120 protein-coding genes and 2 tRNA genes (2 of these 122 running past the window's edge) are annotated in these 111,015 nt (G+C 64.5%); 61 read left to right on the top strand and 61 right to left on the bottom strand.

Annotation, left to right across the window (positions count from 1 at the left end; genetic code table 11):
* Positions 1–595 carry the 5' portion of a glutamine amidotransferase gene (locus ABDW49_RS02445; protein ID WP_343609475.1) on the bottom strand. 104 nt of this gene lie to the left of the window's left edge, so the window shows 595 of its 699 coding nt (coding positions 1–595); its start codon is at positions 593–595; its stop codon lies beyond the left edge, outside the window.
* 428 nt (positions 596–1,023) lie between these two features.
* Here ABDW49_RS02445 and ABDW49_RS02440 point away from each other — a divergent pair, with 428 nt between their 5' ends.
* The 4 genes from ABDW49_RS02440 to ABDW49_RS02425 are packed head-to-tail and all read left to right on the top strand — an operon-like array spanning position 1,024 to position 5,972.
* Positions 1,024–1,179 (top strand): hypothetical protein, encoded by a 156-nt coding sequence (locus ABDW49_RS02440; RefSeq protein WP_343609474.1) that lies wholly within the window; start codon positions 1,024–1,026, stop codon positions 1,177–1,179.
* Positions 1,180–1,216: 37 nt separating this feature from the next.
* On the top strand, positions 1,217–2,221 hold the full coding sequence (gene epsC, locus ABDW49_RS02435) for a serine O-acetyltransferase EpsC (RefSeq protein WP_343609473.1): 1,005 nt from the start codon (positions 1,217–1,219) through the stop codon (positions 2,219–2,221).
* Between the two features lie 41 nt (positions 2,222–2,262).
* Complete coding sequence (locus tag ABDW49_RS02430; RefSeq protein ID WP_343609471.1) at positions 2,263–3,594, top strand: dicarboxylate/amino acid:cation symporter; 1,332 nt, start codon at positions 2,263–2,265, stop codon at positions 3,592–3,594.
* 50 nt (positions 3,595–3,644) lie between these two features.
* Positions 3,645–5,972: a GH92 family glycosyl hydrolase gene (locus tag ABDW49_RS02425; protein ID WP_343609470.1), complete on the top strand. Its 2,328-nt coding sequence runs from the start codon at positions 3,645–3,647 to the stop codon at positions 5,970–5,972.
* A gap of 247 nt (positions 5,973–6,219) precedes the next feature.
* On the opposite strand, the gene ABDW49_RS02420 is transcribed toward ABDW49_RS02425, so the two are convergent.
* The 3 genes from ABDW49_RS02420 to ABDW49_RS02410 all read right to left on the bottom strand — a co-directional run bounded on the left by ABDW49_RS02420 (position 6,220) and on the right by ABDW49_RS02410 (position 10,516).
* Entirely contained in the window at positions 6,220–7,851 is a 1,632-nt protein-coding gene (locus tag ABDW49_RS02420; protein WP_343609468.1) for a M28 family metallopeptidase, read from the bottom strand.
* Positions 7,852–7,946: 95 nt separating this feature from the next.
* Positions 7,947–8,702: a dienelactone hydrolase family protein gene (locus ABDW49_RS02415; protein ID WP_343609467.1), complete on the bottom strand. Its 756-nt coding sequence runs from the start codon at positions 8,700–8,702 to the stop codon at positions 7,947–7,949.
* A gap of 305 nt (positions 8,703–9,007) precedes the next feature.
* Entirely contained in the window at positions 9,008–10,516 is a 1,509-nt protein-coding gene (locus ABDW49_RS02410) for an acetyl-CoA hydrolase/transferase family protein (RefSeq protein WP_343609466.1), read from the bottom strand.
* A gap of 210 nt (positions 10,517–10,726) precedes the next feature.
* Between ABDW49_RS02410 and ABDW49_RS02405 the strand changes: the two genes are divergently transcribed.
* Together ABDW49_RS02405 and ABDW49_RS02400 are read left to right on the top strand one after the other, a co-directional pair.
* Positions 10,727–11,266, top strand: a complete 540-nt coding sequence (locus ABDW49_RS02405; protein ID WP_343609464.1) for a hypothetical protein — start codon at positions 10,727–10,729, stop codon at positions 11,264–11,266.
* Between the two features lie 5 nt (positions 11,267–11,271).
* Positions 11,272–12,189, top strand: a complete 918-nt coding sequence (locus tag ABDW49_RS02400) for a cytochrome c peroxidase (RefSeq protein ID WP_343609462.1) — start codon at positions 11,272–11,274, stop codon at positions 12,187–12,189.
* Here the strand turns inward: ABDW49_RS02400 and ABDW49_RS02395 are convergent.
* The 3 genes from ABDW49_RS02395 to ABDW49_RS02385 all read right to left on the bottom strand — a co-directional run bounded on the left by ABDW49_RS02395 (position 12,173) and on the right by ABDW49_RS02385 (position 13,912).
* A complete protein-coding gene (locus ABDW49_RS02395) occupies positions 12,173–12,784 on the bottom strand; it encodes a hypothetical protein (protein WP_343609460.1) in 612 nt (203 codons plus the stop codon). The two genes, ABDW49_RS02400 and ABDW49_RS02395, sit on opposite strands and share 17 nt — an antisense overlap.
* 94 nt (positions 12,785–12,878) lie before the next feature.
* Positions 12,879–13,283, bottom strand: coding sequence for a VOC family protein (locus ABDW49_RS02390; RefSeq protein ID WP_343609458.1), 405 nt, complete (start codon positions 13,281–13,283; stop codon positions 12,879–12,881).
* A gap of 14 nt (positions 13,284–13,297) precedes the next feature.
* Positions 13,298–13,912 (bottom strand): glutathione S-transferase family protein, encoded by a 615-nt coding sequence (locus ABDW49_RS02385; RefSeq protein WP_343609456.1) that lies wholly within the window; start codon positions 13,910–13,912, stop codon positions 13,298–13,300.
* Positions 13,913–14,028: 116 nt separating this feature from the next.
* Here ABDW49_RS02385 and ABDW49_RS02380 point away from each other — a divergent pair, with 116 nt between their 5' ends.
* The 3 genes from ABDW49_RS02380 (at position 14,029) to ABDW49_RS02370 (ending at position 16,561) form a co-directional block, all read left to right on the top strand.
* Complete coding sequence (locus ABDW49_RS02380; protein ID WP_343609454.1) at positions 14,029–14,916, top strand: LysR family transcriptional regulator; 888 nt, start codon at positions 14,029–14,031, stop codon at positions 14,914–14,916.
* Positions 14,917–15,017: 101 nt separating this feature from the next.
* Entirely contained in the window at positions 15,018–16,043 is a 1,026-nt protein-coding gene (locus ABDW49_RS02375; protein ID WP_343609452.1) for an alpha/beta hydrolase, read from the top strand.
* On the top strand, positions 16,040–16,561 hold the full coding sequence (locus tag ABDW49_RS02370; RefSeq protein ID WP_343609449.1) for a cytochrome P460 family protein: 522 nt from the start codon (positions 16,040–16,042) through the stop codon (positions 16,559–16,561). Before ABDW49_RS02375 ends, ABDW49_RS02370 begins: the two co-directional genes overlap by 4 nt.
* Before the next feature lie 432 nt (positions 16,562–16,993).
* Here ABDW49_RS02370 and ABDW49_RS02365 read toward each other — a convergent pair whose 3' ends face one another.
* The 3 genes from ABDW49_RS02365 to ABDW49_RS02355 are packed head-to-tail and all read right to left on the bottom strand — an operon-like array spanning position 16,994 to position 19,499.
* Positions 16,994–17,773, bottom strand: a complete 780-nt coding sequence (locus ABDW49_RS02365; protein WP_343609447.1) for an alpha/beta hydrolase — start codon at positions 17,771–17,773, stop codon at positions 16,994–16,996.
* Between the two features lie 17 nt (positions 17,774–17,790).
* Positions 17,791–18,204 (bottom strand): organic hydroperoxide resistance protein, encoded by a 414-nt coding sequence (locus tag ABDW49_RS02360; protein ID WP_343609445.1) that lies wholly within the window; start codon positions 18,202–18,204, stop codon positions 17,791–17,793.
* A 23-nt stretch (positions 18,205–18,227) separates the two neighbouring features.
* A complete protein-coding gene (locus ABDW49_RS02355) occupies positions 18,228–19,499 on the bottom strand; it encodes an epoxide hydrolase (protein ID WP_343609443.1) in 1,272 nt (423 codons plus the stop codon).
* A gap of 203 nt (positions 19,500–19,702) precedes the next feature.
* On the opposite strand from ABDW49_RS02355, the gene ABDW49_RS02350 reads away from it, so the two are divergent.
* A complete protein-coding gene (locus tag ABDW49_RS02350; protein ID WP_343609442.1) occupies positions 19,703–20,791 on the top strand; it encodes a redoxin domain-containing protein in 1,089 nt (362 codons plus the stop codon).
* Positions 20,792–20,814: 23 nt separating this feature from the next.
* On the opposite strand, the gene ABDW49_RS02345 is transcribed toward ABDW49_RS02350, so the two are convergent.
* On the bottom strand, positions 20,815–21,660 hold the full coding sequence (locus tag ABDW49_RS02345) for an oxidoreductase (RefSeq protein WP_343609441.1): 846 nt from the start codon (positions 21,658–21,660) through the stop codon (positions 20,815–20,817).
* A gap of 50 nt (positions 21,661–21,710) precedes the next feature.
* Between ABDW49_RS02345 and ABDW49_RS02340 the strand changes: the two genes are divergently transcribed.
* Positions 21,711–22,298 carry a TetR/AcrR family transcriptional regulator gene (locus ABDW49_RS02340; protein WP_343609440.1) on the top strand — a complete coding sequence of 196 codons (588 nt, stop codon included), beginning with the start codon at positions 21,711–21,713 and terminating at the stop codon, positions 22,296–22,298.
* Between the two features lie 52 nt (positions 22,299–22,350).
* Here ABDW49_RS02340 and ABDW49_RS02335 read toward each other — a convergent pair whose 3' ends face one another.
* A complete protein-coding gene (locus ABDW49_RS02335) occupies positions 22,351–24,825 on the bottom strand; it encodes a glycoside hydrolase family 3 N-terminal domain-containing protein (protein ID WP_343609439.1) in 2,475 nt (824 codons plus the stop codon).
* A 197-nt stretch (positions 24,826–25,022) separates the two neighbouring features.
* On the opposite strand from ABDW49_RS02335, the gene ABDW49_RS02330 reads away from it, so the two are divergent.
* From ABDW49_RS02330 to ABDW49_RS02320, 3 genes are all read left to right on the top strand, one after another.
* A complete protein-coding gene (locus tag ABDW49_RS02330; RefSeq protein ID WP_343609437.1) occupies positions 25,023–25,442 on the top strand; it encodes a heme-binding protein in 420 nt (139 codons plus the stop codon).
* 4 nt (positions 25,443–25,446) lie between these two features.
* Positions 25,447–26,481 carry an L-glyceraldehyde 3-phosphate reductase gene (gene mgrA, locus ABDW49_RS02325; protein ID WP_343609436.1) on the top strand — a complete coding sequence of 345 codons (1,035 nt, stop codon included), beginning with the start codon at positions 25,447–25,449 and terminating at the stop codon, positions 26,479–26,481.
* A gap of 90 nt (positions 26,482–26,571) precedes the next feature.
* Complete coding sequence (locus tag ABDW49_RS02320; RefSeq protein ID WP_343609435.1) at positions 26,572–27,600, top strand: LacI family DNA-binding transcriptional regulator; 1,029 nt, start codon at positions 26,572–26,574, stop codon at positions 27,598–27,600.
* Between the two features lie 34 nt (positions 27,601–27,634).
* Here ABDW49_RS02320 and ABDW49_RS02315 read toward each other — a convergent pair.
* Positions 27,635–27,708 (bottom strand) — tRNA-Cys (locus ABDW49_RS02315).
* A 192-nt stretch (positions 27,709–27,900) separates the two neighbouring features.
* On the opposite strand from ABDW49_RS02315, the gene ABDW49_RS02310 reads away from it, so the two are divergent.
* Both ABDW49_RS02310 and ABDW49_RS02305 read left to right on the top strand, forming a co-directional pair.
* Positions 27,901–29,013 carry an S-(hydroxymethyl)glutathione dehydrogenase/class III alcohol dehydrogenase gene (locus ABDW49_RS02310; protein WP_343609434.1) on the top strand — a complete coding sequence of 371 codons (1,113 nt, stop codon included), beginning with the start codon at positions 27,901–27,903 and terminating at the stop codon, positions 29,011–29,013.
* 36 nt (positions 29,014–29,049) lie between these two features.
* Positions 29,050–29,451, top strand: a complete 402-nt coding sequence (locus tag ABDW49_RS02305) for a ketosteroid isomerase-related protein (protein ID WP_343609433.1) — start codon at positions 29,050–29,052, stop codon at positions 29,449–29,451.
* A 59-nt stretch (positions 29,452–29,510) separates the two neighbouring features.
* Here ABDW49_RS02305 and ABDW49_RS02300 read toward each other — a convergent pair whose 3' ends face one another.
* The gene (locus ABDW49_RS02300) at positions 29,511–30,719 is read right to left on the bottom strand and encodes an LL-diaminopimelate aminotransferase (protein ID WP_343609432.1); all 1,209 of its coding nucleotides are present in this window, start codon (positions 30,717–30,719) and stop codon (positions 29,511–29,513) included.
* A 232-nt stretch (positions 30,720–30,951) separates the two neighbouring features.
* Between ABDW49_RS02300 and phaC the strand changes: the two genes are divergently transcribed.
* From phaC to ABDW49_RS02260, 8 genes are all read left to right on the top strand, one after another.
* The gene (gene phaC / locus ABDW49_RS02295; protein WP_343609431.1) at positions 30,952–32,847 is read left to right on the top strand and encodes a class I poly(R)-hydroxyalkanoic acid synthase; all 1,896 of its coding nucleotides are present in this window, start codon (positions 30,952–30,954) and stop codon (positions 32,845–32,847) included.
* A 362-nt stretch (positions 32,848–33,209) separates the two neighbouring features.
* Positions 33,210–34,319, top strand: a complete 1,110-nt coding sequence (locus ABDW49_RS02290; RefSeq protein ID WP_343609430.1) for a phasin family protein — start codon at positions 33,210–33,212, stop codon at positions 34,317–34,319.
* Between the two features lie 616 nt (positions 34,320–34,935).
* Positions 34,936–35,223: an ATP-dependent Clp protease adapter ClpS gene (gene clpS / locus ABDW49_RS02285; protein ID WP_343614091.1), complete on the top strand. Its 288-nt coding sequence runs from the start codon at positions 34,936–34,938 to the stop codon at positions 35,221–35,223.
* A 189-nt stretch (positions 35,224–35,412) separates the two neighbouring features.
* On the top strand, positions 35,413–36,669 hold the full coding sequence (lptF, locus tag ABDW49_RS02280) for an LPS export ABC transporter permease LptF (RefSeq protein WP_343609429.1): 1,257 nt from the start codon (positions 35,413–35,415) through the stop codon (positions 36,667–36,669).
* Positions 36,669–37,769, top strand: coding sequence for an LPS export ABC transporter permease LptG (lptG, locus tag ABDW49_RS02275; protein ID WP_343614089.1), 1,101 nt, complete (start codon positions 36,669–36,671; stop codon positions 37,767–37,769). Before lptF ends, lptG begins: the two co-directional genes overlap by 1 nt.
* A 204-nt stretch (positions 37,770–37,973) precedes the next feature.
* Entirely contained in the window at positions 37,974–38,780 is an 807-nt protein-coding gene (locus ABDW49_RS02270) for a sterol desaturase family protein (RefSeq protein WP_343609428.1), read from the top strand.
* A 311-nt stretch (positions 38,781–39,091) separates the two neighbouring features.
* Positions 39,092–40,243 carry an N-acetyltransferase gene (locus tag ABDW49_RS02265; protein WP_343609426.1) on the top strand — a complete coding sequence of 384 codons (1,152 nt, stop codon included), beginning with the start codon at positions 39,092–39,094 and terminating at the stop codon, positions 40,241–40,243.
* 368 nt (positions 40,244–40,611) lie between these two features.
* Entirely contained in the window at positions 40,612–41,415 is an 804-nt protein-coding gene (locus ABDW49_RS02260; RefSeq protein ID WP_343609424.1) for a response regulator, read from the top strand.
* A 250-nt stretch (positions 41,416–41,665) separates the two neighbouring features.
* Here ABDW49_RS02260 and ABDW49_RS02255 read toward each other — a convergent pair whose 3' ends face one another.
* Positions 41,666–43,276, bottom strand: coding sequence for a CHASE domain-containing protein (locus ABDW49_RS02255; protein WP_343609422.1), 1,611 nt, complete (start codon positions 43,274–43,276; stop codon positions 41,666–41,668).
* Positions 43,277–43,590: 314 nt separating this feature from the next.
* Here ABDW49_RS02255 and ABDW49_RS02250 point away from each other — a divergent pair, with 314 nt between their 5' ends.
* Positions 43,591–43,794, top strand: coding sequence for a NepR family anti-sigma factor (locus ABDW49_RS02250; protein ID WP_343609420.1), 204 nt, complete (start codon positions 43,591–43,593; stop codon positions 43,792–43,794).
* Positions 43,787–44,428, top strand: a complete 642-nt coding sequence (locus ABDW49_RS02245; protein ID WP_343609419.1) for a sigma-70 family RNA polymerase sigma factor — start codon at positions 43,787–43,789, stop codon at positions 44,426–44,428. The genes ABDW49_RS02250 and ABDW49_RS02245 overlap by 8 nt, the downstream gene beginning before the upstream one ends.
* Here ABDW49_RS02245 and ABDW49_RS02240 read toward each other — a convergent pair.
* On the bottom strand, positions 44,425–45,702 hold the full coding sequence (locus tag ABDW49_RS02240) for a cation:dicarboxylase symporter family transporter (protein ID WP_343609418.1): 1,278 nt from the start codon (positions 45,700–45,702) through the stop codon (positions 44,425–44,427). The two genes, ABDW49_RS02245 and ABDW49_RS02240, sit on opposite strands and share 4 nt — an antisense overlap.
* A gap of 100 nt (positions 45,703–45,802) precedes the next feature.
* On the opposite strand from ABDW49_RS02240, the gene glmM reads away from it, so the two are divergent.
* From glmM to thiD, 3 genes are all read left to right on the top strand, one after another.
* Positions 45,803–47,143, top strand: a complete 1,341-nt coding sequence (gene glmM, locus ABDW49_RS02235; RefSeq protein WP_343609417.1) for a phosphoglucosamine mutase — start codon at positions 45,803–45,805, stop codon at positions 47,141–47,143.
* Between the two features lie 260 nt (positions 47,144–47,403).
* Positions 47,404–47,628 carry a DUF1272 domain-containing protein gene (locus tag ABDW49_RS02230; protein ID WP_343609415.1) on the top strand — a complete coding sequence of 75 codons (225 nt, stop codon included), beginning with the start codon at positions 47,404–47,406 and terminating at the stop codon, positions 47,626–47,628.
* The gene (gene thiD / locus ABDW49_RS02225) at positions 47,625–48,380 is read left to right on the top strand and encodes a bifunctional hydroxymethylpyrimidine kinase/phosphomethylpyrimidine kinase (protein WP_343609413.1); all 756 of its coding nucleotides are present in this window, start codon (positions 47,625–47,627) and stop codon (positions 48,378–48,380) included. The genes ABDW49_RS02230 and thiD overlap by 4 nt, the downstream gene beginning before the upstream one ends.
* A 280-nt stretch (positions 48,381–48,660) precedes the next feature.
* Here thiD and ABDW49_RS02220 read toward each other — a convergent pair whose 3' ends face one another.
* The 11 genes from ABDW49_RS02220 to ABDW49_RS02170 form a co-directional block, all read right to left on the bottom strand.
* Positions 48,661–49,545: a TIGR00730 family Rossman fold protein gene (locus ABDW49_RS02220; protein WP_343609411.1), complete on the bottom strand. Its 885-nt coding sequence runs from the start codon at positions 49,543–49,545 to the stop codon at positions 48,661–48,663.
* Positions 49,546–49,732: 187 nt separating this feature from the next.
* Positions 49,733–50,569: a transcriptional regulator gene (locus ABDW49_RS02215; RefSeq protein WP_343609410.1), complete on the bottom strand. Its 837-nt coding sequence runs from the start codon at positions 50,567–50,569 to the stop codon at positions 49,733–49,735.
* 155 nt (positions 50,570–50,724) lie between these two features.
* Positions 50,725–51,633 carry a PEP-CTERM sorting domain-containing protein gene (locus ABDW49_RS02210; RefSeq protein WP_343609409.1) on the bottom strand — a complete coding sequence of 303 codons (909 nt, stop codon included), beginning with the start codon at positions 51,631–51,633 and terminating at the stop codon, positions 50,725–50,727.
* A 289-nt stretch (positions 51,634–51,922) separates the two neighbouring features.
* On the bottom strand, positions 51,923–52,957 hold the full coding sequence (gene ruvB / locus ABDW49_RS02205) for a Holliday junction branch migration DNA helicase RuvB (protein WP_343609407.1): 1,035 nt from the start codon (positions 52,955–52,957) through the stop codon (positions 51,923–51,925).
* Positions 52,954–53,355, bottom strand: a complete 402-nt coding sequence (locus ABDW49_RS02200; RefSeq protein WP_343609405.1) for a hypothetical protein — start codon at positions 53,353–53,355, stop codon at positions 52,954–52,956. The genes ruvB and ABDW49_RS02200 overlap by 4 nt, the downstream gene beginning before the upstream one ends.
* Positions 53,355–53,969 (bottom strand): Holliday junction branch migration protein RuvA, encoded by a 615-nt coding sequence (gene ruvA / locus ABDW49_RS02195; protein WP_343609403.1) that lies wholly within the window; start codon positions 53,967–53,969, stop codon positions 53,355–53,357. Before ruvA ends, ABDW49_RS02200 begins: the two co-directional genes overlap by 1 nt.
* Positions 53,970–54,278: 309 nt before the next feature.
* The gene (ruvC, locus tag ABDW49_RS02190; RefSeq protein ID WP_343609401.1) at positions 54,279–54,755 is read right to left on the bottom strand and encodes a crossover junction endodeoxyribonuclease RuvC; all 477 of its coding nucleotides are present in this window, start codon (positions 54,753–54,755) and stop codon (positions 54,279–54,281) included.
* The gene (locus tag ABDW49_RS02185) at positions 54,752–55,102 is read right to left on the bottom strand and encodes a DUF3147 family protein (RefSeq protein WP_343614087.1); all 351 of its coding nucleotides are present in this window, start codon (positions 55,100–55,102) and stop codon (positions 54,752–54,754) included. Before ABDW49_RS02185 ends, ruvC begins: the two co-directional genes overlap by 4 nt.
* An 18-nt stretch (positions 55,103–55,120) precedes the next feature.
* Entirely contained in the window at positions 55,121–55,885 is a 765-nt protein-coding gene (locus ABDW49_RS02180; RefSeq protein ID WP_343609399.1) for a YebC/PmpR family DNA-binding transcriptional regulator, read from the bottom strand.
* A gap of 231 nt (positions 55,886–56,116) precedes the next feature.
* Complete coding sequence (locus ABDW49_RS02175; protein ID WP_206237752.1) at positions 56,117–56,356, bottom strand: DUF2312 domain-containing protein; 240 nt, start codon at positions 56,354–56,356, stop codon at positions 56,117–56,119.
* Between the two features lie 133 nt (positions 56,357–56,489).
* Positions 56,490–56,813, bottom strand: a complete 324-nt coding sequence (locus tag ABDW49_RS02170) for a DUF1244 domain-containing protein (protein ID WP_343614085.1) — start codon at positions 56,811–56,813, stop codon at positions 56,490–56,492.
* A gap of 103 nt (positions 56,814–56,916) precedes the next feature.
* Here ABDW49_RS02170 and pyk point away from each other — a divergent pair, with 103 nt between their 5' ends.
* Both pyk and ABDW49_RS02160 read left to right on the top strand, forming a co-directional pair.
* On the top strand, positions 56,917–58,395 hold the full coding sequence (pyk, locus tag ABDW49_RS02165; RefSeq protein ID WP_343614083.1) for a pyruvate kinase: 1,479 nt from the start codon (positions 56,917–56,919) through the stop codon (positions 58,393–58,395).
* A 150-nt stretch (positions 58,396–58,545) separates the two neighbouring features.
* Entirely contained in the window at positions 58,546–59,220 is a 675-nt protein-coding gene (locus ABDW49_RS02160) for a hypothetical protein (RefSeq protein ID WP_343609395.1), read from the top strand.
* A gap of 235 nt (positions 59,221–59,455) precedes the next feature.
* On the opposite strand, the gene ABDW49_RS02155 is transcribed toward ABDW49_RS02160, so the two are convergent.
* From ABDW49_RS02155 to ABDW49_RS02140, 4 genes are read right to left on the bottom strand one after another with little or no spacing between them, the layout of a single operon-like run.
* Entirely contained in the window at positions 59,456–60,727 is a 1,272-nt protein-coding gene (locus ABDW49_RS02155) for an adenosylmethionine--8-amino-7-oxononanoate transaminase (protein ID WP_343609393.1), read from the bottom strand.
* A complete protein-coding gene (gene bioD / locus ABDW49_RS02150) occupies positions 60,724–61,368 on the bottom strand; it encodes a dethiobiotin synthase (RefSeq protein WP_343609391.1) in 645 nt (214 codons plus the stop codon). Before bioD ends, ABDW49_RS02155 begins: the two co-directional genes overlap by 4 nt.
* Positions 61,365–62,492: an 8-amino-7-oxononanoate synthase gene (locus ABDW49_RS02145; RefSeq protein ID WP_343609389.1), complete on the bottom strand. Its 1,128-nt coding sequence runs from the start codon at positions 62,490–62,492 to the stop codon at positions 61,365–61,367. Before ABDW49_RS02145 ends, bioD begins: the two co-directional genes overlap by 4 nt.
* Positions 62,493–62,524: 32 nt before the next feature.
* Positions 62,525–63,208 (bottom strand): YggS family pyridoxal phosphate-dependent enzyme, encoded by a 684-nt coding sequence (locus ABDW49_RS02140; protein WP_343609387.1) that lies wholly within the window; start codon positions 63,206–63,208, stop codon positions 62,525–62,527.
* A 22-nt stretch (positions 63,209–63,230) separates the two neighbouring features.
* On the opposite strand from ABDW49_RS02140, the gene ABDW49_RS02135 reads away from it, so the two are divergent.
* Positions 63,231–63,803 carry a thiamine phosphate synthase gene (locus ABDW49_RS02135; protein WP_343609385.1) on the top strand — a complete coding sequence of 191 codons (573 nt, stop codon included), beginning with the start codon at positions 63,231–63,233 and terminating at the stop codon, positions 63,801–63,803.
* Positions 63,804–63,994: 191 nt separating this feature from the next.
* Here ABDW49_RS02135 and ABDW49_RS02130 read toward each other — a convergent pair whose 3' ends face one another.
* From ABDW49_RS02130 to ABDW49_RS02010, 25 genes are all read right to left on the bottom strand, one after another.
* On the bottom strand, positions 63,995–65,035 hold the full coding sequence (locus ABDW49_RS02130) for an SGNH/GDSL hydrolase family protein (protein WP_343609383.1): 1,041 nt from the start codon (positions 65,033–65,035) through the stop codon (positions 63,995–63,997).
* Positions 65,036–65,151: 116 nt separating this feature from the next.
* Entirely contained in the window at positions 65,152–65,424 is a 273-nt protein-coding gene (locus ABDW49_RS02125) for a hypothetical protein (protein ID WP_343609382.1), read from the bottom strand.
* A gap of 4 nt (positions 65,425–65,428) precedes the next feature.
* On the bottom strand, positions 65,429–66,103 hold the full coding sequence (locus ABDW49_RS02120; RefSeq protein ID WP_343609380.1) for a hypothetical protein: 675 nt from the start codon (positions 66,101–66,103) through the stop codon (positions 65,429–65,431).
* Positions 66,100–66,990 (bottom strand): hypothetical protein, encoded by an 891-nt coding sequence (locus tag ABDW49_RS02115; protein ID WP_343609378.1) that lies wholly within the window; start codon positions 66,988–66,990, stop codon positions 66,100–66,102. Before ABDW49_RS02115 ends, ABDW49_RS02120 begins: the two co-directional genes overlap by 4 nt.
* On the bottom strand, positions 66,987–67,586 hold the full coding sequence (locus tag ABDW49_RS02110; protein WP_343609376.1) for a lysozyme: 600 nt from the start codon (positions 67,584–67,586) through the stop codon (positions 66,987–66,989). Before ABDW49_RS02110 ends, ABDW49_RS02115 begins: the two co-directional genes overlap by 4 nt.
* Complete coding sequence (locus ABDW49_RS02105) at positions 67,579–67,830, bottom strand: hypothetical protein (protein WP_343609375.1); 252 nt, start codon at positions 67,828–67,830, stop codon at positions 67,579–67,581. Before ABDW49_RS02105 ends, ABDW49_RS02110 begins: the two co-directional genes overlap by 8 nt.
* Positions 67,820–68,089 carry a hypothetical protein gene (locus ABDW49_RS02100; protein ID WP_343609374.1) on the bottom strand — a complete coding sequence of 90 codons (270 nt, stop codon included), beginning with the start codon at positions 68,087–68,089 and terminating at the stop codon, positions 67,820–67,822. Before ABDW49_RS02100 ends, ABDW49_RS02105 begins: the two co-directional genes overlap by 11 nt.
* Positions 68,086–70,320, bottom strand: a complete 2,235-nt coding sequence (locus tag ABDW49_RS02095; RefSeq protein ID WP_343609372.1) for a hypothetical protein — start codon at positions 70,318–70,320, stop codon at positions 68,086–68,088. The genes ABDW49_RS02100 and ABDW49_RS02095 overlap by 4 nt, the downstream gene beginning before the upstream one ends.
* A gap of 100 nt (positions 70,321–70,420) precedes the next feature.
* Complete coding sequence (locus ABDW49_RS02090) at positions 70,421–72,934, bottom strand: hypothetical protein (RefSeq protein WP_343609371.1); 2,514 nt, start codon at positions 72,932–72,934, stop codon at positions 70,421–70,423.
* Positions 72,935–72,937: 3 nt separating this feature from the next.
* Entirely contained in the window at positions 72,938–76,165 is a 3,228-nt protein-coding gene (locus tag ABDW49_RS02085; RefSeq protein ID WP_343609369.1) for a hypothetical protein, read from the bottom strand.
* A gap of 68 nt (positions 76,166–76,233) precedes the next feature.
* Positions 76,234–78,063, bottom strand: a complete 1,830-nt coding sequence (locus tag ABDW49_RS02080; protein ID WP_343609367.1) for a hypothetical protein — start codon at positions 78,061–78,063, stop codon at positions 76,234–76,236.
* A gap of 55 nt (positions 78,064–78,118) precedes the next feature.
* Positions 78,119–78,694: a hypothetical protein gene (locus ABDW49_RS02075; protein ID WP_343609365.1), complete on the bottom strand. Its 576-nt coding sequence runs from the start codon at positions 78,692–78,694 to the stop codon at positions 78,119–78,121.
* Positions 78,691–79,128: a hypothetical protein gene (locus ABDW49_RS02070; protein ID WP_343609363.1), complete on the bottom strand. Its 438-nt coding sequence runs from the start codon at positions 79,126–79,128 to the stop codon at positions 78,691–78,693. Before ABDW49_RS02070 ends, ABDW49_RS02075 begins: the two co-directional genes overlap by 4 nt.
* Positions 79,125–81,290 carry a hypothetical protein gene (locus tag ABDW49_RS02065; RefSeq protein ID WP_343609362.1) on the bottom strand — a complete coding sequence of 722 codons (2,166 nt, stop codon included), beginning with the start codon at positions 81,288–81,290 and terminating at the stop codon, positions 79,125–79,127. The genes ABDW49_RS02070 and ABDW49_RS02065 overlap by 4 nt, the downstream gene beginning before the upstream one ends.
* A gap of 3 nt (positions 81,291–81,293) precedes the next feature.
* The gene (locus ABDW49_RS02060; protein ID WP_343609361.1) at positions 81,294–81,923 is read right to left on the bottom strand and encodes a hypothetical protein; all 630 of its coding nucleotides are present in this window, start codon (positions 81,921–81,923) and stop codon (positions 81,294–81,296) included.
* 116 nt (positions 81,924–82,039) lie between these two features.
* Positions 82,040–82,453, bottom strand: coding sequence for a hypothetical protein (locus ABDW49_RS02055; RefSeq protein ID WP_343609359.1), 414 nt, complete (start codon positions 82,451–82,453; stop codon positions 82,040–82,042).
* 63 nt (positions 82,454–82,516) lie between these two features.
* Positions 82,517–83,425 carry a phage capsid protein gene (locus ABDW49_RS02050; RefSeq protein WP_343609357.1) on the bottom strand — a complete coding sequence of 303 codons (909 nt, stop codon included), beginning with the start codon at positions 83,423–83,425 and terminating at the stop codon, positions 82,517–82,519.
* 261 nt (positions 83,426–83,686) lie between these two features.
* Positions 83,687–84,550 (bottom strand): hypothetical protein, encoded by an 864-nt coding sequence (locus ABDW49_RS02045; RefSeq protein ID WP_343609355.1) that lies wholly within the window; start codon positions 84,548–84,550, stop codon positions 83,687–83,689.
* Positions 84,543–84,812, bottom strand: a complete 270-nt coding sequence (locus tag ABDW49_RS02040; protein ID WP_343609354.1) for a hypothetical protein — start codon at positions 84,810–84,812, stop codon at positions 84,543–84,545. The genes ABDW49_RS02045 and ABDW49_RS02040 overlap by 8 nt, the downstream gene beginning before the upstream one ends.
* Positions 84,813–84,891: 79 nt before the next feature.
* On the bottom strand, positions 84,892–86,583 hold the full coding sequence (locus ABDW49_RS02035; RefSeq protein WP_343609352.1) for a portal protein: 1,692 nt from the start codon (positions 86,581–86,583) through the stop codon (positions 84,892–84,894).
* A gap of 22 nt (positions 86,584–86,605) precedes the next feature.
* Complete coding sequence (locus ABDW49_RS02030) at positions 86,606–87,382, bottom strand: hypothetical protein (RefSeq protein WP_343609350.1); 777 nt, start codon at positions 87,380–87,382, stop codon at positions 86,606–86,608.
* Between the two features lie 10 nt (positions 87,383–87,392).
* Entirely contained in the window at positions 87,393–87,638 is a 246-nt protein-coding gene (locus ABDW49_RS02025; protein WP_343609348.1) for a hypothetical protein, read from the bottom strand.
* Positions 87,638–89,221 (bottom strand): hypothetical protein, encoded by a 1,584-nt coding sequence (locus ABDW49_RS02020; RefSeq protein WP_343609346.1) that lies wholly within the window; start codon positions 89,219–89,221, stop codon positions 87,638–87,640. The genes ABDW49_RS02025 and ABDW49_RS02020 overlap by 1 nt, the downstream gene beginning before the upstream one ends.
* 26 nt (positions 89,222–89,247) lie before the next feature.
* Positions 89,248–90,072 (bottom strand): hypothetical protein, encoded by an 825-nt coding sequence (locus ABDW49_RS02015; RefSeq protein ID WP_343609345.1) that lies wholly within the window; start codon positions 90,070–90,072, stop codon positions 89,248–89,250.
* Positions 90,072–90,761 carry a hypothetical protein gene (locus ABDW49_RS02010; RefSeq protein ID WP_343609344.1) on the bottom strand — a complete coding sequence of 230 codons (690 nt, stop codon included), beginning with the start codon at positions 90,759–90,761 and terminating at the stop codon, positions 90,072–90,074. Before ABDW49_RS02010 ends, ABDW49_RS02015 begins: the two co-directional genes overlap by 1 nt.
* 548 nt (positions 90,762–91,309) lie before the next feature.
* On the opposite strand from ABDW49_RS02010, the gene ABDW49_RS02005 reads away from it, so the two are divergent.
* From ABDW49_RS02005 to ABDW49_RS01985, 5 genes are all read left to right on the top strand, one after another.
* Positions 91,310–91,507, top strand: a complete 198-nt coding sequence (locus tag ABDW49_RS02005) for a hypothetical protein (protein ID WP_343609343.1) — start codon at positions 91,310–91,312, stop codon at positions 91,505–91,507.
* 3 nt (positions 91,508–91,510) lie between these two features.
* Positions 91,511–91,642 carry a hypothetical protein gene (locus tag ABDW49_RS02000; RefSeq protein WP_343609341.1) on the top strand — a complete coding sequence of 44 codons (132 nt, stop codon included), beginning with the start codon at positions 91,511–91,513 and terminating at the stop codon, positions 91,640–91,642.
* A gap of 2 nt (positions 91,643–91,644) precedes the next feature.
* Entirely contained in the window at positions 91,645–91,884 is a 240-nt protein-coding gene (locus ABDW49_RS01995) for a hypothetical protein (RefSeq protein WP_343609339.1), read from the top strand.
* A 94-nt stretch (positions 91,885–91,978) separates the two neighbouring features.
* Entirely contained in the window at positions 91,979–92,566 is a 588-nt protein-coding gene (locus ABDW49_RS01990; protein WP_343609337.1) for a hypothetical protein, read from the top strand.
* An 84-nt stretch (positions 92,567–92,650) separates the two neighbouring features.
* Positions 92,651–93,526, top strand: coding sequence for a hypothetical protein (locus ABDW49_RS01985; protein WP_343609335.1), 876 nt, complete (start codon positions 92,651–92,653; stop codon positions 93,524–93,526).
* Here the strand turns inward: ABDW49_RS01985 and ABDW49_RS01980 are convergent.
* Positions 93,516–93,914 carry a hypothetical protein gene (locus ABDW49_RS01980; protein ID WP_343609334.1) on the bottom strand — a complete coding sequence of 133 codons (399 nt, stop codon included), beginning with the start codon at positions 93,912–93,914 and terminating at the stop codon, positions 93,516–93,518. The two genes, ABDW49_RS01985 and ABDW49_RS01980, sit on opposite strands and share 11 nt — an antisense overlap.
* Positions 93,915–94,075: 161 nt before the next feature.
* Here ABDW49_RS01980 and ABDW49_RS01975 point away from each other — a divergent pair, with 161 nt between their 5' ends.
* The gene (locus ABDW49_RS01975; RefSeq protein ID WP_343609333.1) at positions 94,076–94,264 is read left to right on the top strand and encodes a hypothetical protein; all 189 of its coding nucleotides are present in this window, start codon (positions 94,076–94,078) and stop codon (positions 94,262–94,264) included.
* Here ABDW49_RS01975 and ABDW49_RS01970 read toward each other — a convergent pair.
* From ABDW49_RS01970 to ABDW49_RS01960, 3 genes are read right to left on the bottom strand one after another with little or no spacing between them, the layout of a single operon-like run.
* Positions 94,261–96,162, bottom strand: a complete 1,902-nt coding sequence (locus ABDW49_RS01970; protein ID WP_343609332.1) for a hypothetical protein — start codon at positions 96,160–96,162, stop codon at positions 94,261–94,263. The genes ABDW49_RS01975 and ABDW49_RS01970 overlap by 4 nt on opposite strands.
* Positions 96,146–97,282, bottom strand: coding sequence for a hypothetical protein (locus ABDW49_RS01965; protein WP_343609331.1), 1,137 nt, complete (start codon positions 97,280–97,282; stop codon positions 96,146–96,148). Before ABDW49_RS01965 ends, ABDW49_RS01970 begins: the two co-directional genes overlap by 17 nt.
* Positions 97,283–97,284: 2 nt before the next feature.
* A complete protein-coding gene (locus ABDW49_RS01960) occupies positions 97,285–97,509 on the bottom strand; it encodes a helix-turn-helix transcriptional regulator (protein ID WP_343609329.1) in 225 nt (74 codons plus the stop codon).
* Between the two features lie 49 nt (positions 97,510–97,558).
* Here ABDW49_RS01960 and ABDW49_RS01955 point away from each other — a divergent pair, with 49 nt between their 5' ends.
* From ABDW49_RS01955 to ABDW49_RS01845, 23 genes are all read left to right on the top strand, one after another.
* Positions 97,559–98,005, top strand: coding sequence for a helix-turn-helix transcriptional regulator (locus tag ABDW49_RS01955; RefSeq protein ID WP_343609327.1), 447 nt, complete (start codon positions 97,559–97,561; stop codon positions 98,003–98,005).
* A gap of 159 nt (positions 98,006–98,164) precedes the next feature.
* On the top strand, positions 98,165–98,572 hold the full coding sequence (locus tag ABDW49_RS01950) for a hypothetical protein (protein ID WP_343609325.1): 408 nt from the start codon (positions 98,165–98,167) through the stop codon (positions 98,570–98,572).
* The gene (locus ABDW49_RS01945; protein WP_343609323.1) at positions 98,532–99,050 is read left to right on the top strand and encodes a hypothetical protein; all 519 of its coding nucleotides are present in this window, start codon (positions 98,532–98,534) and stop codon (positions 99,048–99,050) included. Before ABDW49_RS01950 ends, ABDW49_RS01945 begins: the two co-directional genes overlap by 41 nt.
* Positions 99,043–99,258 (top strand): hypothetical protein, encoded by a 216-nt coding sequence (locus tag ABDW49_RS01940; protein ID WP_343609321.1) that lies wholly within the window; start codon positions 99,043–99,045, stop codon positions 99,256–99,258. The genes ABDW49_RS01945 and ABDW49_RS01940 overlap by 8 nt, the downstream gene beginning before the upstream one ends.
* Positions 99,251–99,409: a hypothetical protein gene (locus tag ABDW49_RS01935; protein ID WP_343609319.1), complete on the top strand. Its 159-nt coding sequence runs from the start codon at positions 99,251–99,253 to the stop codon at positions 99,407–99,409. The genes ABDW49_RS01940 and ABDW49_RS01935 overlap by 8 nt, the downstream gene beginning before the upstream one ends.
* Positions 99,406–100,248, top strand: a complete 843-nt coding sequence (locus tag ABDW49_RS01930) for a hypothetical protein (RefSeq protein ID WP_343609317.1) — start codon at positions 99,406–99,408, stop codon at positions 100,246–100,248. Before ABDW49_RS01935 ends, ABDW49_RS01930 begins: the two co-directional genes overlap by 4 nt.
* On the top strand, positions 100,245–100,565 hold the full coding sequence (locus ABDW49_RS01925; protein WP_343609315.1) for a hypothetical protein: 321 nt from the start codon (positions 100,245–100,247) through the stop codon (positions 100,563–100,565). The genes ABDW49_RS01930 and ABDW49_RS01925 overlap by 4 nt, the downstream gene beginning before the upstream one ends.
* Positions 100,566–100,581: 16 nt before the next feature.
* Positions 100,582–101,034 (top strand): hypothetical protein, encoded by a 453-nt coding sequence (locus ABDW49_RS01920; RefSeq protein ID WP_343609313.1) that lies wholly within the window; start codon positions 100,582–100,584, stop codon positions 101,032–101,034.
* Positions 101,027–101,293: a hypothetical protein gene (locus ABDW49_RS01915; RefSeq protein WP_343609311.1), complete on the top strand. Its 267-nt coding sequence runs from the start codon at positions 101,027–101,029 to the stop codon at positions 101,291–101,293. The genes ABDW49_RS01920 and ABDW49_RS01915 overlap by 8 nt, the downstream gene beginning before the upstream one ends.
* The gene (locus tag ABDW49_RS01910) at positions 101,286–101,813 is read left to right on the top strand and encodes a hypothetical protein (protein WP_343609310.1); all 528 of its coding nucleotides are present in this window, start codon (positions 101,286–101,288) and stop codon (positions 101,811–101,813) included. The genes ABDW49_RS01915 and ABDW49_RS01910 overlap by 8 nt, the downstream gene beginning before the upstream one ends.
* The gene (locus tag ABDW49_RS01905) at positions 101,810–102,118 is read left to right on the top strand and encodes a hypothetical protein (RefSeq protein WP_343609308.1); all 309 of its coding nucleotides are present in this window, start codon (positions 101,810–101,812) and stop codon (positions 102,116–102,118) included. Before ABDW49_RS01910 ends, ABDW49_RS01905 begins: the two co-directional genes overlap by 4 nt.
* Positions 102,119–102,289: 171 nt before the next feature.
* Positions 102,290–102,847 (top strand): hypothetical protein, encoded by a 558-nt coding sequence (locus ABDW49_RS01900; protein WP_343609306.1) that lies wholly within the window; start codon positions 102,290–102,292, stop codon positions 102,845–102,847.
* Positions 102,844–103,620, top strand: a complete 777-nt coding sequence (locus tag ABDW49_RS01895) for a hypothetical protein (RefSeq protein ID WP_343609304.1) — start codon at positions 102,844–102,846, stop codon at positions 103,618–103,620. Before ABDW49_RS01900 ends, ABDW49_RS01895 begins: the two co-directional genes overlap by 4 nt.
* Positions 103,617–104,204 carry a hypothetical protein gene (locus ABDW49_RS01890; protein ID WP_343609302.1) on the top strand — a complete coding sequence of 196 codons (588 nt, stop codon included), beginning with the start codon at positions 103,617–103,619 and terminating at the stop codon, positions 104,202–104,204. The genes ABDW49_RS01895 and ABDW49_RS01890 overlap by 4 nt, the downstream gene beginning before the upstream one ends.
* 5 nt (positions 104,205–104,209) lie before the next feature.
* On the top strand, positions 104,210–104,485 hold the full coding sequence (locus ABDW49_RS01885) for a hypothetical protein (protein ID WP_343609300.1): 276 nt from the start codon (positions 104,210–104,212) through the stop codon (positions 104,483–104,485).
* A complete protein-coding gene (locus tag ABDW49_RS01880) occupies positions 104,478–104,717 on the top strand; it encodes a DUF2312 domain-containing protein (protein ID WP_343609298.1) in 240 nt (79 codons plus the stop codon). Before ABDW49_RS01885 ends, ABDW49_RS01880 begins: the two co-directional genes overlap by 8 nt.
* A complete protein-coding gene (locus ABDW49_RS01875; protein ID WP_343609296.1) occupies positions 104,717–105,082 on the top strand; it encodes a hypothetical protein in 366 nt (121 codons plus the stop codon). The genes ABDW49_RS01880 and ABDW49_RS01875 overlap by 1 nt, the downstream gene beginning before the upstream one ends.
* 128 nt (positions 105,083–105,210) lie before the next feature.
* Positions 105,211–105,675, top strand: a complete 465-nt coding sequence (locus ABDW49_RS01870; RefSeq protein ID WP_343609294.1) for a DUF2829 domain-containing protein — start codon at positions 105,211–105,213, stop codon at positions 105,673–105,675.
* Positions 105,676–105,759: 84 nt separating this feature from the next.
* Positions 105,760–106,140 carry a hypothetical protein gene (locus ABDW49_RS01865; protein WP_343609293.1) on the top strand — a complete coding sequence of 127 codons (381 nt, stop codon included), beginning with the start codon at positions 105,760–105,762 and terminating at the stop codon, positions 106,138–106,140.
* Complete coding sequence (locus ABDW49_RS01860) at positions 106,130–107,377, top strand: hypothetical protein (RefSeq protein WP_343609291.1); 1,248 nt, start codon at positions 106,130–106,132, stop codon at positions 107,375–107,377. Before ABDW49_RS01865 ends, ABDW49_RS01860 begins: the two co-directional genes overlap by 11 nt.
* Positions 107,370–107,921 (top strand): hypothetical protein, encoded by a 552-nt coding sequence (locus ABDW49_RS01855; protein WP_343609289.1) that lies wholly within the window; start codon positions 107,370–107,372, stop codon positions 107,919–107,921. Before ABDW49_RS01860 ends, ABDW49_RS01855 begins: the two co-directional genes overlap by 8 nt.
* Positions 107,922–108,031: 110 nt before the next feature.
* Positions 108,032–108,105 (top strand) — tRNA-Gln (locus tag ABDW49_RS01850).
* Positions 108,106–108,593: 488 nt separating this feature from the next.
* Positions 108,594–110,600 carry a M1 family metallopeptidase gene (locus ABDW49_RS01845; RefSeq protein ID WP_343609288.1) on the top strand — a complete coding sequence of 669 codons (2,007 nt, stop codon included), beginning with the start codon at positions 108,594–108,596 and terminating at the stop codon, positions 110,598–110,600.
* Positions 110,601–110,644: 44 nt separating this feature from the next.
* Here the strand turns inward: ABDW49_RS01845 and ABDW49_RS01840 are convergent, their stop codons facing one another.
* On the bottom strand, positions 110,645–111,015 hold the end of the coding sequence (locus ABDW49_RS01840) for a DMT family transporter (protein ID WP_343609287.1). 475 nt of this gene lie beyond the right edge of the window; the window shows 371 of its 846 coding nt (coding positions 476–846); its start codon lies off the right edge, out of view; its stop codon occupies positions 110,645–110,647.

Here is a 111,015-nt window from a genome sequence, read left to right as displayed (position 1 = left end):
CGCCAGCCTCGATCACACTTTCGGGCCATTGCTCGATCCAGGCGTCGAAACGCGGGTCGAGCCCCATTTCGGCATGGAACTGCAACGCCAGCAGATTGGGCCCCCGGCGAAAGGCCTGATGGTCATAGACATGGCTGGAGGCCAGCAGCTCCACCCCCTCGGGCAGGGTGAAGGTGTCGCCATGCCAGTGCAGCACCGGCACATCGGCCAGATGGCGCAGCGGGCTGGCCGGATCGAGCACCGTCACGGGGTGAAAGCCCACCTCCTTGCGCGGCCCGGCATAGACATCGGCGCCCAAAGCGGCGGCGATCATCTGCGCGCCGAAGCACACGCCCAGCGTGGGGCGATCCGCCGCCAGACGCCGCGCCAACTGCTTGAGCTGGCAGGCGATCCACGGATATTGCGCCTGTTCATAAACCCCCATCGGCCCGCCCATCATGATCAGCAGATCAGGCTCGCACAGGTCGAGCGTCGGGAAGGCTGGATCGGTGACATCGATGCGATCGACAAGGAAACCCGCACTTTCGATCGGCTCGCGATAGCCGGCCACGCCTTCATGCGGCACATGGCGGATGATGAGCGCCTTGCCGCTCATCGGGCAACATCCGGGTGACGGCGAAAGGACGGAATCGGGGCAAAACGGGCCATCCCTTCAGCATAGCCAGCTTTGGCGCGGCGGCTCAATGAGGAAAGCTCAATTGCCGCGCTAGACTTTGTTGCCCGCCGCAAAGCCCCGGTTTGGTCCCCTGCCAACCCCGAACCGCCGCATAGATTTTCTTGAGCACCCCGCAGCAAGCCTTGGGCGACAAAACTCAACTCAATCAGTAGAGAAACCATGTCCGATCCGTTGGCATCCTCCTCCTTTGAGTGCCGCCGGATCGGGCCGCGGCTTTTGATCCTCGTGTCAGCTTGCTCCGCGTCATCAACCGCTAAAGCGCATGAACCCAAGGAATTCCGGCTTTTCCGGCCAGATTCGGGGCTCGTGTCTCGTGTCTGTTACGCCGTTTGAAAGGAACCGGAATCATGCCCCGCCACGCCCTCACCCATGCCCGCCACGCCGGTCGCGCCAACCCCGTGCCGCCGCTGCCCCATCCCTCATGGCGCGGCGAGGATGCCGCAACGGCACGCCACAGCGCCCAGATCGAGCCCGATGAATTCTGGCAGAGGCTGGGATTGTGATCGCAACGCCCCCATATAGCCACGCATGCCCGCGCAGATGACTCCGCACCCCGCCTCCCCCCTCGTCCTCGCGACGGGCGACTCCCCTGTGGAGACCGGCCTGCTCAGCACCGAGGATTTCGACCTCGCCGCGCTGACCGGCGCGCTGCGCGATGCCCGCGCGGGCTGGCGGGAGCGCCTGCCCTGCAAGGGCCGCTCGGGCGAGCTGGATTATGGCGCGCATGGCTTCCCCTCGCGCCATGCGCTGGCCCATGTGGTTGAGACGCTGTCGGCGGCGCTGTTCCCGATGCGGCTGGGGCCCTCCGATCTGACGGTCGAGAATGAGGATGCCTTTGTCGCCGCCTCGCTGCGCACCGCGCTGCCACTGCTGGCGCGGCAGGTGGCGATGGAGCTGGCCTATGTCCGCGACGGCTGCAAACCCTCGACCGACCATCACGACCGCGCTCACCGTCTGGTGGCGCAGGTCGCGACGCGCCTGCCCGCGATCCGCCGCCTGCTCGACACCGACCTGGAGGCCGCCTTCGCCGGAGACCCCGCCGCGCGCAGCGTCGACGAGGTGCTGCTGTGCTATCCCTTCGTCACCGCGGTAATCCACCACCGGCTGGCGCATGAGCTTTATCTGGCGGGCAGCCCGCTGGTGGCGCGCATCATCGCCGAGATCGCCCATTCGCGCACCGGCATCGACATTCACCCCGGCGCCACCATCGGCGAGCGCTTCTTCATCGACCACGGCACCGGCGTGGTGATCGGCCAGACGGCGATCATCGGGCGCGGGGTGCGGCTCTATCAGGCGGTGACGCTGGGCGCGCGCAGCTTCGCGCAGGACGCCGACGGCCATCTGGTCAAGGACATCGCCCGCCATCCCATTCTGGAGGATGACGTCACCATCTATGCCGGCGCCACCATTCTGGGCCGCGTCACCATCGGCGCGGGATCGGTGATCGGCGGCAATGTGTGGCTGACCAGATCCGTGCCGCCCGGCAGCCGGGTGAGGCAGGTGACCCCCAGCGTCGATATCGAAATCGCCGACCCCTTCTCCTGAACCATGAACCCCCAAGCGTCGCAGAACAACGAGAGCCGAACGTGAACCAGACCACCGCCCCCCGCCCCGCGCCCAAACGGCGCGGTTTCGCCTTTCAGATCGTCGCGGCGATTGCCGTGGGTCTGGCGCTGGGCCTGCTGGCGCGGGCGACGGGCGCCCATCCGGGCGACAAGAGCCATCCTTTGGCCATGGCGCTCAGTCTGGTGGGGTCGAGCTTTATCACTTTGCTGCGCGCCACCGTGGCGCCGCTGGTGTTCGCCGCCATCGTCGCCAGCGTGGCGCGGCTGGGCGAGCTGAACAATGCAGCGCGTCTGGCGGCGCAGACCTTCCTGTGGTTCGCCATCACCGCGCTGATTGCCGTGTCCATCGGCATCATTCTGGGCCTGACCCTGCAACCCGGCCTGCACAGCGGCGCCATCGCTGCCGATGCCGCCCAGCCGCATACGGTGGGCAGTTGGCTGGACTTTATCAAAGGCCTGATCCCCGCCAACATTCTGGGTCTGGCCGCCAGCACCAAGCTGGACGGCACCAGCGCCAGCACCGCTGTCGATTTCAACATCCTGCAGGTGGTGGTGATCGCTCTGGCCATCGGCAGCGCGGCACTGCATTCGGGTGAGGCCGGGCAGCGCTTCCTCGGCTGGACCAGCGACCTGCTGGTGGTGCTGCGCAAGCTGCTGGGCTGGGTGATCCGTCTGGCGCCCATCGGTACCGCCGCGCTGATCGGCAATGCGGTGGTGCAATATGGCTGGGACACGCTCTCGCGCCTCGGCCTGTTTGCGGGGGCGCTGTATCTGGGTCTCGCGCTGGTGGTGGGTGTGGTTTACCCCGGCCTGCTGGCGCTGCATGGTCTGTCGCCACGCCGGTTTTATGCCAAGGCATGGCCCGCGATGCAGTTGGCTTTTGTCTCGCGTTCCTCCGCCGCTGCCCTGCCGCTGGCCGAAGTCGCCGCCGAGGAGCTGGGCGTGCCGCGCGCCTATGCCTCCTTCGCCGTGCCGATTGCCTCGACCACCAAGATGGACGGCTGTGCGGCGGTCTATCCCGCCGTGGCCGCGATCTTTATCGCGCAGTTCTACGGCATCACGCTGGCGCCCTTGCAGTATGGGCTGATCGTGGCCGTCTCGGTGCTGGGTTCGGCGGCCACCGCCGGCGTCACCGGCGCGGTGGTGATGCTGACGCTGACCCTCTCCACGCTGGGCCTGCCGCTGGAGGGCGTGGGGCTGCTGCTGGCCATCGACCCAATCCTCGATATGGGCCGCACGGCGGTGAATGTGACCGGGCAGATCCTGATCCCCACCATCGTCGCCCGCCGCGAGGGTCTGCTCGACGAGGGCCGCTACAACGGCCAGCAGCTTGAGGATGCGCTGATCGCCTGATCCGCCAAAGAGGCATAGACAGCGATGTCAGGGCGGCTAATGTCGCCCGCATGCTTCGCTCCCCCCTGCGCGCCGCTCTGGCACTCGCCCTGTCCTGCTCCCCTCTGGCGCTGCATGCCGGGGAGCCCACACCGTCTGAAGCGGCTGACCCGATGGTCGGCACCGGGGGCGAAGGCCACACCTTCCCCGGCGCCAGCGCGCCCTTCGGCATGGTGCAGCTCTCGCCCGACACCGACACAGGCTGCGAGATCCGCGCCTGTTACGGCCATGCGGCGGGCTATCGTTACGACGATCCGACGATTCAGGGCTTTTCGCATACCCATTTCTCGGGCGCGGGCCATTCGGATCTGGGCGATCTTCTGGTGATGCCCCAGGCGGGCGAGGCCAAGCTCGATCCGGGTGATCCCAAGGTTCCCGGCTCGGGCTATCGCAGCCGCTTCTCGCACAGCACCGAAGTCGCGCACCCCGGCTATTACGCGGTGACTCTCGCCGACAGCAACATCCGCGCCGAGATGACCACCGGCACCCGCGTGGGCGTGCATCGCTACACCTTCCAGCCCGGCGCGCATGCGCGGCTGGTGATCGATCTGCGCTCCTCGCTCTACAACTATCCCGGCAAGGTGCTGTGGTCGGGCCTGCATCTGCATCCCGATGGCACGCTGACCGGCTTTCGCGAAACGCGTGGCTGGGCGCCGGGCCGCAAGCTGTTCTTCGCCATGCGCTTTTCCGCGCCGCTGGTGGGCCATGAGCTGATCGACCGCGACGCCAATGTGCCCTATCGCGGCTTCAAGGGACCGGGCCGTACCGCCGCCGACCTCTCCGAAAAGCTGGGCAAGGCACTGGAGGCCAGCCTCGATTTCGGCTCGCTGCAGGGCCCGCTGGAGGTGAAGGTCGCGCTGTCGGGCGTCGATGAGGCCGGGGCCATCGCCAACCTTGAAAGCGAGCAGGGCAATTTCGACGCCATCCGCGCCCAGACCGACACAGCATGGGCCAAGGCACTGGGTGCCGTGCAGATCGAGGCGCCGGAGGTCATGCGCCGCAACCTCTACACCGCGCTCTATCACAGCCTGCTCGCGCCCAGCGTGTGGAGCGATGTCGATGGCCGCTACCGTGGCCCGGACGATCAGGTGCATCAGGCCAAGGGCTTCACCTTCCGCTCGACCTTCTCGCTGTGGGACACGTTCCGCGCCGAGCACCCGCTGCTCACCCTGATCCAGCCCGAGCAGACCAGCGCCGATGTGGTCAATTCTCTGGTCGAAAGCCAGAAATACAGCCCCGACGGCATCCTGCCCGTCTGGCAGTTCGCGGGCCGCGAGACTTGGTGCATGATCGGCTATCACGCCGTCCCCGTGATCGCCGATGCCTACCTCAAGGGCATCAAGGGCTTCGACGCCAATGCCGCGCTCGACGCCATGGTCGCCAGCGCCACCCATGCGCAATATGGCGGTCTGGGCGACTATATGAAGCTGGGCTACGTCCCCATCGACCGCGAGCCGGAAGCCGCCTCGAAAACCGCCGAATATGCCTTCGACGACTGGACCATCGCCCAGATGGCCCGCAAGATGGGCCGCGCCGACATCGCCGCCACCTTCGAAAAGCGCGCCGGCTATTGGCGCAACAGCTTCGATGTGAAGACCGGCTGGCTGCGCGCCCGCAAGGCCGATGGCTCCTTCCGCACGCCCTTCGACCCCACCGCCATCAACTACGGCTCGGACTACACAGAGGGCAACGCCTGGCAATATAGCTGGTTCGCCCCGCAGGATCAGGCCGGGCTGTTCAAGATCCTTGGCGGTGACGCGAAAACCATCACCAAGCTCGACGCCATGTTCGATTTCGATAATTCGAAAGTGGATTACAGCCACGCCGAGGACATCGCCGGCCTCATCGGCCAGTACATCCATGGCAACGAACCCAGCCACCATGTCGCCTATCTCTACGCCTATGCCGGGGCGCCTTGGCGCACGCAGGCCCGCCTCAAGCAGATCGTGGAAAGCCAGTACAAGCCCACGCCCGAGGGCCTCGCGGGCAATGACGATCTGGGCCAGATGTCGGCATGGCTGGTGTTCACGGGGCTGGGCTTTTATCCCGTCGCGCCCGGCTCGAACCAGTATGTGATCGGGCGGCCCTTCGTCAGCCGCGCGGCGATCACCCTGCCCGATGGCAAGCAGTTCACCGTGGTGACCGATGGCCTGTCAGACGCGCATCCCTACGTGGGCAAGGTGACGCTGAACGGCCAGCCGCTGACCCGCAGCTATATCACGGACGCAGAAGTGCGGGCCGGTGGGGAGTTGCGGTTCACCATGCAGGCCCAGCCGAACAAAGCTTGGGGCGCTTCGGTAGGGGCTCGGCCTTTTTCGAGTTCTACAGCCAAGCAGTAAGAAGGAAGGTGCGAGGGGGTTACCCCCTCGCGCTCCCAGAACGTCTTCCGACGCGAGGGCAGTGGCGCCGAAATGACGCGCCCAGCCTCTCCACCAGCGCGATCTAAGGCGCCGCAGGCTTTAAATCTGCCAACTGCGCAAGGAATATTGCCTGCGGCGCGGCAAGCTGGGCACAAGGCCGAACCCGAAGCACCGAGGCAGACATTAAAGGGAGCGCGAGGGCGATGGCCCTCGCATTTCCTCTTCCTTACTTCCCTGAAAACCGCCCGAAATAACTATCCTTGTTCCACGCGGGCCGCGCCGCCGCATCCGCCACATGCCGCACCACCGCCGTAACGTAATCGGCAAAGGCGGCGGCCACCGGGCGGATCACCGGCTGGTTCGCGTCGTCACGCGGCGAGTGGTACACCCCCGCGCGCCATGCCTTTTCCACTTCTGCCTCGGGTGTATCGCGCTTGAAGCCCAGCTTCATGAACAGCGAGGGCACACCCGCGCGGATAAAGCTGTACTGGTCGCTGCGGATGAAGACGTTCCGGTCGGGGAAGGGATCGGGCACGATGGGCAGGCCCATTTTGGCCGACACCGCCGCAGCATCCTTGCCCAGCGAGCTTTCCTCGTAACCGATGGGCGTCACGCTGGTGAGCGGGAAAATCGGCAGCGGCATGTCGAAATTGATGTCTGCCACCAGAGACGCCTTGGGCACACTGGGCCGCATCGCGAAATAGCGCGAGCCGAGCAGGCCGCCTTCCTCTGCCGTGGGGAAGAGGAACAGCACGCTGCGGCGCGGGCGCTTTCCGGCTTTCAGATCACGCGCAATGGTCAGGGCGCTGGCGACGCCCACGCCATTGTCCAGCGCGCCGTTGTAGATCGCGTCGCCCTTCACCGGCTCGCCCACACCCAGCCCGTCGAGATGAGCCGAGACCACCACATTCTGCTTGCCCAGCGCCGGATCGCTGCCGGGCAGGCGGGCGACAATGTTGGCGCTGTGCAGCACCGTCTGGGAGGCGGCGATATGGGTGGAGAGCCGCGTCGCCAGATCGAAATGCGGCAGGGCGGCGGATTTGTCCGCCAACGCCGCCACCTCGGCAAAGCTGTGACCCGATCCGGCGAGCAGGGCCTCGCCCTTTTCGGGGTTCACCATCGCCGCGAGGAAGGGCGCCGCCACATCGCGCAGGCCATCGTCCTTGAGCATCAGCGATGGCCGGGCCGAGAGGCCGATCTGGCGCGCCCACGGGATTTCGGTCTGCTTGGGGGTGGAAATCTGGATCAGGCCGACAGCGCCCAGCTTCGCCAGAATGGTGGTGCGCTCGCTGCGGGCATTGGCCTTGCGCGCGCCGGAGACATTCTCCGGCCCGCCCGGCACCACCACCACGATCTTGCCCTTCACGTCGATCCCGGCAAAATCGTCATGGCCCGCATCGGGCATGGAGAGGCCATAGCCCGCGAAAACCAGCGGCGCGGTCAGATCGACCGGCATGGCATGCGCGCCACGGAAATAGATATCGTTGGGCACCGACAGCGGCATGGCGAGCGGAACGCCGCCCGTGCCACTGAGCAATTGCGCGCGGCTGGCGGCGGCGTCAAAACGCTGCGCCACCAGATCGACGGGCTGGTAAAATCCATTGGTGCCCGCCGGTTCCAGCCCGATGGCCTGCAATTGCTTCACCAGCCATGCGGCGGCGCGGTCATAGCCGGGCGATCCGGCGCCGCGCCCCTGATAGCTGTCGTCCGCCAGCTCCTTCACCACCGCCCACAGCGCGGTAACCTTGGGCGCCTCGCCGGGAGCCGGAGCGGCAGCGGGCGTGGAGGTCTGGGCGCCTGCCGCGCCGGCCAGCATCAAGCCGGCGAGCGCGAAGGTGGAATACAGGTGACGGCGCATGGAATCCCTTTCGTCTCAGTCCCGCCCAGCATGCACAGGGCGCCCCCTGGGCCAATGGCTCAAATACCCCAGCCCTGCCCAATGGCAGAAGTCCCCTATGCCTGCCCGCTCCGGTTCAGAACCCGCGCGAACAGATCCAGCATCCAGCCCGTGGTCTGCACAAACAGCGCAGGATCGTAGCGATAGCCTTCATCGCGCAGGAAGGCATGGGCGCCATTGACCTCATGCCATTCGTAACGCGCGCCGACCTCTTCCAGCCGCGCGCGGATCGCCTCGCGCCCGGCGAAGGGGACATGCGGGTCCTGCCGCCCCCAGACGAACAGCGTTTCCGCCTTCAGTTCAGCCAGCCGGGCCATCGTATCGTCATTCCTGCCCTCGCCCAGCGTGCCCGAATGGACATCGGTGGGGTAGAAGCAGGCGCTGGCCTGAACGCGCGGGTCCAGCGCCGCGCGCAGGGCCAGATGCCCGCCAAGGCAGACACCCACGGTGGCCAGTCGTCCGGTGCAGGCGGGATGCTCCTGCAGGAAATCCAGCACGGCGCGCGCATCGGCATCATAACCCGCGACCGGCTTGGTGAATTTCAGATCATTGCCCCGATCCGTGCCGGGCTGGTCATAGGCCAGCACCGTGCCGGGGGCCTCATACTCGTGATAGACCTCGGGCACCGCCACCACATAGCCATGGCCCGCGATAAAGGCCGCCAAGCGGCGGATGGGGGCAGTGACCTGATAGATCTCGGAATAGAGCACCACGCCGGGGAAGCGGCCTTCTCCGGCAGGGCGGAAGACATGGGTGCGCATCACGCCATCGGGCATGGGCAGGTCGGTCGGGTCGTCGTTGAGAAGGATCATTGGGGTGTTGTGGCGGGGTGTTGGGGTTTGGGCAAGAAGGTCTGAAGAGAAGATGCGAGGGGGTTACCCCCTCGCGCTCCCATAACGTCTTCCGGCGATAGGGTGGTGGTACCCCCGATCCTTGTGCGGGAACTCTCCACCTGCGCCACCTCGGGCGCCGCAGGCAGGAAGCCCCGGCGCCAACCCATGGTTTGAATGCCTGCGGCGCGGCGAACTAAGCGCCTTGGCCGAACCCGATGCGCAACGCAGACATTAAAGGGAGCGCGAGGGCGATGGCCCTCGCATTTCTCTTTTCTTCGAAACCCTTAAACCAGCATCGACCCGGTTTCGATAAACCGCTGATGCCAGCTCAGGGCCTCGCCGGGCAGGGACGGGCTCTGCAATCCATAAGACCCCTTCAGCGCCCGCGCATAATAATCCTCCAGCATGGGCCGGAACGTCGGGTGAGCGCAATTGGCGATGATCACCTGCGCCCGCTGGCGGGGCGACAGCCCGCGCAGATCCGCCAGCCCCTGCTCGGTGACGATCACCTGCACGTCCTGCGTGATATGGTCCACATGGCTGGCCTGGGGCACGATGGCGCTGATCTTGCCGCCCTTCGCGGTGCTGGGCGTCATAAAGATCGAGACATAGGCGTTGCGGGCGAAGTCTCCGCTGCCGCCGATGCCGTTCTGGATGCGGCTGCCCATGACGTGGGTGGAGTTGACGTTGCCGTAGATGTCGGCCTCGATCAGGCCATTCATGGCGATGCAGCCCAGGCGGCGGATCAGCTCGGGGTGGTTGCTGATTTCCTGCGGGCGCAGGATCATCTTGTCGCGGTAGCGGGCCATGTCCGCGTTCACCCGCGCCGCCGCCTCGGGGCTGAGCGAGAAGGCCGTGGCGGAGGCCATGCGCAGCTTGCCGGTGTCGAGCAGGTCGATCATGCCGTCCTGAATGACTTCGGTGAAGCTGGTCATGTTGGTGAAGGGGCTGTCGACCAGCCCGGAGAGCACCGCATTGGCGATGTTGCCCACGCCCGACTGCAGGGGCAGCAGATTGACCGGCATGCGGCCCACCTTCACCTCATGGGCGAAGAACTCCATCAGATGGGCGGCGATGGCATTGGCCGAGGCATCGGGCGCGCTGAAGGGCAGGTTGCGGTCGGGCGCGTCGGTTTCGACGATGGCCACCACCTTGGCGGGGTCGACGGTGAAATAGTTCGAGCCGATGCGGTCGTCCGCGCGCAGCAGGGGGATGGGCACGCGCTGCGGGGGAAGCTGGGTGCCGTAATAGATGTCGTGGATACCCTCCAGCGCGGGGGACTGCCAGCGGTTGACCTCAAGGATGACCTTGTCGGCGCGGTCCAGCCAGGTCTTGTTGTTGCCGACTGATGAGGACGGGATCAGCGAGCCATCGGGGTTGATCCCCGCCACCTCGACCAGAGCGACATCCAGCTTGCCCAGAAAACCCTGCCACGCCATCGGCGCGACCTGCGACAGGTGCATGTCGAAGTAATCCATCTTCCCGCTGTTGATCTTCTCGCGGGCGATGGGGTCGGAGTTGTAGGGCAGGCGAAACTCGATGCCGTCCACCTTGGCCAGCGCCGCATCCAGCTCCGGGCCGGTCGAGGCGCCGGTCCAGACGCGGACGCGGAAATCGTCTCCGGCGGCGTGGGCAGCCTCGATACGCTCGGCCAGGGCGATGGGCACGGCCTTGGGATAGCCCGAGCCGGTGAAGCCGCTCATCCCCACCGTGTCGCCGGGGCGGATCATGGCGGCGGCTTCTGCGGCGCTGGTCACTTTGGCACGCAGGGCGGAATTGGCGATACGGGTCACGAAACGGCCTCCTCAAGCGATCATCTTATGGGGTTAGCCCTGCGCCTCGGAAGCCGCGAAAACAAGCATGCCCCGGCCTAAAGTCCTGCCCGTTTATACCATCGTATAGGAGCCAGCGCGCGGGCAGTTTTCCTGGGGGCCCCTATGGCTTTTCAGGACCGGTCTGCTTTATGAACCGATCCACCTGTTCGGCCGATCTTCGGAGGTTCGATGCGCTTTCCCTTCACCCCGCTGGCCGCAAGCTGCCTGATGCTGGCTGGTCCCCTCTGCGCTCAGGAAGGTGCCCCGTCATCCTCCATGCCGCCCGCCGCGCCGGCCTGCACCGCGCCTGTGGCGCCCACTGGCGCTCTGGCGCCATGGAGCAACCCCGCATCGCTGACAGCTGGGGCCGATGGCGCACACGCCGCGCTGCTGAAGGCCGGGCAGGCGGCGCAGATCGCCCTGCTGCCCACGCCTGCCGTGACCTATCCGCTGCAGCCGGAAAAGCCGGGCGGCTCGGTCAGCCATGGCGGGGTGATGGCGCTGGAGGTGGCTCAGGCGGGCACCTATCGCATCGCGCTGTCCTCCGGGGCATGGCTCGATGTGGTGGGGGCCGATGGGGCGCAGCGCTCGGTGGCGCATGGGCACGGGCCGGAGTGCAGCGGCATCCGCAAGATGGTCGATTTCGCGCTGAAGCCGGGGCATTACACCGTGCAGGTCTCGGCCAATGGGCAGGATACGATCCGCGTGCTGGTCGCCGCCCTGCCGTGAAGCGCATGAGGTTGCTGGCGCTGGCCCTGCTGGCGCTGGGCACGACAGCGCTGGCCGGGCAGCATGGCGACAAGGCCGCGCGGGTCGAGCTGGGGCGCCGCCTGTTCTATGACGCCGACCTCTCGCGCGACGGCACCATGGCCTGCGCCACCTGCCATGAGCAGTTCCATGCCTTTGCCGATGGCAACCGCACCCATCCCGGCGTCACCGACGAGCCGGGGCGGCGCAATGTGCCGGGGCTGGGCAATGTGGGGCGTTTTTCGCCGCTGACTTGGGCCGATCCGCGCCAGACGACTCTGGCCGATCAGGTCTCGGTGCCGGTGCTGGGGACGCATCCGGTGGAGATGGGCATGGCGGGGCAGCAGGGCGAGATCGTCCGGCGCCTTGCGGCCAATCCCTGCTATCGGGCGCTGTTTGCGCGGGCCTTTCCGTCCGGCGACGGATCGGTGACCTATCCCCGTGTGGCGGAAGCTCTGGCCAGCTTCGAGGCGACGCTGACCTCCCGCGGCAGCCCCTATGACCGGGGTATGCTGTCTGCCCAGGCGCGCGCCGGGCAGAAGATCATCCGCCGCGATTGTGCCGGATGCCATGCCGGGCGCGATTTCACCGATCTGCGCTTCCATGCGCTGGAAGCACCCCAACCGCGCGACCTCGGCCTGTTCGAGATTACCGGCAAGGCAGCGGACAAGGGCGCCTTTCGCACGCCCTCGCTGCGCAATCTGGCGGTGACCGCGCCCTATTTCCACGATGGCGCCAGCCCCACGCTGGCCACCGCCATCGCCCGCCATGGGCTGCACTATGCTGCAAGCGATCAGGCCGCGATCGAGGCTTTTCTCACCGCGCTGACCGATCGGGGCTTTCTGACCAACGCGGCACTATCGCTGCCCAGACCGGGGGCCTGCCCCGTTACGAACAGGCCTTGAAGGCGCCCGCCTTGGTCACGCAGATGTCCACCTCGGTCACCGTGCCATTGCGGCTGTTCACGCGGATGCCCGCGGGCACCATGCCGGGGTTGGCGGCCAGAAAGGCGCGGGTGATCGCCGGAATGTCATTCCTGCGCAGAATGGCATTGGCGCGATAGGCCGCCGGAATGGTGACGGCGGCAACATCCTTGCTCGAAAGCTGGAAATAGCCATCGGGCGCTAGCCCCGAGCAGGTGCCATGCTTGGGCCACTCATGGTTGATCAGCGAGGGATCGGCATAGATCGGGCCCCATTGCTGCCGCTGCTGGGCAGTCAGGCCCGGCCCGCCGCAGTTGCTGGGATAGTCGCCGCCCTCCATCTGCGGCCACAAGCCGTGCAGCACAAAGCCCTTGGGCGCGCGGCATTCATCGGCGTGGCCGGTGGTGGTGGCGCAAAAGCCCGGCTCCCACGACAGGGCGAGCACGTAATAGTCGAAAGCCCCCGGCGCGCGCGGGCCAAGATCGCGGGCCTCAGCACCGCTGGCGCCAAGGCTCGCCAGAGCGGCCGAGAGGATCAGGCTGATCAGGGCCGCACCCTGCTTCTTGTTACGCATCATCTCTGGCATCTCCGCTGGCCGGGCCCTGTGGGCACTGTCGCTCCTGCGACCATAGAGCCCGGCGATATGGAGATTTCAAGACAAAGACGAGCGATCACAGGATCTCGTTGAACTCCAGCACATTGCGGTCCGGGTCGCGGATAAAGCAGACATTGCGACGGCCATGGCCCAGCTCGATCGGGCCTTCGGTGATGGCGATGCCCTCACGCTTCAGCCAGCCGACCAGATCAGCCATGCTCGGCACGATAAAGGCGGCATGGGTGTAGCCGGGGCGCTTGATGGGGGCATCCATCAGCACATTGCCCTCCGGCGCGGCTTCGCCGTTGAAGATCAGATGGATGCGCAGCCCGGTGGGATGGACCAGACCGCTGGCCCTGCCCTTCTCGGAAAACTCCTCGGGATCGCGGACGAAGCCCAGCTTAGCGTAAAAGGCCTCGGCGCGGGCGAGATCGGTGACCCGGATGCCCACATGATCGAAGGTGAGTGTGTCGAAAACCATGATTGCGCCCTCCTTCAGGCTTCAAGACCGGCGGGCGTCCGCGCGAAAGGGATAAAGCCGGGCAGTTGCTCGATCTGGCGCAGCCAGGCCAGCACGCGGGGGTAACCGGACAGGTCCACATTCCCCTCGGGCGCGCGCTCGATGTAGCTGTAGAGTGCAACGTCGGCGATGGTGGGCTGTGTGGTTCCGGCGATCCAGCGGCGGTCGGCCAGCACGCGTTCGATGACAGCCAGCGTGGCATGGGCGCGCTCGATCACCTCTTCGGGGCGAAAGGGCGCGGCGAACACCGTCACCAGCCGCGCGGCGCAGGCGCCATAGGCGATCTTGCCCGCCGCCACCGCCAGCCAGCGCTGCACCTCGGCCTCTGCAACCGGATCGACCGGCAGCCAGTGCGAGGGCCCAACCTTGCGCGCGACATAGACCAGAATCGCCAGCGAATCGGCGATGATGATGCCGTTGTCATCCAGCACCGGCACCTCGCCAAAGGCGTTGAGCGCGAGAAATTCGGGCTGCTTGTGCGCGCCTGCCGCCAGATCCACCGGCACGATCTCATGATCGACCCCGGCGAGCGACAGGAACAGGGCCGCGCGATGCGCATGGCCCGAAAGCGGAAAATGGTAGAGCTTCATGGCGTGTCCTTGCTGTGTGCTTGATGCCTGCCCCCATATCGTTCACCGCAGCGTGAATGATAATCGCCGATGATCGCACTTCATTCTTGCGATTTACGATGATAATGATGCTCCCGATGGAGCATCTCAAAGCCTTGCGCACATTCATCGCCGTGGCCGAGCATGCCAGCTTCGCCCAGGCGGCGCGGCGGCTGCATATGTCGCCCACCACCGTCACCCGCACCATCGCCGCGCTGGAGGCCGATCTGGGCGCCCCCCTGCTGACCCGCACCACGCGCAGCGTCCGCCTGACCGAGGAGGGCGCGATCTTCCTCGAACGCTGCCGCGCGGGCCTCGCCGAGATCGACGGCGCCTTCGAGGCGGTGCGCGGCAAGGCCCTTGCCCCGCGCGGCACGCTGACAGTCACCGCGCCGGTGATGTTCGGGCGGCTGCATATCCTGCCCATCGTCACCGAACTGATCCAGCGCCACCCCGGCCTCAATGTGCGGCTGCTGCTGCTCGACCGGGTGGTGCGTCTGGTCGAGGAGGGCGTGGATGTGGCGGTGCGCATCGCCGACCTGCCCGACAGCGCGCTGCATATGCGCAAGGTGGGCGAGGTGCGGCGCGTGCTCAGCGCCAGCCCGGCCTATCTGCGCGAGAAGGGCGAGCCGCGGGACATGGCCGATCTGCGCCATCACCAGTCGATCGTCGTTGAGGATGAGACCGGCACGCATCGCCAGTGGGAAACCGAGCATGGCCGCACCGGACGGGCGGTGGCGCGGCTGTCGGTCAACAGCGTTCAGGCCGGAATCGAGGCGGCGATTCAGGGGCTGGGGATCGTGGGCAGCCTGTCCTATCAGATCACCGAGCATCTCAAGGCCGGACGGCTGCAACAGGTGCTGAGCGATCACGCGGGGCCCGCGCTGCCAGTCTCGCTGCTGTTCCAGAGCGGGCGCCGCAACAGCCCCAACATCCGCGCCTTCACCGAGCTGGCGCAGGAACGCCTGCGGGGCGCGAGCCTGTGACAAACGCGCGCCTCACAGCGCATCACAAGGACTAACACCCGCTCCCCGGCGAAAGGTTTATCAAAGGGTCATACCCAACACCCACCGAAGGGAGATAGCCCATGTCGAACAAGCCCCTTGGCATCGCCGACCTGCCCCGCCGCGATTTTCTGCGCTTTGCCGGAATCGCCGCTGCCGCCACCACCACGCTGACCGCCGGAGCCCTGCCTGCCCGCGCCGCCGCCGCCGTGCCCGCGATCAAGCAGATCGACGCAGGCGTGCTGAACATCGGCTATCTGGAATACGGCCCCGCCTCGGGCGTCCCCGTGCTGCTGTTCCATGGCTGGCCCTATGACATCCACGCCTTCACCGAGGTCGCCCCGCTGCTGGCCGCCAAGGGCCACCGCGTGATCGTGCCGCATCTGCGCGGCCATGGCACCACGCTGTTCCGCTCGGCGGACACGATGCGCAACGCCCAGCAGGCCGCCATTGCCGCCGACGGCATCGCGCTGATGGACGCTCTGGGCATCGCCAAGGCCGTGGTCGCGGGCTTCGACTGGGGGGCGCGCACCGCCGACATCATGGCCGTCCTCTGGCCGGAGCGCTGCAAGGCGCTGGTCTCGGTCAGCGGCTATCTGATCGGCAGTCAGGCGGGCAACGCCAAGCCCCTGCCGCCTGCCGCCGAGCTGCAATGGTGGTATCAGTTCTACTTCGCCACCGAGCGCGGCCAGCTTGGCTATGCCGCCAACACCAAGGCATTCAACAAGCAGATCTGGCATCAGGCCTCGCCCGATTGGCATTTCGACGATGCCACCTACGACCTTTCGGCGCAGTCCTTCGTCAACCCCGACCATGTCGCCATCGTGATCCACAACTACCGCTGGCGCCTCGGCCTCGCCCAGGGCGAGAGCCAGTATGACGCCATCGAGGCCAAGCTGGCCGCCGCCCCGCCGGTGACCATCCCCGCCATCACCATGGAAGGCGACCGCAACGGGGCCCCTCACCCCGCCCCCGAGGCCTATCGCGCCAAGTTCACCGGCGCCTATGAGCATCGCACCATCACCGGCGGTATCGGCCACAACCTCCCTCAAGAAGCGCCGCAAGCCTTCGCCCAGGCCGTGCTGGACGTCAGCCGGAGGGGCGCATGATGCGCGCGGGCGCTCTGCTGGCGCTGTCCGCGCTGATCCTCGGGGCCTCCACCGTTTCCGCCGCAGGGCGGGAGCGGGTGGAGGCCTCCCCCGTTTACGGCGTGACCCTGCCCAAGGATTACCGCCACTGGACGCTCATCAGCGTGGCGCAGGAAAACGGCAAGAACAACGATATCCGCGCCATTCTGGGCAATGATATCGCCGTGAAAGCCTACCGCAGCGGCAAGCGGCCCTTCCCCGATGGGGCGGTGATCGTGCGTCTGGCATGGCGCTATGAGTCATCGCCGCGCAACGATGCGGTCTTCCCCGCGCCCCAGTCCTTTGTGGCGGGCGCGCCGACCAATGTTCAGGTCAGCGTGAAGGACTCCAAACGCTTCGCCGCCAGCGGAGGCTGGGGCTATGGCCAGTTCGAGAAAGGCGTGGCCAATCAGGATGTGAAGCTGATGCAGTCCTGCTTCACATGCCACAACAAGCTGGAGAAGAGCGAGGATCTGGTCTTCACCGCCTGGGCTCCGTGATGCGTTTGTGAGTTATGGGTTTAGACCCGGCAGCGCTTTGGCGTTGCCGGGTTTTTTACGTTTTGGAAGGCAAAGAGAAGGTGCGAGGGTGTTACACCCTCGCGCTCCCATTAATGTCTGCGTGGCGCATCGGGTTCGGCCTTATGCTAAGGTCGCTGCGCCGCAGGCAGGGAATTCGATGCCTGCGGCGCCTGAGGTGGTGCAGGTGGAGAGTTCAGGCGCACCATTTCGGCGCCACTGCCCTAGCGTCGGAAGACGTCATGGGAGCGCGAGGGGATAATCCCCTCGCATCTTCCTTCTTCCCCCTTCCCTCAAAACAAACCCAAGCCCGACAACGACTAAGCGTTGCCGGGCTTGAGCGTGAGGCGCCGGAGGGGGCGGGGCGTGCCCCCAGGGGGAGGGACGACGCCGGCGCCGCACATTCTGTCTGGATTATTGCGCCTTGGCGGCCTTTTCGATCAGGCCTGCGACCTCCATCGCGTGGGAGACCATGACCACATGCGAGGCCCCCTTCACCACCACCGTCTGGCGGGACTGGGCTCGCTCGGCCATGAAGGCCATGGCGGCGGGGGGGATGTTGCGGTCGGCATCGCCATAGATGAACCATGAGGGCGTATGCTTCCACGCCGGGGCGGTCTCGGGTTCGCCCAGAGCGGCTTCGGCGATGGGGCGTTGGCCAGCGGCCATCAGGCGGGCCGAGGCGAGGGGCACGTCGGCAGCGAATTGGGCGGGGAAGCGGTCCTGCTGGATGTAGAGGTCGTTGCCTCCGCTGGAGAGCTTTACCGGGGGTGCCAGCGTCGGGCCCAGCGTGCTGCCGGGGAACTTGCCAGTGAGGCCGATGGCACTCTCGCCCGCTTCGGGAGCGAAGGCGGCGACATAGACCAGCGCCTTCACGTTTTCCGCGCCCTCGGCGGCCTCGCTGATGACCGATCCGCCATAGGAATGGCCGACCAGCACCACGGGGCCGGAAACGCTTTTCACCACATCGGCGACGACATCGGCATCGGCGCGCACGCCGCGCAGATTGTCGGGGGCGGCGATGACCTTGTAGCCGTCATGCTCCAGCACGGCGATCACGCCGTTCCAGCTTGAACTGTCGGCGAAGGCGCCATGCACCAGAACCACGGTGGGCTTCACCGTCTGCGCCTGCGCGACGGAGGCCATCATCCCGGCGGCGAGCATCAGCCCGCCGCCCATCATCATCTTCTTCATGACCGTTCTCCCCGAAATCAGGCCAGCGTGACGATGGCGTCGATGTTGCCTTTGATCGCCTTGGAATAGGGGCAGGTGCGGTGGGCGGCCTCGATGATCTGGCGGGCCAGATCCTCGGCAAGGCCGGGGACATGCACCGTCAGGCGCGCGGCCAGCGAGAAACCGTCATCGCCGTGGCGCAGCTCGACCTCGGCATCGATGGCGAGGGTTTCGGGCAGGGTCACGCCCTTGGCCTTGGCGGCCAGCCCCATCGCGCCCTCGAAGCAGGCCGACCAGCCCGCGGCGAAAAGCTGCTCCGGGTTGGTGCCCGCGCCGGGGCCGCCGGGGGTGGACAGCTTGATGTCGAGGCGGCCGTCGCTGCTCTTGGCATGGCCCTCGCGGGCGCCGGTGACATGGACATTGGCGGTGTAGAGCGTCTTGGTATCGGACATGGGTGTTCTCCTGAAGATGGGGGTCAGCGCAGGGGGCGGAAAGCGGCACGCACTTCCTGTGCGAAGAGCGCGGGTTGTTCCCAGGCGGCGAAATGGCCGCCGTCAGTGGCTTCGTTGAAGTAGTAGAGGTTCTTGTAGCAGCGCTCGGCCCAGCTCTTGGGGGCGCGGAAGATCTCGCCAGGGAAGACGCTGACCGCGACGGGCATGTCGATGATGCCGCGCGCGTTGAAGTTGTTGGTATGGTCTTCCCAATAAATCCGCGCCGCCGAGGCACCGGTCTTGGTCAGCCAGTAGAGCGAGATATCATCGAGGATCGCGTCGCGGCCCAGCACCTTCTCGGGCTGACCGTTGCTATAGGTCCATTGCGCGATCTTCTCATACATCCACGCCGCCATGCCGACCGGCGAGTCCACCAGCGAATAGCCGATGGTCTGGGGCCGCGTGTTCATCATCGCGGCATAGGCGGAGTTGTCGCGGTAGAAGGCGGCGAGCTGGTCGAAAGCCCCACGCTCCTTGGGCGACAGATCGGCCGGGGCCGCATCGCCAGCGGCCAAAATATGGGCGATCTCGGCGGGCACCACGGCGGGCATGTTGAGGTGGATGCCCAGCAGCCCCGGCACATGCTGCAGGGCCATGCGCTGCGAAATCACCGAGCCGCAGTCGCCGCCCTGGCTGACGAAGCGGTCATACCCCAGCCGCAGCATCAGCGTGGACCACGCCCGGCCGATATGGTCCGAGCCCCAGCCGACAACCTTGGGCTTCTCCGAAAAGCCGAAGCCGGGAATCGAGGGGATCACCACATGGAAGGCGTCCTCCGCCTTGCCGCCATGGGCGACAGGATCAGTCAGCGGGCCGATCACCTTCATGAACTCCAGCACGGAGCCCGGCCAGCCATGGGTCAGGATCAGCGGCATGGCCTTCTCATGGCGCGAGCGGACATGGATGAAGTGAATGTCCAGCCCGTCGATCTGGGTCATGAACATCGGCAGGGCGTTGAGCTGCGCCTCCACCTTGCGCCAGTCATAGCCGCCCGCCCAATAGGCCATCAGCGGCTGCAGGATCTCGCGGCGCACGCCCTGGCTGTCGTCGGGGGCGGGCTCGGGATCGGCCCAGCGGGTGTCGGCAATGCGGCGCTTCATCGCGGTGATATCGGCCTGAGGGATCGCCACCTTGAAGGGGCGAATCTCGGTGCTGCCGGTGGCCCCGCTGGCCACCCCCGGCATGGCGCTCATGGCGCTGGCCAGAGAGGCGCCGATGGCAAACTGGCGCCGCGATATGGTGATCTCATTCCCCACTGTTCGTCTCCTCGATTGGATGACGCCAGCATAGGCAAGCGGCGGAAAGACGCCCGTTAGGTGGGGTGAGATGGTGTTAGCTGCGCATCATGCGCCTCTTGCCAACTAACACCACCACGCGCCGCCTAACGGGCGGATCGCGGCGGGCGGCCCTAGAATGCAGGCAGCACAGCCGAACTGCCCGGCTGCCTTCCCGGAGACACATGATGGCCAAACCCCGCTCGCTCAGCTTTCTTGCCACCGCGCTCATCACCGGCGGCATCATCACCGCCGCCTGCTGCGTCGAGGCGCTGACCCCGGCGATGGCCAGCCCGGTGCCGATCGGCGCCACGTCGCGCCCGATCAATGTGCTGGAGCATGCCGGGCCCTGGCTGACGGACGTTCCCGGTGGCGTTCAGGCGTTGCGCGGCAAGGTGGTGGTGGTCAATTTCTGGACCTATAGCTGCATCAACTCGCTGCGCGCCCTGCCCTATCTCAAGGCCTGGAACGAGCGCTACAAGGACAAGGGTCTGGTGGTGGTGGGCGTCCACGCCCCCGAATTCCAGTTCGAGCATGATGCCGCCAAAGCCCGCCTCGCCTTCCGCCAGCTGGGCGTGACCTATCCCAATCTGCAGGACAACAGCTATTCCACCTGGCAGCAATTCGCCAATGAGGGCTGGCCCAGCCTCTATTTCATCGACGCGCAGGGCCATATGCAGGGCTATCGCATCGGCGAAGGCCATTATGAGGAAAGCGAACAGCTGATCCGCAAGCTGCTAACTCAGGCCGGGCAGGATGTGTCGCATATCCCCACGCCCCCCGTCAGCGGCAAGGGAATCGAGGCCGAGGCCGACTGGGCGCAATTGGGCTCGCCCGAGGCCTATCTTGGCTATGACAAGGCCGAAGGCTTCCGCTCGCCGGGCGGCGCCGCGCGCAACCGGGGCAGGATCTATGAACCGGCCCCCGATCTGGAGCGCGGCACCTGGGATCTGACCGGGAGCTGGACCATCGGCTCGGAGTTCATCACGCCTGCCAGCGCGGGCGCCCTGCTGCGCTATCGCTTCCACGCCCGCGACGCGCATCTGGTGCTGGGCGGGGCCGCCGACGGCCAGCCGGTGCGCTTCCGGGTGACCATCGACGGCAAGGCCCCCGGCGCCAGCCATGGCAGCGATGTCGATGCCAATGGCTGGGGCACGCTGCGTGAGGACCGGCTCTACCAGCTTGTCCGCCAGAGCGGGGCGATCAGCGATCGCACCGTCTCGATCAGCTTCGAGAAGCCGGGCATCCGCGCCTATGTCTTCACGTTTGGGTGAAGGCTATCGGCGGGTGAAGGCGCTCAACCGGCAAAGGCGGTGGAGCGCGACAGCGCCTGCCACTGGTCGATCTCCGCGCGCATGGCGTCCAGCTTGGCATCGACCAGCGTCAGCGCATCCTCGCCAAGGAACAGGCGCACCGGCGGCTTGTCGGCGCTCACCAGAGCCAGCAGCGCCTGCGCCGCCTTGGCCGGGTCGCCGGGCTGATGGCCGCTCTTGCCCTGCCGGGCGGTGCGGATGGGGTCCATCACCGCGTCATAATCGGCGATGCTGCGCGGGGTGCGATCCATCGAGCGCCCCGCCCAATCGGTGCGGAACTGGCCCGGCGCCAGCGCGGTGACATGGATGCCCAGCCCGGCCAGTTCCTTGCCCAGCGATTCCGAAATGCCCTCCAGCGCGAACTTGCTGCCGCAATAGAAGGCGATACCCGGCATGGTGATAAAACCGCCCATCGAGGTGACATTGACGATATGCCCCGCGCGGCGCGCCCGCATGCCCGGCAGCACGGCCTGAATCATCGCCACCGGGCCATAGACATTGGCGGCGAACTGGCGCTGCAGATCGTCGAGCGAGGATTCTTCCAGCACGCCCTCATGGCCGTAACCGGCATTGTTCACCAGCACATCGATGGCGCCGACCTGCTGCTCGGCCTGCGCGACGGCGTGGGGAATGGCGGCGAAGTCTGTCACATCGAGGACCAGCGGATGGGCGTTGGCGGGGTGGAGCGCGGCGAAGGCCTCGGCATCTTCCAAGCGGCGCACGGTGCCGATCACGCGGTGCCCGGCCTCCAGCGCGGCCTGAGCGAAGGCCCGGCCCAGTCCCGAACTGACGCCGGTGATCAGGAAGGTCTTGGAATGGGGTGTGGACATGATCTAACTCCTGAAGGACACATCAATTATATCATGATATAGTTATTGCCATGAGCCTGGACAAGACCAAACCTGCAACACGCGGCGAGCCTGTCCGCCAGCGCGTGCTCGATGCCGCCGAAACGCTGCTGCGGCAGGGCAAGGCGGACTTTTCCATGCGCGACCTTGCCGCGCAGGCGCAGGTCAGCTTTGCCACGCCTTTCAACCATTTCGGCAGCAAGGCGGCGATCATGCAGGCGCTTTCCGCGCGGCGGATCGACGAGATGGAGGCACGCTACCGCGCCGCCTCCCCCGCCGGAGACGCGCGTGACCGCGTGCTGGCCGCCACCGCCATCGCGGCGGAGGTGATGCGGGAGGAAAGCGCGGTCAACCGCGTGGTGATGGGCTGGCTGGGCACCCCTGCGACAGTGCCCGGCCCTCTGGCGCATTCGGCGGCGCTCTGGGCATTGGCGCTGGGGGATGGCGACGGGCTGACGGTGGCGGGGCAGGATCAGGCGCTTGCCGCCCTGGCCCGCCAGCTCGCTTTCGGCTTTCGCGGTGTGCTGTCGTTCTGGACTGCGGGGGAATTGCCCGAAGCAGAGCTGGCGACTCAGGCCTGCGCGGTGGCCGCCGCGCTGCTGCGCGGCGGCACCGTGTAATCGGGAGAACAAGCCGTGGCGGCCCCCGAGAGAGCCGCCACTTGCTATGGCATCACGCGGGGCAGGCCACCGCAGCCTTGTTTTCGACCAGACGGGCATCCTTCAGGTCGATGTCCAGATTGCCATCGGTGCGCAGGGTCAGCAGCGGGCTGACGCTATTGAAATCCGCGCCCTTGAAGCAGGGCAGCGGGATCTCGAAATGGTTGGCGCCGGGGTGAAGCATCGGGCCGATCGGCAGGGAAATCCCGCCCACCACCAGTTGCACCGGGGCGGAGGGCGCCTGCGCCACATCCAGCGTCAGGCTGACCATCATCGAGCCATTGGCCTCCCGCGAGAGATCGGAAGGGCTGGCCGCCGCGATGCTGATGCCGCCCTTGCCGCTCCACGTCAGATGGACGGCCTGCGGATCGCGCGGGCTGGGCCCGGCGGTGATGGCGCCCGCGCTCACCGGCTTTCCGGTGTAGGCGACAGAGGATGCGCCCTCCAGCCTCAGACCATAGCCGTTCCAGAAGGTGCCCTTGGTGAAATAGACGCCGCGATCGCCGTAATTCACCGTGGAGACCACCTCTGGCAGTCGCGGCGTCTGAACCGGCGCGGCATAGCTCAGGCCAAAGCCATAGGCGAATTGCGGATCATAGTTGGGCTGGCCAACATTGAGCGGCGTCTGGTCCGGGCGCTTGGGCCATGAGAAGCTGAGGCGCCCCCGGAAATCATGGCGCGGCTTGCCGTCCTTCCCGGCGATCAGCACATCGGCAAGGCCATCGCCCTCCGAGCCCGGCAGGAAGGCGGCGACAAAGGCATCGGCCTGATTGATCTGCGGGTTCACATAGAGCGGCCTGCCGCTCAGCAGCACCGCCACGGTGGGCACCCCGCGCGCCTTCAGGCTCTTGAGCAGCGCAAGGCTTTCGTTGTTGCCGTGATGCAGGGCAACATCGGTCTGGTCGCCCATATATTCGGCATAGGGCGTCTCGCCGAAGACCACGATGGCGACATCGGGCTTGGTGGTGAAAGACCCATCCGGGGAAAGCGTCGCGCTGCCGCCTGCCGCTTCCACGGCCTGACGGATACCGGTGTAAAGCGAGGTGGCGCCGGGGAATTCCGCGGGGCCATTGTCATTGCCCTGCCACGACAGCGTCCAGCCGCCCGCCTGCATGGCGATGTTGTCGGCGCCCTCACCCGCGACAAGGATATGCGCGCCGGGGCGGATCGGCAGCAGGGCACGGTTGTTTTTCAGCAGCACCAGCGATTCGCGCACCGCCTCGCGCGCGACGGCGCGGTGGTCGGGCGTGCCGATGGGTTTCAGCGTGTTGGGGCGCTGCGCCGGGCCCGCCTCATCCATGATGCCGGCGCGGAATTTGACGCGCAGCACGCGGCGCACGGCATCCTCCAGCCGGGTCATGGGGATCTCGCCCGACTGCACCTCGCGGATCATATTGCCATAGAGCGCCTTCCAGTCGGTCGGCACATTGAACACATCGACGCCCGCGTTGAAAGCAATCGAGCAATCCGACAGCGTGCAGCCCGGAATCTGCGAATGGGCGTTCCAGTCGCCGATGATCAGCCCGTCAAAGCCCATGCGCATTTTCAGCACATCGGTCAGCAGCGCCCTGTTCTCATGCATCTTGACCCCGTGCCAACTGCTGTAGGAGGCCATCACCGTCTGCGCGCCCGCGTCGATGGCCGAAACATAGCCGGCGGCATCGACCTTGCTCAGCTCCTGTTCGGAGACCAGCGAATTGCCCTGATCGCGGCCATTGTCGGTCGATCCGTCGCCCAGGAAATGCTTGGCGGTGGCCAGCACATGGTCCTTGTCGAGGAAGGTCGCGCCCTTGCCTTCCAGACCCTCGACAATGGCCCCGGCATATTGGGAAACGATCTTCGGGTCTTCCGAATAGCTTTCATAGGTGCGGCCCCAGCGGTCGTTGCGGGCCACGGCGATGGTGGGGGCAAAGGCCCAGTCCATGCCGGTGGAGCGCACCTCCGCCGCCGTCACCGCGCCGATGCGGCGGAGCAGATCGGGATCATGCGCGGCGCCAAGGCCGATGTTATGCGGGAACAGCGTCGCGCCCAGCACATTGTTATGGCCATGCACCGCGTCCGAAGCCCACATCAGCGGAATGCGCGCGGCGTGGTTGGCTTGGCGGTCGACCGAGGCCTGCCAGTAGGACTGGATCATATCCGTCCAGTCCTTCAGCGCGGCATGCTTGTTGCCCTGAGGGAAGGAGCCGCCGCCATTCTCGATGCTGCCGATATGATAGTCGCGCACCTCGTCGGGCGTGATCCAGCGGATTTCGGGCTGGAGCACCTGCCCCACCTTCTCCTCCAGCGTCATGCTGGCGATGATGGTGCCGATCTTCGCCTCCAGCGCCGGATCGAGACCGATGGGCGAACGCGCCTGAGGCCACAGATCGGGATGGACCGCCATGGCGGCAGGCCGGGGCGCCGGGACCTGTGCGTGAGCCGTGCCAGCGCAAAGGGCCAGCACCAGAGCAAGACGGGACGCAATGCGGGCGGGGCTGCTGGCCATGTTCAACTCACTCTCCGGATGGGCAGGGCCTGTCTGGCCCGTTCTTTCCGCCGCCTAACATGGGCCCCGGCCCCAAGCCAGAACGAATGGCAACGTTGCCATACGTATTTGATCCAGGTCATCGGCAATCTCCGGTGATTGCCTGAACCATCAATCACCGCTAGTCATGGCAACGTTACCACACAGGAGGATGCCGCGTGAAACTGTCGAGATCACTGGGAGAGGCCGAGGCGCGCATCGCCCTCGACGCCTGCCTGCAGGAGTTGCAGCGTCGCGGCGATGATGCCGTCGTCGCGGTGGCCGACAATCATGGCGAGCTGATCGCGCTCTGGCGCACCGATGGCTGCGGGCTGGCGCCGATCGCCATCGCCCAGAACAAGGCCTATACCGCCGCGCGCCTGGGCCGCCCCACCGGCGATGTCGGGCGTGACACCAAGGCGAGCGGCGATGACGTTCACTACCACGGCGACGCGCGCTATGTCGGCTGGGACGGCGGCGTGCCGGTGCTTCATAACGGTGCCTGCCTCGGCGCGGTCGCGGTCAGCGGCCTGTCGGGCGAGGACGATCTTGCCATTGCCGATATCGGCGTTTCCGCCATTCTGAACCGACTGGATTGACCCTATGAAACCCCCTTATACCGCTGCCGCCACCCGTTATGAGTCCATGCCTTACCGCCGCTGTGGCCGCTCTGGCCTGAAGCTGCCCGCGATCTCGCTGGGTCTGTGGCAGAATTTCGGCGGCGACGATGTGTTCGAAAATGGCCGCGCCATGCTGCGCCATGCCTTCGACAACGGCATCACCCATTTCGACCTCGCCAACAATTACGGCCCGCCCTACGGTTCCGCCGAGGAAAACTTCGGCCGGGTGATGGCCACCGACTTCGCCGCGCATCGCGACGAGCTGGTGATCTCCACCAAGGCGGGCTGGGATATGTGGCCGGGGCCCTATGGCGACATCGGCGGCTCGCGCAAATATCTCATCGCCTCCTGCGACCAGAGCCTGAAGCGCATGGGCCTCGACTATGTCGACATCTTCTATTCGCACCGCGTCGATGCCGACACGCCGCTGGAAGAGACCATGGGCGCGCTGGCCACGCTGCATCAGCAGGGCAAGGCGCTTTACGTGGGCATTTCCAGCTATTCGCCCGAATTGACGCGCAAGGCCGCCGCCATTCTGGCCGAGCACAAGGTGCCCCTGCTGATCCATCAGCCCAGCTATTCGATGCTCAACCGCTGGATCGAGGACGAATTGCTCGACACGCTGGGCGATCTGGGCACCGGCTGCATCGCCTTCTCGCCGTTGGCGCAGGGGATGCTGTCGACCAAATATCTGAACGGCGTGCCCCAGGATGCCCGCGCCGCCAAGAGTGGCTCGCTCAGCCAGTCGCTGATCACGCCCGACAACATCGAGCGGATCAAGGCGCTGAACGAGATCGCCAAGGGGCGCGGCCAGACCCTGGCGCAGATGGCCATCGCCTGGGTGCTGCGCGATCCGCGCGTCACCTCCGCGCTGGTGGGCGCCCGCACGGTCGAGCAGCTGTCCGACACGCTGCGCTCGCTCGACAGGCTGGAATTCAGCGCCGAGGAACTGGCGGCGATCGACGCCCACGCGCAGGAGGGCAACATCGACCTCTGGAAGATTTCCTCCACGCTCTGAGCCATGGGCCGGAGGGATCGCGCGATCCCTCCGGCTTGCCATTGCCTTGCGTTCGGCACATGAGGCGGCCCACAACTGAGGACCCTTGATTTGGCCAAACCCACGATCGTCCAGGTCGCCCGGCTTGCCGGCGTTTCGAACAGCACGGTCTCCCGCTGCCTGAACCAGCCGGAGAATGTGGACAAGAAAACGCTGGCCCGCGTGCGCAAGGTGATCGAGGAGATCGGCTATCGCCCCAATGTGCTGGCCCAGAACTTCCGGCGCGGGCAGAGCGACATCGTGCTGGTGGTGGTCCACAATGTGGGGGCCAGCATCTTTTCAGACATTCTCGACGGCATCCGCAGCGTGCTGGGCAGCCGCTTTTCGGTGATTCTGATGGAGTCCCGCGCCGAGGCGCAGGGCCATGCCAAATTCATCGACCTGCTGGTGGCCAAACAGGTGGTGGGGGTGATCCTGCTCTGCGCCTCGCCCACCTTCGACCGACGGCTGATCGGCGGCATCGATCATCAGCCGCGCCTGCCGGTGGTGATCGGGCTGGAGCCGGTGAGCGCCGACCTCGCCGATCTGCCCAGCGTGCATATCGACAACCATCGCGCCGCCTATGACGCCACCACCTATCTGATCGACATCGGCCATCGCGAGATCGGTTTTGTGTCCGGCGAGAAGGGCTCGCTGATCACCGCCGATCGCGAGCGCGGCTTTGCCGATGCCATGGCGCAGGCGGGCTGCGCCGACCCTTGCGCGCGCATCCTGCATGGCGATCTGAGCATTCAGGGCGGCATGGCCGCCGCGCACCGCCTGCTGACGCGCGCCGAACGGCCCAGCGCCCTGTTCTGCGCCAATGACGATATCGCGCTGGGGGTGATGAGCGTCGCGGCGCAACTGGGCATTGCCGTGCCGGAGGACCTCTCCGTCATGGGCTTTGACGATACGGTCTATGCCGCCACCGCCAATCCACCGCTCTCCACCGTGGCGCAACCCACGCGCGAGGTGGGGGAGCGCACGGCAAAGCAACTGCTGCATGCGCTCGATCATCCCGAGGATGGTGAGCATCTGACCCAGATTCTGCCTCACCGCCTGATCATCCGCAAAAGCACCGCGCGGCCCCGGCAGAGCTGAGGAGCAGGATTTGCCAGCGATGGGATGAGGAGGATGGAGGCCCGAGCCGGAATCGAACCGGCGTAAACGGATTTGCAGTCCGGTGCGTAACCACTCCGCCATCGGGCCAGATCGCGTGGAATAGCGTGGTTCGGGGCTCCTAGCGGGGGGGCCTTCTACAATGCAAGCCTATTCATGCGACAATTTTCCTACCCCGCCATCAGGCGAAGGTGCCGGGGTGACAGGCTGGCCCATGCGCCTTATCACCCTTTCCCCAAGGGCTTGCCGCAAGCCGATCCGATCCCCGCTGGAGATACCCCCATGAAGACCCGCGCCGCCGTCGCTTTTGCGCCCAAGACTCCGCTGGAGATCGTGGAAGTCGATCTGGAAGGCCCCAAGGCCGGTGAAGTGCTGGTCGAGATCATGGCCACGGGCATCTGCCACACCGATGCCTATACGCTGGACGGCCTCGACAGCGAGGGCATCTTCCCCTCGATCCTGGGCCACGAAGGCGCAGGCATCGTGCGCGAGGTCGGCCCCGGCGCGACCTATGTGAAGCCCGGCGATCATGTGATCCCGCTCTACACCCCCGAATGCCGTCAGTGCAAAAGCTGCCTCTCGGGCAAGACCAACCTGTGCACCGCGATCCGCGCCACGCAGGGCAAGGGGCTGATGCCCGATGGCACCACGCGTTTCAGCTACAAGGGCCAGCCGATCTTCCATTATATGGGCTGCTCGACCTTCAGCAATTTCACCGTCCTGCCCGAGATCGCCGTCGCCAAGATCCGCGAGGACGCGCCCTTCCAGTCCTCCTGCTACATCGGCTGCGGCGTGACCACGGGCGTTGGTGCGGTGGTCAACACCGCCAAGGTGCAGGTGGGCGACAATGTGGTGATCTTCGGTCTGGGCGGCATCGGCCTGAATGTCATTCAGGGCGCGCGTCTGGCCGGGGCGAACAAGATCATCGGCGTCGACATCAACCCCGACCGTGAAGAGTGGGGCCGCCGCTTCGGCATGACCGACTTCCTCAACACGAAAGGCATGAGCCGCGAGGATATCGTCGCGAAAATCGTGCTGATGACCGATGGCGGCGCCGATTACACCTTCGACGCCACCGGCAACACCGAGGTGATGCGCACCGCTCTTGAGGCCTGCCATCGCGGCTGGGGCACCAGCATCATCATCGGCGTGGCCGAGGCTGGCAAGACCATCGAGACCCGCCCCTTCCAGATGGTGACGGGCCGCAACTGGCGCGGCACGGCCTTCGGCGGGGCCAAGGGCCGCACCGATGTGCCCAAGATCGTCGACATGTACATGACCGGCAAGATCGAGATCGACCCCATGATCACCCATGTCATGGGGCTGGAAGAGATCAACGACGCCTTCACCCTGATGCATGAGGGTAAAAGCATCCGCTCCGTCGTCGTCTTCTAAGGCATGAACAGCCTGCCCAGCGCCTCGAACGAGGCCATGACCATCGCCCTGATCGAGCGTTACTACGCCGCCTTCAACGCCAGAGACAGGTCAGCCATGCTGGCCTGCCTGACGGAGGATGTGGCGCATGACATCAACCAGTGCGAGCGCCAACTGGGCAAGCACCCCTTCGAGACCTTCCTCGCCCATATGGACCGCTGCTATGCCGAGCAGCTGGCCGATCTAACCATCATGACCAATCAAGATGGCAGCCGCGCCGCGGCGGAGTTCACGGTCCACGGCAAATATCTGGTGACCGACGATGGCCTGCCGCCCGCCACGGGGCAGCGCTACATCCTGCCGGCGGGGGCCTTCTTCACCATGCGCAACGGGCTGATCAGCCGCATCAGCGTCTATTACAATCTGGCGGAATGGAACCGGCAGGTCCTCGGCCGGTGACACGAAAAAGGGCGGGCAAGCTGATGCTCACCCGCCCCTTTTATCGTGTCAAACCTTGATCAGGCGGTCTTTGTGCTCGGCGTGTTGACGCCCATGCTCTGCAGATAGCGCTTGATGTTGCGCGCGGCCTGACGGAGGCGCTGCTCATTCTCGACCATGGCGATGCGCACGAAGCCCTCGCCATCCTCGCCGTAACCCACGCCCGGCGCCACGGCGACATCGGCATGAGTCAACAACTGCTTGGAGAACTCCAGCGAACCCATATGTGCCAGCGCAGGCGGCAGCGGGGCCCATGCGAACATCGACGCACGCGGCGAAGGAATATCCCAGCCCGCACGGCCAAAGGCATCGACCATCACGTCACGGCGCTTTTGATACAGCAGGCGGTTGGCCTCGACGATGTCCTGCGGGCCGTTGAGCGCCGCGCAGGTCGCCGCCTGGATCGGGGTGAAGGCGCCGTAATCGAGATAGGACTTCACGCGGGTCAGCGCCGCGATCAGCCGCTGGTTGCCCACCGCGAAGCCCACACGCCAGCCGGCCATGGAGAAGGTCTTGGACATGGAGGTGAACTCCACCGCCACATCCTTCGCGCCCGGCACCTGCAGGATGCTGACCGTCGGCTTGCCGTCGTAATACAGCTCCGAATAGGCCAGGTCGGACAGGATCCAGACCTTGTTCTCCTTGGCCCAGGCCACCAGCCGCTCATAGAAGGCCAGATCGACGGTTTCCGCCGTGGGGTTGCTCGGATAGTTGACGATCAGGATCGAGGGGCGCGGCACGGTGAAGGCCATGGCGCGGTCCAGCGATTCCCAATAGCGCTCATCCGGCGTGGTCGGCACGCTGCGGATCGTGGCGCCCGCGATGATGAAGCCGAAGGTGTGGATCGGATAGGAAGGATTGGGCGCCAGCACCACATCGCCCGGCGAGGTGATCGCCGTGGCCATGCTGGCCAGACCTTCCTTCGAACCCATGGTCATCACGACCTCGGTCTCGGGATCGAGTTCGACGCCGAAGCGGCGGCCATAGTAATTGGCCTGAGCCTTGCGTACGCCGGGAATGCCCTTGGAGGCCGAATAGCCGTGGGCCGAGGGCTTCTGGGCCACTTCGCACAGCTTGTCGATCACATGGGCGGGCGGGGGCAGATCGGGGTTGCCCATGCCCAGGTCGATGATGTCCTTACCGGCTGCGCGTGCTGCGGCCCGCATGCCGTTGACTTCGGCGATGACATAGGGCGGCAGTCGCTTCATGCGGTAAAATTCTTCGGACATCGGACCTTTCCTGGAGGCGCTGGGATGAAAATTGTGGGGCGGCGCCTCACCGGCGCCCCAATGCGCTCCGCAAGATTGCGGAACGATGACTGACCCCATGCGCCAGAATCGCTGCGAAGGCGAGATAGCGAGGCAAAAAAATTGCCGAAGTGCAGGAAGCACTTCCATCCCCCGGCAACGCCGCTAGCATCACCACCAAGTCCTGCGGCAATCCTGTGAGGAAGCATCCCCAATGGTGACCAAAGCCCCGACTGATACGACGTCCGGCGATATCTTCTCCCAAATGATCGACACGATGGTCAAGCTGCCCACCCAGGCCGGGCAGCAATGGCTCGATTCGGTGATGCCCGGCCTGTCGCTGCCCTTTTCCACCCCGCAGGAGGCCAGCCATTGGGCCGAGATCATGGGCAAGCTGCAGACCATGTGGCTCGATTTCCAGAATGAGCAGGCCCGCAAGCTGACGGCTGAAAAACCCGCCATCCCCACCATGTCCGATCCGGCGAGCTGGATGGGGCTGATGGAGGGCTGGTTCAACCTCTCGCCGCTGGCCCGCCCCGCCGTGCAGCAGAAGCTGTGGACCGACAGCCTGAACCTGTGGGGCAAGATGGTCAGCCAGTATGGCCTTGGCACCAAGGACCAGCCGGTCGATCTGCCCCGGCAGGACAAGCGCTTTGCCGATCCGCGCTGGCGCGACAATCCCTTCTTCGCGCTGATCCATCAGGCCTATCTGATGGTGGCCGAGGAGATCACCGCCATGGCCGATACGGTCGAGGGCGTCGATCCGGTCAAGAAGGAGCAGTTGCGCTTTGCCACCCGCGCCCTGCTCGATGCGCTGAGCCCCGACCATTTCCCGCTGACCAACCCCATCGTCATGCAGCGCGCGCTGGAAACCAAGGGCGAGAGCCTGATCAAGGGCTTCTCGCATCTGCTCGACGACCTGCGGCGCGGGCAGCTGACGCATACCGACAATCAGGCCTTCACCGTGGGCGAGACCATCGCCGCCACGCCGGGCAAGGTGGTCTTCGAACATCCGATGTTCCAGTTGATCCAGTACAGCCCCAGCACCGAGAAGGTGGGGCAGATCCCGCTGGTGATCTTCCCGCCATGGATCAACCGCTTCTACATTCTGGACCTGTCCCCGCAGAAGAGCTTCGTCAAATGGGCGGTGGATCAGGGGATCACCACCTTTATGGTGAGCTGGAAATCGGCCGACGCCTCCATGGCCGAGGTGACCTGGGACCATTACATCGCCTGCCAGCTCGAGGCGATCGAGGTGATCCGCGAGCGGCTGAAGGTGCCCAGCGTCCACACCATCGGCTATTGCGTGGCGGGCACCACGCTGGCGGCCACGCTGGCGATTCTGGCCCGGCGCGGCATGGCGGACCGGGTGGCGAGCGCCACCTTCTTCACGGCGCAGGTCGATTTCGAGAAGGCGGGCGACCTGAAGAACTTCATCGACGACCAGCAGATCGCCACCATCGCGTCGCTGGGCAAGGAAGGGTTTATCGACGGGCGCTATCTTGCGGCCACCTTCAACCTGCTGCGCCCCAACGATCTGATCTGGAGCTACGTCGTCAACAACTATCTGATGGGGAACGATTACCGCCCCTTCGACCTGCTCTATTGGAACGGCGACACCACCAATCTGCCCGCCAAATGGCATCACGCCTATCTCTGCGACCTCTATCGCGACAACCGGCTGGTGCAGCCCGATTCGCTTGAGGCGCTGGGCACGCCGATCGATCTGGGCGACATCACCACCCCCTGCTACATTCAGGCGGGCCGCGAGGACCATATCGCTCCGCCCGAGAGCGTGTGGCGGATGAATTCTTTCCTGCCGCATGCCGACAAGCAGTTCGTGCTGGCCGGATCGGGGCATATTGCCGGGGTGGTCAATCCGCCCGCCGCCAAGAAATACCAGTACTGGACCCATGAGGGCCCCGCGCACACGCTCGATGATTTTATCGCCGGGGCAAAGGAGACTCAGGGCAGTTGGTGGCCGCACTGGCGCGCCTGGCTGGCGCAGCTCGACGCCGACACCGTGCCCGCCAAGGGCAAGCGCGCGCCGGGCGGGCGCGGCGACACGGTGATCGAGGATGCGCCGGGTCGCTATGTGAAGGAGCATTGAGGCTCTGAGGCATGAAACCGCAGGTGCGAATCTGCAGCATAGGTAGTTTTCGCATCTGCAAAATTTCTGTCACACTTTGTCACACAATGGGCCGGGCGCATCCCGCCCGGCGCTGCAGCAAAACCGACATCGCTGTCAGCCAGAAATCCTCATAAGCGGGAACTTTCCTCGAAAATCCGCGTTATAGACCCGTCATGTTTTTGAGTGGCGGATGGCGCGCGCCCATCCCTTGCTGCACTGCACAAAATTCAGCTTGACTCTGCACCCGTCATCGTCGATTGATCACAGCGCCGATTAGAAAGGCGTCAGAGTACACAAGACGCCGAAGCTGCATTCGTGGATTGTTTCCGGGAAGGTTCGCCATGGCTATCAAGGCAAGCTCTACATCCAGGGCCAAGGGTCCGCGCAAGCCGGGTATCACCCCCGCCGCGCCCAAGGCTATTCCTGCCAAAGCGGCAGACCCCAAGATCGTCGAATCCAAGCCTGCTGATCCCAAGCCTGTCGAGGCGAAGGTCACGCCCCAGCCTGAGGCCGCCAAGGCCCCGGTAAAGCCTGACACCGTGAAGCCGGACACACTGCTGGTCCCGCCGCCCGCCGCGCCTGCGGCGAGCGCCCCGCAGCCCGCTGCCAAGGTGGAAGCCCCCAAGCCGACACCCGCTGCCGCCGCTGACAAGCCCGTGACCAGCACCGCGACGCCCCCCAAGGCTGCTCCGGCCCCCGCGATCGCCAAGACCGAAAGCGCCCCCCAAAGCACCAAGGTCGAAGCCGCGAAGCCGGTGGTCGCCAAGGAAGCAGTCAAGGCCCCCGTCGCGCCCAAGGCGCCCGCAGCAGCTGCCCCTGTTAAGGCGGCGGCTCCGGTTAAGGCCCCTGCGCCCGCCAAGGCTGCTGCGCCTGCAACGCCGCCCAAGGCCGAAGCCAAGCCCGCGCCGGCAAAGCCTGCGCCCGCTCAGGCAACCCCGGCCGCCGCGCCTGCCGCCAAAACCCCTTCCCCCGCCCAACCTCAGCCCGCATCCAAGCCCAAGGAGCCTCTCATGACGACCCTGCCCAATTTCGACTTCAACGAAGTGTTCAAGACCGCTTTCTCCGACTTCCAGGAGAAGGCCAAGGCTGCTTACGAAAAGAGCACCGCCGCTTTCGGTGACTACAACGAGTTCGCCAAGGGCAACCTGGAAGCCGTCGTCGAATCGGGCAAGATCCTGACCGCCGGCCTGCAGGAACTGGGCACCGCCCTGGTCGCCGACAGCCGCGAAGCCTTCGAGACGCTGACCAGCGAAGCCAAGTCGCTGGCCGCCGCCAAGACCCCCACCGACTTCCTGCAGATCCACTCGGACCTGCTCAAGAAGCACTTCGACAAGGCCGTGTCCTTCTCCTCGAAGCAGAGCGAAACCGTGCTGAAGCTGGCTGGCGATGTCGCCGCGCCGCTCTCCAGCCGCGTCAGCCTGGCTGTCGAAAAGGTGAAGGCCGCCGCCTGATCCCGGTCACCGGCTCCTGATGCCGGTGCGTGAGGGCTGCTGATGCTCTCACGCACCGGATCCGGGCGGTGTGCCAGGGCAGGTGCGATCTGTGGCTTGGGATGGCCGGGGCAACCCGGCATGCGCTGAAACCCGCTGATTGGCTTCACACAACGCAAGGCCAATCGCGCAAGGCGCAAAGCCAGCAGGATGGCAGCCATGGAAAAGCGGGGCGCAGTTTGCGCTCCGCTTTTTTTATGCGCGCGCCTCGGGCGTGATGCTCCCATCGTGCTCCGGGCCTGGCGGCCGCGTCACTGGTGCGAAAAAACCGGCCCTCACTTTTTCGCGCGATCCTCTGGAGATGCCGGGGAGCCGACCTATATCGGCCCGGCCCGTTGAGCCGCCGTTCTGGCGAGCCGGTTCCAATCGGCCAGCACCTTGCCCTCCCCCCCCGGTTTGCGGTATTCTAGACGTTATGCCCTCCTCCCCCCCTCTGCCCAGCCCCCTGTCGGCGCGCCTGTCGTTCTGCGACACCCAGCCGCTTGAGGGCTCGCCTCTTTCCGCCCTTCACCAGCCCTCGGCCCTTCCCGCGCCGCGCGGCGCCGGGCGTGACACCGACACCGGCGGCCCCGGACAGGTGGGCCTGGCCACCCGCGCCAAGGCCAAGCCCAAAAAGCCCAGCCAGTTCAAGGTGCTGCTGCTCAACGACGATTACACGCCGATGGAATTCGTGGTGATGGTGCTCAAGCGCTTCTTCGCCATGGATCTGGAGCAGGCGACGCGGGTGATGCTGCATGTCCACCAGCGCGGCGTCGGCGTCTGCGGCATCTTCCCTTACGAAATCGCCGAGACCAAGGTGAATCAGGTGATGGATTTCGCGCGGGAGAACCAGCACCCCCTGCAATGCACGCTGGAAAAGGCATAATGGGGGAAAAGGCCTGAGATCGCCCGGACTTGCACCTTCGGCCACCCCTGTCCGGGCCACGGATCGGCGCGCAGCCCCTTGCGCGCGGCGACGCGCTCTCTTACTGCACAAGCCCGTCTGACCGTCTCCACAGCCGCCCGGCTCCGGGCCCAAGTTCCATGACTGGCCCCCATCTATGACTGGCGCACTGTGAAATTCTTCACCGCCCTCGACCGCTATATCTTCCGGCTGGTGCTGATGCCGATGCTGGCGGTGTTCGTCGTCGCGGCATCACTGCTGATGCTCGACAAGATGCTCAAGCTGTTCGATTTCGTCGGATCGCAGGGCGGGCCGGTGAATGTCGTCTTCAGCCTGCTGATCAACATGGTGCCCGAATATGCCAGCCTGGCGATCCCGCTGGGGCTGATGCTGGGCGTGCTGATGGCCTTCCGCCGTCTGGCCACCAGCAGCGAGCTGGATGTGATGCGCGCCGTGGGCCTGAGCTACACCCGGCTGCTGCGCGTGCCCTATCTGATGGCGCTGGTGCTGGCGGTCTGCAACCTGTTCATCGTCAGCTATGTGCAGCCCTATTCGCGCTATCTCTATGAGCAGCTCACCTTCGAACTGTCGACCGGGGCGCTGGGCGCCTCGATCCGCGTGGGCGAGTTCAACACGCTGCGCGACCGCATGTCACTGCGCATCGAACAGAGCCGCGACGAGGGCCGCGAGCTGATCGGCATCTTCCTGCGCGTCACCGAGCAGAAGGGTCAGGTGCTCTCGATCACCGCGCGGCAGGGGCGTTTTCTGGCGCTGCACTCCAACCCCAACACGGTGATCCTGCGGCTGACCGACGGGCAGATCGTGCAGAACCCGGTCGGCCAGCCCCCGCGCGTGCTGGCCTTCACCCGTCACGACCTGCCCATCGACCTGCCCAGCGTCGAGAAATTCCGCATGCGCGGCGGGGTGGAGCGCGAATATTTCCTGCCCGAGCTGCTCAAGCTGGGCTGGTCGAAGGACACCTCGGAAGAGACCCGCAATGTGGTGCGCGCCAGCCTGAACTATCGCCTCGCCGAAGTGGTGATGATCCTGCTGCTGCCGCTGCTGGCGGTGTCGCTGGCGGTGCCGCCCAAGCGGTCGTCCTCGGCGCTGGGCGTGTTCATCTCGATCGTGATGGTGGTGGCCTATCACAAGGTCAACGAATATGGCGAGCAGGTCTCCAGCCTGGGCAAGCTTGATCCGTGGCTGGCGCTGTGGGTGCCTTTTGGCATCTTCGCCGCGATCATCATCTGGATGTATTACACGCTGGCCTATGTGCCCGGCGGCCAGCCCATCGGCGCGCTGGAGCGCTTCTTCTCGAATGCGCTGAAACGCATCACCCGCCTGATCGGCAAGAAGAAGATGAAGGGTTTCATTCCCGAAACTCCGGGCAGCACCGACAGTGAGGACGAGAAGGAACAGACGGCGTGATCTCCCTCGACCTGTTTCCCTCGCGCACGCTGGCGCTCTATCTCTCACGCCTGTTCATCACGCGCATTCTCGGCACGCTGGTGATGCTGGTGGTGGTGCTGCAGCTTCTCGACCTGCTGGGCGAGAGCGGCCATATCCTTGCCCACAAGGGCAATGGCGAGGCGCAGCTCTGGACCTATGTCACGCTGCGCGCGCCGCAGTTGATGGCGCGCTTCCTGCCCTATTCGGTGCTGCTGGCGACGCTCTTCACCTTCTTCCCGCTGAACCAGAACAGCGAGATCATCGCCATGCGCGCGGCGGGCCTCTCGGCGCATCAGATCCTTGCGCCGATGCTGGCCACCGCCATGGTGGTCTCGGGCGTCAGCTTCGTCTTCAACGAGACGGTGGTCACCCGCGTCACCGGCCAGTTGAAGGCGTGGGAGGCCGTGGATTACGGCGTGGTGCAGGCGGGCAGCGGCACGCGCACCAACGTCTATGTCGCCGACAAGAGCAACATCCTCTACGCCGAGAGCATCGCCGACGACGCCAATGGCGTCCCCCATATGACCCATGTCACCTGGTATGAGCGCGACGCCACCGGCATCATCACCGCCAAGACCGACAGCCCCTCGGCCAGCTATGCCAAGCCCGGCTGGCGGCTGGCGCCCGGCACCCGTTTCGACGTCGCCTCCGCCAGCCAGAGCGCCACGCCGGTGCAGGTGATCGCCCCCAAGGTCACCCCGGCCCAGCTCGAAATCGCCAAGGTGGACGGCGACGGGCTGAACATCCTCCAGCTCACCCATGTGATCGGTGCCCTGCGCGCCAGCGGCCGCCCGACCAGCGAGCTGACCGGCAAATGGTGGCACCGCTTCTCCGGTCCGCTGGCGGCGATGCTGATGCCGCTGCTGGGCGCGGTGGCGGCCTTTGGCCTGGCACGCTCGGGCGCGCTGCTGATCCGCGCGGTGGTGGGCATGTCGCTGGGCTTTGCCTATTTCGTGCTGGACAATGCCGCGCTCGCCATCGGCAATTTCGGCGGCTATCCCCCGCTGATTGCGGCCTGGGCGCCTTTCTTCCTGTTCCTCTTCGTGGGCGAGACGGTTCTCATCAAGACCGAGGAGTGAGGGTGCGCGGCTCCTTGCCGTAATCCCGCCGCAATGATCCGCTTAAAGCACGCCCATGGTCCGGCGTGCCCTGCGTGATTCGCGCTGCCTCGCCAGTTTGACCCCAAACAAGGACAGGCCGACCGACGGCATGCAGAGGACTGCTTCCACAGCGGCTGGCTGCGCCCCGCCCGCATCCGGCCCGAGAAGCACAGGAAGATCACAGTGTCCCAGACCCAAACCACAGATGAGGCCAAGCTGCCCTTCTGGAAACGCTCGCACTATCTGGACCGCATGACGCTGCCCGATCTGGTGAGCGCCTATTTCCAGCACTACACCATCGTCGCCTATCTGGCTGTCGCGCTGGCCTCGCTGGTGGTCTTCGTGCTGTATCCCGCGCCTCTGCTGCGCGCGGGCGGCGCCGTGCTGGCCGCTGTGGTGATCTATCCGCTGGTCTGGCACCTGCTGCATCAATATGTGCTGCACGGCCAGTGGCCCTACAAGTTCAAGCTGCTGGCCTCGACGTGGAAGCGCATCCACTACGATCACCATCAGGACCCCAACCACCTTGAGGTGCTGTTCGGCGCGCTGCACACCACCCTGCCCACCATTTTCATCGCCACGGCCCCGGTCGGCGCGCTGATCGGCGGCAAGGACTTCTGGCTGGGCGGGGCGGCGATCGCCTTTGCCACCGGCATCATCACCACCTGCTACTACGAGTTCATGCACTGCATCCAGCATCTGGCCTTCAAGCCGAAATGGAAGTGGGTGCAGCACATGAAGCAGCGCCACAACGAGCACCACTATTTCGACGAGGACGGCAACTTCGGCATCACCAACTACACCTGGGACCGGGCTCTGGGCACCTATTACGTGAAGAAGGACCGCCCGAAGCGCAGCCCCACCGTGTTCAATCTGGGCTACACCGAGGAGGTGGCGGTGAAGTACCCCTGGGTGAAGGAACTGTCCGGCGGGATCGCCAGTGGGCATCCGCGTCGGCGCGGAATGGCTGAGAAGGGGGACAAGGTTTAAGGGGAAGATGCGAGGGTGTTACACCCTCGCGCTCCCGTTAATGTCTGCGTTGCGCTTCGGGTTCGGCCTTGCGCCCAGCTTGCAGCGCCACAGGCAGGAAACGAGTTTGATGCCTGCGGCGCCTTAGGTGGTGCAGGTGGATAGTCGGGGCACAAGGATCGTGCGCCACGGCCCTTTCGCCGGAAGACGTCATGGGAGCGCGAGGGGGTAACCCCCTCGCATTTTCCTTCTCTCCCTTGTTCATCTTGCCCCTTCCTTAACCCTCTTCACCCGTCTAAACCCCGCGCCAAACGCTTAGGGAGCATCACACAATGGCCGCCATTACCATCAGCCCGGTCACCACCAAGGCCGAGCGTGGCCAGTGGGTCGATTATGTCTACAAGGCGAATGCGGGCGATCCGAACTTCGTCCCCCAGCTTCGCGGCGAGGAGCTGGAGAAGATCACCGCCGGCGGCAATCCGTTTCACGAGCATGCCAAGTGCCAGTTCATGCTGGCCAAGCAGGGCGACAGGATCGTGGGCCGCATCGCCGCGCTGATCGACGAGCAGGCCCTGGGCCAGCCGGTCGAGCAGGGCATGGGGCCCGGCACCGGCAATTGGGGCGCTCTGGAGGCCGAGACTCAGGACATCGCGCATCAATTGATCGCGGCTGCGGAGGACTGGCTGCGCGCTCAGGGCATGCACCGCGTGATCGCCCCGATGAACCTCTCCGTGTGGGAGGAGCCGGGCCTGCTGGTGAAGGGGCATGACCATCCGCCCACGGTGATGATGGGCCATCAGAACGCCAAGTTCCAGCCGTGGATCGAGGCGGCGGGCTACATCAAGGCCAAGAACCTCCAGACCTATGAACTGGACATCACCAAGGAATTCCCGCCGCTGATCCAGCGCATCGTCGCCAGCGGTGAGAAGAACCCCAAGATCAATGTGCGCAATGTGGTGCTGAAGGATTTCGCGAAGGAAGCCGCGATCATCCTCGACATCCTGAACGATGCGTGGAGCGACAATTGGGGCTTCGTGCCGATCACCGATTCCGAGGTGGCCTACACCGGCAAGAAGCTCAAGCCGCTGATCAAGGCCGATCTGGTGCAGATCGCCGAATATGAGGGCGAGCCCGTTGCCTTCATGATGACCCTGCCCGACATGAACGAGGTTCTGGCCAAGATCGGACCCAAGCCCTCGCCACTGGGCTGGATCAAGCTGCTGCTGTGGATCTGGCGCCCGCGCGTGAAGACGATGCGCGTGCCGCTGATGGGCGTGCGCAAGCGCCTGCAGTCGAGCCGTCTGGCCAGCCAGCTCGCTTTCATGATGATCGAGTACATCCGCGCCAATTCGGTGGCTAACTATGGCGCCAGCCGGGGCGAGATCGGCTGGATCCTCGATGACAATCAGGGGATGAACTCGATCGCGCGCGAGATCCATTCCGTGGTGAACAAGGAATACCGCATCTACGAAAAGGCGCTGTAAGAGCCTGGCATCGGCCCGCTTCCCCGGCCCGGCCATCCATCGGTGATATGCTGTGGGTGGCCGGGCCGGGGGAGCGGGCCGGTGCCGCAAAATCCGGCTCTTTCGCCGGATTTTCAACAAAAAGGCCCCTGCCAGCTGGGACAGGGGCCTTTCCGGGATCGCATCACCAGCCGCTGTGGACGGGAGGGGGGTCTCGGCGGTGACAGGGATGAAACGTCGCTCCTTCGCGACGGTTCCCGCCTTTCTCATAATTATTCATGCTGCCTTTGCGGGCATCGCTGCTAAAGTCTCTCAAGATCCTTTCGTCCGGCGGGCGTTAAGAAAAACGCGCGCTATGACGTGACGAAAAGATATGCGGAGACCTACTTATGCCGCTTGGCACTCAACTTGCCCCTCAACTGCCCTATCTGCGCCGCTATGCGCGCGCCTTATGCGGCAATCAGGCGGCAGGCGACACGCTGGTGGTCACACTGCTTGAAGCGGCACTGGCCGATCCCGAACTGCGCGCCAGCCTGCAAGGGGGCCGAATCGCGCTCTACCGCACGCTGGGCCAGGTGTGGAACAAGGTGAACCAGGGCACCACCGCCACCCTGCCCGAAGGCACGGCGGAAAAGGCGGCGCAACTGCGCCTCTCGCGCATCACCCCGCTCAGCCGCCAGGCCCTGCTGCTGACCACGGTCGAGGATTTCACCGTCGAACAGGCCGCCGAGATCCTCGAAGTCTCGCAGGAGGAGGCCCAGCAACTGGTCGCCAGCGCCCTGTCGGATATCGCCCGCGATGCCGCCACGGATGTGCTCATCATCGAGGATGAGCCGCTGATCGCCATGCAGCTTGAGGATATCGTCAAGTCGCAGGGCCACCGCGTCTGCGCCACCGCCGCCACGCGCACGCAGGCGGTGGAGGCCATCGCCACCAACCGCCCCGGCCTGGTGCTGGCCGACATCCAGCTTGCCGACGGCAGCTCGGGGGTGGATGCGGTGGACGATATCCATGCGGTGATCGACGTGCCCGTGATCTTCATCACCGCCTACCCCGAGCGCCTGCTGACCGGCGACCGGCTGGAGCCGACATGGCTGGTAACCAAGCCCTTCCGCGAGGCGAGCGTGACCACCGCCATGGCCCAGGCTTTGTTTTTCCGTGAGCCGGAGCCTTTGAAGGTGGCGGAAGGGTAAAAGAGAAGATGCGAGGGCCATCGCCCTCGCGCTCCCTTTAATGTCTGCCTTGGCGCTACGGGTTCGGCCTTGCGCTCAGTTTGCCGCGCCGCAGGCTTTAAAACCGCTGCACACCTCATCGACTGTAAACTGACTGCCTGCGGCGCCCGAGGTGGCGCAGGTGGAGAGTTCCCGCGCAACGATGGGGCACCACTGCCCGTGAGCCGGAAGACGTCATGGGAGCGCGAGGGGGTAACCCCCTCGCATCTTCCTACTTCGCCTTCCCAGCAACCTGCTGCCGAGCCCGAATGCTGAACGCCACCGGCGCCCGCACCGGCACCATCAGGGTACAGCGCACCCCGGCCACCGCGAAATCGAGCTGCACCCCATGGCCCAGCTCATGCGCCACGATCTTCTCGATCAGATCGGTACCGAACCCCCGGCTGCGCAAAGCCGGCACGGGCGGCCCGTCGCTTTCCTGCCAGTGGACCTGCACCACGCCCTCGCCCGCCATCGACCATGAGACCTCGACCCGGCCCGTCGCCACGCTGAGCGCGCCATATTTCGAAGCATTGGTCGCCAGCTCATGCAGCGCCAGCCCCAGCGACAGCGCGTCATTGGGCGCCAGATCGACATCGGGCCCGCTCAGCAGCACCGCCGCATCGTCGCCGCGCGTGTAGGGCGCGACCTCGGCCAGCACCACGTCGCGCAGGGCGGTGGGGCCCCATTCGCTGTTGGTCAGCAGGTCATGCGTGGCCGAGAGGGCGCGGATACGGCCCTGCAGGCCTTCCACGAACTCATCCAGCCCGGTCGCCCGCCGCTTGGTCAGCGCGATCAGCGACAGCACATTGGCCAACGTGTTCTTGACGCGGTGATTCAGCTCGCGCGTCAGCGAGGCGCGGATCGAGGCCTGCTCACGCAACCACAGCAGCGCGGCGCGATCCTGCTCGGCGCGGCGGCTGACGATGCGCGCCACCAGCGCCAGCAGCAGGGCAATCGCCGTGCCCAGCACCAGCGCGCCCCAGGCGGTGCGGGTCAGCCCGACCTCGGGCGCATCAACCGCCACCAGCAGGCGCCGCCCGCCCAGCGTCAGCGCCTGCGTGGCCACCGCCTTCATGGCGGGTCCCTCGGTTCCGGCGCGGGCGATCAGGTGCTGCGGGGCGATCGCGCCATCGAAGAGGCGGATCTGCAGATCCTCGATCTTCTCCAGCACCACGATCGAATTGAGGAAGGCCCCGGCGTTGAAGGGCGCGCTGATAAAGCCGCGCGGCACGTCGGTCTGCCCCTGCCCATAGACCGGCATATAGAGCAGGAAGCCCTGCCATTCCCCCACCCGCGTCTCCATGATGAGCGAGAGCGGCCCACTGGCGGTCAATTGGCGTCGGGCGATGGTCTGGTCGATCACGGCGCGGCGGCGCGGCTCGGAATAGGCGTTGAAGCCCAGGGTCGGCCGGTTGCGCTCGTTCATGTCGGCGATGTAGCTGATCGGCACGACGATGCGGTCCGAAGGGGCGGGCGCGGGATGCACCGCAAAGTCCGGATTGCCCAGGGCCCGCATATGCGCCTCATAGGCGGGAAGCTGCGCGGGTTTCAGCAGAGGCAGCCAGCCAATCCCCAGCGCGCCGTGATAATCGGCATCGTCCAGAAGGCCGCCCGCCACGGATTCGAAATCCTCACGCGTGGGGGCCTTGTTGGTGCCCAGCAGCAGCGAGCCGGCGCGCAGATAGGAGACATAGGAATGGGCCCGCCGGTCCAGCGCGGTGGCCACCACGCTGGCGGCGGCGCGGGCCTGCCCTTCGCGACGTTGTTGCTCGACACGCTCGAGCGCCCAGACGCTCAGCACCGTCAACACCATGGTCAGGGCGAAGGTGGAGATGGGCACCAGGCGCGGAAAACGCTCATACCAACGTTGTTCCAGGTTACGATCGGAAACACTCAGATCCACGTCCAACCCCGCCGGCGCCTCCAGGAAAGCGTTTTGTGCTCAATCTTCGCGACAGTACCCACATCCGCCGGAAGAGCCGCTTTCACCTGCCAACCGGTGGTTGGCCGATTGGTTCCCGGCTTTGCAGGATGTTAGCCTTCGGTTTTATAATGAACAAGTGCTTGCCGTGGGGCTTACAATCTGCAACCCGTCAGGCAAGTGGCGCCCCGCCCCTCTTGTATTCAAGGCAAGAGCCCCCAGAGTAGGAGCCTATGTCCGACAAGGATACCCCGCCCTCCGGGTCGGCGCCCCCGCCCGCCCCTCAGGATGCCGTTTCATCGGTGCCGCCCGCCCCGCCAGAGATGGCGGCGGGCCTGAGCCATGCGCTGCGCGCCATGTATGAGCAGGTGGTCGACGAGCCGCTGCCCGACAGTTTCGCCGATCTGCTCTCCAGGCTGGATGACAGCGATGGCTGATCCCCAGTCGGCCAATCCCGAGCCGATGGATGCGACCGCCTTCAAGCGTGAACTCACCGCGACGATCCCGCATCTGCGCGCCTTCGCGCGTGGTCTGTGCGGGCGCAGCGATCTGGCCGACGATCTGGTGCAGGAGGCGCTGATGCGTGCCTGGGCCGCGCGTGACCGCTTCACGCCGGGCACCTCGATGCGCGCCTGGACCTTCACCATCCTGCGCAACATCTATCTCACCGAAATGCGCCGCAACCGCTTCCGCGGCGATTACGACGACACCACCGCCGAGCGCATCCTCGTCGCCCCCGCCGGGCAGGAGGCACCGCTGCATCTGGCCGACCTGCATCGCGCGCTGCTGACGCTGGCGCCCGAGCGGCGCGAGGCGCTGCTGCTGGTGGGCGCGGGCGGCTTTTCCTATGAGGAAGCCGCCGAGATCTGCGGCTGCGCGGTGGGCACGATCAAGAGCCGCGTGGGCCGCGCCCGCGCCGCTCTGGCCACGCTGATCGACAGCGGCCAGCCGGTGGGTGACAGCGACACCGCCAGCAGCGACGCCAGCGGCGCGATCCTGACCGAACTGGGGCTGATCGCCAGCCGCAAGCCGATCGAGCCGCGCGAAAGCAAGGATGAGGGCGAGGATTAAGCCTCCTCGCCCTCCCGCCTGCCGCGATCGATCAGTGCGGCCACCACCACATCCATCGCCACATTGCCGACGGTGCGGGTGATATCGGGCAGCATGTCCACCGCCACCAGCAGCGCCAGCGGGGCGATCGGCACCCCCATCGCCAACGCCACCGGCCCCACCGCCGAGACAAAGCTGATCGCGCCGGGCAGGGACGGCGAGCTGATCTCTGTGATTGCCGCCACAATGGCACCCGCGACCAGAATCGCGGGCGAAAGCGTCACCCCGGTCAGCTTGGCGACATAGATCGCCACCGCCAGATTCATCGCCGGGCCGGTCGCGCGGAACAGCGCCACGCAGAGCGGCAGGGCAAATTCCGCGCTGGCCCCGCTGACCCCCAGCTTGCGGCAGGCGGTCAGCATCGCGGGCAGGCTGGCGAGCGAGCTTTGTGTCGAGATCGCCACCGCCCCCACCGGCATCAGCGCCCGGCAATAGGCCCCCAGCGCCAGCCGCGCCCCCAGCAGCGCCAAAACCGGCGCCGCCGCCAGCACCGCCCAGCCCATGATGCTGACCGTGATGACATAATGCGCCAGCACACCGATGGCCGCGGCCCCGGTGCGCGCGCCAAGGTCCAGCGACAGAGCAAACACCCCGACCGGCGCCAGCCACAGCACCCAGCCGATCATCACCATCATCGCGCCCGCCAGCGCCTCGAACAGGGCGGTGAGTTGCCCGCGCGGCGCCGGGGCCAGACGAGAGATCGCCACGCCCAGCAGGCTGAAAAAGGCGACGCAGGGCAGCATGGCATCATTGGCCGCCGCCGCGAAAATGTTCGAGGGCAGCAGCGACAGCAGGAAATCGCCAAAGCCCGGCACCGGGGCATCCTTGCCCGGCGCCCCGGCCAGCACGCCTTGCGCGGCAGCCGGCACCGGCCATACGTCGAGCAGCAGCGGCATCGCCACGGCGGCGAAAAAGGCGCTGGCGAAATAAATGCCGAAGATCCAGCCCAGCACCCGGATCGCCTGCCGCCCGGCGCTGGCCGCCGCCATCATCTGCACGATGCCCACCACCAGCAGCGCCGAGACCAGCGGCAGGATCGTCATCTCCAGCCCCTTGAGCCACAGCCCGCCCAGCGGCGCCATCACCGCCCCCACCGGAGTCAGCACCGGCCAGCGCGTCACCGCCAGCCCGGCCAGCAGACCCACCGCCAGCGCGCCCAGCGTCAGCCCGGTGTTGACGTGAATATCGGGCAGGCCGCCTCCGGATTGCGATGCGCCTTCTGGTTCATTCGACACGATAAGGCCCCTTTTTGGCTTGCCCACGCGGCTTTCATCGACCACCACGCCGTGGCAAACCATACGCACATCAGGCTCCGATCCAAACAGGAACACCAATATGGCACGGCACTATTTCGGCACCGACGGCATTCGCGGACGCACCAATGCGGGCGTGATGACGGCGGATATCGCGATGAAGGTCGGACAGGCCGCCGGCACCCGCTTCCTGCGCGGCAGCCACCGCCACCGCGTGGTGATCGGCAAGGACACGCGCCTGTCGGGCTATATGCTGGAAAACGCCATGGTCGCGGGCTTCACCAGCGTGGGCATGGATGTGGTGCTGCTGGGCCCGATGCCCACCCCCGCCGTCGCGCTGCTCACCCGCGAATTGCGCGCCGATGTGGGCGTGATGATCTCGGCCAGCCACAACCCCTTCGAGGACAATGGCATCAAGCTGTTCGGCCCCGATGGCTTCAAGCTCTCCGACGCGGATGAGGAAGCCATCGAGGTGATGCTGGGCCAGAACCTTCCCTTGGCCGACAGCGACCTGATCGGCCGCGCCCGCCGCATCGAGGACGCCCGTGGCCGCTATATCCACGCCGTGAAGGCCTCGGTGCCGCAGGATGTGCGTCTCGATGGACTGAAGATCGTGGTCGATTGCGCGAATGGCGCGGCCTATCAGGTGGCCCCCTCCGCCGTGTGGGAATTGGGCGCGGAGGTCATCACCATCGGCGTTCAACCCAACGGCAAGAACATCAATCTGAAATGCGGCTCCACCCACCTCGATCTGGTGAAGGAAACCGTGGTGGCCTCGGGCGCGGACATCGGCATCGCGCTGGACGGCGACGCCGACCGCCTGATCGTGGTCGATGAAAAGGGCCAGACCGTCGATGGCGACCAGATCATGGCGCTGATCGGCACCCAGCTTGCCGCTCAGGATCTGCTGCGCGGCGGCGGCGTGGTGGCCACTGTGATGTCGAATCTTGGCCTTGAGCGTTTCCTGAATGGTCAGGGCCTGACGCTGGAGCGCACCAAGGTCGGCGACCGCCATGTGCTGGAACGCATGCGCAGCGGCGGCTTCAACGTCGGCGGCGAGCAGTCCGGCCATATGATCATGCTCGACCACGCCACCACCGGCGACGGCACGATTGCAGCCCTGCAAGTGCTGACCGCGCTGGTGAAATCGGGCAAGCGGGCGAGCGAATTGCTGCACCTCTTCGATCCCGTGCCGCAGTTGCTGAAGAACGTGCGCTTCTCGGGCGGGAAGCCGCTGGAGGCAGACAAGGTGCAGCTCGTGATCGCCGAAGCCGAGGCTCAGCTCGCGGGCAAGGGCCGTCTGGTGATCCGCGCGAGCGGCACCGAGCCCGTGATCCGCGTGATGGCCGAGGGTGATGACGCCGCCGAGGTCGAGCAGGTGGTGGATGCGATCTGCGATGCGGTTAAGGAAGCAGCGGCTTAAGGGGGGAAAAGGAAAATGCGAGGGGGTTACCCCCTCGCGCTCCCATAACGTCTTCCGACGCACGGACAGTGGCGCCGAATTGATGCGCCCCAACTCTCCACCTGCGCGACCTCAAGGCGCCGCAGGCCTTCATCCTTTCCTGCCTGCGGCGCGGCGACATTGCGCTAAGGCCGAACCCTTGGCACAAACGTAGACATTCATGGGAGCGCGAGGGTGTAACACCCTCGCATTTCCTCTTTCCAATCTTCAGGAACCCAATCATGCTCGAAATGCGCCCAGACTGCGAGACATGCGGCACCCTCCTGCCCGCCGAGGCGCCGGGTGCTTTCATCTGCTCTTTCGAATGCACCTTCTGCGCCGAATGCGCCGAGGATCTCGACGAGCAATGCCCCAACTGCGAGGGCGAACTCATGGACCGCCCCACGCGCGCCAAAAAGCACCACGCCAAGCACCCGCCCAGCACCGTGCGGCACTTCAAGGGATGAGCAGCCCCGCGCGTATCCTGACGATTGCCGGATCGGACTGCTCCGGCGGGGCGGGTCTTCAGGCGGACCTCAAGACCATCATCATGCTGGGCGGCTATGGCATGAGCGCCATCACCGCCATCACCGCGCAGAACACCACCGGCGTCTTCGCGGTGGAGGCGCTGTCGGCGCAGATGGTCGGCGCTCAGGTGGATGCCTGCGTCGATGATATCGGCGTGGATGCGGTGAAGATCGGCATGCTGGGCAGCGCCGCCATCGCCCACGCCGTCGCCGACCGGCTGGAAAAGCTGGGCGTACCGGTGGTGTTCGACCCCGTGATGATCGCCACCAGCGGCGGCGTGCTGGCCAATGACGCCACCCGCGCCGCGTTTGGCCGGCTGATGGCGCTCTCCACGCTGACCACGCCCAATGTGCCCGAACTGGCCGCGCTGGGCGGGGCCGAGGCGCTGGCGGCGCAGAGCATCGCCTTCCTCGCCAAGGGCGGCGATGCCGAAGGGCCCGTGGTGGAAGACCGTCTGTTCCTGCCCGGCGCCGCGCCCGTCGTTTGGCATGCGGAGCGGATCGAGACGCGCCAGACGCATGGCACCGGATGCTCTCTGGCCAGCGCGATTGCCACGGGCTTGGGTCAGGGGCTCGATCTGGTCGCTGCCGTGGAACGTGGGCGGGCCTTCGTGCGGCAGGCTCTGCTGGCCGCGCCGGGGCTCGGGGCCGGGCATGGGCCTTTGGGGCATGAGGCTGTTAAGGGGTTTTAGAAAAAGGATAATGCGAGGGCCCCAAGCGAGCGCTTGTCGCGAGCGACAAGCTGGGGCGCCCTCGCGCTCCCTTTACTGTCGGCGTTGCGCCTCAAGTTCGGCCTCAGTGCAACGTCGCCGCGCCGCAGGCTTCAAAACACAAAAGGCGCCGAGGCTTCCTGCCTGCGGCGCCTTTTCCTGTGCAGGTGGAGAGGTCAACCACAAGGATCGGGCGCCACCACCCTGGCGTCGGAAGACGTTCCGGGAGCGCGAGGGGGTAACCCCCTCGCATCTTCCTTCTTCAATCCTCAACCGGCTTCGACTCGATGCCATAGAACCGCGTGATATGCTCCCAAGCCTCCTCGGCGGTTTCGACCGGCGTGAACAGGCTCAGATCCTTGCGGTTGATGACGCCCTCTTCCACCAGCGCCTCGAAATTGACGACGCGGTTCCAGAAGCTGGCGCCGAACAGCAGGATGGGGAAGGGCTTCATCTTGCCAGTCTGGATCAGGGTCAGCAGTTCGAAGAACTCGTCGAAGGTGCCGAAGCCGCCGGGGAACACTGCCACGGCGCGCGCACGCAGCAGGAAGTGCATCTTGCGCAGCGCGAAATAGTGGAACTGGAAGGCCAGGCGCGGCGTGACATAGGGGTTGGGCGCCTGCTCATGCGGCAGCACGATGTTGAGGCCGATGGTTTCCGCACCCACTTCGGCGGCGCCACGGTTCGCCGCTTCCATGATCGAGGGCCCGCCGCCCGAGCAGATCACGAACTGGCGCATGCCCTTTTCCACAATGGCGGCCTGGCTGGCGATGCGGGCCAGCTTGCGGGCTTCCTCATAGTAATGCGAATTGGCGGCCAGCCTTTCGGCGGCGGTCTTTTCCTCGGGCGTGTTGGCGGCCTCGATGCGGGCCTGCGCCTGCTCGGGCGTGGGGATGCGGGCCGAGCCGTAGCACACCAGGGTCGAGCCGATCCCGGCCTCTTCCAGCAGCATTTCGGTCTTCAGCAGTTCGAGCTGGAAGCGGACGGGGCGCAGTTCCTCGCGCAGCAGGAATTCGGTGTCGCGGAAGGCCAGCTTGTAGGAGGGGCTCTGCGTCTGGGCGGTGTGGTGGCCATGGGCCTCGACGAAGCCGGCTTCCTGCTCGGCCTTGTAGAAGCGATCGTGGGTTACTTTTTCTTCTTCGGTCATCTGCTTGCCTTCGAACGTTCACACTCTTATCGGCCCAAAGCATGAAAAGCCGATGACCGGCCTGCCGGGAGCCTCCGCGGAGGGTGGAAACGGCGCAGGAGCGCTTTCGTTGCTCCATCCGCCAAAAAACGTACATGATTGTCCTGTTTGGCAGGCATTTCAAGAGGGAACGACCAGAACCCCGGCGCTATTTCAGCTTCAGCTTTTTCAGCGCGCGCCAGGCATAGGCCTTGGTGCGGTTCTGCGCGGGCCAGCGACCGGGCAGCGCGGGCGACAGGCCCCAGCCGCGCAGCACACCGTTGAAGGCGCGCGCCGCGCCTTCCTCATAGCTCCATTCCGAGCGCCAGGTGATCGAAAGCGAGACCGACGGCACCGGCCCGTTGCGCACGAAATGCGGCGCCATTACCGGCACCATCAGCCCTTGGCCGGGCACCAGAGCGAAGTCCTTGCCGCCCGCCAGCATCTCGTCGCGCCAGCTCAGCTCGCGCCCGCCGCCGGTGTGATAGGCCTCATGGATCTCGGCGGCGGCGTAGAAGGGATCGCCTGCCGGGAACTGCGTCATCACCTTGCTGCCGCGAATCTGCATCAGGATGTTGTGTTCGGGGTCGAAGTGATAGGGCGTCACCGCATTGGGAGACGACACGAACACAAAGGCCTGCGGCGTGTGGATCGCCCCGGTGCGCGGCTCGATGGCGGCGCGCAGTTCCTCCACCACCTCCAGCAGCAGGGCCTTGTAGGTCGGGTCCTGCTCGATGAAGGTCAGCGCCACCCAGCAGCCCGCCGTGTCGATCTGGCGGATGGCGTCAGCCGCGCTGATGTCGGGCACGGGCGGCTTGCCGGTGACGCCGATGGGCTGAGCGGCATAGGCATGCTCGATGTTCTTGGCGGGCAGGCGTTCGGCCAGTTGCGCCAGAGCCTCCAGCTCCATCAGCGGGTGGCCGCAGAGGTGATGGTCGATGATATGCGGCACTTCGGGATAGTGGCCGGCAAATGTCTCGACGGCATGGGGCGGCAGATGGCGCATGAAACCCGTTCCTGTGGCCTTGATCGTTCAAACGTTTCGACGATTCCCGATAGCGTTCAAGCCCCAAGGAAACCCTAACACCCCGGCCCATAAAGCGAAACGCGCGACCGGCTGCCCGATCGCGCGTTTCACATCTGCACCTGATGGGCGAAAATTCAGGCCTGCTTGCGGCCGAAGCGGCGGCGGGCGGCCACAGCGGCCACAGCGCCCCCGAACAGCAGGAACATCGGCGGGGCCGGAACCGGCGTACCCGGATCATGCGGATGATGGGGGTGATGCCAGCCGCCGCTCGTGGTGGTGGTTGTGCTGCCACCGGTGGTCGTGGTGGTGCTGCCGCCCGTCGTGGTCGTTGTGCTGCCGCCGGTGGTGGTGGTCGTGCTGCCACCCGTGGTCGTCGTCGTGGTGCTGGTGGCGCCCGAAGTCGTCGTGGTCGTGCTGCTGCCGCCCGTGGTGGTGGTCGTCGTCGTGGTCGAGGTCGAACCGCCGGTGGAGCCCGAGGTGCTGCTGGAGCTTGAGGTCGAGGTGCTGGTCGAGCCCGAGGTCGAGCCGGAACCGCTGGTCGAACCCGAACCGCTGGTGGAGCCGGAGCCGCTGGTGGAACCCGAACCGCTGGTCGAACCCGAACCGCTGGTGGAACCCGAACCGCTGGTCGAACCATTGCTGTTCACGATGACAACGCTGCCGCCGCCACCGCTGCTGCCACCGAAGAAACCGCCAAAGAAGCCGCCGCCCGAAGGGCCGCCGCTGGCCACCCGCACCCGGTCCTCACCGCCGCCGCCAGGGCCGATATCGGGCGCGACAGGCACGAAATTGGCAGGCGGCAGGCCCGGAGGCGGCACGGGCACCATCGCCACTTCAGGCGGAGTCGGCGTGCAGCAGGGCGCGCGATGGCGGGGGGGAACATGGACGACGCGGTGCACCGGCGGCTTGGCCACCTTGGCGTGCTTCACATACTGCGGCTTGCCCGCAGCCATCTTCTCCGCGACGTGAACGGCGCCACCGCTCACTAGCGCGCCGCCGGCGATCACCATGGCCAGTTTTGCGATGCCCACTCGAACCGACATAGTCCAATTCCCACTGTTACCGGGCCATGATTGCCCCGGCGCCCACCCCTGGGCCCCTTAGCGCAAAACCCTTGATGGGTGGTTTCACGCCGGGGAACCCGTTACGGGGCTCGCCTTAGCTTTCTACAAGCCCTAACCACCGCGCGCAGACAACCTGATTCCACGGCGGCGGGCTGTCCCGTTTCGGGATTTGCCACGTTCGGGCCCAAGAAGCGAGCCCCCTGTCCCGTCGCGGGACAAGGGATCAGGTGAAGTGTTGACGTTTGGGCGTGAGATTACAGAATTTTACCTAGCCGTCCTCATCCTCGAACAACCCGCCCTGCGGCGTGGCGCTGGGCGGGCTCATGCCCAGATGCTGCCAGGCCCGGTCGTTCAGGCAGCGCCCGCGCGCGGTGCGCGCCACCATGCCGAGCTGGATGAGATAGGGCTCGATCACCTCCTCGATGGTGTCGCGCGGTTCGGACAGGCCCGCCGCCATGGTCTCGACGCCCACCGGGCCGCCCTTGTAGATCTCGGCGATCATCTGGAGATAGCGGCGGTCCTGCAGGTCGAGGCCCAGGCTGTCGACCTCCAGCCTGGTCAGCGAATCGTCGGCAAGGGCGCGGGTGATGCTGGGGAGGCCCGCAACATGGGCGAAATCGCGCACCCTTCGCAGCAGGCGCCCGGCCACGCGCGGCGTGCCGCGCGCGCGGCGGGCGATTTCAGTGGCGCCATCCTTCTCGATGCCGATGTTCATCAGGCTGGCGGCGCGGGTGATGACGCGCTCCAGCTCGGGCACGGTGTAGAATTGCAGACGCACCGGGATGCCGAAACGGTCGCGCAAAGGCGTTTGCAGCAGGCCCATGCGGGTCGTCGCGCCGATCAGCGTGAAAGGCGGCAGGTCGATCCGCACCGAGCGCGCCGAAGGCCCCTCGCCGATCATCAGATCGAGCGCGCGGTCCTCCATGGCGGGATAGAGCACCTCCTCGACCGCCGGGTTGAGGCGATGGATCTCGTCGATGAAGAGGACATCGCCCTCCTCCAGATTGGTGAGCAGCGCGGCCAGATCGCCCGATTTGGCGATCACCGGCCCGGAGGTGGCGCGGAAATTGACGCCCAGCTCGCGCGCGATGATCTGCGCCAGCGTGGTCTTGCCGAGGCCGGGGGGGCCGAAGAACAGCGTGTGGTCCATCGCCTCGCCGCGCGATTTGGCGGATTCGATGAAGACACGAAGATTGTCCTTGGCCGCTGCCTGGCCGACGAATTCGAGCAGGGATTTGGGACGCAGCGCGGCGTCGGCGTCCTCGATCTGGCGATGGGCGGAAAGGAGGGGGTTGTCGGTCATTGGGCATCCACCAGCGGGCCGATGCCCATATCGTCAGTCCACCACTTCAGATCGCGACAGCGCGGATCGGCAGCAATGCCGGCATGCATGATTGCAGCAGCTTTCTGACGCGCAACCTTCGCCGCTTTCGGCTGGAACAGGCGCTTCAGCCCTCCCCTGGCATCCTTCACGAAACACAACCAACCATCGTCATATTCGGCATAGGCACTGCATCCCAGCAACAGGCCAAAGCCCCCGCCCGAGAGCATACAGGCCTGCCCCCAATCCTCCTCAACCGGCACCGCGGTTGCGAAACCGGCATCACGCATGGCGACCGTCAGCCGCTCCATCACCTCGCGCCCGACCTCACCCTCCGCGCGCGGATAATCCGCCCTGAACTCAAGGTGCGTGTATTGCATCACCCCGCCGCCTTCTTCAGCGCCACGCGGATCAGCGCGTTCAGCCCGGCATCCTCGCCCATCTCCTCGATGGCCGCCGCCACGGCCTGAGTCGCCACAGCAGGCTTGAAGCCCAGATTCTGCAAGGCCGAGACCGCATCGACCCCCACATTGCCCTCCGGCACAGCGCCGCCGCTCGATACCACAACGCCGCCCGGCGCGGAGAACATCATACCCCCCGCCTTGTCCTTCAGCTCATTGACAATGCGCGCCGCCAGCTTGGCGCCCACGCCATTGGCCCGCGCGATCATCGCCGCATCGCCATGGGCACAGGCCTTCTGCAGTTCCTCGACCGTCAGCGCCGACAGGATCGCCAGAGCCACCTTGCTGCCCACGCCCTGCACATGCGTCAGAAGGCGGAACCACGCCCGCTCGCCCGCAGAGGTGAAGCCGATCAGGCGCATGTCCGTCTCGCTCACCTGCATCTCGGTATGCGCGGTCACGCGGTCGCCCCGCACGCCAAAAGCCTGCAAGGTCCGCGCCGAGCAAAACACCATGTAACCCACGCCGTTGACGTCGATCACCGCCCAGTCAGGGCCGAAGTCGTCCAGAATGCCAGTCAGTTTCGCGATCATGGCTTATGGCTAGCGGAAGTGGAACGATTTGGGAACATTTTTAAGAAGGCAGAAGGGTAGAATGCGAGGGCCATCGCCCTCGCGCTCCCTTTAATGTCGGCGTTGCGTATAGGGTTCGGCCTTGCGCCCAGCTTGCCGCGCCGCAGGCTTTCGACCGATAGAAGGCGCAGGGACTTCCTGCCTGCGGCGCCTTTTATCGCGCTGGTAGAGAGTTTGGGCGCACCGATCAGGCGCCACTGCCCATGCGTCGGAAGACGTCATGGGAGCGCGAGGGGGTAACCCCCTCGCATCTTTCTTCCTCGAAGCCCCTTACCGATGACTACCCAGATGATGCGCATGGGTAATCGCCACAGCCAGAGCATCCGCCGCATCCTCGCCCTTCAGCTTCACGCCCGGCAGCAGCACGCCCAGCATCGCCTGCACCTGCCCCTTGGCCGCGCCTCCAGTGCCGACCAGCGCCTTTTTCACCACTTTCGACGGATATTCCGAAATCTGCAGCCCCGCGCGCGCCAGAGACACCAGCGCCACCCCGCGCGCCTGCCCCAGCTTCAGGGTGGACTGGGGGTTCACATTGACGAAGATCTCTTCCACCGCGCTGAAATCGGGGTGGTACTGGGCGACCACATCGGTGATCACCCGGTCCAGCTCAAGGAGGCGCTCGGCCATGGGGGCCTGAATATCGGTGCGCACTTGGCCATTGGCGACATGGCTGATGCGGCTGCCCGATTTGGCGATCACGCCCCAGCCGGTGACGGTAAGGCCGGGGTCAATTCCCAGAATAATCACAGTTTAAGCCCCCAGCGGGTGCCCCAATGCACCATGCCCAGATAAAGTCCGATCGTCAGCACGCATCCCAGCGCCAGCGCGGGCCAGAAACCCACGCCCTGCCGCAGCAGCGCCGGGATCAGCAGGAACATCGGCAGCGAGGGAATCACATACCAGAAGGTGGCCTGCGCATGGGCGGCCATGGCCTCGGCATCGGGGCGGGCGTGCCAGAGGAAGATCATCCCCAGCACGGAGACCAGCGGCAAAGACGCGACAAGCGCGCCCATGGTGGGAGCGCGCTTGCCGATTTCCGCGATGGTGGCGATGATCGCTCCGGCCAGCAGGGCCTTGGCGATCATCTGCACCACGGGAGAGGTCACCGGGTGTTAGCCCAGCTTTTCCATCACCTCGTCGGGGATGTCATAGTTGCCCCAGACGGTCTGCACGTCGTCATCGTCGTCCAGCACGTCGATCAGCTTGAGCAGCGTGGTGGCGGTGTCGGCGTCCACGGTGGTCTTCAGCGTCGGGCGCCAGGCCAGCTTCACGCCCTCGGCTTCACCGAGGACCTTTTCCAGCTCGCGCGCGACGGGGTGCAGCGAATCGACGGCCACCCAGATCTGGTGGCTGCCGGGGTTCTCGTCGCCGTCGCCCATATCGGATTCGACGTCTTCGGCGCCGGCCTCGATGGCGGCTTCGAGGACCTTGTCCTCATCGCCCACGGCGCCCGGGTATTCGATCAGGCCGAGGCGGTCGAAACCGTGCGACACAGCGCCGCTGGCGCCCAGATTACCGCCATTCTTGGCGAAGGCAGTGCGCACGTTGGTGGCGGTGCGGTTGCGGTTGTCGGTCAGCGCTTCCACGATGATCGCCACGCCGCCGGGGCCGTAACCCTCGTAGCGCACTTCCTCGTAGTTCTCGCCGTCGCCCTTGCTCGCCTTGTCGATGGCGCGCTGGATGTTGTCCTTGGGCATCGACTGGGCCTTGGCCGCGTTGACGGCGGCGCGCAGGCGGGGGTTCATGTCCGGATCGGGCATGCCCATCTTGGCCGCGACGGTGATTTCGCGCGACAATTTCGAAAACTGCGCCGAACGCTTCTTATCCTGAGCGCCCTTGCGGTGCATGATGTTCTTGAATTTGGAATGGCCTGCCATGGTGTCCGCTTTGTCTTGCTTGAGGCTGTGGTTGCAAGCCCCCTAGCGAAACCGCGCCATAAGGGCAATCGGAAGCCGTTTTTCGGCTTCTTGTCGGCCAATCTGCCACGCAGATTGCAACGCGGCACCGGTTCACGCCTCCGGCCGGCCACCCATCCATGGTATGTTGTGGGTGGCCGGGCCGGAGGAGTGGGCCGGTGCCGCACATCCGGCTGAAAGCCGGATGTCAGATCAGGAAATGCCCAGAGCGTTCAGGTAAACCTCCAGGATCGCTTCCTGTTCCTTGCGGTCATCGGGCTTCATCTTGCGGATGCGGACCACCTGGCGCATCGCCTTGGGGTCGTAACCGGTGGCCTTGCCCTCCAGATAGACGTCCTTGATGTCGTCCTGAATGCCCTTCTTTTCCTCTTCGAGGCGCTCGATGCGCTCGATCAGCAGGCGCAGGCGGTCGTCGGCTGCCATTTCGGCCATGGTACGTCTCCGTGAATCGGTGAATCAGTTGCGCCGTCCGATAGCCGCGCTCGCTCGGAACGAAAAGAGGCCATGAACGGGAATCCCCAAGGATCGGCCTTGCAGGCGCCTCACCCCGCCTCAATCGCCCCTCTCAATCCACCATGGCGTTGCGCTTCATGCTCTCCTCCATGCGGGCGAGCTGCTCGGCGGTGGCGGGGGTCTGATAGCGCTCTTTCCAGTCCGCCGCGCTCATCCCGTGGATCGCCTCGCGGGCCTGCGCCTTGTCCAGCGGCGCGCCCGCTTCCACGATCCAGTCGGCCAGACAGTTGCGGCAGAAACCGGCCAGTCCCATCAGATCGATGTTCTGCGCATCGTGGCGATGCCGCAAATGCCGCACGAGCCGACGAAAAGCGGCTGCAGCCTGCGCGTCACTCAGGGAATCCACTGGATCGACCGTGTTTTCATTCGCATTCATATTCATGGCAATGATCCTTGGGTTTTCGCCGCGTCTTTGTCATGGACAGCCGTCACAAGGCCGATCACAACCAGCCTTATAGCCCACGAAACGCCGGGAAGGAATTTTGAGCGTGTCTACGTCTCCCTCGCACAAGCTCGATCCACGCGGCCGCAAGGTCAAGATTCTCGCAACCCTGGGCCCGGCCAGCCGCGACATCGAGATGATCCGCAAGCTGATCCGCGCCGGTGCCGACGCCTTCCGCGTCAACATGAGCCATGGCGACCACCCCACTCACGCCCAGACCATCGCCAATGTGCGCGAGGCGGAGAAGGAATTCGGCCGCCCGATCTCGATCCTGTGCGATCTGCAGGGCCCCAAGCTGCGCGTCGGCACCTTCAAGGATGGCCGCGCCGTGATCCGCCACTCGGGCCACTTCACGCTGGACCGCAACCCCGAGCCGGGCGATGAAAACCGCGTCTGCCTGCCTCACCCGGAGCTGTTCGGCATCCTCAAGAAGGGTCAGCGCCTGCTGATCGACGACGGCAAGCTCAAGCTGCGCGTGATCCGCGCCGACGAGAACGAGATCCTGTGCTCGGCGGATGTCGGCGGCGTGATCTCGGACCGCAAGGGCGTGAACGTGCCCGACGCCGTGGTGCCGATCCCCGCACTGACCGAGAAGGACCGCCGCGATCTGGCCTTTGCCGTGCAGCAGCAGGTCGACTGGATCGGCCTCTCCTTCGTGCAGCGCGCCGAGGACGTCGCCGAGGCCCGCAAGCTGATGGGCGGCCATGGCGCTCTGGTCGCCAAGATCGAGAAGCCCGCCGCCGTCGAAAGCCTCGATGACATCATCAACCTGTCGGACGGCGTGATGGTCGCCCGCGGTGACCTTGGCGTCGAGCTGAACCCGGAAGAGGTGCCCCCGATCCAGAAGCTGATCGTGGAAACCACCCGCCGCAGCGGCAAGCCCGTCATCGTGGCGACGCAGATGCTCGAATCGATGATCGAGAGCCCCGCCCCCACCCGCGCCGAAGTCTCCGACGTGGCCAACGCCGTCTATGATGGCGCCGATGTGGTGATGCTCTCGGCCGAAACCGCCAGCGGTCAGTGGCCGGAAGAAGCGGTGACGATCATGCACCGCATCGCCTCGCAGGTGGAAAAGGACGTCACCTACCGCCGCCGCATCCATCTGGCCGAGATCGAGGCCGATGCCACCACCGCCGACGCTCTGGCCAAGGCCAGCGCCTCGATCGCGGAGACCGTGTCGATCGCCGGGATCATCGTCTTCACCGCCAGCGGCTCGACCGCGCGCCGCGTGGCCCGCGAACGCCCCGCCGCCCCGATGCTGGTGCTGACCCCCAGCCTGAAGACCGCGCGCAAGGCGGCCCTGCTGTGGGGCGCTCACGCTGTCCACACCAAGGACATCGGCAGCTTCGAGGAGATGATCGCCAAGGGCAAGCGCATGGCCCTGCGCCATGGCTTCGGCGAGGCCGGCGCCAAGCTGATCGCTCTGGCGGGCGTTCCCTTCGGCACGCCGGGCGCGACCAACCTGCTGCATGTGGTGACTCTGGCCGGCAACGAGCTGGAAAAGCACGAGGGCTGACAGGAATCGGGCGAGAGCGCGGGGTCGCGCTCTCGCCCCCTTCACGCAACAATACCCAAGGCAAACAGGCTTGTTCCGCAATCCTCTTGCATGATGACAATCGCGTGATACCCTCTCCCCAACCCGCCTTTCGGGGGGAGAGGATAAAATATGACCATCAGCATGCGCGCCCGGGGGGCCGCTCTTGCCGCCGTGACCCTGCTGTGCGCAGCCCCGCTCACAGCCGCTTTGCCCACAATCGTGCGGGCCGATAATCCCGTGCAGGCCGCCGTGGGCCTTGTCGCCCCCATCGTCAGCCGCACCCATACCACGCGCGCGACCTATGCCGTCTACTACTGGAACCGCCTGACGCCCCAACGCGGCGAGGCCTCCGAGGAATGGTCCGCCGAGTTCAACCGCGGCAACTGGCACCGCGTGGAAACCCCGCGCGACCGCATGATCGCGGATTGCTCGGCCATGCGCGGGATCGACCTGTCGCTGGAAACCGGGCAGATCGTCTCGGGCCCGGCCGTCGCCAAGGCCGCCTGCGGGATCAATGCCAACCGCCCCGTGCGTCAGTCCGAGTACCTCGGGCGGATCGACGGCCACCTCGGCGCCTTCGACCGCGTGCGCCTGACCGACGCCAGCGATATCCGCACCTATGATGTGTCAGGCGATGGCGTGATTCTGGGCGTGACCTACGCCAATGTCGATCAACCTGGGTCGGTGACGCTGACCATGACCTCGACCGGGCTGGACCGCGCTCTGCCCGATAGCGACATGTTCAGCCCGGAATCGCTGGGGCGCAGTGTGGTGCCGGATAAATTCAAAGCGGCGCCGAAGTAGGAAGAAAAGGTGAATGCGAGGGTGTTACACCCTCGCGCTCCCATTATTTGTCTGCGTTGCGCATCGGGTTCGGCCTTGGAGCAACGTTGCAGCGCCGCAGGCAGATAAATTCTTAAAGCCTGCGGCGCTTTAGGTCGCGCAGGTGGAGAGTTGGGGCGCTTCCCTTCGGCGCCAACGCCCTCTCGTCGGGAGACGTTCCGGGAGCGCGAGGGGGTAACCCCCTCGCACTTTCTCCTTATCCCTTCACCAACTTAACCGCCTCAGCCAAAGCCTGATGGCACCGCCCCAGATCCTCTTCGGAGATGCAATAGGGCGGCATCAGATAGGCGGTGTTCCCCAGAGGCCGGATCAACAGCCCAGCCTCACGGAAAAACGCCAGCAGGCGCGGCTGAAGCGAGGACAAATAGCCCGCCCCCTCCACCACATAGTCCAGCGCCAGAATCGTGCCACAGGTGCGGGCATTGGCGATGCCCTTCACCTGCGCCAGCATGGCGGCACCGGCGGCCTGGCGCTCGGCCAGCAGAGCGATCCGCTCGCGCACCGGTTCCTCGCGCCAGATCGCCAGATTGGCGCAGGCCGCCGCGCAGGCGATGGGGTTCGCGGTGTAGCTGGAGGAGTGGTAGAAGGTCTTCGCGCGGTCGGTGGAATAGTGCGACTGGTAGATCGCCTCGCTGGCCAGCGTGACGGCGAGCGGCATGGAACCACCGGTCAGCCCCTTGGCGAGGCAGAGGATATCGGGCGCAACCCCCGCCTGCTCGCAGGCGAGGAAAGTACCGGTACGGCCCCAGCCGGTCATCACCTCATCGGCGATCAGCAAGACGCCATGCGCGGCGCAGATGCGGGCCATCTCGGCCAGCACATGCGGCGGGTAGAACAGCATGCCGCCCGCGCCGAGAATCAGCGGCTCGACGATGAAGGCGGCGGCGTGGGCGCGGCATTCGCGCTCCAGCGCGTCATAAGTGGCCTGTTCGGCACCGGGGTGCGGATAGGGGATCACGCCCACGTCGAAGAGCAGCGGGGCATAGGCGGCGTTGTAGACGCCGCGCTCGCCCACACTCATCGCGCCGATGGTGTCGCCGTGGTAGGAGTGCTGCATCACCAGAATACGGTGACGACCTTCCCCGCGATGCGACCAGTGGCCCAGCGCCATCTTCAGCGCCACTTCCACGCAGGTGGAGCCTGAGTCGGAGAAAAACACATAGGGCAGCGCGCCCTCGCCCAGAGCCTTGCCAACCATCTCGACCAGCCCTTCGGCCACGGTCTGCGCGGGCTGGTGAGTCCATCCGGCGAAGATCAACTGATCCAGCTTGCCCGCCTGCTCTGCAATGGCGGCGGCGATGCGCGGATGGGCATGGCCATGCGTCGTCACCCACCAACTGGAGATGGCATCGACCACGCGCGTGCCATCCGCCGTGTACAGGCTGGCGCCCTCGGCATGGGTCACCAGCGGGATCGGCTCGTTGAGGCCGTGCTGGGTGAAGGGGTGCCAGATGGGGGAGCCCGTCATAGCGCCCAGTCCTTGAAGCCTTCGTCGAAGGCCTGCGCCAGCGTAGCCGCCGTCACCTCGGCCAGCAGCGGCAGGCGACCAAGACGGGGCACGCCCGACAGCGCCGGGATGACCGCCTCGTTTTCCTCATGCGGCTCGCCCACAAAGGCGATGCCGGTGATGGCCACCTTGCGGGCACGCAGGGCCTCGATGGTGAGCAGCGTGTGATTGATGGTGCCAAGGCCGGTGCGGGCCACCACCACCACCGGCAGCGCCCAGCGCGCGAAGAGATCGGCATAGAGCAGCCCCTCGCCCTCTGGCGGGGCGATCAGCGGCACCAGAGCACCGCCCGCGCCTTCCACCACCAGCGGGCCCTCGCCGTCGGGCAGGGCCAGCCTGGCGGGGTCAAGCTTCACCTCGTCGATCCGCGCCGCCAGATGGGGCGAGGCGGGGGTGACCAGACGATAGGCTTCGGGCAGGATCAGCGCGCCGGGGGCAAGCTGCGTCAGGGCCTCGCTGTCGGTCACCTCCTCGATGCCGGCCTGCACCGGCTTCCAGTAGCGGGCCTTCCCATATTTGCGCTGCAGGGCGCCGGTCAGGGCGGCAGAGAAGACGGTCTTGCCGATGCCGGTGTCGGTGCCGGTGACGATGTAAGCACTCATGCCAGAGCTTTCTTCAACGCATCGGCCAGCGCGGCAATCTGCTCGGGCGCGGCGTTGCGGGTGATGACGATGCGCAGCCGCGCGGTGCCCTCGGGCACGGTGGGGGGGCGGATGCCGCGCACATCGAAACCGGCGGCCTGCAACTGCCCCGCCACGGCCATGGCGCGGGCGTCGGTGCCAAGAATCAGCGGCATGATCGGCGTGCCATGGCTCTGAGCGCCCAGCGGGACCAGCAGACTTTCGGCCAGAGCGATGCGCGCGCGCAGATCCTCGCGCAGATCGTCCGCCCTTTCGCAAAGCTGAAGGCTGGCTCGCCCGATCGCGGCATTGAGCGGCGAGGGCGCGGTGGAAAAGATAAAGCCGCGCGCACGGTTGACGAGAAAGTCGCGCATCACGCGCGGGCCCGCCAGCAGTGCGCCTTCACAGCCCAGCGCCTTGCCGAGCGTGTGCAGCGTGATGATCCGCTCGCGCGAGGGCAGCGACGCTACCAGCCCGCGCCCGCCGGGGCCGAGGATGCCAGTGGCATGGGCTTCATCCACCACCATCAGCGCGTCATGGCGTTCGGCCACGGTCAGCAGGGCGGAGAGAGGCGCGATATCGCCATCCATCGAATAGAGCGATTCGACCACGATCCATGCCCGGCCTGTGCCACCCTGCGCGCGCCATGCCGCGATGGCCGCATCGAAGGCCTCGGCATCGCCATGAGGCACCAGCGTAAAGCCCGCACGGGTCAGGCGCAGGCCTTCGTGGCAACTGGCGTGGATCAGCGCATCGGCGAAAATCTGGTCGCCGCGCTGGGGCATGGTGGCCAGCAGCGCCGAATTGGCGGTGTAGCCGGTGGGCAGGAACAGCGCGGCTTCGGCGCCAAAGAAACGCGCGGCGTCCTCTTCCAGCGCCTCATGCTCCGGGTGGTTGCCGCGCAGCAGGCGCGATCCGGCCGACCCGACCGGCACGCCGCGATCCAGCGCCTCACGCGCGGCATCGGCCAGCAGACCGCTCTCCGCCAAGCCGAGATAATCGTTGGAGGCGAAATCCACCCCCGCACGCGGACTCAGCCTGCGCAGCCGGTCGCGCGCGGCCAGCGCCGCCAGATCCTGTTCCTGAGCCCCCAGCAGACCACCCACCCCCAAATTCCGTGGGGCGCCCGCCGGGCCGCTCACCCCCGAGCCCCGAACAGTGCCGAACCAACGCGAATATGGCTGGCGCCAAGCTGGATCGCGGTTTCGAAATCGCCGCTCATCCCCATGGAGAGCCCGCCTTCGGGCGTACCCGTCAGCCCATGGTCATCGGCCAGCTTGGCCAGCAGGGCGAAGAAGGGCGCGGCCTCGATATCGGCGGGCGGCACGCACATCAGACCGGCCAGCGGCAAGTCGAGCTGGCGGGCATGGGCCAGCAGAGCGCCCAGCTCGGCAATGGCAACGCCGCCCTTCTGCTCCTCGGCGCCGATGTTGACCTGAATGAAGCAGGGGATGCGGCGCCCGACCTTGTCCATCGCCCTGGCCAGAGCATCGGCCAGGCTGATGCGGTCCAGAGCGTGAATGGCGTCGAACAGGCTGACCGCCTCTTCCGCCTTGTTCGACTGCAACTGGCCGACCAGATGCAACTTAAGGTCAGGCGTGGCCTCACGCAGGGCAGGCCATTTGGCAGCGGCTTCCTGCACGCGATTCTCGCCAAAGACGCGCTGGCCGGCGGCGATCAGCGGCGTGATCGCCTCGGCGGCATGAGTCTTGGAAATGGCGATCAGCGTCACATCGGCGGCTTTGCGATGGGCGATGCGGGCGGCGGCGTCGATGCGGGCGCGGATGTCGTCGAGCGCGGGATGAGTCTGTGGCACGGTCATGGCCGCGTGCTATAGCGCCGCGATGCGTCAATGCCAGCCCCTTGCGCCTTTCGTCCTGCCCTGCATGTGGCTGGTGAGCGATGCGCGCAACGATGCCCTGCTGGAGCGCGCCATCGCCCGCCTGCCACGCGGCAGCGGGCTGATCTTCCGCCATTACCACCTTGATGAGGCGGCACGGCGCCAGCGGTTTGCCACGCTGGCCCGGCTGATCCGGGCGCGGGGCGGGCTGGCGGTGCTGGCCGGATCGATGGCGCAGGCGCGGCGCTGGGGGGCCGATGGCGCCTATGGCGCGGCGCGGCTGATCGCTCCGGGGGGGCGCGGGCTTCGGCTGGCCACCGCACATGGGCTGCGCGAGATCGGTCAGGCAGGACGAGCGCGGGCGGATGCCGTGCTGCTCTCCCCCGCCTTTGCCACGCGCAGCCATCCGGGCGCGGCAGTGCTGGGCACGCTGCGCTGGCGCCTGCTGGCCCGACAGGCGAGCGTGCCGGTGATCGCGCTGGGCGGCATGTCGGCCCGGCAGGCGCGGCGGCTGGGGGCTCTGCACTGGGCGGCCATCGACGGACTGACGGGCGCCGTGCGGACCGGGCGCGATTGACGCCCCAAAAATTATGTCGATTTGGTGTTGACGCCTGAAACCCATGCGATTAGAGGCCGCCTCCACCGAGACACACTGCCCTGTCGTCTAATGGTAAGTTCTTGAACGAACGTTATTTTTCAACATCTTAGTTTGAAAAAATGGTGCGACTTCGCAGCGTTTTCGCGTCGAAGTCGCACAGGGCAATTTTCTTACAATGCAAGCAGTGCGCGAAGCGAACGCGCCACGAATTTGGCCGTCATGCCGTATCCGCGCTGGGGCGTGGGATGGCGGTTGTCGATGTAGCGGCCCAGCGGGTTGCCGACCTCCCAACTGACAAACAGGCGGGCGAAGTCGATCAGCGGCAGATTGTTCGCCAGCGCCAGATCGCGGATCACCTGCACATATTGCCCCTGGGTCGGATAGCTGGCGAGGTTGCTCGGGAAAGGGATGCCCAGGATAACATCCGTGTTCGGCTGCAATCCTGTGATGATGGCCTGCATATTGGCGCGGAAGGTCGCCACGGGCACGCCAAGCGACCAGTCATTGATCCCCAGATTGACAAAGGCCGCGACCGGTTTGATCGCCTGCAGCGTCGCCAGCGGCGAGCGGCTGTTGGTGGTGGCCGCCCAATCTACGCTCGACGATCCGGCCTTGGCCATATTCGCCAACATCACCTTGGGCACGGTCGAATTGCGCAGGGTCATCCCCTGCACGCGCGGCGCGCCGGCAACCTTGGTGATGGTCACCGTCTCGGTTCCCAGCGCCTTGGTCAGGGTGGAGAGCGTGATATTGCTGGGGGTAAGCACCACATTATTCACCGAGCCCGAGCCGAACTGAACCCCCACCGTGCTGGCCGTACCGCCGCTCGACAGGATCAGGTCGAGCTTGTCATAGGGCTTGGTGTTCGTGAAAGTCAGCGCGCCCGTCGCGGCATCGAGCGAGACCGGATAACCGCCCACTGAGAAGTCACCACCAAAGCCAAGCCCCGCCCCCAGCGTTAAGCGCGGGTCATAGGCGGGAAGATCGGATACCGTGGAGGTGCTGATCTGGTTGCCGTACCAGCCATTCTCATCAATGGCCATGTAAGGCGATATCAGCGGCAGCACCTTCCATGGATAGGAGTTCGTCTTGAGGTCGCCCGCCCCGCGCGTGCCCGCCATGGTGCTGTCGCCGATGAAGGCAAACAAGGTCTGAGTGAGTGCAACGCCGTTTTCCGCATCGAGAAGCGCGTTTGTGAAACGCGCGACCAAGTTGGGGTCTAGGCGCTCTCCACCGAACTGATTTGCGCCAGCGATAAGGAATCTCAGCGCTGTCGCAGCGTTACCTTGGGCAATCGGATCAAATCCAGCTATCATCGCGCGCCTCCTCAGCTCAGACCAACGACGACAGAGCCATTGCCCTGCACAGCCTTGACCCAGCAATGCGCAGCATTGCCGCCCCACAGGCCTCCGCTGCCTTCCACTTCAACGCCGACATCGGCGGTCGGCTTGCTGGCAGATGCGGTGTAAAAGACCAGAATAGGCAGCGATCCCTTGTTCTGCACCCAGGACTGCACCCCAGCCATGGCCGGGTACTGCGCCGCCAGATCGACCCAGTCGCTGGCACTTACGGAAATCAGGGAACCATAGGTGTCCGACATGGGATCAATCCTTCTTGGCTGGCTGGCCGGTGTCGCTCACGGCAACGCCGGCATCGATCAGGGCTTGGGCATCCTGATGCACTTTGGCGAGGCGCCCGGCGGCGTTGGTGAGTTTGTCGAAGTCGAGCTTGGAGACGGCAACCATGTCGGCAGGTCCACCGGGTCCGTCATGGATCGAGGCAGCACGATCGGTTCCGGGCAGATCGGCGTGGCCGGGGCGACCGCCAGCGGCTTCGGATGCTCGAAGCACCCCGCCAGCAGGATGAGCAGCAGCATAGGCGTCGCGCGCCGCGCGCACCTTCTCGTAATAAGGCTGGGCGTCATGGTCGGATGCCTTTGCGATGGCGGCAGATCGCGCCGCCGGTTGATGATTCACAGCGGCCTGCGCGGCAGCGGCCTTGGGCTGGGCCGCCTTGATCTGCGCTTGTAGGTCGGCCAGCGCCTTTTCGGCGGCCAGCGCTCGCGGCTGCCAGCCTTGCAGGTCGATCAGCGTCCAGCGGATCGGCCCCAGCTCAGGACGAAGGATCAGGCCGCCGATACGGATAGTCTGCACAGCGGCCACCATGAGCACCGCAGTAAAGGCAAGCCGCCACAGATCGCTGAACAACCATTTAGCTGCCTTGGCGGGAACTGCCGCTGCCGGTGCGACCGCATCGAGCGCATCACCGATTAGGCTCATGCTTGCTCTCCTAATTGTAGATGATTCGATGGCTTCACCGCACCCGCCGTCTCGGCTAACAATTGCCCCCGGCAAGGGACAAATTTGCAATCATGGCAGATGCTTTCAATGCGCCTCAGCAGACGATCGATTGGGCACGCGAGTCCATAAGGCTGGGGGTAGAAGCCTGCGCTCCCTACTTGCAGAATGATGCGTTCGCCACAGTGGTCGAGGTGGATCGTGAGACCGGCGATGAGGTTCACAAGGTCATACTGGCCAATCCGCCGACCCTTGCCATCAAGGGGTATTTTTCCAATGCCGTGACTGATCTTCGGCATTCCTTCGATCAGTCGCTGTTCGCTGCCGCGCAGATTTGCGGATGCGTTAAGTTCGACCAGAACTTTCCCTGGGCTGATAGCATCGATGGATTGACGGGCATCATCAACAAGAGACAAATCAAGGAAAGCAGCAGGCTCCCACAACACATCGTGGATGAGATACTCCGGCACGAGCCATACGCGGCTCGACCAGGTGCGCCCGGCGGCAACAATTTTGTTAGGGATGTCGCCAAGATGGCGAACAACAAGCATAGCATCGGGCTCACCGCATCCGTCACGATCAGTCAGGCTGCCTTCAAAAATGTTGTCATTGAGGGCCCCGGCTCGTTCCTCAAGCCGTGGGACCCTGTGAAAAAAGAAATTGAGATCTCTCGCCTCCGGCCGGGAGGTTCGGTATCTTATGACAATCCCCGTTTCACCGCGCACGTATCCTTTGAGCATGCTGGCCTGATCGGCAGAATGTCCGCTGCCGGTGTAGCGTTGCAGTTCGCCGAGAAGGCGCAGGCTGTGCTTGATGGCCTCAAAGCTGCATCCCTCCGTACCGTTTGACCGAGCAGCCGCGGCCATCATGCCGCATCCTTCATGCAGATGGCCCGCTCACGCTCGCGCCTTGCGGTCAGCCCGGCGATAACGCGCCCACCGGCCCGGTTGAACGAGAGCAGCGCATCGCAGGCCTCGTGGATATGGCCGGTGTTGATCTTGCCCGGGATGCTGGATCGGCAATAGCCCGCCACGCCGACATTGTAGGCCAGCGAGACCATGGCGATCCGCACGTTATCACGGCGATACATGCCGACTTTCAGGCCCGGCGTGCAGTCCATCACGCCCTTGGCATGCAGCACCAGCGCATCTTCCAGGCGCGCCGTGCACTGCGCTGGCGTGAAGCGCATCCCCGGCTTGATGTCGCGTCCGGTCAGGCCATCGCAAATGGTCGGCACCTTCACCACATCAAGATAGGCCGTCAGATACTGCGGCCCGCTGATATGCTGGATCGTGGCCGTGCCGTCCTCGGCGACCGACACGGAAACTTTGCGCCCGCTTTCCTCTCTGGGTGTCAGGGTGAACAGGCCAATCGCAGATGCCACGCCAACCAGCGCGGCAAGGGTGCCCTTTTTCAGGTTCTGGCGGCCAGCATCATTGGGCTGGGTCTGCGAAGTCTCAGGCATCGGGTTTACTCCCTTGCTTCCACAGGCGCAGCACGGTCGGCAGCGCAAAAACGGCAAAGCCCACCAGCGCACCGGCCAACGGTCGCCAGAACTCGGGCACATAGGCGATCAGGCCAAACACCTGCTGGGGCGAGGCCATGGCCCAGCCCGCCACCACGCCCGCCCCAGCAGCAGCGCGCACGCTCCACCAGCGCCACCACTGGCGGGCATCATCGACAAAGCGGGATCGCCAGTTATTTCCCATTGCGGCGGTCCCTCGCTTCTTCGGTGAGAAAGGCGACATTGGCGTCAATCCGCTCGATCCGGGTCGAAAGCGTATCCACGCGCGGCTCCAGCAGCTGGAGCCGTTCGGTGTGGCGCTGCACATCGTTTGAGAGTTTTCCGGCCACATAGGCGCCGGTCACGGTCGAGCAGAGGATCGAGATGATCACGCCCAGCTCGGCAATCGTCAGCTGACGCCGCACATTGTTCTCCAGTTCTGGGGTGTCGGAAGGCTCGCTCATCGCATGTCCACCGAAAGCGAGCCGTTGCCCCACTGGACGCCATTGGTGCCGTTCACCTGCACCCGGCCCAGCTTCGCACCAATGTTGCTCGATATGTCGACCCAGCCTGTATCGAAGGTCTGAAAGCCCGCCGCCACCGCCGAAACGATCGAATGAACCTCGGGAAAATTCAGCATCCTGAGTTGCAATGTGCCGCCAGCAACCCCGGTGTTGATGCTGATTTCCCCACGCATACGGATCTGGTTGGCCGCGATCTCGACCGGGGCAATCTGATAGTCCGAGGACACATCCTGCCACGTGCCGTTGCTGGTCAGGCCCACTTCACTGAACCGGTCGAACACCTGCCATGCATGGATAGCCATGGCGATGGTGCCGGCGCCCGTGGTCAAGGGCCCCTTGGGGGTAACACCGCCGCCCGGGCTCAGCGTCTTGTCGCCGAGGCGCAGATATGAATTGGTCCGCACATCCAGCAGCGGGCAGTTGGCAAGCCCGGTGGAATAGGCATCGACGATCAGATTATCGATGAAGATCCGGGATGCGTTCACCCCGTCGCCCTGGCGCAGGAAGGTACCACCAGCCTCGACGCAGTGTAGGTTGCTGATCTTGAGCGACACGTCCTGACATTGCAGATCGAAGAAATCCTGCGTGGAAATCGGCAAGCCGAAAGCAGGCCCCTGCTGGCAGATCAGGTTCGCAATCTGCGCACGGATAATCGCCCCGCTATCGGCCACGACGCCGCGCTGGTTAAGGCTCAACTGAAGATTGTTGATCTGCGCATTGAACAGGCTGTGCGTGTTCTCAAGGCATGTTTCGCTGAACAGATAGATGCCCACGCCCGCAAAGACGATCTCAAAGCCATCGATCATGATGTTGTCGCAATAACCGCAATCCCACGCATGGGAATTGATCAGATCGGTAAAGCGAATGCCGTTCGACATATACCACAGCGGGCGGTAATGCAGATTGGCGGCATAGATCGTGTCATTGGCCTTTTCGATACGCAGGCCGTTGCGCAGGCCGCCAAACCACACATCGCGCAGGACCAGCTTCGTCCCACCTCCCGATGCCTCGGTGTATGAGATGATCATGTCCGAGGTGCAGTTGAGGAACAGCACGTTTTCAACAAGGCCATGCGACGCGGTGATCACCACATCCCACGGCCAGATGATCGGCGACCATGGTCCGGTGCCGGGTATGTACTGATCGCGCATAAAGTTGACGTTGAGCAGCGAAAAGCCGTGGCCCACAAACCGCAGCGTCGCATTAACCGGATCGGTGGATTTCAGCCACGTCCCGGTCTGGGCCCATTGTTCCAGTGTGGCGGTGTCACCCGGATAGGTGCAATGGCCGGTGCCGATAATCCGGATGCCGTTGCCGATGAACAGCCCCCTGGAGAGCCAATAGTAATTGCCGCCTGCCGGGATGACGAGATCACCGCCTCCAATGCTCGCAAGATAAGCCAAGGCCCTCAAGGCGGGCACATAGTTATCGGTCAGACCGCCATCGGCCTTTCCGCCGTAGTCCTGAATATAGACCCGCTCGCGGGCCTTCTCCAGCATGGTCCGCTTAACAGCCCCATCGCCGCCCTGCATGAATGCGACCAAGGATCCGCCCGCCACCGAGGAAGCCAGATCAGCGCGCAACCCCAGATCGGCGCCGGTGCCGTTTGCGGGTACGGGCTTCCCGGTCGCATCTCCGGCATAGAACATCCCAGCGAAGGATTCGCGGGGAAGCCGCGTAAACCCCTTATCCTCACGAAACTGCAAAAGATCACCGTCGATCAGACCAGTGAGGTCAAGCTGCGGTGCGGTGCTGCCAATCGGGACCTGCAAGACACGTGATGCCAGATCGTCTGCATCGCCGCGCAGCTCCTGCGCGATAAGCATCAGATAATCGAGGCCACCCTCCATCTGGGGCGTATCGACGGGCTGGTACTTGGGAAATCTGCGCGTCTGGATCAGTTCAGATCGCCGCACGATACGATAGATGGTGGCGGCGTCCTCGACAGACAGGGCCTTGATCCAGCCCGCGCCATTGGCACCATCCCCGCCCAGCGCATAATTGTCGTCGAGATCGAGTGTGGTGACGGTGCCATCTGATGTGGTCCGCGTGACCACCAGATCGGACGGGGTTAGCCAGATGACATCAGTCAGCGCCTCCTGCGCCATGGCCGAGCCAGGGCGATAGGCATGCCGCGTAACTGTAGACTCAATCGTCATGCCCCACGCCATCCGGCCATGGGGGTGCCATGGCACGCTGCGCAATGGGGATTTGCCTACGTCCGCTTGCCCGCCGACCTACCGCCTTTTCTCGAATTTGGCAACACCGCGCTCAATGCATCATCTGCGGCTCGGCAGGCTTGCCGATGGCATTGCCCCAATCCGGCGCGCGCATGGGCTGGCCATTGCCTGTCACACTGCCCGGCGGCGCCCAATATCCGCTGCCCTGTTCCTGCGCATAGCGCTGGGCATCCGCATAGGACCGGTTGTAACTTTCGTTGCTCCATTCGGCGATGAAGTCGCCCAGCAGCCGCTGATATGCCGCCCGCACATAGAACAGCGACAGGCCGGGCACTTCCGGCTCCACCGTCTTGACCAGATCGCGCGCGAAATGCGGCTGCGCCTTGGGATCATCCAGCGCATATTTCTTGAAGGCTTGCACAGCATTGCCGGCGACCAGCGTGTTGACGTTGTTCACCGTCTGCGCCGCCGGGCCCAGCAGCGTGCGATAGAATCCGCCGCCCACGCGATCCGTGCTGCTGCCCAGCAGATCGCCGAAGATGCCAAGGCCACCACCCTGCAAGGCCGCCGCCGCCCAGAACCGCGGCGCCCCGCGCGATGTCATCGACGCCATATCCTGCGGGTCCTGACCCTTGGCCAGCGCCTTGAGTTGCAATGACAGCGCGCCGCCCAGCGTCGTCAGAGCGGCCAGCGTCAGGCCATATTTCCAGCGCTCGCCGCCGGTCACCTCCATCATGCGGCCACCGTGCATCATCAGCACAGACAGGGGAAAACCCTTGAACAGCCCCGCCGTCCGCACGATCTCGCCTGCCCATGTGCCCTTGGGCGCCAGCGAGTTGAGCATGGCCCGGGTGCGCAGGTCCGGTTCGGGCACGGCATAGCCGACCTCCCCGGTAATCATCCGCATCACATCGTCGGCCAGCTTCTGGCCGCCTTCGCCCTTGGCTATATCCTCGGGGAAGAACCAGTTCGTTCCGCGTTCCTCGCGCGTGGGCGATGTGCGCAGCATATCCCAGCGCGCCCGGTCGATGTCATAGCGCTGCAAGGTCCGCTGCAAGGCAGGCTCAAGCTGCCCGAAATCCCGGCTGCGCATCTGGGTCAGGAATGACAGCGTTTCCATGCTGAACGCCATCTTGGCCGCCTCGGTATGGCGGGCAAGGCCCGAGGCCTTCAACACACTCTCGGCTACGCGGCGGCTGATCTCATGGCTGAATTCCTCGCCGGTATAGCGCCATTGGGCGGAAGAGGCATTCGTCCATTCATGCGAGACGAGGCCCAGGCGCGCGGCCAGCTCGCGATCCTCCATGCTGCCCGGCAACATCAGCTTCACATATTGGCCCAGCATCTTGGCGGCGGGTAGCCCGTCAAAGCCTGCCGTGGTGATCATCGTGCCGAAATCGCCCCCGCTCGACAGGACGGCCCCGCCCAGCTTGGCGGCGCTCTGCTGGGCCTTCAGGATCGAGAAGCCGATGGCGATGCTCTTGTTCTCCGGGCGGCTGAAACTCCCGGCATATTCGCCATAGAGCCGGTTGAGCTGCCCGCGCGCGCCGCCCGCCCGGTCAATGGCCTTCTGATCCATGCTGGTATGGGCAGCCTTTTCGAGCCAGTCACCCTGCCAGCGGATCGAGGCAGCAGGGTTCGGCCCCAGCCTCTCCATCGCCGCGATATCCCGGCTCATGCGCTCCACATGGCTGATCATCGTGTCAAAGGCTGTCGCCGATCCGCCGAAGCGGTCGGCATATGCGCGCCATGCATCGCCATTCGCGAAATGCAGGATGCGATGCTGCTGGCCCTTGCTGGCCAGAGAACCGGCATGGATGCTGCCCGCTTCCGTCTTGTTCCAGCCATCCGTGGCGATGGTCTCATACATGCCATCCAGCATGGTGGACAGGCGATCATCGCTCAGCGGCAGGCCGGTTTCGTAATCCAGCATCGATTCGCGCTTGAGCAGGCCGGGACTTTCTCCGTCACCCATCAGGAAACCCTTCCAGGCATCTACCCCGGCCTCTCGCAGGGCACGGCTGTCATGGGTCTGCGGCAAGGCCCAGCTGTCCAGCTTGGCAATGGCGCCCCCGGCAGCGTTGAAGCGGCTGCGCAACCATTCCGCGGTCTGTCGCCAACCATCGGCGATCTCACGCGCATTGGCATCGCCGGTATCGTTGCCGTGCAGTTCGTCGACCACATCGGACAGATCGGACCGGTTGCGCACCCGCCCCAGAAAATCGCGGCGATGGTTGCTCAACAGCCCGTCGATCATGGCATAGGCCTGCCCCCGGATCGCCTGCCGGTGCAGATCGAGGTCCTGGATTTCGCGATGGGCTGCGCCGGCGTTGAACGGCTTGCCCTCTGCCACCTCGGCCCGGCGCCTCCCCAGCCATGCACTTTGCGCCTGCGCCTGCATCAGCGCCGCGCGGATCTTCTGCTGGTGTGCAGCGTCCAGCGTCTTGATGGCCCGCTCGCTGGCCTCTGCCGCCGCTGCCATGGGCGGCATGCGATGTTTGAGCTGCTGGAAATGCAGGTCATACAGCCGCTCAGCCTCCTGCGCATTGCCCTTGCGGATGCGGCCCTCGGCCACCAGCCCCTCGATACAGACTGACAGGGACATGGCTTATTCCTCCGCTTTGGGTTTGGGCATCGGCACCATGCAGCTGCGCATCGTGTCCAGATCCTGTTGCGCCTGGTCGTACTCTTTCAGCAGATCTGCGAGCGTCTGCTCGGGCCCTTCATCATCCAGGCGGAAGGTGGGCTGATCGGCGGCATCGAACAGGCCAAGGCCCATCGTGCCATCCTGCGCCTGTCCAGTGCGGTTCTCGCCGCGCAAGGGTGCATCGGCCTTGAGCTGCGCTTCTTCCCGCGCGCGCTCGATACGGGCGGGATCAACCGCATCCTGCGCATCATGGATCAGGCTTTCGGTCTGGGCCTTGATCGCCTCGCCCTCGGGATCGAGGAAGCGGGTGCGCTCCGCCTCGGGCAGATCGCTTAGGTGTGGCCCCGGGTCTTCAGGCGCTGCATCAGGTCCGCCGCGTGCGCCGCCCTCGCGCGCAGATGTTCCGGAACCCTCGGGTCCGCCGCGTGCGCCTTCGCCCGCGCGATCCGCTCCGCCAGATGTAAGTTCGGTGTCGAAGGGGATGTCGTCAAAGCCATCATCTCCAATTGCGGCGCGGACATCAGCGGCGCGACTGTTGTCAAAATCGGCGATAGCCTGTTCGAAGGCGCCAGCCACGCTGCGGTCTGCCCCATGCTCATGCCACAAATCCGTGGCCCGGTCGATAATCCACGGGTCGATTTCCGACCTGATATCGTCAACGCCCAGCCAGTTTGCCGCGAAATCCTGCATCTCACGCTGCATATGGGGTGGCAACTGGTTGAACGGGTGCGGGCCATTGGGATCAAGGCGCGAATCCGGCACGGGCTCAGAACCCCATTGCGCATCGAGGCGCGCCGGATCGGGCGCCGGGGCCTCGGCCAGCGGATAGCGATCCTTGCCATCCAGCAGGCGCTGATCCAGAAATTCCAGCACCTCACGCACCGTGGGCCGCGCGCTGTCCCGCCCGGTCAGGTAACCGCCCTCCCATAGCTTTTCGCCCAGCCTGTCGATCGACATGCCCGAATGGCGCAGCAGCGGCCCATTGCGCCGCGTCATCCGCTGCCAGTCGCGCGATCCCGTGCGCCGCGCCGCCTCGGCGGATTTGATCTGTTGGCGGTTGAGGCCCACCTTTTCCTCAGGCGGCAGGCTGCGCAGGCCCAGCGCGTGCCCCTCATTGTCACGAATGCCGCCATTGCGCCCGATGAACTCCAGCACATCCTCCGGTCCGCTCATGGGCGCCGCGGCGCGCTGAAACTGGCCGGACTTGCGCTGGGTCAGTCCGCCTTCCGCGACCAGCGATGTCAGGCCCTGCCGGATCTGCGCTTCGCTCACGCCCAGATCCTTGGCCAGCTTGCCCACGGCATTCAGACTCTGCGACCGGTCGGCAATCACCTCGCGCAACTGGGGCAGAATCGCCAGCACCTCGGGCGCGGGCGCCTCGGGATCGAGAGCGCGCGGCTCAAGCGGCGCCGGCACCGATGCATCAGGAGCGGCAGGCGCCGCATCAGGACCGACCTCCGGTACATCAACCGGCACACCGCGCGCATCGGCGGCCAGCACATCGGCCACCGGTTGCGTCTGCCCCATCAGTGCAGCCCGGCGCTGGGCGATATCGAGCCGCCCGGCATCAAGGTCGCGCTGCATCTGGGCATGCAAAGCCGCATCCACATCGCCACCATCGGTAGCCAGATCCCGCAGTTGCAGGCCGTCTCCGCTGGCCCGCGCGACATGGCCGCTGCCGCCCATCTTGCGATCCGCCCAGGCAAGCACATCGCCCGCCGTCATCTTGGCAAGGAAGGGGTTGGCCTTAACGGCAGCATCGCCCATCACCTTCCCGGCAGGCGTATCCGGTGCCGCCTCCAACAGGCCGCGCCCGCCCGCTTCCCCGGCGAAATGCATCGCATAGAGCTTGCCCGGCGTGACGGGCTCCCCCATCTTGCGCAGGATCGAGACATAGCTCTGGGCGGCATCGCCCAGCAGCACATCCTGCAAGCGCCCATCGGTGCGCTTGGCCAGAATTTCACTGTCGCTCAGCCCGGCATCGCCAAAGCGCGCCTTGAAGCGCGTGAGCCAAGCGCCCTTGGTGAACTGAAATTTGCCGAGGGCGGAGGACAGCGGGCGCCCCGTAGCCGGATCGCGCGGCACCGCCCAATTGCTGTTACCGCTTTCCACTGCGCCCAGCCTGCTGGTGAAGATTTCCACCGGATCGCTTGGCACCGATCCACTGCTGATCGCGGTGGAACGCCCCAGCGCCGCCGCGCGCGTCACCGGGCTGCGCGTAGAAGGGTCCTGCGCAAGGATACGACTCACGGCATTGGACAGCGCCTCGCGATGGGTGGCCATGCCCGCACCATTGGCGACGAAGGGGCTGGCAGCATCGATCTGCCCCTCGCGCCGCAAAACGGCGGCGGACGCTGCCTCGCCCCCGCTGTCGGGTGAAAGGCCCGTGATCGCCTGTGCGGTATCGGCCAGCAGCCAGTCATCCACCGACGCGCTGCCGATCTTGGCACTTGCCGTGATGCGATCCTGCAAGCTGGTCGGCAGGCGATCCCAATGCGTGGCCACGGCATTGCCCAGCCCTGCCGCCACACCATCATAGGCCTTGCCCACCAACGGCCCGGCCTTTTCCGCGCCCACCTTGGCCCCGTGGGCGACAGCGCCGAAGCCAGCGCCGATCACCGGGGCCAGCGCCATATTCTGCGCCGCCTCTCCCAACGTGTAATCACGCCCTTGCGCCTTGCGCTCGCCCGCCACCATCGGTTGCTGCACAGCACTGATGACGCTGTTGATCACGGCATCGCGCGCCATGGTGCGCACAAGGCCGCCCGCCGCGCCGCCAAAGGGCAGTGTGCCGACATTGATCGGGTCCGTGAACCCTGCGCCCAGACTGCCGATCAGCCACGGCGTCCAGCCCGTGCGGCTGACGGTGAGCTGGTCGCTCTGCTGGCGCGCGCGCATCTTCGCCTGCCACTGCGTATCGAACTCGCCCTGTTGCTGCGGCACATTGCTGAACAGCTTCGGGTCGCGTGCCTTGGCCGCCTGCACATCCTTCCAGATGTCCTGCTCATTGACCTGACTGCCACTACGCGAGGGGTAGATATACTTCTCGACTGGATTGCCCATGTCGATCAGCCCTGAGGCAAGCGCCATATAGGCCGCCTGCCGCTCATCCTGCATATGCCCGGACTGATCATCGCGCCCGGTGCGGAAGGTAGCCGCAATACCCTGCAGGAATGTGGGCTCGGGCAACGGAGCGTCCGCCCCCTTCGAGGCTGGCAGGGGTCTATTCAAGGCCGGAATTGCAAATGGCATTTATCTCACCTCGGATAGGCAGAAACTGAGAGCACGTAAGGCTCGGTGCCCCCGCTACCTTTTCGCAACAAAGGCTTCCGGTTAGCCCCGATAAGTAGGTATTTTTCTGTACCATCTTCATCGGTGCCAAGATGCTGAGGACGAAAATGCGCGCGCACATCCTCGGGCTTTACCGCGCTACCGTTGGCATAGATCGCCCCGGCAAAGGTATTGCGGGCATAGCGCTGGTCGAAGTCACTGGCGGTCCAATGGGCAGGCAGTTCGATCTGATGCCCATGAATGGTAGCTATACCGCCGACCATCACGCCATCTGACCGCTTCCTTTGCCCGCTCAAAACCTGAATAGAATTACGAAACCCAGCCTCATCCCATTTGTTATTAGATCCAGCATTAAAATCTAAAGATAACTCACGGATTTGAGCATAATTGCTTCCAACATCATCAACCAAATCACCAAGTACCGAGCGAAAAATTTCATCCGCCCTTTTGTGAGGGTCATGAACATCGGGGCTCTTCGGAGGCAGAAAATCAGTCGGGCGCGCCTGTCGAATGCTGGCGCCCTGCACTGCGGTTAGACGTGATGCTTCGGGTAGCCCCGCGATGATCGCAGCCTGCTCATGCCCAGCAGCTCGCGCCACTCGAAAGCGTTCATCAACGGGCAGGCTGGCCAGCGTAGCCATGCCCTGCATCTGGCTAGCCACATCACCCTTGAGCAGGGGCGCCAGCTTCAACCCCGCATCCTTGGACCTCTTGTCGATTTCCTGCTCGCCACGCGTCAGCCATGCCGCATCGTCATCGGTCAGCTTGCCCATCGCCTGCTTCTGGCGGAGTTGCATCACCTGCCCATCTAGCACCGGCGTGGCCAGCCCCCGGATTTGCTGGGCCTGCATGCTGTCGCGGCCCAAATAGCCTGCCTCTTTCAGCTCGGATTCCGGAAGGCCTGCCGCCTTGGCCGCCGTGATCGCGTGGGCAATCGTCGTGTGGGGAACGCTGGTGCCATTGTCGATATCGACCTTGATCGACTTCAAGACATCGCGGGCATTCTTCTGGGCCGTTGCCGTCGCCAGCGCCGCCTCACGCTGGGCGATGTTCTCGCCCTGCCCCGCAAGGTTGAGATAACCTTCGGTCTGCTGTGGGGTCAGAATATCCTTGAACACGCCGTCGCCCAGCAGCTTGCGCATGCCCTGCCAGTTCCCGGCCTGACTCATGCCATCCAGCAGATTGCCGGTCAGCTGATTGGTACCGATCCTGACGAAATGCTGGCGCACGGCTTCATCGGAGAATGAGGACTTGGCATAGGTTTCAAGGTCGGCAATCGCCATGTGATAGCCATCACTCGTGGGGCTGGCGATCAGCCCGTTGCCGGTGCTGTTCAGCCAGTGCTGTCCCGCATCGCCCTGAAATTTGGTGAAGGCCGCTTCTTCCTGCGCATTCGCCCCAAGGGTCTGCCGCACGGTATAGTCATTGACCATATGCGCGAAGCGCTCGCGTACCTGATCATCCTTGATCGTATCGAGAAAGGTCCCGGTGCGATCATGGATCAGCTTCTGAGCCTGCGCGCCATAGCCGATCTTGCCTTCAGGCAGGCTCTTGTAGAGGTCATCCAGATCCTTGGACATGCTAATCTGCAAATCGGCATAGGCGCCCATGCCGACATTGTACTGGGCTGTCCGCTGCTTTTCCTGAATGACCTTTTGGGTGGAAAAATTGATCTCACCGACCTGTCTGCGGGTGCGATAATCCTCCTCCTGCGTCTGCTGGAGCGCCTGCCCCAGCTGCGTAAGGCCCTGCCCGAAGATACTGGCATCATCCGGTCCCACCGCATCGGTGCGCATGACGACACTGCTGCCATCGGCTACACGCTGATATCCGCCAGCCATCATTACTCTCCTAGCGGTTCGGGGCGAAATCGCCGTATTGGGTTAAAGCCGGGCCCCCGCCCGGGATGGCGCCCAGCACACTGCCGCCCAACAGGTCCGGCGCGTTGACGGCATTGCGATAGATGCTGGTCGCGCTGTCCAGCATGCGCTGGTTACGCGCCGTGCCCGTGGCCTTGATCGCGCCGGCAACACTGCCGAACAGCCCATTGATGATCGCCGCATGGGCCTGATCGCGCTTCGCTGCCGCCTCGGTTTCATAATTGGCGGCCTGCTCACTGGCCTTTGTCCGGATATTGGCGACATCGCGCGCTGCATCGAGCGAAGATGCGGTGATCAAATCAGCCGCCGAACCCGCATTAGGCACAAAGCCACTGCCCGCCATGGAGGCAATCTGCTCGCCCATGGCCGCCCGCGCCTTACGATTGACGGTGGAAACCTCCTGTTCGCCAGCCAGCAGCGACAGTCGCGCATTTTCATCGGCCACCGCCGCCTGCTGCCTCAGCGCATTGGACTGGCCTGCGGACTGCAAACCGTTGCCAATGCCCTGAATGGCCGCCGAGAACATGGGATTGCTCGAAAAACTCATGCGGTCGGCCTCCGATAGATATGCAGGTCGCCGCCGCCAGCCACCGCACCGCAAAGGGTTGCCTCGAGGGTGAAGCCGAAAGCCTTGATCCAGCGGATCGCCGCCTGATCCTCGGCATTGATCATGGCGTCCAGACGGGCATGGGGCAGGCCAGCGATATAGCGCCGGGCGATATCCACCACATGACCGAGGCTGCGCGCGCCGATCCCATCGGCCATCAGCGCCCACAAAGTGGCATAACCATCATGGTGGACCAGCGCGCCGCCGCAATACAGCACGCGACCATCGGGCGCGCGAATGGTGAAACACTCGCCCCGCGCCTCATGGGCAGCGGCCTGCGCGATGCGGTCAACCTGCGCCATTTCCCGCAACGCGGTGGCGCTTGGCGCCAGATCGTCCAGATCGCGGGCGACAAAGGGGGTGACGCGCATCATTTCTGCTGGACTTCCAACTTGGCACCCCAACCGATGATGGTGCTGGCAAAGGGCGCGCGACGCTCCACGCGCAGGCGGGGCGATTGCGTGAAATCGCCATTCGCCTCGATATAGCGAAACCCGTCCTCGGCAGCCCAGCCCATGTTCGACAGATCGCCATCGGCAAACTGGGTCAGATCCTGCATGGTTCCGGGGGTGCCAAAGGCAAGGCCGCGCGATTGCTCCAGTTCGACCCATGAACGGCTGATCCGCGCCATTTTCGACTGCGCAGGCCCGTTGTCACCGCCCGCCTCAATCGAGACATCTTCGACAAAGGCCGGATAGTTCAGCCCCATGATGATCGTGCTGGCCTCCTGCGGCAGGCTGATCCGGCCATCGCCATCGGCGTCAAATACCCAGTAATTGATGGCATCAGCCACCACTTCGACCCTGCGATTGGCCAGATGGGGCGCGACGAAGGTGGTTGTGGGCACATCGTCATAGATTGCCACCAGATCGCTCATGATCTGGTTGTCCCCGCTATCCCCGTCCTCGCGCCATTGCGCCATGCGGATCACATGCCATGCGCCGGCGAACTCCACCGCCGCCCAGATCTGATCCAGCTTTCCATCGGGATCGGTGATGTTGACGATGCTGCGCGCCAGAACACCATTGGCCAGCGGGCGGTTTGCCCAGCCCAGCACCTGCTCTTCATCCAGATAGGATGCGATGGCCATGGTGCCGTCATCGCGCACCGTCCAGATCATGTTCGACGGGTGCTGCTGCGCGGCAATCTCCACGAACTGCCGCTTTTTCGTACCCATCTGGCGGGCATAGCGCGTCAGATCGATCGGTGTCGGGGCGCTCCGGTTGGAATCGAGGTCGATCTCATAGATGCGGCGCTGGCTCCGGTCGATATGCACCGTCCGATCATCCAGCAGCAGGGGAGCTGCCGTGCCGCAATTGCCATTGTTGATGCGGCGCACCTTGGCGTTCTCTGGGCCGAAGGCGGCGGCGGCATTCTCGGGAATGACCATGAACACGCCGCTGGCGTTGTAGAGCATCAGATGCTCACCGGGGGCCATGGCCAGAATGGCATTGGGATCGTCGATCTGGCGCTGCACCGCCATATCGGCGGTAACCGTGTCATCCTCGCTCCAGGTGGCGAAGTTGAGCAGGTCAGCAGCCACCGAAAGATAGATGCGGCTGCCCTTGAACAGGCAGAGCCGCTCTTTCCAGATGCAGCCGCCCTCGGGCCAACCGCGCGTGTCGGAAAATGAACCGAAACGCCAGCGCCATGTGGCCTCGGCAGTCGAAAAGGGCATGGCCCGCAGCACGGTCCCGCTGATCTGCGTAGGGCTGGTGTAGCCGGTTATCTTCAGGATGCCGTAGTGATCATGGGTGTATGCCCATTGCACACCGGTATCCCCGCCATTGCCATCCCATTCGGTTCCGATGGTATGGTTCGGCTGCAAGCTGCCAGTTTTACCGTTCGAAACGGCAGTATAGACCCGCTCATTGGAGACACGGATATCGCCGGTGGCGATGGTAACGCCCGGCTCCCATTGCGGCGTATCGCCAAAATCCACCGCCTCAAGCTGAAACAGCGAGCCAACATCGGTCGCGGCAAACATCGCCGTGCTGGATGACAGCATGATATCTCCGGTCAGCGCGCTGGGCGTCACCGTCCGGGATTGATCGGAATTCCTGTCATCGAACGGGCCGTTCTCAAATTCCAGTGTTTCGAGATGAAAGGCTGTCGCGCCGTCGCGCACGAACTGGCGGGTCTGGTAGCCGCCGTGAAAGCAGTACATCACATCATAGGACTGGAAGTTGCGCAGCTTCTGGGTCGCGGGCCAATCCCATGGCGTCGCGACCTCGACCGGCACACCGCCCACCTCAAGCCGCACGTCATTGGTGTAGACGCGGAAAGCATTGGCGCTCGCCTCGATCACATGCCCCTGCGTCACATTGTATTCGAAACGCAGCAGGCGGCATGGGCCCTTGGCCTGCGCGACCCAGATCGAGCCGGGCATTGCCTCCGCCGGCCCCTCGACCAGCGGGGCAAAGCCGGTCATGGCAGACAGGCCTATCTTGTAGATACCCTGATCGCGCCGACCGGAGATGCGCTTCGACAGCTCACCCCCGTTGAAGCTGTTCTTGGCATAGGCCACCTGAGACATGGCTCAACGCCTCCCAGGGTTGAAGGGGCGATAGCGGGAGGCATTCCAGCTTGAGGTAGAGGCCACGCGGCGCACCTGTTCTGATCCCCGGCTCTGGCTGTCGCGGCGCTTGGCGCGTTTCCAGTGCAGTTCGGCCAGATCGCCCATATCCCGCCGCAAGCTGGTACTTTGTGCCAGCGGCTCAGCCAGCATTTCGGCCATGGAATACATGACCGCAGTGCAAAAATAGTCCGGCCAGCGCGCCACCTGTGTTGCTCGCTCCAGACTGATGTAGCGGACGCGCAGTGGGGCGACGGCATCGGTCAGAATCAGGCCGCCTTCCTCAATGCCGTCAAAGCATGCATCATCGGCAGGACCGGGGGGCAGCCAACGCGAGCAATCGGCGGGCAAGGCATAGGCGAATTGATAGCCAAAGGTCGGAGCCTCAGCCGAGGCATTGAGCTCGGCACGGGCAATCGCGAAGTTCCAGTTGTAATCGACGAAGGCCTGACGCACGATCATAGGCCAGAAGGCCCGAGCATGAAGCCCCAGCGGCATATCATCCTGAATGCTCTGAAGGCGCGAGGTGCTGCCCAGCAAGCCCGCAGCGGCATTGACGATCCCGGTCTGGCTGGACTTGTCGATCATCATCATGCCCTGCAAGAAAGGCGGCGCGCCGGGTTATCTGCAAATCCCCATTCCAGAAGTCCTGATGGACCCCGGCGCGCCGCAGGTTGTGAGGGGCGGGAGAGGTGCCCCTCAGGTCGAAATCAGCGCTTGGAACAGTGCATGCGGGTTTTCAGCGAACCGGCGGCGGGCATGTTGGCACTGGGGTAGAGGAAGATTTCCTCGTTCACCGTGGTGCAGCCCAAGCCCAGCGACAGCGGCACATAGATCGTCTTCTGGGTCGCGTTCGGCCCTGCCGTCGAAGCACCATATTTCGCGGGCGTATCAGCGGTGCCCACGGTGAAGTTGATGGCCGATAGGTTCTGATCGGTGTCCAGCGTGACGGTTTGCGCATGCACACCGGGCTGGATTTCCGCGATCTTGAGCGCCTGATTGGTGCCCCCATCCACGGTCAGGTCGAAAACGTTCTCGAAGCTGCGCACACCCGCATCATGCGAGCGGCCATCAGCCTTCTTGAGCGGGTCGGTCGAGGAAAACTGGCTACCGAATTTCGTCATGTCATGTCCCCATGGCTTGGGTGGGAAAGGGCAAAGCGGGCGGCTTGCGCCGCCCGCCAGTCATCACCGGGTCTGAATGATAAAGGCCTTGTCTTCGTCCGTGCGAACGCAGGCGCTGCGGGCCGAGCCCCAGAACTGGGTGGAGTGGCTCTTGTCGGCACGCTCATCGATGGAGCCCTTGAACTCGCGCCAGATGCCGCGATGGAAGCCGCTGGGCACGATCACCGGAAGGTTGCGGGTAATACCTCCATCGGTGAACCAGTTCTGCCAGCTGGTGGGCAGCGATTCCGCATCGGGGGTGAACGGCATGAAGCGGAAGCCCATCCAGGGCTTCAGCTCGCCATCGGCCAGGGGCGTACCCTCGCCGTAGCGCGTGTTCACATACTCCTCGATGCCGAGCAGCGCGGTCTCATCATCGGGGGTCACCATGATGATGGGCTTTTCGCGCTGGAAGTTCACATGCCGCGTCTTGATCAGCGCGCGCAGGGCGATCAGCTTGTTCTTGGTGATGCCCACGCCGCCATGGACGAGGATGTTGCTGCTCTTGAAGGGCACGGCGATGTCGCCATTCTCGCCCGTCCAGCCGTTGCCGAAAAAGCCTCGGCTCGCCATGTCGTCGTGATAGGTCGAGGCGGCAGAGGCGACTTCGTTCACCAGTGCGGAGCCCAGCTCCACCTCGGTAACCTCGGTATCATCCTCATCCAGAATGGGCGCGACATCGGCCAGCTTTCCGGGAGCGATGAAACGCGCAAGGCTGTCGACATCGGTGTTGTTGGTATCGGCGTTGCGCGTGGTGCGCTCGACCATCTTGACCCGGCCAAACCGGTTGGTGATGCGGGCCTTCTTATTGCCGGTGTAATTGTCGCTCGTGCCGGCCAGCGTGTAGATGACGCCGGGCTCCTGACGCAGGGTGGCCTCGACGTTGTTCGAAAACTTTACGTTGCGATGGGTTTCGGCGAAATTCTCGGCCATATGGGCCTCCAAAGTCAAAAACGAACCGATGGGTTTGATTTCGACCGGGGAGGCGGCGGCGAGCCGGGCCAGTCTGGCGGGTTATGCGCCGCGTGCGCCGGGCTGCTTTCGCCCTCTGCACCGGGGCCGCCAGAGGCGGGGAGGCCGGTCCCGCAGGACCATTTGGCGAAACAGGTGCCACCCCCAGAGGGATGACACCTGCCGTTCGCCGGGGGCATCACGGGATGCCCTTATTTCTCCATTTTGAATAAAAACGTCAAGTCACTTTTTAGGCCCCGCAGCGGCATCGTTCAGCGCATTCCAGCGCGTATGCTCGGGCGTTCCCTTGATCTTGGCCTGCTGCATCCATGCCTTGCCTGCCGGGCTTGTGTCACCGCTGAGGCGGTTGATTTCGCCTTGTGCAGATTCGGGCGTCATGCCGCCCATGCGCAGTGAGACATCGGTGCTGTCCACCTTGCCCAGCTCTCCGGTTTTCTCTGCCATGGAAAAAAGAAACCGCAGAGTCTTTTCGGCACCCAGCGAGGTTGTCAGGTTGGTGATCACATCGAAGTCGCCGCCGAAGTGCGCCTTCATCATGTTTTCGGTGGCCTCCATCCGCTGGTTATAGGCTACCCCGCCCATTTCCAGCTCCACCGCTTTCATGCCATCCTTGGCCTGCTGCTCGACCCGGCTCAGGCTGTCGCTGATGAACTGATTGTGGAATTCCGCATTCGCCTTCGCCCAGCGCGCGGGCATTCCAAGGCCATGGGCAAATTCGCGGTACTTGTCCGCCATGGCCGTATCGCTGCCCTCAAGCAGCGGAATATCGTAATCCGTGGCTTTCTCGGGGCGCAGGCGCTCGCCGAATTCGCGCCAGCCATTGTCGTCGGTTTCGGCGTTGGGGATCGCCACGCGCCCGCGCGCCCAGGTGCGCGTTTCCTTGAAGCCCTTGGCCAGATCATCGATGGTGGCATAGCGCGACAGCTCGGGGTCGGCGCGCATGCCTTCATCGGCTAGACCAGCCATCCATGCCGGGGCACTTGCGCCACCCTGCCCGCCACCATCGCCCCCCGCAGCAGCAGCAGCAGCAGCGCCGTTGTCCGAAGGCTCCTGCACCCCTAGGGCGCCCGTCACCAGATCACTCATGTCCGCGATTCTCCCTTACTTTGCGCGCCATGCGCTCCAAATGGTCATGATCCAGATGCATCGCCGTCATCAGGTGCAGCACGATGGAGCGCGCGCCTTCGTCGAACTGGATTTCCTCGGCGGTGCGACCACGCACGGCCCGCCCAATCCTGGCCTTGGCCGAGAGGTTTTTGAGAACCTCTTTCCCGTGCTCGGTCAGGTTGCCGTCCGCATCGAGGAAGCAGGTCCGATAGGCCTTGGTCAGGCTGCGATAGGCGCTCAACTTCTGGCGCGTGCGATCAGCGATCGATGGCTGTGCCATCCGGGCCGACAAGGCCGAGACTTCATCCGCAAGCGACATATCAGGCCCCCATCATGCCGGATGGCATAGGCTGGCCAGCGGCAGCGGCATCCTTGGCGGCACCGGCCAGCGCGGGCGCGGCGGCCAGCAGCTGATCCAGCTGGGCTTTCTGCGCCTGCTGCTGATCGAAGGCCGCGCGCTCCTCTTCGGTCGAGCGCATCGAGGCGGGGATGCCGGCGATCCGGCCAAGCTCGGTGATGACCTTCTCCGGCGGATATTCCCGGTTGAAGAACTCGACATATTGCGGGTTGAACTGGGCCAGCGAGCCGATCTGCCCCGCGACGGACAGGAAAGCGGCGCTCTTGCCTGCCTCCTGCAACTGGGTCAGCCCATTGTCATATTTCAGGCCCAGAGTACCCTGGGCATGCAGATAGGCCTTCACCTTGTCGGGCATGTCATCCATCATGCCGTGGCGCGCCATCAGCGTCATTTCGCGCGCCGTCATGGGTGAAAGCCATTCGGCCTCCTGCATGCTCAGCGGCGCCAGAAGGATGCCCTTTTCGCTCCGCTCCTCCTCGATGCGTGCCGCCGGGATGTGCGATTTGTATTCCCGGTCAAGCTGCAGCATATCGCGGAAGAAGATCTTGTCCTCAAGCTGGCGCGCCTCGGCATAGAGTTTTTCGGCATCATTCGCGTCGGATTGCGTCAGGAATTCCTTGACCAGCGGCTCCCCGCGATCATTGAGCCCGCCTTCCGTTACGCCCAGCGCCCGCAACTCCAGCACCGCATTGTCCAGCTCGTTATCGGCGGTCAGCAGCGGCGGCAGCAGGCGCAGCTCGGCGCCCAGCGAGCGATCCCAATCGATCTGCATGCATTTGCGGATCAGCGGCAGCGCCGTCATCGCCGGGCTGCGACCATAGGTGACATTGCCCGGGCGACGGAAGGATGACACCAGACGCGGCAGCGAATGATAGCCGCCGATGTCGAACACGGCATTGTCCGACACCGAGTAATAGCAGCCCAGCCACGGCTTGCCCGCCGCATCGATGCGGTTCGCGTCCATCTTCGTGTTGCGCTCGATCACATGCAGGAACTCAAATTCCTGCTGCTGGTTTTTGGCGTTGCCCTCCATGGCCTTGCGCACCAGCTCGGGCGCCTTGGCGCCCCACTTGATATGCGCCTGTTCCGCCGTCATGACGATGCGGCGATGGATGCGGATAATCCGGCCAGAAGCATCGCGCTCCACCCAGATATCGCCGATATACTCGCTTTCGTAGCGAAGGCCCGCCCAGCGGCCATAATCGTCATAGCGATCATCCACCCACAGGCTCTGCGGGCCGAAGGTGAACAGGCTCATGGCAGAGTCATGAATGTTCGCAACGAAACCGCTCTCAGGGTCGTTGCGCAGGCCAAACAGGCGGATTTCCACCTTTTCGAGCCATTGCAGGACTTCCACGTCCTTCATCAGCTCTTCATCGCCCAGCGCCAGCTTCTGCCAACGCTGCCCCCTGGGCATGACATAGGATTCGAACAGCGAAACACCGTCCTGCACCGCCTCGACCGTATAGGGATCATGGCTGCCCACGCTGCGCACCTGATTGCGCATCCATGGGCTTTGCTTCATCTGGCCGCCCTGAAAGCTCTCAAGCTCCGGGTAGCAAAGGGCCGCGATCTCCGTCCAATAGCGATCATGCGTTGAACGGTTCTTTTCCATGCGCGCCTGATTGAGGCGGATGTTGTTGGGATCGAACACGGCCCTTTGCCCCCGTCAGAGATTATGCGTTGAGCGAGAAGCGCAGATGCCCGGCGGGCAACTCCACTGCCCTGCCGCCGCCGACGCCGACCGGAATGACCAGACGGCACACGGCGCCGGCCAGCCCCTCATCCGTGGCATCGCCCACCAGCCATGCCGAACTGACATCGCTGGTCGGGCCGAAGCGCGGGAAGCTGATCGGGGCGTTCAACACCACGGTGCCGTCATCGCCCTTCACAAGGACGGACGCCGGGAATTGCAGCGCCGGGATCTGTTCCAGCAAATGATCGGTGGCGTCGGCGAACACCACGCGCGTCAGGCCATCCAGACTGCCGCCGACGATCAGCACCACAGTCTTTCCATCGACCGTGCCCACCGAAGCTGGCACGCCCATATCGGAGAGCTGCAATTGCAGTTCCTCGATCTGTTCGCGCAGAGCATCGGTATCGGCGGTCGCCGCAGTCAGGCTGGCATTGCTGGTCGTCAACGTGGCAACCTGCCCCTGCAAATCCTCAACCTGTGCGGACAGCGCCGTGTTGGCATCGGTCAGACCGGCGTTGAGGGCAGTGAGTTCGGCAACCTGCGCCTCGGCGGCGATCAGCGCGTCATTCTCATCACGGGCGGTGCCATCGCCGCCACGCGCTTGCTGCTCGGTCTTCAGAGAAGCCAGCAGGCCGGAGCGAGGTTTAGCGGCGGTAGCTTCCAGCGCGATGAGCTGGACGATGTCATCATCGCTCAGATTGGCGAATTGCGCCGTGATCGTGGGGAGGCTGCCTTTCAGCAGTTCGGTCAGATCCATGGGTCTTCTCCTATGCGCCGAGTTTCGTCTTGAGGCCGGTGGAGGCCTCGGCTCCCCCAGAGCCTGTGCGCATGTTCGCCGCGCTGCCGCGCCGGGCGGTTATTGCATCGGCCACCGCCGAATTCTGACGCACGGTGACAGGCTGGGCCTGCTGCACCGCGACCTGCTGAGATGGCTTGCTGACAAGAGCCGTGGTGATGGCGGTCGCGGCGGTGCCGATCAGCGCCGCACCCAGCGCAGGCAGGGCGAAGGTCATCAGCGGTTACTCCTTTGGGGTGGCGCGAAGGGGCTGCTGCCGAAATTCACCTTGGACCGGCCCGCGCGCTTCTCGCTGCGATCCTCGCGGACATCGCCGCGCACTACATCGGCCTCGGCGCCACGCCTGGTCAGACCCGCCACCAGATACTGGTTGCCGTCATGACAATGGCTGAAATCGTTCTTGACCGGCTCGTCTTTCCAGCGGCCCTGCCCGCTCGACATCTGGACACGCTGGATGACATAGCCGTTGTTGAAGCCGCGCCGCAGATAGCGACAGGCATCCCCCGCGATGACGTAACCCGGGCGCCCGGCAGGGCTGTGGGTCAGCAGGCGGCGGACGCCCTCGATGCGCTCTGGCAGGCGGTTGCCCTTGACCGGCGCGGCCTTCATCTTCCATTGCCGAGCCTTCGCACCGATGCGCTTGCAGAAGGCCTTCCAGCACAGCCGAGCCCAGCTATCGGCATATTCGTCGCCATAGAGCGCAGCGGGATCGCACCATGCGGTATCGAACTCGCAATTGGCGAAATGCTCCAGCCACACCTCGGCCATCATCTCCCCGAAGGTTTCGGGGCCCAGGCGCTCAAGCTCCTGATCGGCGCTGTCGGAAAACACCACAAGCTCGCGCAGCACGCGGACCTGCCCGGTATCTGGGCAGCGCTGGCCGAACAGCGCCGCAGGCGTGGAACCGCCATCGAAGCCGATGCCGACCGGTACGCCCTTAAGCGGCTTGATCCCCTCAGGAATGCAATGAAACCGGTCATTGTATTCGGGAAACACCGGCTGCCCATTACGAACAGCACCAAATTCATTATCGATGAACCGCCTGATATGGTTCTCTGAAAGACCAAGCATGGTCATTTCATAATAACCGTCGGGAAGGTTCTTGATGTTTTCAGGCGTTGGGTTCTGAGAACGCCCGCCGGGCTGGCGGTGGAACGACACGCCCACGCGCGGCCCGAGGCGTTCTTTCAGTTCCTTGAGCTGCTCATCGCTGATCGGCAGTTTGCCTTCAACGAAAACCTCATAGGTCCAGTTGTCCACGTCCGGGGCGTTGAAGTCGGCGATCACTGCGCGGTACTGGCACCCGCCGTTCGCTGCTGACGGGTAACGGCCCGTTCGCCCGATGCCGAAGCTCAACACGCCGCGGTCCAGCGTGTCGGTTTCGTTCAGCCATAGGCCTGTCAGCTCCAATCCCTTGAGAACTTCCTCTGCCTTCCGGTCGCCCATCGCGCGGAAGTAGACTTCGACCTGCCATGTCTCGGCGGGGCTGCCGTCGAGCTGCGCCACCTGAAACGTGATGGTGTGGCGCATGTCATTGCCGTTGAAATCGCCCAGCGTTTTGGGAAACCACGTGAACCAGCTATTGAGGACGTTGGTTTCCAACTGCGCATAGGTGTCACGCACCACACACCAGCGCACCCGCCTCACGCCATCAATCGGCGAGGGATTTTGATAAGCTGGGCTGGTGATGATTTTGCGGATGCAGCTCGTGGTTTTGGCCGAGCCATAGGGGCCCATGATCCCGCAGAGGATCGTCTGATCTGCAACGAATGCCTCTGCCACCGGGCCGACCGGCGCCATGAGCTGCACAAAGCCCGGCCCGGCGCTCATCCTTCATCCCCGGCTTCGTCGTCGAACTCGACCGGGCGATCATCCGCATCGATCAACTGGCCATCGACGAAGCGCATATTGACCAGCATGTCTGCCGTGATCGCGCCCGATGCCAGACTGCGCTGGATGATCTTCTCAGCCTCGCGCGTACCGCTGTCGAGCTGGTCGAAATTGCTGCCACGGATGCCCGAAAGACTGGGGAACATGATGACCGCATCGGCCTGATGCTTGACCACAGCCTCCACCGGCTTCTTGCTGTGGACATATTCCGCCGTGGCCTTGGCGGCGGCGAGCTGCACATTCAGCGCCTTGATCGCCAGATCGCCCGGCTTGCCCTGGCTACGGCGCGACACCGATTCCAGCGCCTCGCAGGCATCGGCCAAGCGGTTGATCGCCTCCATATCCGCGCCGGCGCCCTTGATCGCCCCCGCCGCCAGCTTCACCGCCATCGACAGTTCCTGGATATTCTCATCCAACTGGCGCTGGCGCTCTTGCGTGCCATCGGCGATCAGCAGGGCCTCAACCATCTGGTCGAGCGGGCGCGAATACATGCTGGCCATCGCCATCACGGGATCGCCATGCTGATGCACGATCAGCCGCGCCAGATCCTCGCTCCGCCGGTTCCGGCTTCCCTTCGGGCGCCCGGCGCCGCGCTGGGCCGCCTGCTGTCGCGCCATCTGGAAGATGTTGCCGGGCAGCTTGCCGTCGCGGTCGCGCCACATGTCCAACTGGTCAGCCGAGACATCAGCGCCGAATATCGCGCGGTTTTCACCCGCTTCCTCATGGAATGCGCGGTCAAGGCTGGGCCGGTCCGTTGACATCAGGCCACCGTCGATTCTACGAAGCGATTCTTGCCCTGATCGAGCGGGAAATGCCCGGCTACCGACAACTCGCCCTCATAGCGCTTTTGGCGCTGTCCTGCGGATTCTCCGCCTAAGATCAGCGCTTTGTGCAAGCCCCGCACCCCGGACCCCAGCGGCGAATTCCAAAACTTTGCGCCCGTGTTCCCCGGTCCGTCAGGGCAGCCAAGGCGGCAAGCCAAGGCCGGGGCCGAATTTTCCAGATTTCCGGCCGCACGGGCGCGACACGCGAAGGGGGTTCGCCCGCGAACCGAAAGGGGAAAGCCCCCCTCCGGCCCGGCGCCCCGGGCGGCGGGGCCGCTGGCTGAGGCGGATCGGATGGCGCCCGGCGTCGTCAGACTGGCAATCAGACGACGCACCCAGAAAAAGCGTGAGGAAACAGGCCACTTAGCCGTGCCGTGCGACATGGCCCATGCGACGGGCCCCATGACGCCAACGATAAACCCTTGAAAATCAATGGGCGTGGCGGCAGCCCCACATCGAGCCGCCACCACGCCAGCGCTGGGCAAATCCCTTGCCTTGATCGTGCCCAGGCATTCCGCGCCGCGCGCGAAATTCTCCAGACCCCGACGCACCCGCCGACGAAACACGGGTCGGATGGCATATCCGCCCCATTCTTTATTCAGCAGGGTGGCGAGGTCCGGTGTCATTGGACGCAGGTTTTTACAGATTGGATAAATCGAGGCAATCCCCAGCCTCACACCGTCCTGACTGTCCTAGAAATTATTATGAATAGGACAGGTAAGGCATTGAAATAACACGCGTCCTATTTGTCCTAGGTCGATATGTCGCGCATGAAACGCGCGCATAAGCGCACGGACCTGAAATCAGGCTAGGACGGCAGGACACTAGGATAAATGACGCAATATATTGATATATAGCGATAAAATCACAGTACAGCATCAGGACAAAGCACGGCACTTAGGACACCCCGAACCCTTCGCCCGCGCCCAGCCTTCGGGTCAATTTTGGCTGTAAAGAAACGGGTCCGGGTCAGGGTATAGAGAGGCAAGGGATGCGCTCTAAGAGACTGGAAAGGCGAATAGAAAGCCCGTCGCACCGCCTGCCTATCGGCAGGCTGACGGGCTTGAATAATTTTTTCTCATGCCTAGTTGACATGTCATTTATTTTTCCAGAATGTATAAATGTGGGTGCCGACGAGGCGCCGCAAACATTCCGGCAAAAGGAGGCCGAAACCATGACCGCAGATCAAGCCCGCACCCTTGGCTACACCCGCGAAGTTCTCGCCGAGGGCGGATGCCACAGCCTTGAACTCCTCATCCAAGAGGATGCTGATTTCGACGGTACATTTCGGGCCTATGACCTCAACGAAGGCGAGATGCTGACCATCAATGGTTGGAACTTCGAGTTTGAAGAGCTGGGCGAGGAGGCCTGATCCATGGCGCTCCGCACCATCCGCGATCTGGCCCTGACCATCGCCGCTCTCGTCTTCGCCGCCCAGACCATCGCCACCAGCTACGACACCGGCCTGCTCGGCGATCTGGTGTGGATGGCAGCACGGAAGGCCTGACCATGATCCTCACACAATCCCAGATCGACGCAGGCGCCGCCTATCTCCGTAGCTGCGCCAACCGCAATGGTGAGATTGACGGCGGCTATAGCTGGCGCCGCATTGCCGAGATCACGGGCGAAGATGTAGCCAAGCCCGGCGCTGGCCTCTCGCTCTTCGAAGCGTTGGAAGATGCTGGCCGCCTCAAGCATCTGCCCTGCATTCCCGGGACGTTTGGCCACTCCCGCTTCACGGTGAGCTGACCGCCCCCATCGCCGCCGGGTCCGGGCCTACCCCGATCCGGCGGCATGATGGGCGGCCAGCTGGCCGCATCACCCGGCAAAAGGAGGCCGACCGATGCGCTACTCACTCACCCGCGAATTCTACATCCCCAAGGGCGCCCGCAAGGTGCAGCACCTGCACACCACCGCCGTCGCCTACCTCTACGAGCGTGACGGCAAGCCCTATGCCGTCACCTTCTACGGCAAGTCGCAAAAGCCCACGTGGCACTACTCTTTCGGCAGCACCGCCAAGCGCGAACAGCGCATCGCGGGTTTCTTCGCCTCCTGCCTCGCCCATAAGCAGATGCAGCAGGCCCGCACCGCCGAACGCAAGAGCGCCGGGCGCGGACTCGCCGAGGGCGATGTCCTCAGCGCCATGTGGGGCTACGAACAGACCAACATCGATTACTATCAGGTCACCAAGCTGATCGGCGATACCATGGTAGAGGTCCGCAAGATCGCAACCGATCGTCTGGAAACCGAGTGGCAGCAGGGCAAGGTTGTGCCGATGCCGGGCCAGTTCGTGGGTGACGTGCTGCGCCGCAAGGCCCGCAACGGTGGCGTGCGCATCGATGATGTGCGCCACGCCTCCAAGATCGAGCCCATGGCGCTGATCGGCGGCAAGCCGGTCTACGCCGCCCAGCACTTCACCGCCTATCATTGACCGCCCCCTGTGGCGCCGGGTCCGGGTGCGGGCACGGCGTCCAGATGGGCGGCCATTGCGCCGCGTCCCGATCCGGAGGCAACCATGCTCCAGCAACTCGATATGTTCGCCATGATGGCGCCGCCGCCTGCCCCTGTCACTGATGCCGAACAGGCCCAGATCGCCCGCATCAAGGCCTCGCGCGCTGCATGGGAGGCAGAGCGCCAGCGCATCGATGCCGCTGTCACCGCCGGGCAGGCTGCCGGCACCGTGCTGGTTCTGGCATGGGGCGAGGCCGAGAATGGCCGCGGCCTCTGGCGCAAGCCGGGCTGGCATGTGCAGATCGTCACCCATGACGGCGCCGTTTATGCCAGCACCCGACTTGAGGCCGCCAATATGGGCCACAGCGGCCCGTTTTTCCGCGTGAAAGGCGCGCACGACATCGAGGCCGCCGCGCTCGCGCTCTGCCGCGATGCCCTGAAAACCTGCGCCGGTTATACCGATGGCGGTTGGCGCTCCGAACAACAGACAGCCCGTCAGCTCGCCCAGCTCGCGAAATGGATCATCGAGCAATTCCCCGCGCTGGCCGCCGATTGGGACGACATCCGCGCGACGACGCGTGAGGAAACCGCCCGCCGTGGCACCGCACTGCGCGCCGCCTTCCAGATCAAGGAAACCGTCCGCATCGCGCTGCAAGAGGCCAGCCTCTGGGCCTATGACAATCTGATCGTGGATACCGGCCTTGCCAGCGTCTTCGACTATCAGGCCCAGTTCCGCGCGTCATGGCACGTCACAGGCCATGGTCCGGATGCGCTGGCGCTGGTGATCTATGGTCAGCACGGCCTAGACCCCACCGAGGAACCTTCCTGCCTGCGCGCCCTCGATGCGATCCGCGCCGCCATGCCTGATCTGCCCGCGCGCTTCGCCCGGCCGGAAGAATATGACCTATGCCATTCTGACCGCGAAAAGGTCAGCTGGTGATGCTGGGTGCCGTCTGGCGCCCGCTGCGATAGCCCAGCAAGGCCGCCCCCATCATCAGGCCATAACCCGTCAGGCGCTCGCCCAGATCCCGCACAGGCGCCAGCAGCTCGGCGCCCAGATGCGGATATAATCCCAGATAGATCAGGGCCAATGCGCCGACAGACGTTCCCAACAGCAGCGGCATCAACCCGCCACCCCTGATGCGCCACCACCAGGCGAACAGCGCGACGTGGACAGCCGCAACCGCGAACACAGCCAGTTCCACGCCATAGTCCTGAAATGCGCGCTGGACGAACACCTCCCAGTCATTCTGCCAGACCGATCCCGGTGGACTGGCGCCCTCTCTGGAGACGAGCGGCCTATCAGACGCCGGAACCGGAAATGGCATGACAAAAATCCCCGCGAATCAATCGCGCGGAATGGTATGTCCAGCACAACTGCCGTCAATCCCGATCCATTGTCCCGAAACTGGAACGAATGAGAACAAAAAGAGAACTTCCCTACAAGCCCCTGACTAACCTATATCAATCTCAGGAGGCCGGTTGAACAATGCACGCATCCACACCCTACACCGTGACCATCGATCCCGAGATGATGGGCCTGCGCCGCCATGCCGCGCTGTCCGGCCTGCTCGATCTGCTCGACCAGCTGCCCGACGATGCCCATCTGCCCCCGCGCGGCATTGCCGCCATCCTCGCCCTGTCACTGGCGCCTGACGAGGAACCGGAGGGCGATTAATCGTCCTCCAGCCCCAGTGCTTTCAGGGGCACCAGCAACGCATTGTCGCTCGATCCTGAAAACCGCACCTTCTGCGTCCATTTCAGCGCATTGGGCACCTTGCCCAGCGATTGCAGCCACACGCCGCCTGCCCATTCGCTGCCGCGAAACACCTCATGCAGCGGTTTGTTGGTGGGATAGGCCACCGCCAGCCATGCATCTTCCCACTTCTCGGGCGCCGCATCGGTATAGCCGCGCTGCCCCTTGCCCTTGTCGACAAGGTTCAGCACCCGCAAACCATAGGTTTTCAGCTTTTCGCGCGCTTCCTGATCCACCACGATATCGGGCGGAGTGGTGATCGCGATCCCGTTGGGCACTTCCTTGAACGTCATCGCCCGCTCAATCCAGTAACCCACGGATTCCGCTGTCTTGCCATGCGCGCCCGGCAACAGATGGCTGGTCATATGCACCAGCACGCGATCCACGTCGCTGCGCGCCTCGGCCCGGCCCCGCGCCATGGCGGGCTCGATCAGGGTGACATTCTCCTTCACCCGCTCAGGCCCGGGCACGCTGTCATCCGGGATCAGCGCATCCACATCGAAATCATACAACACCAGATCGGCACAGGCGAGGAAGGTGCCATAGGTATCCTGCCAGCGCCCCTCGAACCCGCGCCGCGCGATCTCGCGCTTATAGGCCCGGAACGTCTTATCGAAGCGCTTCCAATGATCGATGACGCGGCGCCGCATCCGCTTGCCCAACTGCACCCAGCTCGCCATCTCCAGCTCAAGCGGCTCGGCATCGACCGGGATCGGCCGCATTTCCAGAATAGCGATGCGGTTGCGGTCCTCGCCCTTCATATTGGCATGCAGTACGCTCGACAGCAGAAAGCAGGACTGGGCGGTGAAGCCGACCGCCTTATGGTCGGTGCTGCCGCGATACATTTTCGCGCCCATGGACGCCTTTTTCATCAGATTGACGATGGCGTTGAGCCGCTCCGGGTTATCGTGCGCCTCGGCTTCGTCGATCATCACGGGCAGCGTATCGTCGCCCAGCACCTGCCGGATTGCCGCCTCGCTGCTGTCTTCCGTGGCAAGACACCATTCGTCATGAATGGCCCGGATCAGCTTTTGCAGATAACTCTTGCCCGATGCCGTCGGCGCCGCCAGCCAGATATGCGCGCGCCATTCCAAGGCCCCACAGATGAACATCTGCACAATATGGCCCAGCAGGATCATCCCGCTGGACTGTGGCTCTGTCCAATACCACCGGTTCTGCAGCATCAGCCGCAATTCCTGCGCCTCTTCCGCCGTGGTCGGGTTGTCGGCGGGCGCGGGCAGCTTCTGCATTGCGGGGAAAAAGGCCTGCCGCTCATTCGCCCCCACGAACTCGCCGGGCGGGGATATGATCGGGCGCGGCATGCGCTTGCCCTTGGCATCCAGCCCGTTCACGATCATCACGCGGTTGCCCATATGCAGGGCCAGACTGCCGTCATCGCCGGGAAGACGATGGGCACCACGCCCAAACACCCGCCCCTGCGGATTGAAAATCCCGCGCCGCACACAGTCCTCAACCAAGGCGGTCTGCGCGTCATCCTGATCGAACTTGTCGATAGGGTCACCCTCTTTCCATCCCTTGGGCCGCTGTTCGAAATTCTGTTTCAGCCATTCATTGCCAAACCACAGCTTCAACTCGCCCTTTCGGACTTCCGCCCCGGTTTCCACCACCTGATTAAGCCGGTCGAGAAACAGGATGTTCTTTCCGTTCACGCCCAGCGGCGTCACCGGGCACGGCTGCGGCAATTGCGGCGGATGCCCGTCCGCCTTGGGTGCTTCCTCGGCCTGCGCGAAATCCGGCGCCAGCATTGGTTGGCGCTCCCGCATCGCGGCCAGCTTTGCGGGGCTACTTTTGCGCGTCATTCCTGCCCCCGTCCATGCGGATACCCCGCCATTCGTCGTTAAGATCCTTGAACCCTTCTTCCGGCCAGATGCACATCACCCGCCGGTGCGATCCGTCCTGCCGCGCGCGCAGCTGCTGCGCGGACACCTGCTTTTCGAAGGATTCGGCAGCGGGTGACCCTTCGTCATCCCGCTGCGCCAATATGGTGAAATCGCCGCATTGCGGCGGCAAGGCCATCGCGCCCAGCAGCCCAAGCGTTCCCGCGAACACGATCCGCTCTTCCGGGTGGATCATGGCATAGGTCAAGGCATCCTCGGCGCCCTCGGCGCTGCTGATCCTCTCGCCAGCGGGCATGTCCACCAGCGTCTTGCGGGTGCGCCCCTTGATGATCGGGAAATGCACGCCCTGCGGCTGCTGGCCGAAGATCTTCTTGGCGATCTTCAACCGCTTCCCGTCAACCTCCAGATCGGGCAGCTTGCCCCAACTGCCATCGGCCTTGCGGTCGAGGTAGATGCAATGGGTCGCCACATGCTGATTGCCCAGCAACCCGGCAGTCAACAGGGCAGGCACGGGCCGTTTCAGATCGGCATGCCACACATCATGGCGAAACCGCATCGAACCAGGCACACGCCCGATCAGCGCAAAGTCGATGCCCCGCCCTTCCAGATAGCGCATGGCGGGCGTGCCGATGATCGGGCTGGCGTGGAACCACAGATTGCGCGCTTTCAGGCGGCTTTTCGCCACCTTGTCCGCATTCTCCACCTCCGCCCGCTGGGCCGCCGCCGCCGCGCGCCGCCGATGGGCGGCCAGCGCATGCGGGTCCATATCCTCATGCTTGAGCAGCTTGCGCGCCTGCGAAAACGTCTCACGCCAGCTCTGCCCGCCGATGGTCAGATAGAGCAGCTTGAGCATATCGCCATGGCCCAGCGGATCGCCCTTGGCGAAGGCATAATCCGCCCAAGTTCCATTGGCCTTCACCTTGAGGCTGTTGCCGCTCTCGCCCTTGATGCTGCCCGCATGCCACATGCCGCCGCTTTTCACAGCGCCGGGCAGGCATGCCCCCACCACGGCGGCGACATTCCGGTTCAGCTCGGCGGAAATCTCCCGGGCGTCCAGTTCATCGCCCTGCCTGTTGTCCATGGTCAGGCGGCTTCGTCGGAGGCGGGAATATCGAAATCGCCCGGCGCGCAGATCTCGCGCTGCAACAGCGATCGCATGATTTTCCCGCCCGCCGGGCGCGTGCCCGTCTCCACGCGGTACACCGACATGAAGGACAGACCCAGCCAACGCGCCGCATCATGGGCGGACAGAGGCGGTTTCTGGCTCTTTCGCCACGCACGCAGCTTGCGGCCCGCTTCGGTAACCATGTTGGTGCTTCCCTGTGCCATTGCCTCATTTATCCAAAATGTATACTTGATGGCAAGCCCACTCAGCGGAGATTTCTACAAGATGGTCGATAGAGCCCCCATAGGAAATGTCTTAAATTTCCCGACTATGCCGAAAAAGCTCTCCTTCCTGCCGCTCAACCGCCTGCGCGCCCTTCGCACTGCCGAAGGATCGTCGCTCGCGACAGTGGCAGCCAGTTGCAACACCACCGCCGCCCAGATCCAGAAACTGGAAACCGGCGAAAGAGAACTGGACTACGGCTGGATGCTCCGCCTGGGCAAACATTACGAGATGCCGCCCGCCGATCTCCTGCTGGAAGAAGATGGCGGCCTCACCCCGCTGGAGCGCCATTTCATCGATACCCTGCGCGAGGTCCCCGAGGCGGTGCGGGAGATGCTGGAAGGCTCTTTCGAGAATGCCCAGAAGCACCGCGTCAAGCCAGAAGTGATCAATCTGGAAGAGCGCAAAGCCTCCTGATCCCACCCCGATTTCAGATCGCAAGCCGCCCAGCGCAAGCCGGGCGGCTTTTTTCGTCACTATGGAAAAACGTCTTTTTCCGTTTTGTATAAAAATCTTCTTGCGGGCATTATACATATTGGATAATTAAAGCGGGCAACAGCAACTCAGGAGGTGGCCTTGCCCGCTAAAATCCTGACCATGCCCACAGCATCGGTGCCCATGATGGCCATCGATCTGGCCACGCGCCGGGGTAAATGGTCTCGCCGTTATCGCTTCGCCGACATGGTCCACGCGCTTGCGCTGGACTCGCTCTCTCAGCGCACCCAGATCGACACGCTGCGCAGGCTGGCCCGCATTGACGGCCTGCCCACGCCGCTGAACCCGCGCATCCGCGCCGGTCAGCGCATGCAGGGCGCCGACGCCATCTGCCTGCGCTCCGAATGGGATGCCGCGCAGGTGGAAGCATGGCTCCATCGCCCCGATGGCCCCGGCCTGCCCCCTGTTCCGCCGATGGCGCCCGCTCTGGCCCCCGTCATCGATCTTCATGCCGAAATGCGCCACCGCGCCGCTGTGGGAGGACGTTGATATGTCGATGCCTTTAACCAAGATGGTGGAAGAGCTTTTCGTCGAGGAGGGGCGCGCCGCCCTCGTGTCGATTGCCGAAAGCCTCCGCCGCATCGCCGATAGCTTGGAGCGCCCGGAAATCGGCCGCGCTGTCTTCGGCGATGACAATCTCTCGCTGGTCGCCCTTCCTGAGGGGGAAATGCAGGCGACCAACCAGCCCGAACCGAGCAGGCCCGACGCCCTTGGCCGCGAAATCTGCCGCGAACTGATCACCCGCTACGAAAGCGGCCAGTATTACGGCCTGATCGCGCGCGAAGAGGATCGCATGAGCTTGGATGTCGGCATCGTCATCAGCGCCGATCTGCTCTGCGGCATCTTCCCGAAATTCGGCGAGAAAGAGCTTATCGAGCTGCTGATCTCGGTTCCCGGCGTCAAGAGCCAGGGCAAGGTCAACGGTGTACGCCGCTTCTTCGTGCCGCTGGAAAGCGTCCATGCCTGAGGCCTCCGCCTTCTGCCAGGAGCATTGGCTCCACGGCGGCGCCCCCATGGTCTTGGCGGCTTTGGTCCTGCTGGGCGTCATTCTGGCCATCGGGAAATTGTTCAAGCGGCAGAAAAGTGACCTCGACCAGATCGAGGAAGACGCCGCCCAGATGGCCTATCTGCGCCGCTACACGGCGCTTCGGCACCGGAGCGACAACGATGCCTGACCCCAAGATCACAGACGCCCAGATCGATGCGATCTGCGCCCGCCTGCATCCCATGGGCACCGCGTTGGCCCTGCTGGCGCTCGCCCTCATCACGCTGGCCGTCACCTATCAGGTGTTTCTGGCCATCCTCTTCCACAGGACGCCAGCATGACCAACCAGCCTGCATCCTTTCCGTCCGATCTGGTCGAGGCCGTGGAAAATGCCATCATGCGCAGCCAAGGCCTTGATCCCACTGAGGTCTGCGGGCTGGAGATCGAGGACGGCGACAATTGCGATAGCTCGACGTGCTGTGCCGCGCATTTTGAGGACCACGATCCCGCTCATGCCCGCACGGTTTATCGCAAGATTGCCGTAGCTACCATTGCCGAAATGCGTGCCTATTCTGCGCGTGAGGGTACTGTCGAAGCTGATAAAAAGGTTCTCGATGACATCTGGATCATCTCTTTCCGCGCGTCTGTTCGCGGCGAGAAGTGCGACGATGAGATCATGCAAGTCATCGCCAATTATCGGCGCGCTTCGGCAGGGGGAAAGGTCGATGCCATTGCAGAGGCCGTGAAGCCATGGGCAGACTTCAACGGCGAACTTCCAGACTATGACCATCCACTGCGCTGCGTCTACGAAAGCGGCATCCAGTATGCGGTCAATCTTCTGGCAAAAGAGCTGGAAGTCACCGATTACACGCCCTGCGACGGCACAGAAGAGTTTGATGGCGATCTGGGCGGCACGATGATGAACATCGTTTGCGCCTCACTCCCGCAGTGGGCCGATGGTGAACGTATGTTCCCGTCTGATGTGCGTCTGGTTTGGACAAAGATCGGCCAATGCAAGGAACAGATCAAACGGTTGAGGGAGGCGATTAAGCCATTCTCCGACTGCATCGACCAAATTCCCGGCGATGAGTCGGATGAAGAATGGGCAAAGTTTCGCCTTCTGGTGAAGCACTACCGCGCTGCTCGTACTGCCTTTGCCCTCTCGGGGGGCGAGGAATGACCGCCCCGCTGTTCTACACCATCGCCACCCATCGCGCCGATGGCTTGCCCCAACTGCTGGAGGTAACCCGACAACGCGAGCACACGCTCCATGGCCGATGCGGTGACACAGTGATGAACGTTCGCCGGGGCGTATGCTCCGGGCGCTTTGAGACGCCTTCAGAGGCCCGACGCGCCCTCAAGGTTGCGCATCAGGTCTGCGAAAAGCACCGCAGCGCGATCCTGAAAGCTCGCCGGTCGCTGGAGGATGCCAACCTCGCCCGCAAGCGTGAGCTGCGCCAGCGCCTTGGAAAAATCACCGGTCTTCAGGCCGGTTGACAGCGGGAGACTTCCCATGGACCAGCATTCCACTTCGCCTGCCTCTTCGAGTGATCTTTCACCCGGATCGCCTCGTAAGCCCGTAGAGGCAGCCGAGGGTGCGTCCGCCGCTCTTCCACCCTCCCGAGCGGCGGACGCATTCCCTGAAAGCCTGCATCTTGGCGTTGATCTGGGCGGGCAGGATTACTTCCTGCTGCAAATCAGCAGCACCATCCCCTCACAGGCCATTATCGACGTGCTGGGCGAGCGTGTGAAGCAGATCGCGAAATTCGGCCACACACCGGCGCAGGACGCGGGCAAGAGCATTTCCTCCATGCACAACGTGGTCTGGCGCTACACCCATGGCCTGTCGGATACCGTCAGCGCCCACGGCGCGCGCAGCACGATGCGCGCCTATGCCGTCCGCGCCGCCGCCGCGCTGCTGGCCTTCATCGACCGCCTGGACGCCGAGGAGGCTGCCAATGGTTGATAAGGTCGAACACGTCCGCGCCGCCATCCGCGAGGGCGCCCACCATGGGCACACCTGCCACTGGCCCGGCTGCACGGCAAAGGTGCCGCCCGCCGCATGGGGCTGCCGCAAGCACTGGTATCGCCTGCCTATCGGCATCCGCAACCGCATCTGGGCCGCGTACCGCACCGGTCAGGAAACCAGCAAGACGCCCAGCAGGGCCTATGTCGAGGCCGCCCGCGCCGCGCAGGACTGGATCAAGGAAAACGGCCATGGCTGACAAAGCTTTCTCGCAGGAGAGTCCTGCGGGTCGCACCGCCCCGGTCGCCATCGAAAACGATGGGGCCGGGGCAACCCACCGGGGCCGTCTGCTCGCGCTGGCGGAGATGGTGCAGCATCCAAGCATCCAGGCGCTGTCGATCAAGCAGCCCTATCCGCATCACATCTTCCATGATGGCAAGGATGTCGAGAACCGCAACTGGCCGACGAATTATCGCGGTTGGTTCATGGTTCACGCGGGCGTGTCGCGGTCAGAAATCGTCAAGGGCGATCCCAACGAAGAGGCAATGCCGCGCGGCGGAATTGTCGGCATGGCGCGGATCACCGGTTGCGTTGCCGATTCCGACAGCTCGTGGTTCTTCGGGAAATTCGGCTTTGTCCTGCGCGATGCCTTCCCTCTCGATCTGATCCCTTGCCGTGGGCAACTCGGATTTTTTCGCCCTCCTCATCAGTCAATTGAGGCGCTGGCCGAGGCGCTCCGCCGCCGCGCCGAAGGGCTTTGCGAAAGGGCTCCGGCATGAGCAAGCATCTCTCAGGCTGGCGCGACAACGCCGCCTACGCCGCCGCCATTTGCCGCGCCGAGGGCTGGCAGGTGCGCCGCATCGCCACTGATGTCTGGAAGGTTAGTGATCGCAATGCGCGCTATCGCGATAGGCCGGGCATGCCGTTCAAGAAGCGCCATTTCTTCATGAACCGCGATCAACTTCTGGATTTCGCGGGCGTTCCAGTTCGGATGCCTCCGCTGGGCCGAAGCACACATGTGCGCGTGCCGATGAAGATCATGCGCGCGCGCTATCCCGTCGAAGACGCGGACATTCCCTTTTGAGCGGCGACCTGTTCGACCAGCTGGGCCGCGCGAAATCGCCGCCGCCCAACTGGAAGCCGACCAAATGCGCTGACTGCGGCGCACCCCACCCCTGTTTCAGTCTTAATGGCCGGGCTGGCCCATGGCGCTGCCCCACCTGCCATTACGCTATCGTCGGAAAGCCGTGATCCCATGAAGGTCGCAAAGTATCCCCGCCATCCGTTCAATGACACCCAGAGGAAGCGGTCTTTCGTCGGGATCAAGCACAAGCGCGAACAGGAGAAATTCCCGCTCTTCGCCGCCGAGATCGCCGCAGCACAGCGCGGCGTTGACACGATCATGCAGGAGCGGGCCGAGAACTGGACCCAGCGCCAGATCGAGAGCCGGGCCAAACGCGCCATGGAATGGATCAAGGCGCGCTGGATGCTCAAGCTGCTGCCCGATCATGAGCGCAAAGCCTTCGAGGCATACTACCAGCGCACCCGATACCCCATGGACCCCGGCTATGTGCGCACCGTGCTGCGCATGTTTCTCGATGGTCGCCTGCTCATGTTCGAAGGGCGCGTCGAATGTCAGGCGCATCTCGATTTTCTGGCGGATCGCGCTGAACGCATCCGCTTGATGAGCGATGATGAACTGCTGAGTCGGATGCAGAACCGCTATTGCAGCGGCGCTTATCTGGATGAGCTGCGCGCCGAACGGGCACGCCGACAGGCTGCCACCAGCGCTTTGATTGGCCATTCGGCATGACCGGCAACCGCTCCACCGCCGTCATGCAGCGCCGCGCCATCGCGCCCGATGCGCTGGACTATTTCCCCACCCCGCCATGGGCCACGCGCGCCCTGTGCGAGATCCTGTCGGGCTACATGCATGATAGCATGGGCATCGATCCCGGCGAGCGCCTCAACCGCTGCACCGCCTGGGAGCCATGCTGCGGCGAAATGTTCATGGCCAACCCCATGCGGGAATATTTCGCATCGGTCCGCGCCAGCGACGTGCACCGCTACACGCCTGATCACGATCTGGTCGACTTCATGGGGATGGATGCCCTCACGCTCCCGCGCGTGGACTGGATATTCATGAACCCACCCTTCATCCATGCGGAACAGTTCATCAGCCGGGCCCTGTCGCGTTCGATCCGCGGCGTGGCGGCCTTGGTCCGGGGTGCCTTCACCGAAAGCGAGAAGCGCTACGAAAGCCTGTTCGGCACCACCATGCTGCCCACATGGGAATTCCAGTTCGCGGAGCGCGTCCCCATGCTGCGCGGGCGCCTGATCCGCAAGGGCCAGCTCGACCCGTTCAGCCTCGATCCCAAGACGGGCGAGCCCCGGCCCTGTTCCAGCGCCACCACCTACAGCTGGCTGGTCTGGATGCCCGGTCAGCATGACTGGCGCAAACGCATCATCCCGCCCTGCCGCCTCCGGATGGAGCGCGAGGGCGATTACCCCCTCTACCTTGAGCAATGGCGCGAAGTCGGCCGCAACGAAATGGCCATCGCGATGAAGAAAGGAAGGCTGCTGTGAAAACTGCAATCGTCTATGGCCCGATAGGCTGTGGGAAGACCTCTCACGCCCACCTGATCGCCCAGCTGCTTGGCATTCCCGCCGATAATATCGTGGACGACTGGACATCCACGCCCGCTGGCCGCGCGATCCCGCGCCTCAAGCCCGGCTATCTGCACCTGAGCGCCGATGAATTTCAGGCCGAAGATGGCCCCCAGATTACCATCCGGTCATTCGACAGCTTCAACTTTCCGCGCTTCACCCCTAACCTTGATGCCGTCCGGCAGATGGGTCTCGGCATGATCGGCTCAGAGATCATCCTCGAACGGTTTCGCCAGATCGAGGAATACGATTACGACGCCGCCCACGATGACGACCATCGTCAGGGCGAAATCGCCGCCATGGCCGCCGCCTACAGCCAGCTGTCCACCGACCATGAGAATGAGGCGGTGCAGCAGCATGTGCAGGGCGAACTCTGGCCGTGGGATGAAACCATGCCCAGGCACCACAGCCGCCGCGATCTGCTGATCACCGCCGCCGCCCTGCTGGTGGCCGAGATCGAGCGCATCGACCGCGCCGCCACCCCTGCCGAGCAGGAGGGCTGACCGCGATGCTGCCCTACATCACCCCCACGGGCCAGATCCTGCCCGCGCCGCGCCCCATCGACACGCAGCGCCTGATCGCGGCCTTCCGCAACAAGCGCCCCGCCGCCGCCCGCCCGGCGCCCGGCCCGCTGCCCATCGCCGCCAGCAATGAGCCGTGCTGGTGCTGCGGCATCCCCGGCTTCAAGGGCTGCGATCACCAGCTCCCTTATGAGGCCCCCAAGCCCGCCGAATTTTCACGTTCCGCGCAACAGCGCTTTTATGGAGGAAACCCCCATGGCTGAAATGGCCGCCGACGACCGCCTGCGCCTTCTGATCGAGCGCATCGAGCGCCTTGAGGAAGAAAAGAAGGGCGTCAACGACGATATCAAGGACGTCTATCTTGAGGGCAAGGCCACCGGCTATGACCCCAAGGCGATGCGCCAGATCGTCCGCATCCGTAAGATGAAGCCGGACGACCGCAAGGAGCAGGAGGCGATCCTCGAAGTCTACCTCTGCGCGCTGGGCCTCGACTGATGCAGGGCGTGCACGATGAGGTCAAACGCCTCGACCCCTTGGCGCTCGCCAGTCTGACAACCGGCGTCGTCCTTTGCAACGAGGGCTTCGGTCCAGTTTCGGAAGCTGCAGAATGGGTGCTGGGCTATCCGGTCTACACCCATGAGTTCATCGTGACCGCCACCAAGGATGCCATCAAACAGGGCATTCTTGCCCAATTCCCGGCGATGCCGACCGTCTTGTCTACGGACTGGCAGACGCTCGCCGGGCAGGTGCGCGCCGACTTCGGAGACTGGGTTGAAGTCAGGCGCGGCACCGCATCCCGCGATCAATCCCCCATCGAAAGTTTGGCCGCGATCTTTCGCGAGAAAGCCAACCGGGAATGACCTGTTCCCGATGTGACGACACCGGCTTTCTGGGCGCTGCCTATGTCTGCCTAGACCCCTGTTCATGCCAATCCGCGCCGGGCGGCCTCCCGGCATCCACCACAGGAGATTCCATGTCTCGACCCCATATGGTTCCCTTCATCGGCACCAAAAGCCTGCTGGCGCGTAGCATGACGCGCGCCGAATATCTCACCTACCGGGGCTGGGAACTGCCCGCCGACGAGAACCCCGAGGATCTGGGGTATCTGGTCGAATACACCGATGGCGGGAAAGGCAACCATCCCGATCATGAGGGCTACATTTCTTGGTCGCCGCGCGATGTTTTTGAAAAGGCCTATCGCGCCACTGCTCTCAATATGACCTTCGGTCACGCTGTTGAGCTGCTGAAAGCGGGACACAAGGTCGCCCGCGCTGGCTGGAATGGCAAGGGCATGTGGCTGATGCTCATGTCGGGAGGCGAGACGACATTGCCCACTGACGAAACCTTTTCTGCTCTGCCCTTCATCGTCATGAAGACCGTGCAGGATACCGTTGTGCCTTGGCTTGCCAGCCAGACGGACGTTCTGGCCGAAGACTGGACTGTCATCGCCTGATCCGCCTTTGGGGGCGCTTGCCTCGCCCCCATTGCGCCTACCCATCCCCAGAGTCATACCTTTCGGCAAATGGAGGCCGACACTATGCCTGACCACATCCAGGCCAATCAGCCTGATCCCGCTATCCGCGCCTACATCAAACGCCTTGGCGGCCCGGAAGCCTTTGCCACCAAACATAACCTGTCCGTCCGCAACGCCCAGCGGATCTACAATGGCAAGCGCCCCTGCCCCAATCGCCTGCGCGATGAGATCATGGCCCAGATGACGCTCTACCGCATCGAGGGCATCGGCCCATCGCCCAAGATCCTGCCGCGCCCCATCATGGCACCGGGCACCGTCCGCCAGTCCGGCGAGATCACCGGCATGTGGATCGACGAGCTGGCCGATGAACCCATCCGCAGCTTTGAAGGGCCCACTCTCATCTGGCCGCAAGACGTGGCGAAGGAGGGCGACCATGACCAATAAACGTCAAATCCCCTTCCTGCACTGGGCCAAGCGCGCCAATGGCACCCGTGTCGCCCACTGGAAGCCCAGCCCGCGCCTGCGCAAAATGGGCTGGAAGAACCGCATGCTGGGCACGGGCGATCAGGAGGAAGAGGTTGTCCTCGCCGCCCTCGCCCTCAACAAACAGGTCGCCGATTGGGAAAACGCGCGCGGCTCGATGCCGGCGCCGAACAAGCCCCGCCGCCGCATCTTCGCCGACCTCATCACCGAATATCGCGACAGCAGCGAATGGCGCGACCTCGCCCACGCCACCCACAAGGAATACAACACCCGGCTCCGCTTTCTGGAAAGCTGGGCCATGGATGGCCGCCTCCCGCTTGACCAGCTCGACACGCAGATGGTCATCGATCTGAAAGAGGCCATGCTGTCCCGCCCGGTGCCCAAGGCCGAAGGCGAGGAAGACGATGACGACGAGGACGAGGAAGGCGGGCGCAAGCCGAACCCCAACCTGCATCGCACCGCCGCCACCCTGCGCGTGCTGCGCCTGCTTATGAACTGGGCCGTCGCCCGGAAATGGATCGAGATAAACCCCACAACCAACGTCCGTATTCCCACCCCGCCATCACGCACTGCGGCGCTTCTGCCCGATCAGGTCGAGGCGGCGGCGCTCGCGGCGGAAAAATCTGAAACGCCAGCGGTCGCGCTCGCCCTGCGCCTCAACCTCTGGATCATCCAGCGCCGGGCAGACGTGCTGGCCCTCAACCGCCTGTCATGGCGCGTGCTGGAGGATGTGGAGCCTACCGACCGCGCGATCCTCGCCAACCCCCGGGGCGAGGTGAAAGGCTTTCGCCTGCGTCAGCAGAAAACCGGCAAATGGGTCTGCTGCCCGGTACCGCCCGATATGCATGATGCCGTGGAAGCCGCTTTCGAGCGCTCTCAGTGGCTTGTGCCCGATGACAGCGACTTGACCCGCGCTTGCCCCGAATACCTCTTCACGCGCCGCGTGCGGCCAATTCTCGATAGCGTCGGCCTGCACAAGTACGAATTCCGCGACATGCGCCGCTCCGGGATGATGATGTACGCTCAGATGCGCGTCACCCTGCCCGGCATCACCGCCATCAGCGGCCATGCGGTGACGGGCAAAAAGACGATCCTCGATACCTACATGCCCGGCAACGAGCGCCTGGCCTGCGATGCCGTCGCCACTGCCCTGCGCACCATCGCCGCCCGCAAACAGAGGGAGCAAAGCAATGGCTGATTTCGAAGGCATAAAACCGCGCCAGCACAAGCGATCCTATATCCAGAGGCTGGAAGCTGACCCACGCCTGCACGCGATGTTCACAGGTTGGGTTGCGCAAGCCGTCAGGGAGGCAGAGGTCCTGCCCGGTGCTTACGGGCTCCCTTCGTGCTTTGCTGAAAAGGCAGCAGGGCTCGCGCTGGAACTGGCGCTGTCGCACATCCTCAATAATGATGGCGAATATCAGGCCCTGCTAGAGCAGCTTGAACGCACCACCAAAGCTCATCTCGATACCCTAAACCTCATCGCCATGCCGCTGGCCATACCTGTGGCGCAGACCATATCGGCCCTAAGCGATCCTGATACCTTTACCGCAGGGGTGAAGGCGGGGCTGGAAGCCGCTGAACAGAGGTGCCGATATGTGGCCAAGCACAACTCTGATCGGCAGGAAGAAGGGGAATACCGCGACGGCTTCGAGATCGCCTGCGAGGTCTGCTCACAAGCGATTGGGGGCATTGATCCCGCCAAGATCACCGCCCAAGCGCTTCCCGAGTCGCGGGGGTGATTCGCTTTTCAAGTCGCACATGCGACTTGAAATCCGTCGCACAGCTTTTTCATTTTTCCTGTTGACGCCCTGATTGTAGGCGTTTAGAGGCCCGCTCCACCGAGACACACTGCCCTGTCGTCTAATGGTAAGACTGCGGATTCTGATTCCGTCAATCGAGGTTCGAATCCTTGCAGGGCATCCATCTCACCCTCTCCCGACATTGAGATCACGCTCAACGGCCTGTCGGGACGAATGGCTTTTTCGCGCCCTTGGCCGGCATGGCGATGCTTCTATCCCGCACCCCCCACACGAGCGGCACATTCTGTCTGGCCGTCCGCCTCCCGGCGCTGCTGATCAGAAGCTTGCTGACATCAGAATCGCAACTGGCAACCGCCATGGCGGGGCGTAATCAGCCTCTCCGGCCATGGCCATGCCATTCTCGACGACAGCGATATGACGGATATGACGTTCGTTCAGAGCGTCAAACAGCTCGCCATATCGGGCCTGAGGATAGAAGGCGCGCTCAAGGTTCTCAACAGGGACTTTGTTCTCTCGGCAGGGGCGGGCCTTACGGGGCAAATGCCTCCTTGATATAGTGTCACACAATGCGAGGAGGGAACCTTCGCGCCAACGGCCCCGCCTGGCGTGGCCCCTGTTCTGATGTCCCTGCTTCCGATGGAGGATTGATCGATGCCCCTCACCGCCTTGCGTGCGCATCCCCTGCTGCTGGGGGGCCTGTCATACAGCCGCACGCTTCTGGCCATCGCCCTCGCCAGCCTCCCCGCTGCCGCTTTCGCCCAGAGCTATCAGCCGCGCGAGACTTTTGCGCCCTTCGACATGGGCCAGCCGGTGAACAACTATCGCTCGGGCAATGGCCTGCCGGGCGCGGCCTATTGGCAGAACCGCGCCGATTACGCGATCCACGCGAAACTTGACGAGCATGGCGAAACCGGCGCCCCCACCCTCTCGGCCAGCGAGGACATCGACTACACCAACAACAGCCCCGACACGCTCGATGTGCTATGGGTGCAGCTCGACCAGAACATCTATAAGAAGGACAGCCGGGGCACCTTCGCCGGAGGTCGCCCGCGCCCCACCTCGACCGACGGCTTCGTGCTGGATGGGGTGGAAGTCGAAACGAAAAGCGGCTTCGTCCCGGTCCACTCGCTGGTCAGCGATACGCGGCTGCGGGTCGATCTGCCCACCGCTCTGGCACCCAAGGGAGGCAAGGCGAAGCTGCGCATCCGCTATCACTTCGCCATCCCCGGCAAATGGGGCGGACGCATGTCATGGGGCCCGGCCAAGGACGGCCCGATCTATGACATGGCCCAGTGGTATCCGCGCATGGCCGTCTATGACGATCTGCGCGGATGGGACACGCTGCCCTATCTGGCGCAGGAGTTTTACCTCGAATACGGCAATTTCGACTATTGGGTGACGACGCCCAGCACCATGCTGGTGGCCGGCTCGGGCGAGCTGATGAACCCGCAGGAGGTGCTCACTGCCACCCAGCGCGCGCGGCTGGACAAAGCCCGCGTCAGCGATGCCACGGTGATGATCCGCAGCCCTCAGGAAATCACCGATCCCGCCAGCCGCCCCAAACCCGACGGCACGCTGACCTGGCACTTCCAGATGAAGGACACGCGCGATGTGGCCTTCAGCGCCTCCTCGGTCTTTGCCTGGGATGCGGCGCGGATCAACCTGCCGGGCGGCAAGACCTCGCTGGCCATGTCCTTCTATCCCGCAGAGAGTCAGGGCAATGACCGCTGGGGCCGCTCGACCGAATATGTGAAGGATACGGTGGAGCGCATGTCACAGCGCTGGTCGGCCTACCCATGGCCCGCCGCGATCAATGTGGCGGGGCCCTCCTCGGGCATCGAATATCCCGGCATCGTCTTCGACGGCATCGAGGACAAGGGCAAGACGCTGTTCTGGATCACCGCGCATGAGATCGGCCATAGCTGGTTCCCGATGATCGTCGGCTTCGACGAGCGCCGCGACGCCTGGATGGACGAGGGCTTCAACACCTTCATCGACATTTACGAGTCCGACGACTTCAACAAGGGCGAATACGCCCCCAAGCGCGACAGCGAGTTCGCGCCGGGCGGCGGCAATCCGGTCGATGAAATCCTGCCCATGCTCGCCGACCCTGCCGCGCCCCCGATCCTGAGCCGCGCCGACACGATCATCGAGAAGTACCGCCACCCGGTGACCTATTTCAAATCGGCGCTGGGGCTGAAATTGCTGCGTGAGGAAATCCTCGGCCCCGAACGTTTCGATCCCGCCTTCCGCCGCTTTATCGACGCCTGGCGTTTCAAGCATCCCAAGCCCGCCGACTTCTTCCGCGCCATGGAAAGCGAGGGCGGCGAGGATCTGAGCTGGTGGTGGCGGGGCTGGTATGCGAACAACTGGCAGCTCGATCTGGGGATCGACAAGATCGCCCCCGATGCCACCAAGGGTACCACGGCGATCACCGTCAGCAGCCATGACCGGCTGGTGATGCCGGTCACCCTGCGCGTGGCCTTCAGCGACGGCACGCAGCGCGACTATCGCCTGCCCGCCGAAAGCTGGATCCGCCAACCCGCCACCACCATCACCGTCGAACCGGGCAAGGTGGTAACCAGCGCCACGCTGGACCCCGAACACCGCATCCCCGACCGCGACCGCAGCAATGACAGCATGACGGTCGCAAAGTAACGCAGCGATGGCTCGGGCCCGCGAAGGCCCGAGCCATCACCTCCTCAGGCGAAGCTCATCGCCAGCCCGGCGATCACCGCGCCAAAGCCCACCATGCCCAGCGGCGCCATCGCATGGCCCAGCAAGGCCCAGTCCATCAGCGCCGTCACGCCCGGCACCAGATAGAGCGTGCTGGTCACATTGACGAGATTGCCCTGCGCAATCAGGCGATAGAGCGCAAAGGTCGCCCCTACCGAGATCGGCAACGCCAGCCACAGCGCGCAGAACAGAAAGGTCGGGCTCCATGACAGATGGAAAGGCTCGAACGGCGCGATCAGGGCGATCACCAGCAGGCCGGTGGCATATTGCAGCGGCAGCACATCCCACGGGGCCTGACTCTCGCGCTTTTGCCAGATCGCGCCGCCGGTGATGCCCA

Origin of the sequence: Novosphingobium sp. (genome assembly GCF_039595395.1) — a bacterium.
Taxonomy (GTDB): domain Bacteria; phylum Pseudomonadota; class Alphaproteobacteria; order Sphingomonadales; family Sphingomonadaceae; genus Novosphingobium.
Note: the sequence above shows the minus strand (reverse complement) of the source record. Positions and strands in the feature narration are given on the sequence as shown.

Excerpts from the sequence above, each read along its gene's own strand:
- ABDW49_RS02110 (WP_343609376.1), bottom strand. The coding sequence starts at position 67,586 with ATGCCTGAGACTTCGCAGACCCAGCCCAATGATGCTGGCCGCCAGAAC.
- ABDW49_RS01990 (WP_343609337.1), top strand. The coding sequence starts at position 91,979 with ATGCGCTACTCACTCACCCGCGAATTCTACATCCCCAAGGGCGCCCGC.
- ABDW49_RS02015 (WP_343609345.1), bottom strand. The coding sequence starts at position 90,072 with ATGTCAACGGACCGGCCCAGCCTTGACCGCGCATTCCATGAGGAAGCG.
- ABDW49_RS01905 (WP_343609308.1), top strand. The coding sequence starts at position 101,810 with ATGAGCAAGCATCTCTCAGGCTGGCGCGACAACGCCGCCTACGCCGCC.
- ABDW49_RS02005 (WP_343609343.1), top strand. The coding sequence starts at position 91,310 with ATGACCGCAGATCAAGCCCGCACCCTTGGCTACACCCGCGAAGTTCTC.
- ABDW49_RS01970 (WP_343609332.1), bottom strand. The coding sequence starts at position 96,162 with ATGACGCGCAAAAGTAGCCCCGCAAAGCTGGCCGCGATGCGGGAGCGC.
- ABDW49_RS02335 (WP_343609439.1), bottom strand. The coding sequence starts at position 24,825 with ATGGCCAGCAGCCCCGCCCGCATTGCGTCCCGTCTTGCTCTGGTGCTG.
- ABDW49_RS02095 (WP_343609372.1), bottom strand. The coding sequence starts at position 70,320 with ATGGCGTGGGGCATGACGATTGAGTCTACAGTTACGCGGCATGCCTAT.
- ABDW49_RS02390 (WP_343609458.1), bottom strand. The coding sequence starts at position 13,283 with ATGGTTTTCGACACACTCACCTTCGATCATGTGGGCATCCGGGTCACC.
- ABDW49_RS02370 (WP_343609449.1), top strand. The coding sequence starts at position 16,040 with ATGATGCGCGCGGGCGCTCTGCTGGCGCTGTCCGCGCTGATCCTCGGG.
- ABDW49_RS02025 (WP_343609348.1), bottom strand. The coding sequence starts at position 87,638 with ATGACCTTCGCCCTGCCTGCGCTGGGTGCGGCGCTGATCGGCACCGCC.
- ABDW49_RS01965 (WP_343609331.1), bottom strand. The coding sequence starts at position 97,282 with ATGGACAACAGGCAGGGCGATGAACTGGACGCCCGGGAGATTTCCGCC.
- ABDW49_RS02175 (WP_206237752.1), bottom strand. The coding sequence starts at position 56,356 with ATGGCCGAAATGGCAGCCGACGACCGCCTGCGCCTGCTGATCGAGCGC.
- ABDW49_RS02340 (WP_343609440.1), top strand. The coding sequence starts at position 21,711 with ATGAGCCTGGACAAGACCAAACCTGCAACACGCGGCGAGCCTGTCCGC.
- ABDW49_RS02395 (WP_343609460.1), bottom strand. The coding sequence starts at position 12,784 with ATGATGCGTAACAAGAAGCAGGGTGCGGCCCTGATCAGCCTGATCCTC.
- ABDW49_RS01920 (WP_343609313.1), top strand. The coding sequence starts at position 100,582 with ATGGACCAGCATTCCACTTCGCCTGCCTCTTCGAGTGATCTTTCACCC.
- ABDW49_RS02400 (WP_343609462.1), top strand. The coding sequence starts at position 11,272 with ATGAGGTTGCTGGCGCTGGCCCTGCTGGCGCTGGGCACGACAGCGCTG.
- ABDW49_RS01910 (WP_343609310.1), top strand. The coding sequence starts at position 101,286 with ATGGCTGACAAAGCTTTCTCGCAGGAGAGTCCTGCGGGTCGCACCGCC.
- ABDW49_RS02160 (WP_343609395.1), top strand. The coding sequence starts at position 58,546 with ATGACCATCAGCATGCGCGCCCGGGGGGCCGCTCTTGCCGCCGTGACC.
- ABDW49_RS02045 (WP_343609355.1), bottom strand. The coding sequence starts at position 84,550 with ATGAGTGATCTGGTGACGGGCGCCCTAGGGGTGCAGGAGCCTTCGGAC.
- ABDW49_RS02120 (WP_343609380.1), bottom strand. The coding sequence starts at position 66,103 with ATGAGCCTAATCGGTGATGCGCTCGATGCGGTCGCACCGGCAGCGGCA.
- ABDW49_RS02055 (WP_343609359.1), bottom strand. The coding sequence starts at position 82,453 with ATGACGAAATTCGGTAGCCAGTTTTCCTCGACCGACCCGCTCAAGAAG.
- ABDW49_RS02075 (WP_343609365.1), bottom strand. The coding sequence starts at position 78,694 with ATGAGTTTTTCGAGCAATCCCATGTTCTCGGCGGCCATTCAGGGCATT.
- ABDW49_RS02265 (WP_343609426.1), top strand. The coding sequence starts at position 39,092 with ATGGCCGCCATTACCATCAGCCCGGTCACCACCAAGGCCGAGCGTGGC.
- ruvB (WP_343609407.1), bottom strand. The coding sequence starts at position 52,957 with ATGACCGACAACCCCCTCCTTTCCGCCCATCGCCAGATCGAGGACGCC.
- glmM (WP_343609417.1), top strand. The coding sequence starts at position 45,803 with ATGGCACGGCACTATTTCGGCACCGACGGCATTCGCGGACGCACCAAT.
- ABDW49_RS01875 (WP_343609296.1), top strand. The coding sequence starts at position 104,717 with ATGCAGGGCGTGCACGATGAGGTCAAACGCCTCGACCCCTTGGCGCTC.
- ABDW49_RS01955 (WP_343609327.1), top strand. The coding sequence starts at position 97,559 with ATGGCAAGCCCACTCAGCGGAGATTTCTACAAGATGGTCGATAGAGCC.
- ABDW49_RS01895 (WP_343609304.1), top strand. The coding sequence starts at position 102,844 with ATGACCGGCAACCGCTCCACCGCCGTCATGCAGCGCCGCGCCATCGCG.
- ABDW49_RS02065 (WP_343609362.1), bottom strand. The coding sequence starts at position 81,290 with ATGTCTCAGGTGGCCTATGCCAAGAACAGCTTCAACGGGGGTGAGCTG.
- ABDW49_RS01940 (WP_343609321.1), top strand. The coding sequence starts at position 99,043 with ATGCCTGAGGCCTCCGCCTTCTGCCAGGAGCATTGGCTCCACGGCGGC.
- ABDW49_RS02155 (WP_343609393.1), bottom strand. The coding sequence starts at position 60,727 with ATGACGGGCTCCCCCATCTGGCACCCCTTCACCCAGCACGGCCTCAAC.
- epsC (WP_343609473.1), top strand. The coding sequence starts at position 1,217 with ATGACTCCGCACCCCGCCTCCCCCCTCGTCCTCGCGACGGGCGACTCC.
- ABDW49_RS02140 (WP_343609387.1), bottom strand. The coding sequence starts at position 63,208 with ATGACCGTGCCACAGACTCATCCCGCGCTCGACGACATCCGCGCCCGC.
- ABDW49_RS02215 (WP_343609410.1), bottom strand. The coding sequence starts at position 50,569 with ATGCGCCATCTGCCGCCCCATGCCGTCGAGACATTTGCCGGCCACTAT.
- ABDW49_RS02425 (WP_343609470.1), top strand. The coding sequence starts at position 3,645 with ATGCTTCGCTCCCCCCTGCGCGCCGCTCTGGCACTCGCCCTGTCCTGC.
- ABDW49_RS02350 (WP_343609442.1), top strand. The coding sequence starts at position 19,703 with ATGATGGCCAAACCCCGCTCGCTCAGCTTTCTTGCCACCGCGCTCATC.
- ABDW49_RS02245 (WP_343609419.1), top strand. The coding sequence starts at position 43,787 with ATGGCTGATCCCCAGTCGGCCAATCCCGAGCCGATGGATGCGACCGCC.
- ABDW49_RS02090 (WP_343609371.1), bottom strand. The coding sequence starts at position 72,934 with ATGTCCCTGTCAGTCTGTATCGAGGGGCTGGTGGCCGAGGGCCGCATC.
- bioD (WP_343609391.1), bottom strand. The coding sequence starts at position 61,368 with ATGAGTGCTTACATCGTCACCGGCACCGACACCGGCATCGGCAAGACC.
- ABDW49_RS02250 (WP_343609420.1), top strand. The coding sequence starts at position 43,591 with ATGTCCGACAAGGATACCCCGCCCTCCGGGTCGGCGCCCCCGCCCGCC.
- ABDW49_RS01845 (WP_343609288.1), top strand. The coding sequence starts at position 108,594 with ATGCCCCTCACCGCCTTGCGTGCGCATCCCCTGCTGCTGGGGGGCCTG.
- ABDW49_RS01860 (WP_343609291.1), top strand. The coding sequence starts at position 106,130 with ATGACCAATAAACGTCAAATCCCCTTCCTGCACTGGGCCAAGCGCGCC.
- ABDW49_RS02105 (WP_343609375.1), bottom strand. The coding sequence starts at position 67,830 with ATGGGAAATAACTGGCGATCCCGCTTTGTCGATGATGCCCGCCAGTGG.
- ABDW49_RS02405 (WP_343609464.1), top strand. The coding sequence starts at position 10,727 with ATGCGCTTTCCCTTCACCCCGCTGGCCGCAAGCTGCCTGATGCTGGCT.
- mgrA (WP_343609436.1), top strand. The coding sequence starts at position 25,447 with ATGAAACCCCCTTATACCGCTGCCGCCACCCGTTATGAGTCCATGCCT.
- ABDW49_RS02060 (WP_343609361.1), bottom strand. The coding sequence starts at position 81,923 with ATGATGATGATCGACAAGTCCAGCCAGACCGGGATCGTCAATGCCGCT.
- ABDW49_RS02415 (WP_343609467.1), bottom strand. The coding sequence starts at position 8,702 with ATGATCCTTCTCAACGACGACCCGACCGACCTGCCCATGCCCGATGGC.
- ABDW49_RS02000 (WP_343609341.1), top strand. The coding sequence starts at position 91,511 with ATGGCGCTCCGCACCATCCGCGATCTGGCCCTGACCATCGCCGCTCTC.
- ABDW49_RS01865 (WP_343609293.1), top strand. The coding sequence starts at position 105,760 with ATGCCTGACCACATCCAGGCCAATCAGCCTGATCCCGCTATCCGCGCC.
- ABDW49_RS02305 (WP_343609433.1), top strand. The coding sequence starts at position 29,050 with ATGACCATCGCCCTGATCGAGCGTTACTACGCCGCCTTCAACGCCAGA.
- ABDW49_RS02300 (WP_343609432.1), bottom strand. The coding sequence starts at position 30,719 with ATGTCCGAAGAATTTTACCGCATGAAGCGACTGCCGCCCTATGTCATC.
- ABDW49_RS02230 (WP_343609415.1), top strand. The coding sequence starts at position 47,404 with ATGCTCGAAATGCGCCCAGACTGCGAGACATGCGGCACCCTCCTGCCC.
- ABDW49_RS01975 (WP_343609333.1), top strand. The coding sequence starts at position 94,076 with ATGCACGCATCCACACCCTACACCGTGACCATCGATCCCGAGATGATG.
- ABDW49_RS02360 (WP_343609445.1), bottom strand. The coding sequence starts at position 18,204 with ATGTCCGATACCAAGACGCTCTACACCGCCAATGTCCATGTCACCGGC.
- ABDW49_RS01885 (WP_343609300.1), top strand. The coding sequence starts at position 104,210 with ATGCTGCCCTACATCACCCCCACGGGCCAGATCCTGCCCGCGCCGCGC.
- ABDW49_RS01935 (WP_343609319.1), top strand. The coding sequence starts at position 99,251 with ATGCCTGACCCCAAGATCACAGACGCCCAGATCGATGCGATCTGCGCC.
- ABDW49_RS01930 (WP_343609317.1), top strand. The coding sequence starts at position 99,406 with ATGACCAACCAGCCTGCATCCTTTCCGTCCGATCTGGTCGAGGCCGTG.
- thiD (WP_343609413.1), top strand. The coding sequence starts at position 47,625 with ATGAGCAGCCCCGCGCGTATCCTGACGATTGCCGGATCGGACTGCTCC.
- ABDW49_RS02440 (WP_343609474.1), top strand. The coding sequence starts at position 1,024 with ATGCCCCGCCACGCCCTCACCCATGCCCGCCACGCCGGTCGCGCCAAC.
- ABDW49_RS02100 (WP_343609374.1), bottom strand. The coding sequence starts at position 68,089 with ATGAGCGAGCCTTCCGACACCCCAGAACTGGAGAACAATGTGCGGCGT.
- ABDW49_RS01995 (WP_343609339.1), top strand. The coding sequence starts at position 91,645 with ATGATCCTCACACAATCCCAGATCGACGCAGGCGCCGCCTATCTCCGT.
- ABDW49_RS02420 (WP_343609468.1), bottom strand. The coding sequence starts at position 7,851 with ATGCGCCGTCACCTGTATTCCACCTTCGCGCTCGCCGGCTTGATGCTG.
- ABDW49_RS02180 (WP_343609399.1), bottom strand. The coding sequence starts at position 55,885 with ATGGCAGGCCATTCCAAATTCAAGAACATCATGCACCGCAAGGGCGCT.
- ABDW49_RS02115 (WP_343609378.1), bottom strand. The coding sequence starts at position 66,990 with ATGATGGCCGCGGCTGCTCGGTCAAACGGTACGGAGGGATGCAGCTTT.
- ABDW49_RS02365 (WP_343609447.1), bottom strand. The coding sequence starts at position 17,773 with ATGAAGAAGATGATGATGGGCGGCGGGCTGATGCTCGCCGCCGGGATG.
- ABDW49_RS02375 (WP_343609452.1), top strand. The coding sequence starts at position 15,018 with ATGTCGAACAAGCCCCTTGGCATCGCCGACCTGCCCCGCCGCGATTTT.
- ABDW49_RS01900 (WP_343609306.1), top strand. The coding sequence starts at position 102,290 with ATGAAGGTCGCAAAGTATCCCCGCCATCCGTTCAATGACACCCAGAGG.
- ABDW49_RS01870 (WP_343609294.1), top strand. The coding sequence starts at position 105,211 with ATGGTTCCCTTCATCGGCACCAAAAGCCTGCTGGCGCGTAGCATGACG.
- ABDW49_RS02170 (WP_343614085.1), bottom strand. The coding sequence starts at position 56,813 with ATGAATGCGAATGAAAACACGGTCGATCCAGTGGATTCCCTGAGTGAC.
- ABDW49_RS02380 (WP_343609454.1), top strand. The coding sequence starts at position 14,029 with ATGGAGCATCTCAAAGCCTTGCGCACATTCATCGCCGTGGCCGAGCAT.
- ruvA (WP_343609403.1), bottom strand. The coding sequence starts at position 53,969 with ATGATCGCGAAACTGACTGGCATTCTGGACGACTTCGGCCCTGACTGG.
- ABDW49_RS01945 (WP_343609323.1), top strand. The coding sequence starts at position 98,532 with ATGCCGAAATGCGCCACCGCGCCGCTGTGGGAGGACGTTGATATGTCG.
- ABDW49_RS02345 (WP_343609441.1), bottom strand. The coding sequence starts at position 21,660 with ATGTCCACACCCCATTCCAAGACCTTCCTGATCACCGGCGTCAGTTCG.
- ABDW49_RS02050 (WP_343609357.1), bottom strand. The coding sequence starts at position 83,425 with ATGGCCGAGAATTTCGCCGAAACCCATCGCAACGTAAAGTTTTCGAAC.
- ABDW49_RS02080 (WP_343609367.1), bottom strand. The coding sequence starts at position 78,063 with ATGCGCACCGATGCGGTGGGACCGGATGATGCCAGTATCTTCGGGCAG.
- ABDW49_RS02310 (WP_343609434.1), top strand. The coding sequence starts at position 27,901 with ATGAAGACCCGCGCCGCCGTCGCTTTTGCGCCCAAGACTCCGCTGGAG.
- ABDW49_RS01855 (WP_343609289.1), top strand. The coding sequence starts at position 107,370 with ATGGCTGATTTCGAAGGCATAAAACCGCGCCAGCACAAGCGATCCTAT.
- phaC (WP_343609431.1), top strand. The coding sequence starts at position 30,952 with ATGGTGACCAAAGCCCCGACTGATACGACGTCCGGCGATATCTTCTCC.
- ABDW49_RS01880 (WP_343609298.1), top strand. The coding sequence starts at position 104,478 with ATGGCTGAAATGGCCGCCGACGACCGCCTGCGCCTTCTGATCGAGCGC.
- ABDW49_RS01925 (WP_343609315.1), top strand. The coding sequence starts at position 100,245 with ATGACCGCCCCGCTGTTCTACACCATCGCCACCCATCGCGCCGATGGC.
- ABDW49_RS01915 (WP_343609311.1), top strand. The coding sequence starts at position 101,027 with ATGGTTGATAAGGTCGAACACGTCCGCGCCGCCATCCGCGAGGGCGCC.
- ABDW49_RS01985 (WP_343609335.1), top strand. The coding sequence starts at position 92,651 with ATGCTCCAGCAACTCGATATGTTCGCCATGATGGCGCCGCCGCCTGCC.
- ABDW49_RS02125 (WP_343609382.1), bottom strand. The coding sequence starts at position 65,424 with ATGTCGGACACCTATGGTTCCCTGATTTCCGTAAGTGCCAGCGACTGG.
- ABDW49_RS02010 (WP_343609344.1), bottom strand. The coding sequence starts at position 90,761 with ATGACACCGGACCTCGCCACCCTGCTGAATAAAGAATGGGGCGGATAT.
- ABDW49_RS01960 (WP_343609329.1), bottom strand. The coding sequence starts at position 97,509 with ATGGTTACCGAAGCGGGCCGCAAGCTGCGTGCGTGGCGAAAGAGCCAG.
- ABDW49_RS02135 (WP_343609385.1), top strand. The coding sequence starts at position 63,231 with ATGCGTCAATGCCAGCCCCTTGCGCCTTTCGTCCTGCCCTGCATGTGG.
- ABDW49_RS02385 (WP_343609456.1), bottom strand. The coding sequence starts at position 13,912 with ATGAAGCTCTACCATTTTCCGCTTTCGGGCCATGCGCATCGCGCGGCC.
- ABDW49_RS02070 (WP_343609363.1), bottom strand. The coding sequence starts at position 79,128 with ATGATGCGCGTCACCCCCTTTGTCGCCCGCGATCTGGACGATCTGGCG.
- ABDW49_RS02260 (WP_343609424.1), top strand. The coding sequence starts at position 40,612 with ATGCCGCTTGGCACTCAACTTGCCCCTCAACTGCCCTATCTGCGCCGC.
- ABDW49_RS02200 (WP_343609405.1), bottom strand. The coding sequence starts at position 53,355 with ATGCAATACACGCACCTTGAGTTCAGGGCGGATTATCCGCGCGCGGAG.
- ABDW49_RS02220 (WP_343609411.1), bottom strand. The coding sequence starts at position 49,545 with ATGACCGAAGAAGAAAAAGTAACCCACGATCGCTTCTACAAGGCCGAG.
- ABDW49_RS02020 (WP_343609346.1), bottom strand. The coding sequence starts at position 89,221 with ATGGCGCCGGTCGGCCCGGTGGCAGAGGCATTCGTTGCAGATCAGACG.
- ABDW49_RS01980 (WP_343609334.1), bottom strand. The coding sequence starts at position 93,914 with ATGCCATTTCCGGTTCCGGCGTCTGATAGGCCGCTCGTCTCCAGAGAG.
- ABDW49_RS02030 (WP_343609350.1), bottom strand. The coding sequence starts at position 87,382 with ATGGATCTGACCGAACTGCTGAAAGGCAGCCTCCCCACGATCACGGCG.
- ABDW49_RS02290 (WP_343609430.1), top strand. The coding sequence starts at position 33,210 with ATGGCTATCAAGGCAAGCTCTACATCCAGGGCCAAGGGTCCGCGCAAG.
- ABDW49_RS02210 (WP_343609409.1), bottom strand. The coding sequence starts at position 51,633 with ATGTCGGTTCGAGTGGGCATCGCAAAACTGGCCATGGTGATCGCCGGC.